Annotated in this window: 106 protein-coding genes, 3 tRNA genes and 1 pseudogene (1 of these 110 running past the window's edge); 64 read left to right on the top strand and 46 right to left on the bottom strand. The window is 34.2% G+C overall.

Translation table 11 applies throughout. From position 1 onward, the window contains the following. Positions 1 to 715, top strand: partial view of a porin family protein gene (locus tag DNC80_RS03260; RefSeq protein ID WP_182649177.1) — the 3' portion only. The gene continues 14 nt to the left of window position 1, outside the view; the window shows 715 of its 729 coding nt (coding positions 15-729); its start codon lies beyond the left edge, outside the window; the stop codon is at positions 713 to 715. Here the strand turns inward: DNC80_RS03260 and DNC80_RS03255 are convergent. Further along, entirely contained in the window at positions 710 to 1,315 is a 606-nt protein-coding gene (locus DNC80_RS03255; RefSeq protein WP_182649175.1) for a hypothetical protein, read from the bottom strand. The genes DNC80_RS03260 and DNC80_RS03255 overlap by 6 nt on opposite strands. Before the next feature lie 180 nt (positions 1,316 to 1,495). Here DNC80_RS03255 and DNC80_RS03250 point away from each other — a divergent pair, with 180 nt between their 5' ends. The 10 genes from DNC80_RS03250 (at position 1,496) to DNC80_RS03205 (ending at position 15,754) form a co-directional block, all read left to right on the top strand. After that, complete coding sequence (locus DNC80_RS03250) at positions 1,496 to 3,940, top strand: bifunctional UDP-N-acetylmuramoyl-tripeptide:D-alanyl-D-alanine ligase/alanine racemase (RefSeq protein ID WP_182649173.1); 2,445 nt, start codon at positions 1,496 to 1,498, stop codon at positions 3,938 to 3,940. Between the two features lie 90 nt (positions 3,941 to 4,030). Continuing rightward, positions 4,031 to 4,444, top strand: coding sequence for a large conductance mechanosensitive channel protein MscL (mscL, locus tag DNC80_RS03245; protein ID WP_182649171.1), 414 nt, complete (start codon positions 4,031 to 4,033; stop codon positions 4,442 to 4,444). 224 nt (positions 4,445 to 4,668) lie between these two features. Further along, entirely contained in the window at positions 4,669 to 5,658 is a 990-nt protein-coding gene (locus DNC80_RS03240) for an aspartate-semialdehyde dehydrogenase (RefSeq protein WP_182649169.1), read from the top strand. A 101-nt stretch (positions 5,659 to 5,759) separates the two neighbouring features. Next, the gene (locus DNC80_RS03235; RefSeq protein ID WP_182649167.1) at positions 5,760 to 6,113 is read left to right on the top strand and encodes a hypothetical protein; all 354 of its coding nucleotides are present in this window, start codon (positions 5,760 to 5,762) and stop codon (positions 6,111 to 6,113) included. Between the two features lie 150 nt (positions 6,114 to 6,263). Continuing rightward, entirely contained in the window at positions 6,264 to 8,471 is a 2,208-nt protein-coding gene (locus DNC80_RS03230) for a TonB-dependent receptor (RefSeq protein WP_182649165.1), read from the top strand. 154 nt (positions 8,472 to 8,625) lie between these two features. After that, positions 8,626 to 8,991, top strand: a complete 366-nt coding sequence (locus DNC80_RS03225) for a DUF1016 N-terminal domain-containing protein (protein ID WP_182649164.1) — start codon at positions 8,626 to 8,628, stop codon at positions 8,989 to 8,991. Between the two features lie 404 nt (positions 8,992 to 9,395). Then, entirely contained in the window at positions 9,396 to 11,495 is a 2,100-nt protein-coding gene (locus tag DNC80_RS03220; protein WP_370628682.1) for a prolyl oligopeptidase family protein, read from the top strand. A gap of 281 nt (positions 11,496 to 11,776) precedes the next feature. Then, positions 11,777 to 12,163 carry a (deoxy)nucleoside triphosphate pyrophosphohydrolase gene (locus tag DNC80_RS03215; RefSeq protein ID WP_182649159.1) on the top strand — a complete coding sequence of 129 codons (387 nt, stop codon included), beginning with the start codon at positions 11,777 to 11,779 and terminating at the stop codon, positions 12,161 to 12,163. Beyond that, positions 12,160 to 15,300 carry a DUF3427 domain-containing protein gene (locus DNC80_RS03210; protein WP_182649157.1) on the top strand — a complete coding sequence of 1,047 codons (3,141 nt, stop codon included), beginning with the start codon at positions 12,160 to 12,162 and terminating at the stop codon, positions 15,298 to 15,300. The genes DNC80_RS03215 and DNC80_RS03210 overlap by 4 nt, the downstream gene beginning before the upstream one ends. Before the next feature lie 139 nt (positions 15,301 to 15,439). After that, the gene (locus tag DNC80_RS03205) at positions 15,440 to 15,754 is read left to right on the top strand and encodes an HPF/RaiA family ribosome-associated protein (RefSeq protein WP_086453357.1); all 315 of its coding nucleotides are present in this window, start codon (positions 15,440 to 15,442) and stop codon (positions 15,752 to 15,754) included. 96 nt (positions 15,755 to 15,850) lie between these two features. Here the strand turns inward: DNC80_RS03205 and DNC80_RS03200 are convergent, their stop codons facing one another. Next, positions 15,851 to 17,425, bottom strand: a complete 1,575-nt coding sequence (locus tag DNC80_RS03200; protein WP_182649155.1) for a murein L,D-transpeptidase — start codon at positions 17,423 to 17,425, stop codon at positions 15,851 to 15,853. Positions 17,426 to 17,847: 422 nt separating this feature from the next. On the opposite strand from DNC80_RS03200, the gene DNC80_RS03195 reads away from it, so the two are divergent. The 15 genes from DNC80_RS03195 (at position 17,848) to DNC80_RS03125 (ending at position 31,021) form a co-directional block, all read left to right on the top strand. Further along, positions 17,848 to 20,304 (top strand): AsmA family protein, encoded by a 2,457-nt coding sequence (locus DNC80_RS03195; RefSeq protein WP_182649153.1) that lies wholly within the window; start codon positions 17,848 to 17,850, stop codon positions 20,302 to 20,304. Further along, positions 20,297 to 20,836 carry a nuclear transport factor 2 family protein gene (locus DNC80_RS03190; RefSeq protein WP_255493153.1) on the top strand — a complete coding sequence of 180 codons (540 nt, stop codon included), beginning with the start codon at positions 20,297 to 20,299 and terminating at the stop codon, positions 20,834 to 20,836. The genes DNC80_RS03195 and DNC80_RS03190 overlap by 8 nt, the downstream gene beginning before the upstream one ends. Positions 20,837 to 20,966: 130 nt before the next feature. After that, on the top strand, positions 20,967 to 21,644 hold the full coding sequence (trmB, locus tag DNC80_RS03185; protein WP_158728596.1) for a tRNA (guanosine(46)-N7)-methyltransferase TrmB: 678 nt from the start codon (positions 20,967 to 20,969) through the stop codon (positions 21,642 to 21,644). A 42-nt stretch (positions 21,645 to 21,686) separates the two neighbouring features. Then, on the top strand, positions 21,687 to 22,322 hold the full coding sequence (locus DNC80_RS03180) for a LysE family transporter (protein ID WP_182649151.1): 636 nt from the start codon (positions 21,687 to 21,689) through the stop codon (positions 22,320 to 22,322). A 31-nt stretch (positions 22,323 to 22,353) separates the two neighbouring features. Further along, entirely contained in the window at positions 22,354 to 22,683 is a 330-nt protein-coding gene (locus DNC80_RS03175; RefSeq protein ID WP_144891212.1) for an MGMT family protein, read from the top strand. Positions 22,684 to 22,852: 169 nt separating this feature from the next. Continuing rightward, positions 22,853 to 23,980, top strand: a complete 1,128-nt coding sequence (locus tag DNC80_RS03170; protein ID WP_158728593.1) for an Mrp/NBP35 family ATP-binding protein — start codon at positions 22,853 to 22,855, stop codon at positions 23,978 to 23,980. Positions 23,981 to 24,049: 69 nt separating this feature from the next. Next, positions 24,050 to 24,289 (top strand): NifU family protein, encoded by a 240-nt coding sequence (locus tag DNC80_RS03165; RefSeq protein WP_073205171.1) that lies wholly within the window; start codon positions 24,050 to 24,052, stop codon positions 24,287 to 24,289. A 169-nt stretch (positions 24,290 to 24,458) separates the two neighbouring features. After that, a complete protein-coding gene (locus tag DNC80_RS03160; RefSeq protein ID WP_086453350.1) occupies positions 24,459 to 24,776 on the top strand; it encodes a 2Fe-2S iron-sulfur cluster-binding protein in 318 nt (105 codons plus the stop codon). A gap of 124 nt (positions 24,777 to 24,900) precedes the next feature. Next, a complete protein-coding gene (locus tag DNC80_RS03155) occupies positions 24,901 to 25,263 on the top strand; it encodes an S-adenosylmethionine decarboxylase family protein (protein WP_182649148.1) in 363 nt (120 codons plus the stop codon). A 5-nt stretch (positions 25,264 to 25,268) separates the two neighbouring features. Beyond that, complete coding sequence (locus tag DNC80_RS03150; protein WP_182649146.1) at positions 25,269 to 26,483, top strand: DUF4178 domain-containing protein; 1,215 nt, start codon at positions 25,269 to 25,271, stop codon at positions 26,481 to 26,483. A gap of 2 nt (positions 26,484 to 26,485) precedes the next feature. Beyond that, positions 26,486 to 26,671 (top strand): hypothetical protein, encoded by a 186-nt coding sequence (locus DNC80_RS03145; RefSeq protein ID WP_182649144.1) that lies wholly within the window; start codon positions 26,486 to 26,488, stop codon positions 26,669 to 26,671. Positions 26,672 to 26,692: 21 nt separating this feature from the next. Next, positions 26,693 to 26,908 carry a DUF350 domain-containing protein gene (locus DNC80_RS03140; RefSeq protein WP_144891223.1) on the top strand — a complete coding sequence of 72 codons (216 nt, stop codon included), beginning with the start codon at positions 26,693 to 26,695 and terminating at the stop codon, positions 26,906 to 26,908. Further along, positions 26,901 to 28,418 (top strand): polyamine aminopropyltransferase, encoded by a 1,518-nt coding sequence (locus DNC80_RS03135; RefSeq protein WP_182649142.1) that lies wholly within the window; start codon positions 26,901 to 26,903, stop codon positions 28,416 to 28,418. Before DNC80_RS03140 ends, DNC80_RS03135 begins: the two co-directional genes overlap by 8 nt. Next, a complete protein-coding gene (locus DNC80_RS03130) occupies positions 28,396 to 30,021 on the top strand; it encodes an NAD(P)/FAD-dependent oxidoreductase (protein ID WP_182649140.1) in 1,626 nt (541 codons plus the stop codon). Before DNC80_RS03135 ends, DNC80_RS03130 begins: the two co-directional genes overlap by 23 nt. Beyond that, positions 30,002 to 31,021, top strand: coding sequence for a hypothetical protein (locus DNC80_RS03125; protein ID WP_182649138.1), 1,020 nt, complete (start codon positions 30,002 to 30,004; stop codon positions 31,019 to 31,021). Before DNC80_RS03130 ends, DNC80_RS03125 begins: the two co-directional genes overlap by 20 nt. Positions 31,022 to 31,110: 89 nt before the next feature. On the opposite strand, the gene DNC80_RS03120 is transcribed toward DNC80_RS03125, so the two are convergent. Further along, the gene (locus DNC80_RS03120) at positions 31,111 to 31,896 is read right to left on the bottom strand and encodes a DUF3050 domain-containing protein (RefSeq protein ID WP_182649136.1); all 786 of its coding nucleotides are present in this window, start codon (positions 31,894 to 31,896) and stop codon (positions 31,111 to 31,113) included. 91 nt (positions 31,897 to 31,987) lie between these two features. Further along, positions 31,988 to 33,166 (bottom strand): acyl-CoA dehydrogenase family protein, encoded by a 1,179-nt coding sequence (locus DNC80_RS03115; RefSeq protein ID WP_182649134.1) that lies wholly within the window; start codon positions 33,164 to 33,166, stop codon positions 31,988 to 31,990. Between the two features lie 326 nt (positions 33,167 to 33,492). Here DNC80_RS03115 and DNC80_RS03110 point away from each other — a divergent pair, with 326 nt between their 5' ends. Beyond that, positions 33,493 to 34,620 (top strand): hypothetical protein, encoded by a 1,128-nt coding sequence (locus DNC80_RS03110; RefSeq protein WP_182649132.1) that lies wholly within the window; start codon positions 33,493 to 33,495, stop codon positions 34,618 to 34,620. Positions 34,621 to 35,032: 412 nt separating this feature from the next. On the opposite strand, the pseudogene DNC80_RS03105 reads toward DNC80_RS03110, so the two are convergent. The 8 genes and pseudogenes from DNC80_RS03105 to DNC80_RS03070 form a co-directional block, all read right to left on the bottom strand. Continuing rightward, positions 35,033 to 35,491, bottom strand: a pseudogene (locus DNC80_RS03105) (tRNA (adenine-N(6)-)-methyltransferase); the annotation flags it as partial. Continuing rightward, on the bottom strand, positions 35,484 to 38,141 hold the full coding sequence (locus DNC80_RS03100; RefSeq protein WP_182649130.1) for a carboxypeptidase-like regulatory domain-containing protein: 2,658 nt from the start codon (positions 38,139 to 38,141) through the stop codon (positions 35,484 to 35,486). The gene DNC80_RS03100 and the pseudogene DNC80_RS03105, both read right to left, overlap by 8 nt. 430 nt (positions 38,142 to 38,571) lie before the next feature. Next, positions 38,572 to 38,712: a hypothetical protein gene (locus DNC80_RS03095; protein ID WP_182649128.1), complete on the bottom strand. Its 141-nt coding sequence runs from the start codon at positions 38,710 to 38,712 to the stop codon at positions 38,572 to 38,574. 308 nt (positions 38,713 to 39,020) lie between these two features. Then, entirely contained in the window at positions 39,021 to 39,788 is a 768-nt protein-coding gene (locus DNC80_RS03090) for a GLPGLI family protein (RefSeq protein WP_182649126.1), read from the bottom strand. A gap of 50 nt (positions 39,789 to 39,838) precedes the next feature. Beyond that, positions 39,839 to 40,246, bottom strand: coding sequence for a hypothetical protein (locus DNC80_RS03085; protein ID WP_182649124.1), 408 nt, complete (start codon positions 40,244 to 40,246; stop codon positions 39,839 to 39,841). 1,102 nt (positions 40,247 to 41,348) lie between these two features. Further along, complete coding sequence (locus DNC80_RS03080; protein ID WP_182649122.1) at positions 41,349 to 42,062, bottom strand: tRNA1(Val) (adenine(37)-N6)-methyltransferase; 714 nt, start codon at positions 42,060 to 42,062, stop codon at positions 41,349 to 41,351. A gap of 116 nt (positions 42,063 to 42,178) precedes the next feature. After that, positions 42,179 to 42,703 carry a ribosome maturation factor RimM gene (gene rimM, locus DNC80_RS03075; protein WP_086454733.1) on the bottom strand — a complete coding sequence of 175 codons (525 nt, stop codon included), beginning with the start codon at positions 42,701 to 42,703 and terminating at the stop codon, positions 42,179 to 42,181. A gap of 14 nt (positions 42,704 to 42,717) precedes the next feature. Next, entirely contained in the window at positions 42,718 to 43,266 is a 549-nt protein-coding gene (locus DNC80_RS03070; RefSeq protein ID WP_086454734.1) for a 30S ribosomal protein S16, read from the bottom strand. A 364-nt stretch (positions 43,267 to 43,630) separates the two neighbouring features. Between DNC80_RS03070 and DNC80_RS03065 the strand changes: the two genes are divergently transcribed. Continuing rightward, complete coding sequence (locus DNC80_RS03065) at positions 43,631 to 43,987, top strand: RNA-binding protein (RefSeq protein WP_086454735.1); 357 nt, start codon at positions 43,631 to 43,633, stop codon at positions 43,985 to 43,987. Between the two features lie 56 nt (positions 43,988 to 44,043). Here the strand turns inward: DNC80_RS03065 and leuB are convergent, their stop codons facing one another. From leuB to leuC, 4 genes are all read right to left on the bottom strand, one after another. After that, positions 44,044 to 45,105: a 3-isopropylmalate dehydrogenase gene (gene leuB, locus DNC80_RS03060; protein ID WP_182649120.1), complete on the bottom strand. Its 1,062-nt coding sequence runs from the start codon at positions 45,103 to 45,105 to the stop codon at positions 44,044 to 44,046. Between the two features lie 109 nt (positions 45,106 to 45,214). After that, positions 45,215 to 46,738, bottom strand: a complete 1,524-nt coding sequence (locus tag DNC80_RS03055) for an alpha-isopropylmalate synthase regulatory domain-containing protein (RefSeq protein ID WP_182649119.1) — start codon at positions 46,736 to 46,738, stop codon at positions 45,215 to 45,217. 83 nt (positions 46,739 to 46,821) lie between these two features. After that, positions 46,822 to 47,418 (bottom strand): 3-isopropylmalate dehydratase small subunit, encoded by a 597-nt coding sequence (leuD, locus tag DNC80_RS03050; protein WP_182649117.1) that lies wholly within the window; start codon positions 47,416 to 47,418, stop codon positions 46,822 to 46,824. 114 nt (positions 47,419 to 47,532) lie between these two features. Next, complete coding sequence (gene leuC, locus DNC80_RS03045) at positions 47,533 to 48,927, bottom strand: 3-isopropylmalate dehydratase large subunit (protein WP_182649115.1); 1,395 nt, start codon at positions 48,925 to 48,927, stop codon at positions 47,533 to 47,535. A gap of 696 nt (positions 48,928 to 49,623) precedes the next feature. Here leuC and dnaE point away from each other — a divergent pair. From dnaE to DNC80_RS03015, 6 genes are all read left to right on the top strand, one after another. Then, positions 49,624 to 54,168, top strand: coding sequence for a DNA polymerase III subunit alpha (gene dnaE / locus DNC80_RS03040; RefSeq protein WP_182649113.1), 4,545 nt, complete (start codon positions 49,624 to 49,626; stop codon positions 54,166 to 54,168). Positions 54,169 to 54,373: 205 nt separating this feature from the next. After that, complete coding sequence (locus DNC80_RS03035; RefSeq protein ID WP_182649111.1) at positions 54,374 to 55,297, top strand: outer membrane beta-barrel protein; 924 nt, start codon at positions 54,374 to 54,376, stop codon at positions 55,295 to 55,297. Positions 55,298 to 55,645: 348 nt separating this feature from the next. Next, a complete protein-coding gene (gene trxA / locus DNC80_RS03030) occupies positions 55,646 to 55,963 on the top strand; it encodes a thioredoxin (protein ID WP_024980008.1) in 318 nt (105 codons plus the stop codon). Between the two features lie 159 nt (positions 55,964 to 56,122). After that, positions 56,123 to 57,070, top strand: a complete 948-nt coding sequence (locus DNC80_RS03025; RefSeq protein WP_182649109.1) for a DUF58 domain-containing protein — start codon at positions 56,123 to 56,125, stop codon at positions 57,068 to 57,070. Between the two features lie 86 nt (positions 57,071 to 57,156). Beyond that, positions 57,157 to 57,230: transfer RNA gene (locus DNC80_RS03020), tRNA-Asp, on the top strand. 278 nt (positions 57,231 to 57,508) lie between these two features. Continuing rightward, positions 57,509 to 57,585, top strand: a tRNA-Asp gene (locus tag DNC80_RS03015). A 92-nt stretch (positions 57,586 to 57,677) separates the two neighbouring features. On the opposite strand, the gene DNC80_RS03010 is transcribed toward DNC80_RS03015, so the two are convergent. Further along, positions 57,678 to 58,178: a DUF456 domain-containing protein gene (locus DNC80_RS03010; protein ID WP_182649107.1), complete on the bottom strand. Its 501-nt coding sequence runs from the start codon at positions 58,176 to 58,178 to the stop codon at positions 57,678 to 57,680. Between the two features lie 51 nt (positions 58,179 to 58,229). Here DNC80_RS03010 and DNC80_RS03005 point away from each other — a divergent pair, with 51 nt between their 5' ends. Together DNC80_RS03005 and DNC80_RS03000 are read left to right on the top strand one after the other, a co-directional pair. Further along, the gene (locus tag DNC80_RS03005) at positions 58,230 to 58,616 is read left to right on the top strand and encodes a hypothetical protein (RefSeq protein WP_182649105.1); all 387 of its coding nucleotides are present in this window, start codon (positions 58,230 to 58,232) and stop codon (positions 58,614 to 58,616) included. A 42-nt stretch (positions 58,617 to 58,658) separates the two neighbouring features. Next, on the top strand, positions 58,659 to 59,135 hold the full coding sequence (locus DNC80_RS03000) for a hypothetical protein (protein WP_182649103.1): 477 nt from the start codon (positions 58,659 to 58,661) through the stop codon (positions 59,133 to 59,135). Between the two features lie 61 nt (positions 59,136 to 59,196). Here DNC80_RS03000 and DNC80_RS02995 read toward each other — a convergent pair whose 3' ends face one another. Together DNC80_RS02995 and DNC80_RS02990 are read right to left on the bottom strand one after the other, a co-directional pair. Beyond that, positions 59,197 to 60,300, bottom strand: coding sequence for a glycosyltransferase (locus DNC80_RS02995; RefSeq protein ID WP_182649101.1), 1,104 nt, complete (start codon positions 60,298 to 60,300; stop codon positions 59,197 to 59,199). A 4-nt stretch (positions 60,301 to 60,304) separates the two neighbouring features. Further along, positions 60,305 to 61,267: a lysylphosphatidylglycerol synthase domain-containing protein gene (locus tag DNC80_RS02990; RefSeq protein ID WP_182649098.1), complete on the bottom strand. Its 963-nt coding sequence runs from the start codon at positions 61,265 to 61,267 to the stop codon at positions 60,305 to 60,307. A gap of 34 nt (positions 61,268 to 61,301) precedes the next feature. Here DNC80_RS02990 and DNC80_RS02985 point away from each other — a divergent pair, with 34 nt between their 5' ends. The 15 genes from DNC80_RS02985 (at position 61,302) to DNC80_RS02915 (ending at position 75,293) form a co-directional block, all read left to right on the top strand. Beyond that, positions 61,302 to 63,044 carry a WG repeat-containing protein gene (locus tag DNC80_RS02985; protein ID WP_182649096.1) on the top strand — a complete coding sequence of 581 codons (1,743 nt, stop codon included), beginning with the start codon at positions 61,302 to 61,304 and terminating at the stop codon, positions 63,042 to 63,044. Then, positions 63,044 to 63,598, top strand: coding sequence for a crossover junction endodeoxyribonuclease RuvC (ruvC, locus tag DNC80_RS02980; RefSeq protein WP_158728399.1), 555 nt, complete (start codon positions 63,044 to 63,046; stop codon positions 63,596 to 63,598). The genes DNC80_RS02985 and ruvC overlap by 1 nt, the downstream gene beginning before the upstream one ends. 50 nt (positions 63,599 to 63,648) lie before the next feature. Next, a complete protein-coding gene (gene hemW / locus DNC80_RS02975; RefSeq protein ID WP_182649094.1) occupies positions 63,649 to 64,776 on the top strand; it encodes a radical SAM family heme chaperone HemW in 1,128 nt (375 codons plus the stop codon). Between the two features lie 31 nt (positions 64,777 to 64,807). Further along, entirely contained in the window at positions 64,808 to 65,092 is a 285-nt protein-coding gene (locus DNC80_RS02970; protein WP_182649092.1) for a GIY-YIG nuclease family protein, read from the top strand. Positions 65,093 to 65,132: 40 nt separating this feature from the next. Then, positions 65,133 to 65,891: a cyclase family protein gene (locus DNC80_RS02965; RefSeq protein WP_182649090.1), complete on the top strand. Its 759-nt coding sequence runs from the start codon at positions 65,133 to 65,135 to the stop codon at positions 65,889 to 65,891. Between the two features lie 2 nt (positions 65,892 to 65,893). Then, on the top strand, positions 65,894 to 66,259 hold the full coding sequence (locus DNC80_RS02960) for an MmcQ/YjbR family DNA-binding protein (RefSeq protein ID WP_182649088.1): 366 nt from the start codon (positions 65,894 to 65,896) through the stop codon (positions 66,257 to 66,259). Between the two features lie 117 nt (positions 66,260 to 66,376). Next, on the top strand, positions 66,377 to 66,790 hold the full coding sequence (locus DNC80_RS02955) for a response regulator (protein ID WP_182649086.1): 414 nt from the start codon (positions 66,377 to 66,379) through the stop codon (positions 66,788 to 66,790). Between the two features lie 4 nt (positions 66,791 to 66,794). Beyond that, entirely contained in the window at positions 66,795 to 67,337 is a 543-nt protein-coding gene (locus DNC80_RS02950; RefSeq protein WP_182649084.1) for a heme NO-binding domain-containing protein, read from the top strand. Between the two features lie 4 nt (positions 67,338 to 67,341). Further along, positions 67,342 to 70,326, top strand: coding sequence for a PAS domain S-box protein (locus DNC80_RS02945; protein WP_182649082.1), 2,985 nt, complete (start codon positions 67,342 to 67,344; stop codon positions 70,324 to 70,326). Then, positions 70,323 to 71,456 (top strand): FIST signal transduction protein, encoded by a 1,134-nt coding sequence (locus DNC80_RS02940; protein ID WP_182649080.1) that lies wholly within the window; start codon positions 70,323 to 70,325, stop codon positions 71,454 to 71,456. Before DNC80_RS02945 ends, DNC80_RS02940 begins: the two co-directional genes overlap by 4 nt. Next, entirely contained in the window at positions 71,456 to 72,493 is a 1,038-nt protein-coding gene (locus DNC80_RS02935) for an ATP-binding protein (protein ID WP_182649078.1), read from the top strand. The genes DNC80_RS02940 and DNC80_RS02935 overlap by 1 nt, the downstream gene beginning before the upstream one ends. Next, the gene (locus DNC80_RS02930) at positions 72,480 to 72,797 is read left to right on the top strand and encodes an Hpt domain-containing protein (protein ID WP_182649076.1); all 318 of its coding nucleotides are present in this window, start codon (positions 72,480 to 72,482) and stop codon (positions 72,795 to 72,797) included. The genes DNC80_RS02935 and DNC80_RS02930 overlap by 14 nt, the downstream gene beginning before the upstream one ends. A 13-nt stretch (positions 72,798 to 72,810) precedes the next feature. Then, positions 72,811 to 73,518: a LytTR family DNA-binding domain-containing protein gene (locus DNC80_RS02925; protein WP_182649074.1), complete on the top strand. Its 708-nt coding sequence runs from the start codon at positions 72,811 to 72,813 to the stop codon at positions 73,516 to 73,518. 105 nt (positions 73,519 to 73,623) lie between these two features. Then, a complete protein-coding gene (locus DNC80_RS02920; protein ID WP_182649072.1) occupies positions 73,624 to 73,971 on the top strand; it encodes a hypothetical protein in 348 nt (115 codons plus the stop codon). Between the two features lie 608 nt (positions 73,972 to 74,579). Continuing rightward, entirely contained in the window at positions 74,580 to 75,293 is a 714-nt protein-coding gene (locus tag DNC80_RS02915; RefSeq protein ID WP_182649070.1) for a PH domain-containing protein, read from the top strand. 90 nt (positions 75,294 to 75,383) lie between these two features. Here the strand turns inward: DNC80_RS02915 and DNC80_RS02910 are convergent, their stop codons facing one another. The 3 genes from DNC80_RS02910 to DNC80_RS02900 all read right to left on the bottom strand — a co-directional run bounded on the left by DNC80_RS02910 (position 75,384) and on the right by DNC80_RS02900 (position 78,729). Continuing rightward, on the bottom strand, positions 75,384 to 76,484 hold the full coding sequence (locus DNC80_RS02910; RefSeq protein ID WP_182649068.1) for a DUF4407 domain-containing protein: 1,101 nt from the start codon (positions 76,482 to 76,484) through the stop codon (positions 75,384 to 75,386). A gap of 177 nt (positions 76,485 to 76,661) precedes the next feature. Continuing rightward, positions 76,662 to 78,263, bottom strand: coding sequence for a phosphoenolpyruvate carboxykinase (ATP) (pckA, locus tag DNC80_RS02905; protein ID WP_182649066.1), 1,602 nt, complete (start codon positions 78,261 to 78,263; stop codon positions 76,662 to 76,664). Positions 78,264 to 78,327: 64 nt separating this feature from the next. Next, on the bottom strand, positions 78,328 to 78,729 hold the full coding sequence (locus DNC80_RS02900) for a DUF423 domain-containing protein (protein ID WP_182649064.1): 402 nt from the start codon (positions 78,727 to 78,729) through the stop codon (positions 78,328 to 78,330). Positions 78,730 to 78,908: 179 nt separating this feature from the next. Here DNC80_RS02900 and DNC80_RS02895 point away from each other — a divergent pair, with 179 nt between their 5' ends. The 8 genes from DNC80_RS02895 to DNC80_RS02860 all read left to right on the top strand — a co-directional run bounded on the left by DNC80_RS02895 (position 78,909) and on the right by DNC80_RS02860 (position 87,758). After that, positions 78,909 to 80,279, top strand: a complete 1,371-nt coding sequence (locus DNC80_RS02895; protein WP_182649062.1) for a saccharopine dehydrogenase family protein — start codon at positions 78,909 to 78,911, stop codon at positions 80,277 to 80,279. 402 nt (positions 80,280 to 80,681) lie between these two features. Further along, the gene (locus tag DNC80_RS02890) at positions 80,682 to 81,653 is read left to right on the top strand and encodes a hypothetical protein (RefSeq protein WP_182649060.1); all 972 of its coding nucleotides are present in this window, start codon (positions 80,682 to 80,684) and stop codon (positions 81,651 to 81,653) included. 207 nt (positions 81,654 to 81,860) lie between these two features. After that, a complete protein-coding gene (locus DNC80_RS02885; protein ID WP_182649058.1) occupies positions 81,861 to 82,772 on the top strand; it encodes a hypothetical protein in 912 nt (303 codons plus the stop codon). Between the two features lie 152 nt (positions 82,773 to 82,924). Further along, positions 82,925 to 83,455, top strand: coding sequence for a hypothetical protein (locus DNC80_RS02880; RefSeq protein WP_182649056.1), 531 nt, complete (start codon positions 82,925 to 82,927; stop codon positions 83,453 to 83,455). A 179-nt stretch (positions 83,456 to 83,634) separates the two neighbouring features. Then, complete coding sequence (locus tag DNC80_RS02875; RefSeq protein ID WP_182649054.1) at positions 83,635 to 84,312, top strand: SDR family NAD(P)-dependent oxidoreductase; 678 nt, start codon at positions 83,635 to 83,637, stop codon at positions 84,310 to 84,312. Between the two features lie 97 nt (positions 84,313 to 84,409). After that, positions 84,410 to 85,207 (top strand): AraC family transcriptional regulator, encoded by a 798-nt coding sequence (locus tag DNC80_RS02870; RefSeq protein WP_182649052.1) that lies wholly within the window; start codon positions 84,410 to 84,412, stop codon positions 85,205 to 85,207. Between the two features lie 80 nt (positions 85,208 to 85,287). Continuing rightward, positions 85,288 to 86,865, top strand: a complete 1,578-nt coding sequence (locus DNC80_RS02865) for a S41 family peptidase (protein ID WP_182649050.1) — start codon at positions 85,288 to 85,290, stop codon at positions 86,863 to 86,865. An 8-nt stretch (positions 86,866 to 86,873) separates the two neighbouring features. After that, a complete protein-coding gene (locus DNC80_RS02860) occupies positions 86,874 to 87,758 on the top strand; it encodes a clan AA aspartic protease (RefSeq protein ID WP_182649048.1) in 885 nt (294 codons plus the stop codon). A 153-nt stretch (positions 87,759 to 87,911) separates the two neighbouring features. Here the strand turns inward: DNC80_RS02860 and DNC80_RS02855 are convergent, their stop codons facing one another. Genes DNC80_RS02855 through DNC80_RS02840 form a run of 4 tightly spaced genes read right to left on the bottom strand, consistent with a single transcriptional unit; the run spans position 87,912 to position 91,695 of the window. After that, positions 87,912 to 89,495 (bottom strand): M56 family metallopeptidase, encoded by a 1,584-nt coding sequence (locus tag DNC80_RS02855; RefSeq protein ID WP_255493152.1) that lies wholly within the window; start codon positions 89,493 to 89,495, stop codon positions 87,912 to 87,914. Between the two features lie 28 nt (positions 89,496 to 89,523). After that, positions 89,524 to 90,888 carry a M56 family metallopeptidase gene (locus tag DNC80_RS02850; protein WP_182649046.1) on the bottom strand — a complete coding sequence of 455 codons (1,365 nt, stop codon included), beginning with the start codon at positions 90,886 to 90,888 and terminating at the stop codon, positions 89,524 to 89,526. Continuing rightward, positions 90,885 to 91,259: a BlaI/MecI/CopY family transcriptional regulator gene (locus DNC80_RS02845; RefSeq protein ID WP_086455077.1), complete on the bottom strand. Its 375-nt coding sequence runs from the start codon at positions 91,257 to 91,259 to the stop codon at positions 90,885 to 90,887. Before DNC80_RS02845 ends, DNC80_RS02850 begins: the two co-directional genes overlap by 4 nt. A gap of 10 nt (positions 91,260 to 91,269) precedes the next feature. After that, positions 91,270 to 91,695, bottom strand: coding sequence for a hypothetical protein (locus DNC80_RS02840; RefSeq protein WP_182649044.1), 426 nt, complete (start codon positions 91,693 to 91,695; stop codon positions 91,270 to 91,272). A gap of 290 nt (positions 91,696 to 91,985) precedes the next feature. Between DNC80_RS02840 and DNC80_RS02835 the strand changes: the two genes are divergently transcribed. Together DNC80_RS02835 and DNC80_RS02830 are read left to right on the top strand one after the other, a co-directional pair. Then, on the top strand, positions 91,986 to 92,342 hold the full coding sequence (locus DNC80_RS02835; protein WP_182649042.1) for a lysozyme inhibitor LprI family protein: 357 nt from the start codon (positions 91,986 to 91,988) through the stop codon (positions 92,340 to 92,342). Between the two features lie 14 nt (positions 92,343 to 92,356). After that, positions 92,357 to 92,782 carry a hypothetical protein gene (locus DNC80_RS02830; RefSeq protein WP_182649040.1) on the top strand — a complete coding sequence of 142 codons (426 nt, stop codon included), beginning with the start codon at positions 92,357 to 92,359 and terminating at the stop codon, positions 92,780 to 92,782. Between the two features lie 334 nt (positions 92,783 to 93,116). Here the strand turns inward: DNC80_RS02830 and DNC80_RS02825 are convergent, their stop codons facing one another. Continuing rightward, the gene (locus tag DNC80_RS02825) at positions 93,117 to 94,505 is read right to left on the bottom strand and encodes a dipeptidase (RefSeq protein WP_182649038.1); all 1,389 of its coding nucleotides are present in this window, start codon (positions 94,503 to 94,505) and stop codon (positions 93,117 to 93,119) included. Positions 94,506 to 94,616: 111 nt separating this feature from the next. Between DNC80_RS02825 and DNC80_RS02820 the strand changes: the two genes are divergently transcribed. Beyond that, a tRNA-Leu gene (locus tag DNC80_RS02820) sits at positions 94,617 to 94,698 on the top strand. A gap of 193 nt (positions 94,699 to 94,891) precedes the next feature. Here DNC80_RS02820 and DNC80_RS02815 read toward each other — a convergent pair. The 9 genes from DNC80_RS02815 to DNC80_RS02775 form a co-directional block, all read right to left on the bottom strand. Next, positions 94,892 to 95,131, bottom strand: coding sequence for a hypothetical protein (locus DNC80_RS02815; RefSeq protein WP_182649036.1), 240 nt, complete (start codon positions 95,129 to 95,131; stop codon positions 94,892 to 94,894). A 211-nt stretch (positions 95,132 to 95,342) separates the two neighbouring features. Next, the gene (locus DNC80_RS02810; protein ID WP_182649034.1) at positions 95,343 to 95,504 is read right to left on the bottom strand and encodes a hypothetical protein; all 162 of its coding nucleotides are present in this window, start codon (positions 95,502 to 95,504) and stop codon (positions 95,343 to 95,345) included. Between the two features lie 171 nt (positions 95,505 to 95,675). Beyond that, positions 95,676 to 96,017, bottom strand: coding sequence for a helix-turn-helix domain-containing protein (locus DNC80_RS02805; RefSeq protein WP_182649032.1), 342 nt, complete (start codon positions 96,015 to 96,017; stop codon positions 95,676 to 95,678). Continuing rightward, complete coding sequence (locus DNC80_RS02800) at positions 96,014 to 97,468, bottom strand: hypothetical protein (protein ID WP_182649030.1); 1,455 nt, start codon at positions 97,466 to 97,468, stop codon at positions 96,014 to 96,016. Before DNC80_RS02800 ends, DNC80_RS02805 begins: the two co-directional genes overlap by 4 nt. Continuing rightward, the gene (locus DNC80_RS02795; protein ID WP_182649028.1) at positions 97,452 to 97,727 is read right to left on the bottom strand and encodes a hypothetical protein; all 276 of its coding nucleotides are present in this window, start codon (positions 97,725 to 97,727) and stop codon (positions 97,452 to 97,454) included. The genes DNC80_RS02800 and DNC80_RS02795 overlap by 17 nt, the downstream gene beginning before the upstream one ends. A 6-nt stretch (positions 97,728 to 97,733) precedes the next feature. Then, positions 97,734 to 98,027: a helix-turn-helix domain-containing protein gene (locus DNC80_RS02790; protein WP_182649026.1), complete on the bottom strand. Its 294-nt coding sequence runs from the start codon at positions 98,025 to 98,027 to the stop codon at positions 97,734 to 97,736. 71 nt (positions 98,028 to 98,098) lie between these two features. Then, positions 98,099 to 99,100, bottom strand: a complete 1,002-nt coding sequence (locus DNC80_RS02785) for a hypothetical protein (protein ID WP_182649024.1) — start codon at positions 99,098 to 99,100, stop codon at positions 98,099 to 98,101. Positions 99,101 to 99,111: 11 nt separating this feature from the next. Continuing rightward, on the bottom strand, positions 99,112 to 100,443 hold the full coding sequence (locus tag DNC80_RS02780; RefSeq protein ID WP_182649022.1) for a site-specific integrase: 1,332 nt from the start codon (positions 100,441 to 100,443) through the stop codon (positions 99,112 to 99,114). A 312-nt stretch (positions 100,444 to 100,755) separates the two neighbouring features. After that, positions 100,756 to 102,519, bottom strand: coding sequence for a DUF885 family protein (locus tag DNC80_RS02775; RefSeq protein WP_182649020.1), 1,764 nt, complete (start codon positions 102,517 to 102,519; stop codon positions 100,756 to 100,758). A 180-nt stretch (positions 102,520 to 102,699) separates the two neighbouring features. On the opposite strand from DNC80_RS02775, the gene DNC80_RS02770 reads away from it, so the two are divergent. Further along, positions 102,700 to 104,847, top strand: a complete 2,148-nt coding sequence (locus tag DNC80_RS02770) for a M3 family metallopeptidase (protein WP_182649018.1) — start codon at positions 102,700 to 102,702, stop codon at positions 104,845 to 104,847. A 77-nt stretch (positions 104,848 to 104,924) separates the two neighbouring features. On the opposite strand, the gene DNC80_RS02765 is transcribed toward DNC80_RS02770, so the two are convergent. The 6 genes from DNC80_RS02765 to DNC80_RS02740 all read right to left on the bottom strand — a co-directional run bounded on the left by DNC80_RS02765 (position 104,925) and on the right by DNC80_RS02740 (position 110,014). Beyond that, positions 104,925 to 105,287 carry a nuclear transport factor 2 family protein gene (locus DNC80_RS02765; protein WP_158728438.1) on the bottom strand — a complete coding sequence of 121 codons (363 nt, stop codon included), beginning with the start codon at positions 105,285 to 105,287 and terminating at the stop codon, positions 104,925 to 104,927. A 75-nt stretch (positions 105,288 to 105,362) separates the two neighbouring features. Then, entirely contained in the window at positions 105,363 to 106,271 is a 909-nt protein-coding gene (locus DNC80_RS02760; RefSeq protein WP_144891393.1) for a pseudouridine synthase, read from the bottom strand. 386 nt (positions 106,272 to 106,657) lie between these two features. Beyond that, entirely contained in the window at positions 106,658 to 107,614 is a 957-nt protein-coding gene (locus tag DNC80_RS02755; protein WP_182649016.1) for a geranylgeranylglycerol-phosphate geranylgeranyltransferase, read from the bottom strand. Positions 107,615 to 107,703: 89 nt separating this feature from the next. Further along, positions 107,704 to 108,642: a mevalonate kinase gene (locus tag DNC80_RS02750; protein ID WP_182649014.1), complete on the bottom strand. Its 939-nt coding sequence runs from the start codon at positions 108,640 to 108,642 to the stop codon at positions 107,704 to 107,706. 51 nt (positions 108,643 to 108,693) lie between these two features. Then, complete coding sequence (locus DNC80_RS02745) at positions 108,694 to 108,888, bottom strand: hypothetical protein (protein WP_182649012.1); 195 nt, start codon at positions 108,886 to 108,888, stop codon at positions 108,694 to 108,696. A 43-nt stretch (positions 108,889 to 108,931) separates the two neighbouring features. Further along, positions 108,932 to 110,014 carry a diphosphomevalonate/mevalonate 3,5-bisphosphate decarboxylase family protein gene (locus DNC80_RS02740; protein ID WP_182649010.1) on the bottom strand — a complete coding sequence of 361 codons (1,083 nt, stop codon included), beginning with the start codon at positions 110,012 to 110,014 and terminating at the stop codon, positions 108,932 to 108,934. A 307-nt stretch (positions 110,015 to 110,321) separates the two neighbouring features. On the opposite strand from DNC80_RS02740, the gene DNC80_RS02735 reads away from it, so the two are divergent. Further along, on the top strand, positions 110,322 to 110,798 hold the full coding sequence (locus DNC80_RS02735) for a TspO/MBR family protein (RefSeq protein WP_182649008.1): 477 nt from the start codon (positions 110,322 to 110,324) through the stop codon (positions 110,796 to 110,798). Positions 110,799 to 110,845: 47 nt separating this feature from the next. Here DNC80_RS02735 and DNC80_RS02730 read toward each other — a convergent pair whose 3' ends face one another. The 4 genes from DNC80_RS02730 to DNC80_RS02715 all read right to left on the bottom strand — a co-directional run bounded on the left by DNC80_RS02730 (position 110,846) and on the right by DNC80_RS02715 (position 115,295). Further along, positions 110,846 to 111,583, bottom strand: a complete 738-nt coding sequence (locus tag DNC80_RS02730) for a hypothetical protein (RefSeq protein ID WP_182649006.1) — start codon at positions 111,581 to 111,583, stop codon at positions 110,846 to 110,848. An 83-nt stretch (positions 111,584 to 111,666) separates the two neighbouring features. Next, the gene (locus DNC80_RS02725) at positions 111,667 to 112,887 is read right to left on the bottom strand and encodes an NAD(P)/FAD-dependent oxidoreductase (protein ID WP_182649004.1); all 1,221 of its coding nucleotides are present in this window, start codon (positions 112,885 to 112,887) and stop codon (positions 111,667 to 111,669) included. Then, positions 112,884 to 113,561 (bottom strand): glycerophosphodiester phosphodiesterase family protein, encoded by a 678-nt coding sequence (locus DNC80_RS02720; protein ID WP_182649003.1) that lies wholly within the window; start codon positions 113,559 to 113,561, stop codon positions 112,884 to 112,886. Before DNC80_RS02720 ends, DNC80_RS02725 begins: the two co-directional genes overlap by 4 nt. 81 nt (positions 113,562 to 113,642) lie before the next feature. Further along, positions 113,643 to 115,295 carry an alpha-amylase family glycosyl hydrolase gene (locus DNC80_RS02715; protein ID WP_182649001.1) on the bottom strand — a complete coding sequence of 551 codons (1,653 nt, stop codon included), beginning with the start codon at positions 115,293 to 115,295 and terminating at the stop codon, positions 113,643 to 113,645. Positions 115,296 to 115,343: the final 48 nt, after the last annotated feature.

The following is a 115,343-nucleotide window of genomic DNA, read 5'->3' as shown; positions in this document are numbered from 1 at the left end:
GTTCCAGAACAAATCTGCGTGGTTGTTACTACCTTGCTTTCTATTATTTCCTTTTTCTGCTGTTTTTTCTCAAGAAATAGCTCCCGTAAAAGAAGAATCCGTCAAAATAGATTCATTATACAGAGAAGATCAGTTTTATTTTGCTTTATCATACAACTCATTGGTAAACAGACCTGCAGGAGTGTCTCAAAATAAATTTTCTTCGGGTGTATCGCTGGGTTTTTTAAGAGATATGCCTATTAATGCTAATAGGACTTGGGCCATAGCCACAGGACTGGGATTTACTTATAACAATTTCAATCAAAATCTTTTAGTGAATGAGCAAAATGGTGTTGTGAATTACCAACTCATTCCTGCCGATGTCCGTGTAGATAAAAACAAGTTTTCTCAACTCTCAGTGGATGTGCCTATAGAATTAAGATGGCGTACATCAACTTATGAGAGTCATAAGTTTTGGCGCATTTATACGGGTTTAAAATTTAGTTATTTGTTGTATGATCGTTCCCTTTTTAACGGAAGTCCAGAGCGTATTATAGTTCAAAACAATTCTGATTTTAATGCACTTCAGTACGGAGCGTATCTTGCTACGGGTTATAACACTGTAAATTTGTACATGTATTATGGTTTAAATCCTTTGTTTCAAAAAGCAACATTAAATGGAGCTTCTGTAAACATGAGAACATTTAATTTGGGAATTATTTTTTATATCTTATAACCACAAGAACAATAAAAACAATTGTGGCGCAGCGCCTAGTGCAAAACCAATAACGAGTTCTTTATAGGTGTGCGCGTTCATTACCAGTCGGGAGGATGCTATAAGTCCGTTCAATAAAATGAGTAATGCAACGGTAATTGTATTTTGCAATTGCAAATGCATGCTTAAACCTATAATAAAAACAGTCAAAGAGCTTATGCTTAGTAGGTGTAAGCTTGCTTTAATGTTCATAAAAAGCAAGAGTAATGCCATTAAACTACTAAAAAGTCCCCCAATTAAAAAGAAATGCAATTCAGGATAACGATTAATCACGATTGTGTTTTTGACTAGCAAAATAATTAAAAAACAATGCAATAATAACGGAATCTTTCGTTGTGCAATTTTATAAACCATTACCGAATCAATTTGTCCTGAAACCTTTAGGATAAAAAATCCCAATATAGGAATACACAAGGTTAATAAAGCCACTTGAAAGAGCACAAATAATTTTTCTTGAAACTGAAACGTGTTTCCACTATACCACATATATAGAAAAGCTGCTATAGTTGGTATAAAAACAGGGTGAAAGACATAAGAGAAAACAGGAAGGATTTTTTTCAAGACAATTTTTTTTGAAAACAAATATAATGAATCTTATAAGTGTAAAAAACACCCTTTTTCTTTTGCTACTTGTTTTTTGAATTCTAGAAGCTTTATCCTAGAAAGAGCGTGTAATTTTTGTGTATTTTTGATAAAAATTAAAGCTTAATTGCAATTTTAAGTAAGATAATAAGGAGAACTATGAGTCAAAAAATTCTAGCAAGTTTGCAAACAATTCAATCCGTGCGTCATGGCGATTTTGATAATGATGACTTAGATGCTGTTTCTATTGATAGCCGATCGTTACAAAACGGAATTCAAACGCTTTTTTTTGCTTTGGTTGGCGTGCAGCATGACGCGCATGACTATATAGATGATCTTATTGTATCGGGAGTTCAAAACTTTGTAGTCACTTTTATCCCAAAAGAGTGCGAAGGAAAAGCTAATTTTTATGTCGTTGCTAATACGATGACGGCCTTGCAAGAATTTGGAGCATATTACAGAGCGCTTTTTCAAATTCCAGTTATTGGGTTAACCGGTAGCAACGGAAAGACCATTGTTAAGGAGTGGCTCAATTTTTTATTGTCTCCAGATTACAATATCATTCGCAGTCCAAAAAGTTATAACTCACAAGTTGGCGTGCCATTATCTGTTGTTGCCATAAATGAAAAACACAACTTAGGTATTTTTGAAGCAGGTATTTCAACTCGTGGCGAAATGCAAAATTTAGAAAAAATCATCAAGCCAACCATAGGAGTGCTCACCAATATAGGTACTGCACATGACGAAGGATTTACCAATACAACTGAAAAAATTAAAGAGAAATTATTATTATTTCAAAATGCTGAAGTACTAATTTATTATAAAAATCAAACCGTTGAAGCATACTTGCCATCGGACATACAAAAATTCTCTTGGAGTTTTTTAGATCCCTTAGCAACCGTACTTGTTACTAAAGAACTGAAGGATGCGAATACTATTTTGCACATTCATTATATTGAAGTGGTTTTCGATGTCAAGATTCCTTTTTTTGATGAAGCTTCAATAGAAAATGCCATTTCTTGTATTTTAGTTTTGTTGTTTTTACATGTTGAGGTCAATACTATTCAGGAGCGTATATCGCAATTGTATCCGGTTGAAATGCGCCTGAAATTAAAAAATGGCATCAACAACTGCAATATTATTGATGATAGTTATAGTAGTGATTTCCAGTCATTGAAAATTGCATTGGACTTTCTTGAAAATCAAAAACAGTCTAAGAAAAAGACTTTGATTTTATCAGATATTTTTCAAAGCGGATTATCCCTTGAGGAGTTGTATGATAAAGTTTCGTATCTCATCAAGGTCAATAATATTGATCGGGTAATCGCTATTGGTGAAACTATTAGTAGATTTCAAGATAAGTTTACCAATGCTCTTTTTTACAAAACGACAGCCGAGTTTATTGCCGATATAGCACAACTAGATTTTTTTAATGAAACCATTTTAATAAAAGGAGCAAGAGCATTTCAATTTGAAGAAATAGTGTATTTACTCGAAGAGAAAACACATGAAACTGTTTTGGAAATCAATTTGAATGCGATCACGCACAACCTAAATTTTTTCAAAGCTAAGCTTAAGCCAAATGTAAAAATTATGGTAATGGTCAAGGCTTTTGGATATGGTAATGGCGGTCTTGAAATTGCAAAATTGTTAGAGTTTAATAAGGTGAATTACCTAGGTGTGGCCTTTGCAGATGAGGGAATAGCATTAACAAAAGGTGGGATTAAAGTTCCTATTATGGTTCTCAATCCAGAAAGCACTAGTTTTTCAGCAATTATCAAACATAAATTAGAACCAGAGATTTACAGTTTAAAAGGACTTTACGCCTTTTTAAAAATTGCCAGCCAAAAAGGATTAGAGAATTTTCCCATTCATATTAAGATGGATACTGGAATGCATCGATTGGGTTTTGAAGCGGCTACAATAGACGAATTGATTTTGGCTTTGCAAGGAAACAAAACAGTACAAGTCAAAAGTATTTTATCACATTTAGCAACTAGTGATGATCCTTCTCAACATGATTTTGCTCGATCACAAATAGCGCTTTTTGAGCAACTATCCTCAAAACTGATGGCTCAATTACCGAATGTTCCATTGCGACACATCTTGAACACATCTGGAATTAGTAATTTTATGGATGCTCAATATGATATGGTTCGGTTGGGAATTGGTTTATATGGAGTTTCAAATGATAGTGACGAACAACATAAACTACAGAATGTGGGTACACTGAAATCCATAATTTCACAATTACGTACTATTAAAACAGGAGAAAGCGTAGGGTATGGCAGGCGATTTGTAGCTTCAAAAAACACGGTAATTGCCACGATACCTATTGGTTATGCTGATGGAATTTCAAGAGGATTGGGCAATGGTGTAGGTCATGTACTAGTGCGAAATACTAAAGCGGCTATTGTGGGTAGTGTCTGTATGGATATGTTGATGGTTGATGTGACTGGAATTGATTGTAAAGAAGGAGATGTTGTGGTGCTTTTTGGAGAGCAGCTCCGAGTGAATGAAATTGCTGAGAAATTAAATACAATTCCTTACGAAATATTAACGAATGTATCTCAACGGGTAAAACGTGTCTTTTATAGAGAATAGTTATAATTTTGTTAATTTTTTGCTTATTCGCATTAAAAATTTATTTAAGTTCGTGCTCACAAATAAATATTAAATTAAAATTAGATTATTATGGGATTTTTTAGTGATTTCAAAGCTTCTTTGATGAAGGGCGATGTACTAAGTCTTGCTACTGCTGTAGTAATGGGTGGTGCTTTTGGTAAAATTGTTGGATCTGCTGTTGATGACGTAATTATGCCTATAGTAGGTTTAGTAACAGGCGGAATAGATTTTACCCAGAAATTTGTGGCTTTAAATGGCAATTCTTATCCAGATTTAGCTGCTGCAAAAGCTGCTGGTGCTGCCGTAATTACATATGGTAATTTGGCACAAGCAATCATCAATTTTGTAATTATTGCTTTCTTTATTTTTGTAGTGTTAAGAGCTGCTGAAAAAGCTAAAAAGAAAGAAGAAGTTGCAGCTGCTCCTGCTGGTCCTACTCAAGAAGAGTTGTTAACTCAAATTAGAGATTTATTAAAAAAGTAATTTCCGCTACATTATATATTCTAACTAAACCGCCACGTAATTGTGGCGGTTTTTCTTTGTGTATATTTCATTCTGTATCTAAGTTTTGGCATAAACCAAATAGAGCTCGTTTAATAAAAAGTTTGTTTTGTAACATTTTGTTATTTTTTGTGAACGGTGTTGAAATGTTTTTAATATTAATTACTTTTGTTCTTCAAATGTAAACCTAGAAAAAAAAACATACGATGAAAATAGCAGTTGTAGGAGCCACAGGAATGGTAGGCGAGATCATGTTGAAAGTTTTAGCCGAAAGAAACTTCCCAGTAACAGAATTAATTCCAGTAGCATCAGAACGTTCTGTAGGGAAAGAGATTGATTTTAAAGGTCAAAAATATACTGTTGTGGGCTTGCAAACTGCTGTTGACATGAAAGCAGATATTGCTTTATTTTCAGCTGGAGGAGAAACTTCTCTGGTGTGGGCTCCAAAATTTGCTGCTGCGGGAACTACGGTTATTGATAACTCATCAGCTTGGAGAATGGATCCTACAAAAAAACTTATTGTTCCAGAGATTAATGCTGATGCGCTAACTGCTGCTGATAAAATTATAGCCAATCCAAACTGTTCTACTATTCAAATGGTGTTGGTATTAGCGCCATTGCACCGTAAATACAATATCAAACGTGTGGTTGTTTCAACATACCAATCCATCACTGGAACAGGAGTTAAAGCAGTACAACAATTAGAAAATGAATATGCAGGTGTACAAGGTGAAATGGCCTATAAGTATCCTATTCACCGCAATGCGATTCCACAATGTGACTCTTTTGAGGAAAACGGTTATACCAAAGAAGAGATGAAATTGGTTCGTGAAACACAAAAAATATTAGATGACAGAACTATTGCTGTAACGGCTACTGCGGTACGTGTTCCTGTTGTAGGTGGACACAGTGAGGCGGTGAATGTGGAGTTTACAAACGACTTTGATGTGAGTGAGGTAAGAGCCATTTTACACCACACTGATGGAGTTGTTCTTCAAGATAACATTGATGCTTTTACTTATCCAATGCCACTATATGCTGAAGGGAAGGACGCTGTTTTTGTGGGTAGAATTCGTCGTGATGAAAGCCAAGAAAATACTTTGAATATGTGGATTGTTGCTGATAACTTGCGCAAAGGAGCTGCTACAAATACAGTTCAAATTGCTGAATATTTAGTAGCTAACAAATTGGTGTAAACCAGTTTTTTGTACTTTAACAAAACCATTTGCTTCACGAAAAAATATTTTTGTGAAACAAATGGTTTTCTTTTTTCTTGTTTTTGCTATCTTTGGCGCTAATGAAAATAAACAAACTCATAGTTAGTTTTTCTCTGGTTGTTACGGTATTGTGCTCAATGCTGTTTCAGTCCTTGCATACCTATGAGCACTGGTCTAAACAGCTTTCCCAAAAGCAGTGCCACCATAAATACAATGTCACCGGTAAGGAGATAACACACCAACACAAAAAAGTTGATCACTGTTATGTATGCGAATTTGCGCTAGGAAGTTACATACCTCCAACAAATTTGTCGTATCAATTGTATGCAACTATTGATAAAATCCCATATTTTTTTACTGCATCGCAAACGGTTATTTCGTTTTCTGGCAGTTTGTATTCCCTTCGAGGTCCCCCAGTAACTAGTTTAAGCTAAATTTATTTCAGCTTCTGTAATTTTTTATTCCAGGCAAGTTCATTCATTTGATTTTGCTGGATGCAGTACTATTTACTAAATAATTCCGCTAGCACAAGCCTCCTTGTTTTAAAAGGCTTACTGACTAGAAGGATACTACACTAATTTTCAATGAAAAAAATGATCATATCCCTATTATTGGGATTTACGGCAATGCTTCAAGCGCAAAATACCCTTTCGGGAACAGTAACAGATTTAAAAAACCAACCCATAAAAGGCGTTTCAGTCTATGCATCAGAATTGCATAAAGGGACTACAACAGATGAAAACGGAAAATACACTCTTTCCAACTTGCCCAATAAAAACTTAAAAATCAGCTTTACGTTCATAGGATTTGCCACCCAAAACAAAACCATAAACACTCTTCAAAAAGAAAATACACTTGATGTTATGCTCGAAGAAGCAATTTTCGAAATGGATGAAGTGATTGTTTCAACGGCTTTCAATAAAATCCAATCGCAAAATGTCATGAAAGTGGAGCACGAAAGCATCAAAAATTTACAACGAAAAGGAACAGCCACTTTGATCGAAGGATTGGCAACCATTCCTGGAGTTTCTCAAGTTTCTACAGGAACCTCTATTGGGAAACCGGTAATTCGTGGTTTGAGCGGAAACCGTGTTTTGGTGTATTCGCAAGGCGTTCGAATAGAAAATCAACAATTTGGCGACGAACATGGTTTGGGATTGAACGATTCTGGAGTTGAAAGTGTTGAGGTTATAAAAGGACCGGCTTCATTGTTGTATGGTTCCGATGCTTTGGGTGGTGTTTTGTATTTTAACCCAGAAAAATTTGCTGATGCAAATACCTTTAAAACAAACTTCAGTCAAAGATATTTCTCGAATACCGCTGGTAGCAGTTCTTCATTAGGTTTGAAAACATCAACCGATAACTGGAAATTTATGGCTCGTGGAAGTTACAATACTCATTCTGATTATAAAGTTGCCGATGGCGACCGAGTGACAAATACCCGTTACAATGAAACCGATTTCAAAACAGGAATAGGATACAGCAATGCTAAATTTTCAAGTGTGTTGCGTTACAATTACAATGAATTGGATTTGGGAATTCCAGAAGATGGGATTGGAGAACAAACAACAAGCAAGAAAACTGGATTTCCAAAACAAGGAGTTTTCAATCATTTATGGAGTTTAAACAATGTTTTCTTTTTCGAACAATCAAAACTGGATGTTGATTTAGGCTATGTTGCCAATGATCGAATTGAGTTTGAAGACAGTAATGTGGCGGTTTTACAAATGAAACTAAAGACATTCAATTACAACGCAAAATACCATTTGCCAAAAATGGGAAAAATAGAAACCATTGTAGGCGTGCAAGGGATGCACCAAACCAATGTGAATTCTGGAGAAGAATATTTGATTCCAGATGCCGTTACAAATGATTTTGGTGTTTTTGGAACCGCAAATTATGAGTGGAAATCTAATGTGTTGCAAGCCGGGTTGCGTTTTGATAATAGAAATGTTACTACAGAGGCGCAAGGAATTTCAGGCGAAGAAGGTTCTTTTGAAGCGATCGATAAATCATACGATAGTTTTAATGCTTCGTTGGGTTATAAAACAAATTTGGCCGATGATGTAACGTTGCGTTTGAATGTGGCTTCGGGATTTAGAGCGCCAAATCTTGCTGAATTAACTTCAAATGGAGTGCACGAAGGTACCAATCGATATGAAATAGGAAACAGCAATTTGAAAACAGAGCAAAATGTACAAACCGATTTAAATTTAGAATACAAAGTGGATCATGTTGAGTTTTTTGTCAACGGATTTTACAATCACATCAACAATTATATCTACACCTCTCCAACAGGAGAGATAATCGACGAAAATGCGGTGTTCGATTATATTCAAGATAATGCAAAGTTGTACGGAGGCGAAATAGGATTGCATTTTCATCCGCATCCATTGGATTGGTTGCATTTTGAAACGAGTTTTGAAACCGTAACAGGCAAAAAACAAAATGGAGATTACTTGCCATTAATTCCGGCTAACAATTGGAACAACACTATTAGAACCGAATTCAAAATCAAAAATTGGTTGGAAGATGGTTTTGCAACTTTAAATGTTGCTAGCACATTCAGCCAAAAAAATGTAAGTGGATTTGAAACCGAATCGAAAGGGTATAACTTAGTAAATTTAGGTTTTGGTGGAACCGTGAAACTAGGCAAAACGGTATTTGATGTCAATATCAACGGGAATAATTTATTCGATAAAGGATACATTGCACATCTTTCTCGCTTAAAAACGGATGGTATTCCAAACATTGGAAGAAACATCGTTTTTGGGGTGAATTTTAACTTGTAAATCAATTGCTTCATCCACATATCAAAAAAACGCTATTCGAAAGAGTAGCGTTTTTTTTGGCTTTAAGTGCAAAAAGTACGGGTTACTATTTCAGTTCTTTTTTTCGTATTATTGTATGTGTAATCGAGTTAAATTTTTATAATCCAAAATAACGATGCTGCAAAACCAATCTGTAATTCCTGATATTAAAGCCATTATAGCAGCTTCAAAAGACAAAGCAATTAGGGCGGTTGACAATGAAAGAACATTGATGTACTGGCATATTGGGCAACGTATTTTTGAGGAAGAACAAAACGGAAAGGACCGTGCTGATTATGGGACTTATTTAATTAAATTTCTTTCACAACAATTACAGCCAGAATATGGAAGTGGTTTTTCTTATCGCCAATTAAATTGGTATCGCCAATTTTATCGCACTTTTCCAATTGTGTCCGCACTGCGGACACAATTGAGTTGGACACAATATAAATTTCTTTTGGCAATTGACAATCAGTTTAAAAGAGAATTCTATTTTTCTTAAATCTGTAAACGTAGAGTTGCTAAATTTTGAGTAAAGAAAAGACAGAGAATAACAAACTGTTCAGACGCAAATGTTGACCAGAAAACATAGAACAATCAGCTATGAAATCAGTAAGAATCCGTTCAATCTGTGTTATCTGTGGCCTAATTTTAAATACTTCCGTAGTGCGGACACACTTGTACCGACTTTAAAATTTATTAAACTTAAAACCTAAATTCTGAATCATAGAAAATTTGAATAATTCGTGGTAAGAAAAATATTTATTGCTAAATAAACAGAACATTACCCGAATCAGTAGTTTTTTTTTAGTTTTATTTAAGACTTTTCCACCTTTACCACACTAACTATTTCCCTATTTTTGTAACAACCTAAAAAATTAACTAATGAAGAAATCCTTTTTAATAATGGCTGTAACCTCTGCAATGGCAACTTTTAGCCAAAATAAAAACGAAAAAATAACATACCCAACGACCAACAAAGGTACTACGGTAGATACTTATTTTGATGCAAAAGTCCCAGATCCATACCGTTGGCTCGAAGACGATAAATCAGCTGAGACCGGTGCTTGGGTCAAAGCCCAAAACGAAGTAACCTACGGGTATCTCAATCAAATTCCGTTTCGTGATGCGTTAAAAGCAAGAATGGAAAAGCTTTGGAATTACGAAAAAATAGGTGCGCCTTTCAAAGAGGGGAATTTCACATATTACTACAAAAACAACGGTTTGCAAAACCAATCAGTGTTGTACAGAAAAGATGCCAAAGGAACCGAAACGGTTTTCTTAGATCCCAACACCTTTTCTAAAGACGGAACCACATCACTTGGCGGATTAGATTTTTCCAAAGACGGTTCAAAAGTAGCCTATGCCATTTCAGAAGGTGGAAGCGACTGGCGCAAAGTAATCATCATGGATGCCATTACCAATACAATTATTGAAGACACCATTGTCGATGTGAAATTCAGCGGCGTGTCCTGGAGAGGGAATGAAGGTTTCTACTATTCTAGTTATGACAAACCAAAAGGAAGTGAATTATCAGCAAAAACAGATGAGCACAAACTCTATTTTCATAAATTAGGCACAGCTCAAAAAGACGATCAAATTATTTTTGGTGCCGATCAAAAACGCCGTTATGTAGGCGGTGGCGTGACTGAAGACGACCGCTACCTTGTCATATCAGCCGCCAACTCCACCTATGGGAACGAGTTGTACATCAAAGATTTAACAAAACCAAACAGTCCTATTGTGACTATTGTAGATAATTTCAAGAGTGACAACAACATCATTGAAAACGAAGGCGGAAAATTATTCATAGAAACTGATTTAAATGCGCCCAACAAACGCATCGTTACTGTGGATATCAAAAACCCAAAACCAGAAAACTGGAAAGACTTCATTCCAGAAACAGAGAACGTTTTAGCACCATCAACAGGTGGCGGTTATTTCTTTGCAAATTACATGAAAGATGCCGTTTCATTAGTAAAACAATATGATTATTCCGGAAAATTGATACGCGAAATCAAACTTCCAGGAGTAGGAACAGCGGGCGGTTTTGGCGGAAAGAAAAAAGAGAAAAACCTTTATTTCTCCTTTACAAATTACATCACACCGGGTTCTATTTTTAGTTTAGATACACAAACAGGAACCTCTGTTGTGTATGAAAAACCAAAAGTAGATTTCAATACGGATCTGTATGAGTCTAAACAAGTGTTTTACACCTCAAAAGACGGTACCAAAATCCCAATGATTATCACCCACAAAAAAGGATTAAAACTTGATGGGACAAATCCAACCATGCTTTACGGATATGGCGGATTCAACGTGAGTTTGACACCAAGTTTTAGCATAGCCAATGCCATCTGGATGGAAAACGGAGGTGTATATGCCGTACCCAACTTACGCGGTGGTGGCGAATACGGAAAAAAATGGCATGATGCAGGAACCAAAATGCAAAAACAAAACGTATTTGATGATTTCATTACAGCAGCCGAATATTTAATTGCTCAAAAATATACCTCTTCACAATACTTAGCCATTCGTGGTGGGTCAAACGGAGGTTTGTTAGTAGGCGCTACCATGACACAACGCCCAGAATTAATGAAGGTAGCCTTGCCAGCAGTAGGCGTTATGGACATGTTGCGTTACCATACCTTTACCGCAGGAGCAGGTTGGGCGTATGATTACGGAACAGCTCAGGACAGCAAAGAAATGTTCAGTTACATTCAAGGATATTCACCGGTACACAACGTAAAAACAGGAACCCAGTACCCAGCCACTATGGTTACAACAGGAGATCATGATGATAGAGTAGTGCCGGCACACAGCTTTAAGTTTGCTGCTGAGTTGCAAGAAAAACAAGCAGGAACAAACCCAACCCTTATTCGCATTGACATCAATGCAGGACACGGTGCCGGAAAATCAGTAGCAGCAACCATACAAGAAAACGTAGATATACAAGCCTTTACGCTCTACAACATGGGGATTATGACCATCCCTGCAAGTAAATAAAAACAACAGAGGCTACGGTGCGGTTACTCTTTTTTAGGAGCTTAATCCTGCTATCCGTTACAATCTTTATATCCGCCGAAAAGGCGGAAATAAAGGATTTTCACTGCTATCAGGGCTAGGGCATTTAACTCCTCAGACGAATGTCTTCGTTAGATATGAAGTCGTCATCACACAAATTTCAAAAAACGCTATTCGAAAGAGTAGCGTTTTTTTTGTAGAATTAAAGTTAAAATATCAAATAGAATATTACTATCTTTCGTACAAATGTAAATTTTAAAAATATGATTCATGTTACGTGTGCAATTATACATTTTGATGGTAAAATCTTAGTTACTCAAAGAAGCGAAAAAATGAAACTACCACTAAAATGGGAGTTTCCAGGTGGTAAATTAGAACAAGATGAAAGTGAAGCGGATTGTATAAAAAGAGAAATTTTAGAAGAAATTAATATTGTAATCGAAGTGGTAAAACAATTATCAAATAGTGTTTATGATTATGGAAGTTTTAAAATCAATTTGATTCCTTTTACCGCAAATTATGTTTCTGGAGAAATCATTTTGTCCGAACATAAAGATTATAAATTATTAGATAAATCTGAACTATTGAATCTAGATTGGGCAGAAGCAGATTTACCGATCGTTGAAGAATTTTTAAAACTTGAACTATGAACCAAGGATTGTACGAAGAATTAGTAACCAAACTAATCAACTATAAATTAAACGAATTAGATAAAGATACTTTTCAGGTTAAAAAAACCTCAATTGATAAAGCGGAAGCAGCTCAATTATTATCTCAACATATTGGTAGAACTATAAAACAAGCTTTTAACTTAATTAAAGGTGAAGATGTTCTTGAAACTCAAATTGAAATTGCTAATAAAATTATTCTTTTTTTGAAAGAAGAATTGAAAAAAGAAGAATTTGAAGATGACTTAATTGAAACAGAAGGAAAAATATTAAAAGCAGTTTTCACTAAAGTTGATAGTCATTTTACAGATTTAGATTTACACTTAAAAGAAATTACACCTTATACAAGATTAATTCATAGCGAACTTTTTACTGGCGGAAATTCTGGAACGACCTTAGAAAGTGAATTAAGAAAAGAAATTTTATCATCGGATGAAATTGATTTGTTGGTTTCTTTTATCAAATGGAAAGGAATTAGAATTCTGGAACGTGAACTGAAAGAATTCACCGAACGAGGCGGAAAACTTAGAGTAATTACAACTACATATATTGGCGCAACTGATGCGAAAGCAATTGAGTTTTTATCGTCTTTAAAAAATACTGAAGTCAAAGTTTCTTATAACACAGGAAATGAAAGGTTACATGCAAAAGCGTATTTGTTTCAAAGAAAAACAGGTTTCCACACTGGATATATTGGGTCTTCAAATTTTTCTCGTTCTGCATTAACAGATGGATTAGAATGGAATTTAAAAATAACAACCAAAGAAGTTGGTCATATTATTGATAAATTCAAGAAAACATTCGAAGCATATTGGCAAAATTCTGAATTTGAATTATATGATAAAAATATTCATTCTGTAAAGTTAGTTGAAGCTTTAAAACAAGGTAAATTTTCTAAAGAATATACCTTTACCACATCTTATTTTGATTTAAAACCGTTTCATTATCAAAGTGAAATATTAGAAAAATTAGAAGTTGAAAGGTCAGTCCACAATAGATTTAGAAATCTTTTAGTTGCCGCAACAGGAACTGGGAAAACAGTTATTTCTGCTTTTGATTATAAAAATTTTAGAAATAACAATCAATCATCAAAGTTACTTTTTGTGGCTCATAGAAAAGAAATTTTACAACAAGCAAAAGCAACTTTTCAAGGGATTTTAAAAGACAATAATTTCGGCGATTTATGGGTTGATGGATTAGAACCAAACTCAAATGAATACGTTTTTGCTTCGGTTCAAACTTTAAATAATCGACTTAAAGAAATTAAACTTTCACCAGAGTATTACGATTTTATTATTGTAGATGAAGTACATCATATATCTGCATCAACTTATAGACCGATAATAAATTACTTTAAACCAAAAGTACTCTTAGGGTTAACAGCGACTCCAGAGAGAATGGATGGTGAAGATATTTTAGATGATTTCTGTAATCGTATTGCTGCTGAAATTAGACTTCCCGAAGCTTTAAATAAGAAATTATTAAGTCCTTTTCAATATTTTGGAATTACAGATAGTATTGACTTAACAAATGTTAAATGGGAAAAAGGAAAGTACGTTGCCAGTGAATTGACGAGTTTATACACAAAAAATGATGTGCGCGTTGGTCAAATAATTTCAAATCTTGAGAAGTACACAAATGACATAAACGATGTTCGAGCAATTGGATTTTGTGTAACTGTTGAACATGCAATATTTATGACCGAAAAATTCAATTTAGCGGGATTAAAAGCAGAATGTTTGACAAGCAAAAATTCAAGTGACAGAGATAGAATTAGAGCACAATTCAAGAATAAAGAATTCAATTATTTATTTGTTGTTGATATTTTTAATGAAGGTGTAGATATTCCTGAAATTGATACAGTTTTGTTTTTAAGGCCAACAGAAAGTTTGACGGTTTTTCTTCAACAATTAGGACGTGGATTACGTTTGTCAGAAGGAAAAGATTGTTTGACAGTTTTAGATTTTGTTGGAAATTCAAGACCTGAATATGATTTTGAAAGTAAATTTAGAGCGTTAATTGGAAAAACAACAACTTCGGTTCAAAAAGAAATTGAAGATGATTTTCCGCATTTGCCTTTAGGCTGTTCAATAGTTTTAGAGAAAAAGACAAAAGAAATTATTCTCGAAAATATCAAAAAAGCAACATCTTTAAATATAAATCAACTGATTGCAAAGATTAGAAATTTCCAACATCAAACGACGTTGCAATTAACTTTAGAGAATTTTATTAGTTTAAATCATTTATCAGTTGAAACAATTTATAAAAAAGATAGTTGGTCAAGATTATGTCAAAAAGCTGGTGTAATAGATAATTTTGAATCAATAAATGAAAAACAAATTTATTCAGCTATTGGAAAAAAATGGTTATCTACAAATTCTACCAGTTATTTTAATTTCATTTTGAAAATTGCAAAAAGTGGTTTTGATATTGATATTAATGATTTCAATGAAAATGAAAAAATAATGTTATTAATGTTGCATTATGATGTGTGGCAAAGTGCAGGTGGTTTTGATTCTTTAGAGCAAAGTATAAATCAAATTGGAAAAAATAAAATACTAGTAAATGAAATTATTGAAGTATTAGAAATTTTAATTGACAAAATTGGATTTAAAGAAATTGACATTAAACTTCCTTACGAACAACCATTAAAGTTACATGCACGTTATACAAGAGATCAAATCTTAGTGGCTTTTAGAAAAAATACTTTTGAAAAAAAAGTTATGAATATGGAAGGTGCAGCCGAAAATAAAGAATTAAATAGTGAGATACTTTTTATAAATTTAATTAAATCTGAGGAGAATTTTTCTCCAACAACGATGTATGATGATTATGCAATCAGTGAAACATTATTTCATTGGCAATCACACAATGCTTATGGTCCAGAAACAGTCAAAGGCTTATCATACATAAATCATGCAGAATTGAATAAAAAAATACTTCTTTTTGTTAGAGAAAAAGCAAATGATGAAAACGGAAATACGCTTGGTTATGTTTTTATCGGTGAAGCAAATTTCATAGAAACAGAAGGCTCAAAACCGATGAGCATTAAATGGGAACTCAATGAACCATTACCCAATTATTTGTGGAAAGAATCTGCGAAAATGTCAATAGGATAATTAAGAAGATTGTCAGCTAACCTATTCCATTTCATTTCATCATTTTCGTGGCTTTATTTTCCCAATATTTTATTAAGGTGTTCGGTTTTTCATACAACAATAGTTAAATTTGAGAATAGAACATTAAATAATAAAAATTATGACAGTACAAATCAACACAGACAATAACGTAGAGGGACATGCACGCTTAAAATCCTATATCCAAGATGAGGTAGCTACTACTTTGGCTCGTTTTGAGGAAAAGGTAACTCGCCTTGAGGTGCATTTAGGAGATGAAAATAGTGATAAAGGCGGAGTAAATGACAAGCGCTGTACCATTGAGGCTAGACCTATCAACATGCAGCCTGTAGCAGTTACAAACCACGCCGATACTACTGAAAAAGCTTTTCATGGCGCACTTGATAAAATAAAAAAAGTACTAGAAACTTCTTTCGAGAAAAAGAGAGCGTTTTAAACCATAGCCTTTTGGCACACTAAAAAAAATGACACTGTCTTATGGAGATAGTGTCATTTTTTTTGGTAGCATACGTAAAAGTATTGCTGTAACTGATTATTGATCAAACAGTAAGTTGGCCAGCGCTTCATCACGCTCATACACGTCTTCGTAAAAATGAATCACACCATCGGGATCTACCCAAGCGGTAAAATAACCTATGTAAACCGGAATTTTATTTTTTAGCGTATACCATTTTTCATCGCCAGCATCCATGGCAGCACTAATTTTTTCAGGATTCCATTTTGGATCGTCTTTCATAATGGCTGCCGCTAGTTGTCTTGGTTTTGCAACCCGAATGCATCCATGGCTAAAAGCGCGGTCTTCTCTGCCAAACAAACCTTTGGAGGGCGTATCATGCAAGTAAATTGAATTTGAATTGGGAAATAAAAATTTCACAAGACCTAGAGAATTATGATTTCCGGGTTTTTGTCGCACCAGATTGTCTTTCCACTCCATATTGTGTTGCTCCAGATAATTGGGGTTTTTGGCAATAGCGGGTAAGATTTCTTTTTTAATGATGCTTTGCGGTACATTCCAGTACGGTCTAAAAACAATATACTTCATGGGCGCGCTAAAAATCACGGTTTTATTCAGGGTCTTGCCCACCACAACTTTCGACTGGAGTTCGGGTTTTCCGTCTCTAAAAAAAGTAAGTTCGTAGGCAGGAATGTTTACTACAATCAGTTCTTTGGATTTTGTGATGTCTTTTGATATCCATCTGCAGCGTTCCATATTGATCATTAAGGTCCTAATTCTACTTTCAACCGGCACATTCATATACCGAATGTGTTTTGGTAAAATCGTTTTGTTCAAGAGATTGCCGCTTCTTTTCTTAAAGTGCAGTATTCCATCGGCAAGTTCATCGTCATAAACAGCACTTTTAGAATCAGTAGAAATATCTTTAGTGATAAACAAGCGGGTACGAATAGTTGCAATGGTGGCTGCGCTGTCTCCAGGTTTGTAGGACGCAACAGTAGAGTCAATAGGAATGGGTTTCCAGCCGCCTTTTTTTTCTATTTTTCTGTATTCTTCAAGAACGTTTTTTAGTAAATAATATTGCTTGATGGCACCTTTTTCGTTTTTATGAATCAAGTTGGGATCTACTAATAAAGAATCCAAATAGTCCACATAGGATTGTTTTTGTCTTGGTAGAAACCATTCTAGTTCTTTAGATTTCTCTGGAGCAATACCATGAAATACTTTGTCCACATAAAAGAAATATATGGCCGAGCAAAGTAACTCCGTGTTGATGTTGGGTTTTTTAGTTTCGGCAGGACTTGTGAACAAAGCATCCAGTTTTTCCTTGTAGGGTATTTTGGCTCGTACGCCTTCTTCACTGATGTTGTTTACTTTATTGTACATAACGCCAGCAAACTCGTTGATACCGTTTTTATCATACCAAATGTACTTGAACTGATGTTTGCGGTACAATTGCGTCACTTCGGTTTGATACTGCTGCAAGGCGGGATGCTGGGTAAAAAAAGTTTGAATTTGAGTGCTATCAAAAGTGGCTTCAAATACAGGGGTGCTTTTTGTAACGTTTGTCGCGAGTTCCTTTTTCTTGCAAGAAACAAAGGTCAGCAACAAGATAAAAACAAGGCAAAATGCGGTAACGTACAGTTTTTTCATAAGACCAAATAATATTTTAAAAACAGCGGTTTTGTGTTACAAAAATAAGGCAAATAGGAACCTCACCGACCACAATGGAATAGCGTCAAGCTTGTGGCAAGACTACTACCGTTTGTTTTATTTTAAATTTTTTCAAAAAGTAAAAATAGTAAATTACTGTAAATAAACGTTTTGCAAAGTAATTTTTGTTTTGTTTAACTGTATTAGGCTTACATAACAAGAGGCTTAATCCAATAATTATACAACAAATGCGCAAATACTTGTAACTAATATCTAGTTTTTATGGCGCTATTTTGTTGTTTGGTACTGTTGTGAGTATAGATTAGCTTTTTGGTGCCAAATAGTTTTGTATTTCAGGCTGTGGCCAAAGATATAAAGCTGATAATCCTGTATCTTTATTTTGACGGAATGCACCATGTAGTATGAAAAAAAGAATCTTGAATATAATAAACCATCTCAAAGCCATGCCTTACAAGAAAATCTTAAAGGGTCTTGGTGTTTTTATAGTGGTACTTGTGGCTGTATTGGGTCTAGTTACCGGACTATTTTCATGGTATTTTACAAGCCATAAAAAAGAGATTGTAGCACTTGTAAATGCTAAAATCAATGAAAAAAGCACCGCATCAGTAGTCATTGGTGACATAGATTATAAGTTGTTCAAGGGTTTTCCTAGCATGACATTGGCTTTAAGCCAAGTTGTAGTAAAAGATAGCATGTGGCAAGCGCACAAAAGAACGCTGCTTCGTGCCGAAAAAATCGAATTGCGATTGAACGTCGTAGCACTTTTGGGTAACCAAATCGAAATGGATAAAATTGAAATTCAGCAGGCCAAAATTCATCTTTTTAAAGGAAAAAACGGTTTAGACAATACGCTTTTGTTTCGGGTTAAACCCAAAAATAAAGAGGAAAAGAAGAACTCGCCACCATCTATTGATCAAATAATTTTAAGCCAAGTTCGGTTTATATCTGAGCATCAAGAAAACCACAAACTGTTTGATTTTGATTCCATTTCTTTGCAAAGTAAAGTGCAATATGATGGAGATAATTGGCATGCCTTCGCTGATTTGAGTACGCATGCAAGAAGCATGGCTTTTAACACACAAAGAGGTAGTTTTATAGAAAATAAAAAAGTGGAAGGCCTTTTAGGTTTAGATTTTAATGCCGAAAGGAGTTCCATTGCTGTGGTGTCTAAGGAACTTTCCATAGGAAATTCTTTTTTTGAGGTTGATGCCCGTTTTAATTTAGACCCTAATACATCACCTTTTAAAATTGCGTTAAACGCGACCTTGCTTTGGCGTGAAGCCTCAAGTTTATTGAGCAATAACATTAGTGAAAAGATAAATCAATTTGATTTTAAAAAAGCCATTCAGGTGGGTTGTACTATAAACGGAGACATGAGTAAAACAGGGGATCCAGAAATTATAGTACAAGCCAAAATAAAAAACAATGATTTAAAACTTCCTGATGGACTAATTACAGCCTGTACTTTTGATGCTACTTTTACCAATAATTATAAAAAAGGAGCGGGTTTCAATGATGCTAATTCAGCCATTACGATTACCGATATGAAAGGAAAGTTTAAAACCATACCTTTTGAAATCCCTATCGGAATCATTTTGAATTTAGAAAAAACAGAAGCAGCTGGAAGTTTTCGATCTAATTTCCCGATTACACAATTGAATCAAGTGATCAATAAAGAATTGATGTATTTTTCTGGCGGTCAAGCCAAAGTGAATTTAGATTTTAAATTTGATGTTCAAAAGTTACGTATTAAAAAACCCAAGTTTACTGGTAATGTTTATGTTAAAGATGCTATTGTAAATTATGGCCCACGAAACCTTACGTTTCTTAAAACCGATATTCAACTTGACTTTACAGAAAAAGCGTTGCTCATAAAAAAAATTAACTTCAAGGACAACCGCAACTCGGTTTTTATGGAGGGACGAATAGATAATTTCATGACATTGTACTATGAAAATCCAGAAAAAATGATTGTAAATTGGGATATATACGCTCCTTTTTTAGATGTGAAACAATGTATAGGAGCCTTAACAAGCAGCAGTAAAAAACCAGCTATTCAAGAAAAATCACAGGATTCTTTCTCAAAAGAGTTGTATGAAGTGATAGATAAATGCCAAGTTGTACTAAAGCTAAAAGCAGATAAAATGACGTACAGCAAACTTGTCGCTACCCAAACCAAAGCAACAATTGTATTGGCAAATAATTCTTTACGCGTAAATAATGGCAGCGTGCAATGTGCAGGCGGAACTGTAGATTTTGAAGGGCAATTGACTCCAGAGAAAGATCATTTTAAATGGCAGTCAGAAACAAAAATACAGAAAGTAAACCTGACTCAGTTTTTAGAAGGATTGAACAATTTTGGCATCACATCTTTTGAACCTCGCAATGTCAAAGGGAAGCTTACTGCTACTGCTACAGTGCAAGGACAGCTGCAACCTGGCGGACAGCTTAAAACCAACTCCATGACAGGTGTAGCCAAATTTGAAGTGGTAAAAGGAGCGTTGATAGATTTTAAACCTATTACTAACATTGCCAAGTTCGCCTTTCCTTTTCGGGATGTAAATAATATTTCCTTCAGTGATTTATCAGGTGATTTCAAAATAAATGGTGAAAAAATTCAGGTAAACGCTTTAAAAGTGAGTTCGAATGTGCTGAATTTAGATGCAAAAGGAGTATATTCGTATGGTAGAGGAACTCGATTGGCTATTACTATTCCTTTGAGAAATCCTAAAAAAGATCACTTACTTGCAACGGACATAGAGCGAGAAGAAAAACGTACCAAAGGCATCGTGTTACACTTACTAGCCGCAGATGTCGATGGGAAAATTAAAATTAAATGGAACAAAAATCATGAATAAAGCAATGTTTTTCAGTAAGTCTGTGTGTTTATTTGCAGTAGTATTTTTTGTGTGGGGAACACCTTTTGCAACAGCACAACAGCAAAAAGATAAAGACGCCATTCATACCGTACTCAATAATTGGCATAAAGCCGCAGCAGAAGCAAACTATAAAGACTATTTTAGTTTAATGACCGATGATGCTGTTTTTATTGGCACCGATGCAACAGAGAATTGGGATAAAAAAGCCTTTCAAGCCTACGCAAAACCTCATTTTGATAAAGGAAAAGCTTGGAGTTTTACACCGCTGGAACGACATTTGTTTTTTGATAAAACTGGGACTACAGCTTGGTTTGATGAATTGCTTGACACCCAAATGAAAATTTGTAGAGGATCTGGTGTTTTGGTAAAAGTGGGTAACCAATGGCAAATACAGCATTATGTTTTATCCATGACCATTCCTAATGAAAATTCCAGCAAAGTGATTGAATTGAAAGCAGCAAGCGAGTCGGTAATTATTGATAAGCTCAAGGCTCAAGGAATGAAAAACTAAGAGCTGGCACTTTTTTTAAGCAAAAAATAGGTTTAGTTATCGAGAGTTTGTCTCGTGATTTTTCATTTTTTTGCTACTTTGACATTCTATCTTATATAATTCCTTAATTTTGCCCAAATATTCAAAAAAAGTGGGAAGCAAAAATAAATTAAAGAGGTTCAAAGAAAACGAGACATTCAATAACGTTTTTCAACCAACGAGAGAAGAAGTAGTAGGCGATTTATTTCCGTTGAAAGGAAAGTGGAATACAGATTTTTTTAAAAATGACAATCCATTAGTTCTGGAATTAGGCTGCGGAAAAGGCGAATATTCTGTGGGACTTGCTGAAAGATATCCAAACAAAAATTTTGTAGGTATTGATATCAAAGGTGCTCGTTTTTGGCGTGGAGCTAAAACTGCGGTTGAAACGGGCTTGTATAATGTGGCTTTTATTCGAACTCAAATTGAACTCATCAACCATATTTTTGCTGAAAACGAAGTAGATGAAATCTGGATTACGTTTCCAGATCCACAAATAAAATACAAACGAACAAAACACCGAATGACAAATTCAGAGTTTTTGCAATTGTATAAAAAAATCCTCAAAAAAGACGGTGTTGTAAACTTAAAAACGGATAGTGAGTTCATGCATGGATACACGCTAGGCTTGCTGCACGGTGAAGGTCATGAGGTTTTGTATGCCAATCACAATGTGTATGTTAATGAAGGAAGTCCAGAGGAGGTAACTGCTTTTCAAACTTTTTACGAAAAACAATACTTAGAAATTAACAAAGCAATAACATATATTCGATTCAAAATCAAAGAATAGTTTTATATTTGATGCAGATATTTCTGTACTAGCACTTTGACTATGAATTTAATCACTTCCTTGTTTTTGGGTTTTATTACCGCTTTTGTAGGGATTACACCTCCGGGTTTAATCAACATGACTGCCGCCAAAGTAAATATCAAGGAAGGAAAAAGTAGTGCCTACTGGTTTGTATTAGGAGCAGTAATTGTGATCTTTTTTCAGGCGGCCTTGGCACTTTTTTTCGCCCAATTCATCAAAGAACGTCCAGATGTTATAGTGCTCTTGCGTGAAATAGGTTTTGGAATTTTTGCTTTACTCACCATTTATTTTTTGTTTTTAGCCAAAAAACCGGTTAAGAAAAAAGACAAAATCAAGAAACGAAGTACGTCCACACGTTTTTTCTTAGGCATGCTGCTCTCTGCACTTAATTTTTTCCCTATTCCGTATTATGTGTTTGTAGGCGTGACACTTGCTTCCTACAATTTATTTTATTTTGATACTACCCATGTCTTTATTTTTGTTTCTGGGGTTGTGTTAGGATCTTTTTTGGTTTTTTACTTTTATATCACTTTTTTTCAAAAAATCCAAGATAAAACAGATTACCTCATGCGCAACATGAACACTATAATTGGCAGTATTACAGGTTTGATATCTCTTGTCACCTTAGTAAATATTGTTCGATACTATTGGGGATAATTCTTGTAACTCATTGTAGAACTCCATAATCATGACTGATACTAATTTCTTTGAACGTGTTTATGATATCGTAAGGCAAATACCGTACGGCAAAGTAACTTCATACGGCGCTATTGCTAAAGCGCTAGGAGCAGCGCGATCAGCCAGAATGGTGGGTTGGGCCATGAATGCATCACACACTCTAGAGGATGTACCTGCGCACAGAGTTGTCAATAGAAATGGTTTGCTTACTGGCAAAATGCACTTTGATGGCACCAATTTAATGCAACAACTTCTAGAAAACGAGGGAATTGTAGTAGTAGACAACCAGATTGTTGATTTTAAGAAACATTTTTGGCAACCCAAAACCGCTGTTGAGTAACAATTTCAAGCTGAAAATCAGTTATAATTCCTACTGATTGATAAATCAATAAATGCAATACAAATGCTTTAAAATATTAACTTTTCATCCTATCTTTGTAATCTGAAATCAGTTTAAATAAAGATAATATTCTGGTGTGCAAATACCAAGTGAAAACAGTTAACGAGAAATGAAATTAGATAGAAAAGACATTCTTAAAGCTTTAGAAACAATTACTATAGCTGGCGAAGGAAAAAACATGGTAGAGAGTGGAGCAATTACAAACGTAATCACTTTTGGAGATGAAGTAGTTGTTGATTTAGTCTTGCATACACCAGCGATGCACATCAAGAAACGCGCTGAAGATGATATCAAAAAAACGATCCTTGAATTGGTTTCGGCTGAAGCCAAAATTAAAATTAATACTAAAGTTGAAGTAGCTGATAAGCCAGAAATTAAAGGAAAATCAATACCAGGAATAAAAAATATTATAGCCGTAGCCTCTGGAAAAGGAGGAGTAGGTAAATCAACAGTTACAGCAAACCTAGCTGTAACATTAGCAAAAATGGGTTTTTCAGTAGGGATTTTAGATGCCGATATTTACGGACCATCTATGCCTATCATGTTTGATGTTGAAAATGAAAAACCAATATCAGTTACCGTTGATGGAAGGTCTAAAATGAAACCAGTAGAAAGCTATGAGGTAAAAATTCTATCTATTGGGTTTTTTACTGCACCAAGTCAAGCCGTAATCTGGAGAGGACCAATGGCTTCCAAAGCATTGAACCAAATGATCTTTGATGCTGATTGGGGAGAACTTGATTTTATGCTTATTGATTTGCCTCCAGGAACAGGAGATATTCACTTGTCTATTGTACAATCATTGCCTATTACCGGTGCCGTTGTAGTAAGTACACCACAAGCGGTTGCTTTGGCTGATGCCAAAAAAGGAGTATCCATGTTCTTGTCTGAAGCCATCAACGTTCCTGTTTTAGGAATTATTGAAAACATGGCGTATTTCACACCCGAAGAGTTACCAGAAAACAAATATTATATCTTTGGTCAAGAAGGAGCTAAGAATCTTTCAGAGGATTTAGGCGTACCATTCTTGGGAGAAATTCCTATTGTACAATCTATTCGCGAAGCTGGAGATTACGGTCGTCCTGCAGCCATGCAAATGGCCTCAGTAGTAGAACATATTTTTGATGAGGTAACCCGCAATGTAGTGCGTGAGGTAGTAGCTCGAAACGAAAGTTTACCAGCCACCGAAGCAGTAAAAATAACAACAATGGCCGGTTGCTCAGCTGTAAAAAAATAATATTAGAATCTTTTGAAAATGATTTATAATCTTTCAATTTTCTAATCTTTCAATCTTTAAATAAAGAAAATGACAACAGAAGAATTAACAATAGAAGTTCAAAAAGCACTCGAAGAAATAAGACCTTTCTTGAATTCAGATGGCGGCGATATTACACTTATCTCCATTGAAGATGACAAACATGTAAAGGTTCGTCTTGAAGGAGCTTGTACCAGTTGTAGCGTAAACCAAATGACGCTGCGAGCAGGTGTTGAAACAACCATCAAGAAATTTGCTCCTCAAATAGAAACTGTTGTCAATATTTTATAACATCAGTATGGCGTGACCCTTTTATTAAAATAGGCTACCAGTAGTACAACTGAGTGGCCTATTTCAATAAAACGGTCAGGCTATCCGCTCCGCTTTGGCGGATTGCTTCTATCCTTCACGCGGGCGCAACTAACAACATAATCGTAACACACACACACACTAGAATAGCATGGATGTATTAATCAAAATAAAAGATAGAGAAGGAGTAGTGCATGAATTACAAGCTCCTACAGATATGGCAATGAATATTATGGAGCTTTGTAAAGCTTATGAACTTCCTGTAGAAGGAACTTGTGGCGGTATGGCTATGTGTGCTTCTTGCCAATGCTATGTTTTAAATGATGTTGCCCTGCCAGAAATGGGTGATGATGAAGAGGCTATGCTGTCTGAAGCTTTTTATGTTAAATCAAACAGCCGTTTGGGATGCCAAATCCCAATTACAGAAGAGTTAGAAGGATTAGAATTAGAATTAGCTCCTGAAAATTAAGCAAAAGTTACCACTAACATACAACCTCAAATAATGAAAATTATTTGAGGTTTTTTTTTATTCAAAATAAAAGAGATATATTCGTACAGTACAAAATCACATTTCAATTTTTCATTACGAATACATGGACCTTACGACCTATTCTCCTGGATTGCATAAACTAGTTACCTTGCAAGTTCAGGATTCTCAAAAATTAACGGATAGTGCCGGTTTCACTAAGGTTACAGAAGAAATTCTGACTCAATTTTCGCTAGAAAAAGTAGGTGTCGTAGTTCATGATTTCGAAAATAGGAGTTTCACCATTTCATTTTGCCTCAAAGAATCCCACATTTGTATTCACACTTGGCCAGAGTACAATCAGCTCACTTTAGATGTCTATTTGTGCAATTATTTGCAAGACAATTCACAAAAAGTAAAAGATGTAATGGCTGCTTATGTGGCTTATTTTGATGGGGTACTTATAAAAGATTTCGAAATTAACAGATAATACGCATGGAAGTTACCTGTACAAATTGCAATCATACCACACAATTAGATGTAAACTTTGATGTAAAAATCTATGCGTGTACCAATTGCGTTTATGTTTATCAAGAACGAGATGGTTTACGATTTAAAGATCAATTAAGACCTTTTACATTTTCAGATCAATTACAAGTGGGTCAAGTAGGTGTTTTTAACAATACCGATTATACCATTACGGGGATTTTGGTCAAAGAAAATGAAGGATTTGAATGGACGGAATACATCCTTCAAGGCAAAGAAAATTTTTTATATCTATCCGAGGCCGATGGGCACTGGATCATTCTTGAAGAAATAGAATTTGCTTCAAAAGTAGGGAATCATCCATTAACGGTTGATTATGAAGAACTAACTTTTGATAGATATGATTATTTCTATCCCAAATTAATAGCGGCTCGCGGTTTTTTTGACTTTGATATTTTTGAGAAAGCAGAGCTCATTGAATATATAAATCCGCCTCAAGTACTTTCTTTTGAACGAAATGGAAGCGAACAAAATGCTTTTTTGGGGAAACACATTTCCAAAGCTGCTGTAAAAAAAGCCTTCAACGCTTCTTATTTACCCACTAAAGTTGGTGTAGGAATGGTGCAGCCTTTTCTGTTTAACTTGCGTAATTTAGCCATTACTCTATGCTGTGTTTTAGCATTAATTTTAGTGTCTAATTGGTATTTAAACAAAGAGCGTGTTCGAACAGAAGTCCTGGATACCCAATTAGCATTGGCAAACTTTACTTCTAAAGATTTTGTAAGTCCTAGTTTTACCCTTACCGGTAGCGCTGCACCATTAAAGGTACAATTGTATGCACCCGTGAGCAATTCATGGGTAAATGTTCAAGTAGCACTTATCAACGAAAAAACAGGCGAAGAAGTCTATGCTAGTAAAGATATTGAGCGTTATTCAGGCTACACAGATGGTGAGTCATGGTCCGAAGGTTCTAACTCAGAGGAGTTTAATTTATGTGGTATCCCAGCGGGCACCTATCATTTAAACATCACCCCAATGAAAGCTCCTGAAGATGTTAACAGTGATTTTATGAATGTAAAAGTGGTTTGGAGCGAGCCTTCATCCAGAAATATTTGGCTCATTTTAATAATTATGGTTGTTTTTGTACTGGTCTTGTATTATGTAGAGAAAAATTTCGAAGCTAAAAGATGGGGAGAAACTAACGAGTCTTTTTTTAATTCTTAAGTATGGATAAGATTTTAGATTTTATGCGCAGTAATGCTATTTCACTTGTGATAGGAGCTCTTTTTTACGCTTTGTTTGTCTATTACAACACCTCTGGCAGTCAGTTGTGTGATTGCGAATCTACAGAAAACTATAGGCCTTCCTCTTCAAATTCTCGCGGTGCTGTAAACCGTTTTTATCATAAATAAATTAATTTTAAACTATCAAATATGGATTTTATCGCTTCAAAACCTATTTTAAACTCGCTTGTTTTTTCACTTTTAGGAATTATCATTTTGCTGATAGCGTACTTTATTATTGAAAAACTAACTCCCGAGAATACTTGGAAACAAATTACAGAAAAAAATAATACCGCTGTAGCTATTGTCTTTGGTGCACTTATTATTGGTTTTTCAATGATTATTAGTGCCGCAATACATGGGTAAAAAATTTTTAAAATTCGAATACCTCCTTCTTTTTGCTGTTTTTACAATTGCAACTTGTGGTTTGGTATATGAATTGGTTGCAGGAACTTTGGCCAGTTACTTATTAGGCGATTCGGTAAAACAGTTTTCGTTTATCATAGGGGTTTATCTTTTCGCTATGGGAGTGGGTTCTTATTTTGCTAAATTCCTAACAAAGAACATGCTCAACACTTTTGTAGAAATTGAAATCTTGGTTGGGCTTATTGGTGGTTTAAGTTCTGTTTTACTGTTCTTGCTGTTTGAGAGCGTATACTCTTTTCAATTTATTTTATACCTGTTAGTGTTTATAACGGGCTGTCTTGTGGGACTTGAAATCCCATTGTTGATGAACATTTTAAAAGACAAAGTACAGTTTAGAGACTTGGTTTCTAATGTGTTTACTTTTGATTATATTGGAGCATTATTGGCATCCATATTATTTCCGTTAGTCTTAGTTCCTAAACTCGGAATCATGGGAACGTCCTTGTTTTTTGGGATGATAAACGTGAGTATCGCTATTGCCTTATGCTTTCTTTTAAAAGCCGAATTGAAGAGCGTATATCTATTAAGAACCAAAGCCATTGGAGCTTTCTTAATCTTGTTTGTAGTGTACTTGTTTTCCAATTCTATTTTGTCATATTCTGAGGGTAAACTGTATGGGGAAAATATTATTTACTCAAATGCAACTCCCTACCAGCGCATTGTGCTTACTCATGACAAGAGTGATTACCGCTTGTACCTGAATAATAATTTGCAATTCAGCTCAACAGATGAATACCGATATCATGAAGCGCTGGTGCATCCGGCTATGTCTATGGCCAAAAAAGTAGATAATGTGTTGGTTTTAGGCGGTGGTGACGGATTAGCCGTTCGAGAAATTTTGAAATATAAAGATGTAAAGCATGTCACTCTTGTAGATCTTGATGAAGGCATGACCAAGTTGTTTCAAACCAATTCTGTTTTGACTAAATTCAATCAAAATTCCTTGAATAATCCCAAAGTAGAAGTACTCAACAAAGATGCTTTTGTATGGGCTAAGAATACCAAAAAACAATATGATGTGGTGGTGGTGGACTTTCCAGATCCGTCAAATTACAGTTTAGGAAAGTTATACTCTTGGAGTTTTTACAGCACCCTCAAACAAATTTTAACTCCTGATGCCGTGGTGGTGGTGCAAACTACTTCTCCATATTTTGCTCCAAAATCGTTTTGGTGTATCAACAAAACCATGATGGAAGTTTTTCCCCAGGTGGATGCGTATCACGCCTATGTTCCTTCTTTTGGAGAATGGGGATTTTCAATTGCTATGAATGGTTTCAAAACTAATTTTAACACCGTAAACAGGCAAGTAGAAGGGTTGCGTTTTTACAATTATCAGTTTGATAAATTCAATTATTTTGCCAAAGATATGATTTCAAAAGACATTGAAATCAACCGATTAAATAACCAAATTTTAGTGCGCTACTTTGATGAAGAATGGGGAAAATTATAATACCTCGAGACGCTTTTTTGTAAAGACGGTTGGATTAGCTTTATTAGCAGTTCCATTTTTACAGGCATGTCAAGAAAAGGTAATTCAGGTTCTTATTCGTTTGTCTGGCACCAATCATATCTTGGGGCACCGATTGCGTACCAAAAACTTTCCAAAACCAACCAAACAAATTCATATTCCCTATTTAATTGTGGGAGGCGGAATATCTGGGCTAAGTGCTGCTAGGCAATTTTCAAAAAAAGGAATTCATGATTTTTTAGTTGTTGAATTAGAAAACCATTTGGGAGGAAATTCATCAAGTGGAGAAAACAAGTATTCTAAATATCCGCTAGGAGCGCATTACTTACCATTGCCTAATAAAGCCGATAAAGAATTGCTTGATTTTCTAGAGGAAGAAGCCATTATTCAAGGTTATGACCATGAGGGTTTTCCAATATTTGATGCGCAACAACTCACATTTGCACCAGATGAAAGATTGTTTTATAGAAACAATTGGCAGGAAGGTTTGGTACCAAAAACTGGGAACACGCCAGATGAGGATGCACAAATTCAAGATTTTTTCTTGAAGATGAGCACTTTTAGAGCGGGTAAAGATAAGAACGGAGTGTATTATTTTGATATTCCGTTATCCAAATCTTCTCAGGAACCATCCATACGGGCTTTAGATAAATTGACAATGCAACAATGGATCACGCAAGAAGGATACACAGCGCAACCACTCTTGAATTATATTGATTATTGCTGTAGAGATGATTTTGGTTTGGGGATCAAAGAAGTTTCGGCTTGGGCCGGTATTCACTACTTTGCAGCTCGTAAGCAGGACACGGCTCCAGATGGAAATGATACCGTACTTACTTGGCCAGAAGGCAATGCACGTTTGGCATCACATTTAAAAAAACATGCTCATTCTAAAACACTAACCAATCACATTGTATTTGATATAAAAATTGAAAATGAAAAAGTAATTGCTGCCACATATGATGCGCAAAATCAATCTTCACTTGAGATAATTGCCGATAAGGTTATTATGGCTACACCTCAGTTTGTCAATCAATACTTTTTTAAGGATCGAAAAAAAATCACCAAAGATTTTCACTACGCGCCTTGGTTTTTGGCAACTCTAGTAGTTTCAGAACTTCCAGATAATGGTAGTTTTCCCTTGTGCTGGGACAATGTAATTTATGGTTCAAAAGGGTTGGGGTATATTTACGATCAACACCAAACGATACAGCAAATCCAACCTAAAAAAGTGATTACGTATTATTATAGTTTTTCAACACTTGAGATTAAGAAAAACCGCAGACTTTTGTACTCCCAAAAAGAGAATTATTGGAAACAAATAGTTCTTGACGATTTAAAAATGGCGCATCCCACCATTGAAAGTTTTATAGAGGAAATACACATTCATCGATTGGGACATGGAATGATTAGTCCTGTTCCGGGTTTTATTTTTGGTCAAGCCAAAAAAGAAGCTTCAGCTAGCATTGATAATCGCATTTTCTTTGCTCATTCTGATTTGGCTGGTATTTCAATTTTTGAAGAAGCATTTCATCAAGGTATTAACATTGTTAACACAATTCTAGATGGAGCAACCGTGGATTGATAAGCCCAAAACAGATGCTGTTTTTATTCTAGCACCTGCTTTTTTTGTGGTTGCTGTTGTTTTTTTATTTCAAGATGCGTTACAGTATGTGGAGGAGTATTTTTCCTTTTATACTTGGTTGTTTCTGATTGTTTTTATAGATGTGGCTCATGTGTATGCTACCTTGTTTAAAACGTATTTTGTTCCAGAGGCATTTCAAAAAAGACGGTCCTTATTGATTTTTCTTCCGATTTTATGTTTTGTAATTGGTATGATTCTCTTTAGTTTTGGAAGCCTTGTCTTTTGGTCAGTCTTGGCGTATGTAGCTGTTTTTCATTTTATAAGGCAACAATATGGATTCATGCGCTTGTATTCACGTAAAGAAGTAAAAACCAAGTGGAGTACTTTTTACGATGCTTTAGTTATTTATACCGCTACAGGATATCCTATGTTGTATTGGTTTTTTTCAACACCTAGAGCCTTCAACTGGTTCACGCCCCACGATTTTGTAAAACTCGAACATCAAGGAATTTTAAGTGTTTTGGGTTGGGTTTACGCACTAATTCTAGTAAGTTATCTAGTTTTTACGGGGTATAAATATGTAAAAGATCAGTATTTTAATATTCCAAAAAATGCCATTATTGCCGGAACTTTTTTATCATGGTATTTCGGAATCGTATATTTTAATAATGATTTGGTTTTTACTTTACTCAATGTGGTTTCTCACGGTATTCCGTATATGGCTTTGATTTATCTTAATGACATTCAAAAAAATAGCACCAATTCATATCGTTTTTTAGGTTCTCTGCGAGGTGCTAGAGGAGTACTTCTTTTTATTAGTTTTGTGCTTTTTATCGCTTTTTGCGAAGAATATTTTTGGGAAATTTTGGTTTGGAACGAACAGTTTGCTGTTGCTAATTATGATTTTTCCAGCTGGCAATTTATCTTAGTCCCCTTACTCACGGTACCGCAATTCACTCATTATTTACTAGATGGTTTTATTTGGAAATCAAAGCAGTAGCTTTTAAATTTGAAAAGAAAAATTGTTGCTAGTGCAAAAAAAATCCTGATCATTAATCAGGATTTGTAATATGTAAGATAGAATTTTAACTACTCAGCTAGCATTTTTTCAGGAATTAATTGTTCTTCTATAGCATCCCAAAGACCAATTCTTTTTTCTAAAGCCATTTTCGATACTTCCTCTACATCTGACCATTTTTGTTCGTCAGTACCACAAAGCTCTGTGATCATTTTCATGGCCATAGGTCCGTGTTCGTCACCGTCAAGTTCAATATGTCTTTCAAAATAATAGATAAGTTTACTCAAGTCTGTTTCAGGGAAATTAGCTTGAAAGTTCTTCAAGATTTCAGTGAACATACTTGGAATTAAATCTTCTCTACCAAAAGTGAAAGCAGCGGCAATTTCATGAGATTTACCTTCTTCAATAACTCGGAAAGTAAAGTCTAAAAAAGCTTTAATATTGGGATGTAAATTACTTGTTTTAATCGCAACAAAGATGTTTTTCAAAGAGTCTACTTCGTTCAAAAATTCTTGTATACCTGCTGTACTTGCATTGCAGGCTTTCATGGCCTCAATATACATTTCATAATGACTGGAACGTTTACCATCAAGAGTTAAATCTGATTCTTCGGCTAATACGATTTCATTTATTAAATATCTCGTTTCAGGATTTGAAGTTGCAAACCAAGGTGTTGTTGTGCAAGTAAGCTTTGACTGAAGTGCTTTTAAAAGTGACATGAAATCCCAAACAGCGTAGACGTGATTTTCAAGAAAACACTGTAAATCTTCAATTGTTCTCACTTTATTGTACAATGTGTGTTGAAGTAATTGTTCTTTTTGTGATTGAATACTATTGTTTATAGTGGCAATATTCATAGGTGGTATTTTTGTGTAAAGATAAAAAAGCTTCTTGTTTCCAAGAAGCTTTTGTTATCATTTTTAAGTATACTTTAATAAACGTTTACTACTACTTAAAAGCTGGAATTCCAGTAATATCCATACCTGTGATTAGCAAGTGAATGTCATGTGTACCTTCGTATGTGATTACTGATTCTAAGTTCATCATGTGGCGCATGATAGAGTATTCTCCTGTAATCCCCATTCCGCCTAAAATTTGTCTGGCTTCACGAGCTATGTTGATAGCCATATCAACATTGTTTCTTTTGGCCATCGAGATTTGAGCCGTTGTTGCTTTTCCCTCGTTTCTTAAAACGCCTAATCTCCAAGTTAGCAATTGTGCTTTGGTGATTTCAGTAATCATTTCCGCCAATTTCTTTTGTTGCAATTGTGTTCCTGCAATCGGTTTGTCAAACTGAATTCTTTCTTTAGCATAACGCAAAGCGGTATCGTAGCAATCCATAGCAGCACCAATAGCACCCCAAGCAATTCCGTAACGAGCCGAGTCTAAGCAACCAAGCGGTGCTCCTAATCCAGATTTATTTGGTAAAAGGTTTTCTTTTGGAACCTTTACGTTGTCAAAAATTAATTCTCCTGTAGATGATGCACGAAGCGACCATTTGTTGTGCGTTTCTGGAGTGGTGAAACCTTCCATACCACGTTCAACAATTAAACCGTGAATTCTGCCTTCTTCATTTTTAGCCCAAACTACGGCGATATCTGCAAAAGGTGCATTAGAAATCCACATTTTGGCACCGTTTAAAAGGTAATGGTCGCCCATGTCCTTAAAGTTGGTAGTCATTCCGCCAGGATTTGATCCATGATCAGGCTCGGTCAAGCCAAAACAACCCATGAATTCTCCAGTAGCTAATTTTGGTAAATACTTCATACGTTGTTCTTCGTTACCGTATTTCCAAATAGGATACATCACTAACGACGATTGTACAGATGAAGTAGAACGAACACCAGAATCTCCACGCTCAATTTCTTGCATGATTAATCCGTAGGAGATTTGGTCTAAACCTGCACCACCATATTCAACAGGAATGTACGGACCAAAACCACCAATTTCACCCAAACCTTTGATAATTTGTTTTGGGAATTCAGCACGTTGTGCGTAGTCTTCAATAATTGGCGATACTTCTTTTTTTACCCAAGCACGTGCCGATTCGCGCACTAGTTTGTGTTCTTCCGTTAGTAAATCGTCTAAGTTATAATAATCTGGTGATTGAAATAAGTCTGGTCTCATGGTTTAGAATTTTATAGCTACAAATTTACATAAAGAAATATAACAAAAGCATTAACAATTGTTATATTTTTATATTTTTATTTGAATTAAGCAGTTAATCAAGCTACTAAAGTAAAACTTAAGTTTCACATTTGGAACAATAAAATAAGTTTTAGGCTTTGTTTAAGTTTGATTGTTCCCATTGTCAATCAAAATTCTTTTGTTGCCGCAATGTTATTTGTCTAATAATTATTGTTAATTTTAATATGGTTGTAAGAATTACAAAATTTAGCCGTTGTATTTGATTATAACAAATTAATTATTTCGTTGTTTTTAAAATATTGCAAATGATTATTAACTTTAAAATTTTACAATTTCAATTAAAAAAAATTACAACAATAGCAAAGCCTAAGAAATCCTCTAGCTTTGCATATAAATCTAAATTTAGCGCTGTGAAGTATTTTTTTTTATTCTTTGGTTTTACATCTTTATTATTTGCTCAAAATAAAGATTACATAAGTTATCACAAAAATATTAATAAAGCAGAAGTCTTATTTTTTATGGAGCATAAGACAGATAGTGCCTTGTTTTATTATGAAAAAGTTTTTAAAGACTACGATTTTATTTTTGTAAAGGATTTGGTAAACGCAGCACAAATTGCCGTTTATTCTAAAAAACCATACCGTAAATATATTGAGCAAGGATTTGAACAAGGATTAAAATTGAGTCATTTAGATAAATTCAAACTTTTTGATAGTGTACTACCCATTTTAAATAAGGATAAAAATCTCTTGAAAATTTACAATATAAAAAGGAAAGAATATATTAAGAAAATTGATTTTAAATACTTGGATTGGATTTATAAAATGGCAATAAAAGATCAGCAAAACAAACATGAAAAGGTCAAGATTAATATGGTAAAATACAATGATGTATTACTGCCTTTTACTGATAGATTAATGGATTCTATAGTAAAGAAAGGTTTTCCTGGTGATAGATTATTAGGAATTGGAGATAGTACAATTTTTAAAGAAATAGGTAGGCCTGACCTTGATATGTATAAACAAAGAAAAAAAGATAAAAGATTGTTTTATATGAATTCAGATGAAAGTATCTTGTCCCAAGAGTGGCCTCAAGTCATTTTTGTTCATAATAATTGTTCTTATTTTTTGTATGAATCAATTTTTTTAAATGAAATTAAAAAAGGGAATATTCATCCAAGAGATGTAGGATTAATTTATGACAATGTAATAAGGTATAAAGGATCATTACCTAACTATTGTGATGGTGTAAAAATAAAAGGAGTCTATCTTTTAAATATTTTTACCAATTACACAAATTATAACAATAAAAAGCAAACCAATGCTATGCGGAAAGCTTTACATATTGTTTCTTCAGAAGTTGATGAAAAGAAAAGAGAGTTTGAAGTGGATTATGGATTTAAATTGTTTACTGGTTTTTGGTTTTGTAGATAAATAAATAGGAATAAAAATTTTGATCCAATCAATTGGCATTGACCGTAGAACTGATAATAATGTGTTTTGAGGATATTATTTTTTGAAAGTAAATATTTCGATTAAGTTGTAGTTTTCTTATGTGAAATTTAAAAAATCAAGAGTGTGAGAAAAAATTTGTTAACTTTAGTGATTTTTTTATATATGGTAGCTATTGTCATTTAAATTAATTATCGTTTTGTTTTTTTAACTTGAAATTTTTCATGAAAATTATATTTATCATATTAGCTTTTTTGTTGTCTCCTATGTTTTTATCGGCACAAACTAAATATGATAAGTTTGACCAATTGATTTTAGAAGTCTTTTGAGGATTTTAAAAAAGAATTACAGAAAATAATAAAGGATAATAAAATTAATTAATAAAAAAGAAAAGCTACATCTTCAAGTAAAAATCCTTAGTTAATTCAATATATTCTGGTGTGTAGACGTGTCTTGCGGTTTCGATAGTCAATTCATCAATTGCCAAGTCAGTTGTTTTATTTCGGCTAAAAGCCAATAAACTACGTTTGATTTCCGTAGTTGGTGTTCCTTTTAGTCGAGTGATTTTTAAGGGGTATAATTCGTATTCATTGGCTATAGCCAAAAAGCTTTCTTCTTCTTTGTAAGGAATGATTACGGAGAATATTCCGTTTTCAGAAAGTAATAAATCTTCGGCCTCAATTAATTCTTCAAAAGGCGTCGCATCAGCAAAACGGGCGATATCGCGCTGCTCGTTTTCCGTTTTGTAGTCTTCGGTATAAAAAGGTGGATTGGATACAATTATATCGTACTGCTGCGCCAGTTCCCTATCGCTCGGTTCGTCTTCGGTTACTTGAATAAGTTCATCAAAACCTATAGTCAATCTTTAACAATACATATCGAGATAACAAACGATATTCTGTAGAAGATACAGAGATATCACTCACATAGTATTCGGTGAATTTTTTAGTATTGAAAAGATTTTTGCCAGAGAGAACAAACGATAATTTATTATCTTTAACAGTGTACTTTGATTCTAAATCTAAGAAGTAATATCGGTTGTTGTTTTTATTTAGGTTCCCAAAAAAGTAGCGCTCACTTTGAAGATCGACATTGAATTTTTTAGAAAAATTAAAATTCAAATCCAAAAAACTCATATTGTTTGTGTTCTTATTGACTATTGATGTCTCCACTTCGCTTGTTGTCCATTTACTACCTATGTGATAATTGAAAATCCCTTTAAAACCTGATCTCAGTTCAAAGCCATAATTGTAATTGTTTGTGATTACTTCCCTTAAGTTGGTGCTATTCACAATGTTTTTATAATTGGATTTCGAATAACTCGAAGTCAGTTTTAGATTGGAACTAATATATTTAATGAAATAATCAGTATTAGTACTCAAACTAAACATATCACGGTTTTTGATGATGATTTTTTCTGTTTGTGAATAATTAGGAGCTAAATTTGTGTTAGTGGAATAAAAATCATGGTCTTTGTTATAAACCGCCGAGAAATTAGCGAAAAACTTATTGCCCCAATTGCCTATACCATAATTAAAAAACAATGTGCTTGCGTTAATCTGGTTTAAGCTAGAAACTCCTTTATCAAAGTTGCGATAACTTGTAAGTACATAATTAGAATAGATATCAAGAATTTTAGCATTGGTCGTGTTATAAGAATAGGATGTGACTACTTTGTTATTTTTGTTGATTTCCCAGTTTATGCCAATTTTTGGATTCACAAAAAAAGGTTGTTGTTTTTGCTCCTCATCAAAAGAAGTAAAATGATTAATAAGTTGATGTGCATCTATTTGAGCAACAAGACCATACTTTCCTTTCTTGTATGAATATTTCGATTTAAAATAAAAATCGCTGCTGTTGTATTGTACTTGGTTCTGGTAATCTTGCGAAGCTATTGAGCTTGTATTGTTGGTTTTAAAAAGCAAGGATGTATTTAAAATATCATGACGGAATTTAAAACCCGCTTGTATTTCAAGTAAATTATCGTTCTTTTTTCGGTCTAATAAATGACCATCGATGGCGGCAAATTGCATTTTGTTTTCACTCATTTGCGACAAAGCTTCAGTATTGCTTTGCTTAGTGAATAAATCAGGAAACAAAAACGAATTAATGTTATATAGTTGTGGCGATTTCTCATTGATATATCGTCCAGATATAATAAACACTTTTTTGTCGGATATTTTATTGGTAAAAACCAATTTTTGATCAATCAATTGGTTGTCTTCCTTAAGTTTTTCAATGGTTGGATCATTGTTGAATACCAAACTAGACTGACTGTCATGTCGACCATTGTTGTACTTACTAGTAAATTCCAACATTTTGGTTTTGGACACATCATAAGTCAAATCTATTTTCCCAAAACCAATCACCTTTTTTTTCTTCAAAGCATAATCTTCGGTATTGGTAAAAGAGGTATTGTTGATTTTGTATGATTGGAATCCATTTCTAAAAAAATCATTTTCATCCCAATTGAAAAAGCCCAAGGTTTTCATTTTAACTTTTGGAGATAGCGTAAATATCGTATTAAGCGATGTCATTTCGGCATTATTAAAATTGGTTATTTCTTTTTTCAAAGATGGACTTGCACTATTTAAACTTAGCAAACTATTCGACTGTTCATCATCACCCAAAGTACCTATGTCATCCATGCGAAACGGTCGAATTAGTTGGTCAATATCACCTGTTCCATCAATTCCTGTATTGTTGAGGTTCCCAATGAGGTAGTATTTAGCTTTTTTACCAAAAGACATTAAGTTGGTTCTTAGTTCATATCTATTTTCACTTACCACTCCATAACCCAAACTCATGTTGCCAAACCACTGCAATTTTAAATCTTTTTTAAGTTTTAAATTGATAGCTACTTTGTCGCTGTTTTCAATTCCTTTGAGTAATCTATTGTTAGAGTATTTTTGGTAAATTTCTACTTTATCGATTGTGTTTGCATTCAAGTTTTTCGTCAGTAATTTGTAGCCCCGTTCAAAGAAATCGTCACCTTCTACCATTACTTTTTCAATTTCTTTGTTTCCTATTTTAATCGTGCCATCGTCACCTACATTCACGCCAGGTAAGTTTCTTAATAGATCTTCAACTACAGTTTCATTACCTTTTAAAAATGTTTTCACATTAATTGTAATTGTATCTTTTTTGATAGTTACGGGTCTTTCCGACTGTACAATTACTTCTTTGAGGACTAGTTGCTCGTTACTTAACACTGCGTTTTGTACAGATGCTTTATTGTGCTCTATTTCTACTGAAAAAGTAGCCGTTTTATAGGACATGGCACTAAAACTAAGCTCAAAGGTCCCTGTTTTTTTTGTTGTCAGACTGTAATTCCCGTCTTTATCAGAAGTGGTATAAGCAGCAATTGCATTGCTCCCGGTTGGCTTTATGTATACATTCACAAACGGAATGGGGTTTTTTGCCATGTCATGTATGTGACCTGTTAGAGTCGATTGTGCTTGTATGGAAAAACTTAGTAAAAAGAGAAAGAGAAATTTGTTCATTTTCGTATCGTAGTATTGGAATGTAATACGTTATTTTTATTTTATATCATCGAAACTTTTTTCAATAAAATCATTTTCATCAACTCCTTTTGTTTCAGTTTTTGTACTAGTTATTTTTACATCTCAAGGTAAAAAAGTTCTTATTTTCATTGAAATATCTTCTTCTGTTTTTTTGTACATAGCAATAGTCTTGTCTTTAGCATTGATAGGTGTAGCGTATTTTTTAACCATAAATTTATCTTGATTTATTTAGTGTTACACTTTTAAAAAAAACATAAATAATTTTTTTTTTTAGCTTGGGCTTCCAATATTACACCAGGCAATCCGTTCAATTTCCATGTACTACAACTTACGGGAATTTCATTGGTAAACCATACCGATTAAACTCTACCACGAAATTTTCCCACGGCTTTTTGACATATAAACTAACTTATTTTTTTGTTTCTTCACTTACTTCCCAATCAATAATTCTCGTTTTATCTTTTACGTAGAGCGTGTCATTCATATTTGATAATCCTACATAAAGATAAAAATTTTCAATAATTAAACCTTCTTTTAAATTGGTATCCATCTCTAATGCTTCTTGGATTGTAGAATCTAAGTTGAAACTTAAATTGACTTCATTCTTTTCATCATTGGACTTTATAGCAACCTTTTTTTATAGTTTTCTTAAATAAATTTTCAGTTTGAAAAAATGAAAGGGTTTGATTTGTAATAACCTCCATTATTTACATTACATGAATATACAATTTCACTTGTCGAATTTTGACTAAGTAGATAAAAGGGTAATAACAGAAAAGTGAGTAATAATTTCATAGTATTTAACGTCATTTCCTGTGTTATTTGTTCGTAATGTTGTAATTTTTAAATATTTACACCTTAATCTAATTCAATTCCTTTTTTTAAAATAGGCGTAGATACATTTATTTTCAAACGCTCTCCTTTTGAAACTTTACTTTCCAAAATTTTAGCTCGCTCTTCCATCTTAGCTTTTTGCTTGATCAATTGTGCATTAGTAATTATTTTTGCTTCTTCCCTTGATATTAAATTGTATTTAGGATCGATACCATTTACTTCACTTTGAAAAGGGATTTCTATTTTTTTAACAGAAAAAATCACTTCATTTTTGGAATCCGAAAGTTCAATAATTAATCCAGGTAGTCCTTTAAATTTCCATGGACCCAACGGAATTGGAATAGAAATAGCGTACCATGCAGTGTATGAGCGTCCTCTAAAGTCGCAAGTCGCTTTGAAACAAACTAAATTACCTATTTTTTTTTCTTCGTTTACTAGCTCCCATTCTTGTTTTGTTCCATTTTCAAAAATAACTTCATTGCCACCTAAAGCATACAAAGCCGCTTTTTTTAAATCATTAAAAATAGCATAATTAGTAGTGTCTGATTTTTTGATATTAATAGAGGTGTTATTATCGCTTACTTTGTTTTCAGTAACTCTATCTCCAATATCTTTACTATTATAATTAAATCTCGAAAAAGAGTCATTAAACAATAATGAAGCAGTATAGTTGTCATATGAAGTTCCTGAATAAATCATCATTTCATAGTCTATTTTCCCAGCAGAAATAAAGTTTTGAGAGAAACTATTTACTCCACAAAAAAGTAAAAAAAGAATTTTGTTTATTTTCATAACTATTTTTTAAGTTAGCCCTAACTGTAAAGTTAGGGCTTTTATATTATTTAACCTTGTGCCATCTCTACAAGACTAGCACGTAGTTTTTTGCCAGCAGCAACAGCTCCGGCACATGAAGCTGTAACTGAGCCTGAAACAGTAGTTGACACTTCTCCGCCCACTACACCAGGTATACCACCACTTACAGTAACAGTAACTGACATTGTAATAGTTACGGTACAAGCTTCATCAAGTGATTGATTGTTTACACCTTCTATGATTTCATCGGTATAATTTTTAAAATCATTGATCGAATTAAAATTGTAAACTGTTTTAGCATCGGCAGTTTGAATAGATATAGTTGCTTTTTCTGTTCTTACCTCATTTATTGAATTCAAAGTAGGGTCAATAGTGTTTGCAGACCCTGTAAAAGAAAACATAACTGTAGCCACTAGGCCAAATAATAATTTTTTCATATTTTTGTTTTTTAATTATTTGCAGTCATACTTTATGTCGTCGAAAACATTTTTGAAGTATGGCTGTTTTTTTTGAGGTTGATTTTTTTATAAGAAATGTTACCAAACCAACTCTTTAAAAAGTAACATTAATTTTTGCTTGCAAGCGGTTTATTTAGACGGCTCTATTTTGTGTATAATTTTACAATCTAGAATCGAGAAAATCTTTTTGATTAACACGATAGTTTTAAAAACTAATGTGTTTTTTGGCACTTTTGTATTGATGCCTTTTTTTGTTTTAAAATCTATTGATGACTTGTTTAAAAAGCTGATGTAAAGCAAAATTCAAACTTTTTGGTTTCTTATTATTTTTCAATTACCTATAGACTGATAAAAGATAGAATTTTTTGTCTGATCTATTAAATCTTACATTTTAGAAATCTTTAAAAGAAATTTATAAGACAAAGATATTGCTGAAGTAGAGTCTAGCTGTACACTTAAAGTGTAAATAAAGTTAAACAATAGACAAGTAAGAAATAATTAATTTTTTGTGCTTTTTTTTATTAATTTGTATCCGATTTTGTTTATACTTTATTACAATTTAATTGATTGTGAGTTAAAAAAAGGTTGTTTTATATTTATTTAAAATAGAACTCTTATTTTCTAAGATTTAGTACCAAAGGAGGTATTCTTCAAAGGGTCATTTTTTTGGATTTTAGTTCTACATAGTCTAAAACATAAACTACTTTTCCTTTTAATCTTTCTATATATTTATTGATCGGTTAACTCAATTAATATGCATCATTTTCTGTTTTTTTGAAAAAAATCCTGCAATTTATTCTGAACTTAACTCCTGATGGAAGAATTTTTTTATTAGCTTTTTGATTTTTTAAGATAAGAGCATTTATTTAGGATTCATCTCTCACTTGTTATTTATATTTTTGGTGGCTATATAAGTTGATAATATGCATGAAATAAAATACAATTGCGTTTTATTTTATGAATATTATGTAAGAAGGGAACTAAGTCATTTTAGAAAAGGACTTTACTGTTCTTTTTTTTATAAATAGTTTTACCTTTTCTATCAAGAGTCGTATTTGTTAGTTGAGTGTAGTTAAAGTCTCTACATCTTCAAATAAAAATCCTTAGTCAAGGCAATATATTCTGGAGTGTAAACGTGTCTTGCGGTTTCGATAATTAATTCGTCAACTGCAAAATTAGTAGTTTCATTTCGGCTAAAAGCCAATAAACTACGTTTGATTTCAGTGGTTGGTGTTCCTTTTACGCGAGTGATTTTTAAGGGATATAATTCGTATTCATTGGCTATAGCCAAAAAGCTTTCTTCTTCTTTATAAGGAATGATTACGGAGAATATTCCGTTTTCAGAAAGTAATAAATCTGCAGCTTCAATCAATTCTTCAAAAGGCATCGCATCAGCAAAACGGGCCAAATCACGTTGCTCATTTTCCGTTTTGTAGTCTTCGGTATAAAAAGGAGGGTTGGAAACAATTACATCGTACTCGTCTTCGGGTTCTTCAACAAATTCATCTAAGCCGGCATGGTAACAAAATAAACGATCGCTCCATGGAGAGTTTTCAAAATTATCGGTCGCTTGCTCGTAAGCATCTTCGTCAATCTCTAAAGCATCAATTTGTTCAGCGTTGCTTCTTTGCGCAAGCATCAAGGCAATTATTCCGGTTCCGGCTCCAATATCTAAAATACTAAAAGGATTATTAGTTATAGGAGTCCAAGCGCCAAGAAGAACTCCATCGGTACCAATTTTCATAGCGCAACGGTCTTGTTCAACAGCAAATTGTTTGAATTGGAATTTAGACATAAGTATTGTTAGATTGTAGTGTAATGAATGCTGTCCTTTATGATAGTCAACTAGAGATAATTGCAGATTTCGAGAGATTGACCACTGCGACTGGATACTGATTACTGCCTACTAAATTAAAGGTACATTTCGATTAACCCTTCTGGTAAATCCATTATTACTTTTTTGTTTTCACGATCTATTTTAACCAAGAAATGGTCAATCATAGGGATTAAGATTTCTACACTACCATTTAAAACCTCAAATAAGGGTTGTGCAGTGGTGTCATTGATAGATTCTATTTTACCAACGATTCCTAGACGTTTGTCTTCAACTTCAAAACCAATTACTTCGTGGAAATAAAACTTATTGCCGGTTAGTTTTGGCAACATTTTTAAGGGTAAATACAAATCATTGCCTATAAGTGCATCGGCTTCTTCTTCGGTATTTGTATCTTCAAAACGGATTCGTAAAAAATCGTTTTTGTGCAGCGAACTGCTTTCAATAAAAAAAGGAACCAAGTGTTTGTTGCATTCAACAAACACTGATTCCAAGTTTTCGTATAACTCAGGTTCGTCCGTGTCTAAATAGGCAAGAACTTCCCCTTTGAAACTAAATTTTTTAGCGATTTTACCTAAGTAGAAACAATCTTCTTTACGCATCGTCGCCTTCTAAATTATGCTTCAGTAGTTTCGTTGTTTTCTTCAGCAGCAGGAGCCTCTTCAGCAACTTCTTCTTCAACAGCAGGAGTTGCAGCAGCAATAGCATCTGCCTCTGCTTGTGCAGCAGCAGCTAAACGTTTTGCATTTACTTCTTGTTCTGCTTTGAAAGCTTTAGCTTTATCAGCAGCTTGAGCTTTAGTCAAACCTTCTTTTTTAGCGTCAACTTTACCAGCTTTAGCTTCTAACCAAGCCGCTAATTTTGCATCAGCTTGCTCTTGAGTTAAAGCACCTTTACGAATACCTCCATCAAGGTGGTGTTTCAATAAAGCACCTTTGTAAGAAAGAATTGCTTTTGCAGTATCTGTAGGTTGTGCACCATTGTGTAACCATTTTACTGCGCTTTCAAGGTTTAACTCGATAGTCGCTGGGTTAGTGTTAGGATTATAAGTACCAATTTTTTCTAGGTATTTACCATCTCTTTTTGAGCGTGCATCTGCAGCTACAACCCAGTAAAAAGGTTTTTGTTTTTTACCGTGTCTTTGTAATCTAATTTTTACTGACATAATCTTGTGATTAAATTTTGAGGTACTCGACCTCGATTAATTAAGGGTGCAAAGATACATTTTTTATTCCAAATTACTAATGCGAATTTTAAAATAATGTAAAGGAATAGGTTAGGTGATTTTATTGTTATTTTCTGGTAAATGGATTTTTAGTTTTTTTAGGAACTAAGATCTATTAAATAATTTTTTCAATCTGTTCTTTTTGAAATAAAACAGGGTAGTTTTAGAAAAACAAAGATCAGTTTGTTGTATTTATTTCTTAGTTTTAAAAACGCAAATTCAAAATAAAATCATAAATAAGCTAATATATAGTAGATTAGAGAAAAATAGCAGTACATTTGTTGTATTATTTAAATAAGTACATATGAATATTTTTGTTGGAAGCCTTCCATTCAGTATTGAGGAAGCAGATTTAAGAGAGTCTTTCGAGGCTTACGGAGCAGTTGATTCAGTTAAAATTATCTCAGATAAATTTACAGGAAGAAGTAAAGGATTCGGTTTTGTTGAGATGCCAAATGATGATGAAGCTCAAAAAGCAATTGACGAGTTGAACGGTGCTACTGTTCAAGGACGTGCAATTGTAGTAAACAAATCTGAGCCTAAACCTGAAGGTGAAAGAAGAAGTTTTAATAACAACCGTGGAGGTGACTCTCGTGGTGGTTATGGTGGAAACAGCCGTGGTGGAGACAACCGTGGTGGTGGAAACAGAGGAGGATATTAATATTTTTTTCTAGCTATAAAAAAAGGTGTCAATGAAAATTGACACCTTTTTTGTTTTTATAGGTTTGCAACAAGCCAGTCGCCTACTTCGCTTGTTTTGTAAGCTTTGTTTCCTTTGCTGACTAAATCCTCGGTTACTATTCCTTGCTCTAGGGAATTATTTACAACTGCTCTTATAGCTTCTGCCTCTTTTTTTAATCCAAAAGCGTCTTCAAACATCATGGCTGCGGATAAAATTGTTGCCAGCGGATTTGCAATATTGAGTCCCGTTGCTTGAGGATATGACCCGTGGATGGGTTCGTACAATGAAGTGTGCTCGCCCACAGATGCAGAAGGCATCAATCCCATAGAACCTGATATTACCGAAGCTTCATCTGTCAATATATCGCCAAATAAATTCTCAGTAATCAACACATCATAAGAATTGGGCCATTGCACTAGTCGCATGGCTACGGCATCAACAAATTCATAGGAAACCGAAACTTCTGGATAGTCCTTTTCCATGGCTTGAACGGTTTCCCTCCATAGCCGGGAAGTTTCCATAACATTAGCTTTGTCCACACAACATAGTTTTTTAGAACGGCTCATAGCCAATTCAAAGCCTTTTTTTGCCAGTCGTTTTACTTCTGCTCTTGTATAAGTACAAGTGTCGTATGCGGTTTCGCCATCGTCTAATCTTCCTTTTTTTCCAAAATAAATCCCACCGGTTAATTCTCTGAGGAAAATCAAGTCGGTTCCCTCTATGCGTTCTCGTTTCAAAGGAGAATTATCAATTAAAGATGGGAAAGTAAAAGTAGGTCTCACATTAGCAAATAAGCCTAATTTTTTTCGCATGAGCAACAATCCTTGTTCTGGTCTTACCGTTGCTGTTGGGTCATTGTCGTATTTTGGATGACCAATAGCCCCAAACAGTACAGCATCTGCAGCAAGACAGATTTCATGGGTTTCATCTGGATAAGGAACGCCCACAGCATCAATGGCACATGCTCCTGTTAATGCTGGGGTCCAAGTGATTTCATGATTGAATTTTTTTGCAATGGCGTCAGAAACTTTTACGGCTTCGTTGATTACTTCGGGTCCAATTCCGTCTCCGGCTAAAAGGGCTATGTTTAATTTCATTTTTTAAGTTTTTTTATTTTAAGGTTCAAATATTCAAGAATTTAAAGGTTTAGAGTCAAAGCAATAAAGAAAAAACTTTGAACCTTTGTCACCCTGAGCCTTTGTGCCTTTAATCAGATATTACATTCAGCATTTTTTGAGTTGCAATGATAGCTGCGACGGTTTGGTCAGAATCTAACCCTCTTGTTTTAAATTCTTTACCATTGTTTAGCCATGTTATTATAGTTTCGCATAATGCATCAGAACTACTTCCTGGAGGTATTCTAACAGCATAATCTATCAATTGAGGCAATTGTAAATTTTTGCTTTTGTAAATTTTTGCCAATGCATTCATAAAAGCATCAAATTGTCCGTCACCCTGTGCGTGCTCTTCAATGATTTCACCGTCTATTTTTAAAGATAAAGTAGTCGATGGACGCATGCCTTTTGCGTGAGATAATATATAGGACTCAACAATAATTTTTTCCTGATAGGTCTGGCTGTCTAAAACATCAGAGATTATATAAGGTAAATCTTCTTTAGTAACGGTTTCTTTTTTATCACCTAATTCGATAATGCGCTGCGTAACTAATTTTAAATCCTCAGGATTTAATTGAAGGCCTAATTCCTGAAGGTTCTTTTCAATATTGGCTTTGCCAGAAGTTTTTCCAAGAGCATACTTTCTTTTTCGACCAAAACGTTCTGGTAAGAGATCGTTAAAATAAAGGTTATTTTTATTATCGCCATCAGCATGAATTCCGGCTGTTTGGGTAAATACATTGTCGCCTACTATAGGTTTGTTTGCAGGAATTCTATAACCTGTGAAAGTTTCGACCAACTTACTCACAGAATACAAGGAAGATTCTTTTACGCCAATTGCTATTTCCGGAAAAAAGTCATTGATAACGGCAACGGCACTTTCTAGTGGTGCATTTCCTGCACGCTCTCCCATACCATTTACGGTAACATGCAAACCATGAATTCCAGCTTTTATAGCTTCCATAACATTGGCAATGCTTAAATCATAATCATTGTGGGCATGAAAATCAAAATGGATAGAAGGATATCGAGTTGTGATTTTCGAAATGAATTCAAATGTTTCTGATGGAATTAATACCCCTAATGTATCTGGAAGTAAAATTCTTTTCACGGGTTGTTGCGTCAGGAAATCTAAATATTGAAAAACATATTCAGGGGAATTACGCATTCCGTTACTCCAATCTTCTAAATAGACATTGGTCTCAATATTATTTTCTTGAGCCAAAGTTATGGTTTGAGCAATTTCATTAAAATGCTGTTCGGGTGTTTTTTTTAACTGATGCGTTAGATGATTCAAAGATCCTTTGGTTAATAAATTTTGAACTTTAGCACCTGTTTTTTTCATCCATTCAATAGATAATCCGCCATCTACAAAAGTGAGTACTTCTATTCTATCCGTGTAATTTTGTTTATTAGCCCAAGCCATAATGCCTTTTACGCCTTGAAATTCTCCGTCGCTCACTCGTGCAGAGGCTATTTCTATGCGGTCAATATTTAATTCCTCGATTAATAATTGTGCAATGGTCAATTTTTCTGCAGCAGAAAAGGACACTCCTGAGGTTTGCTCACCATCACGGAGCGTTGTGTCCATTATTTCAATTTTTCTTTTCATCATTGTAAATTTGGAACCCAAAAAAATTCAGCTCTTTTCAAGCTAGGTTTTAGGATTTAAAATAGTGCTTAGTGCTGTGTTTGTCATTAAAAGGGGCGTGTGCTTGCAAACACTTCAATATCTTCTTTAATGTTTTGTAAGTAATCAATATCATCAAAACCGTTGAGCATGTTGTTCTTTTTGTAGCCGTTAATGGCAAAAGATTCTTGCTGACCTGTTGCTAATAATGTGATGGTTTGGTTTGGTAAGTTGATTTCTAATTCAGTTTTAGGATTTTCTTCGATGGCTTTAAAAATAGAATCAGCAAATTCTGGACTCACTTGCACAGGCAAAACACCAATATTTAGACAGTTTCCTTTAAAAATATCTGCAAAAAAACTAGATACAACTGCTCTAAAGCCGTAATCATATACCGCCCATGCGGCGTGTTCACGAGAAGAACCAGAGCCAAAATTTTTCCCGCCCACTAAAATTTTCCCGCTGTAGGTACTGTCATTTAAAACGAAATCTTTTTTGGGAGATTCGTCCGAGTTGTATCGCCAATCTCTAAATAAGTTGTCGCCAAAACCTACACGCTCAGTTGCTTTTAAGAAACGAGCTGGAATGATTTGGTCCGTATCTACATTTTCTATCGGCAGTGGTACTGCGCTACTAGTTAGTATATTGAATTTATCGTATGCCATTTTTATTTTTTATTAGCTCCCAACCCTCGAAGGGGAGTTGTTGGAGGTGAAAGTTGTTTTTTTTTAATTGTACTATTTATTTTGTTGAAAATTCTCCCTTTGGGAGTTAGGAGGCTACATTAATTTTCTTGGATCTGTTAAAACTCCGGTAACTGCGGCAGCAGCAGCCATAATAGGACTTGCAAGCAAAGTCCTTGAACCAGGACCTTGTCTTCCTTCAAAATTTCTATTGGATGTACTTACTGCATATTTTCCTGCAGGAACTTTATCATCATTCATGGCCAAACAGGCAGAACAACCCGGCTGACGCAATACAAAACCAGCTTCGGTAAGAATGTCCAAAAGTCCTTCTTCTTTAATTTGTGCTTCAACAACGTGAGAACCTGGAACCAACCATGCTGTTACGTTATCGGCCTTTTTTCGTCCTTTTACAATTTCGGCGAAAGCCCTAAAATCTTCAATACGACCGTTAGTGCAGCTCCCTAAGAAAACATAATCAATTGGTTTGCCTATCATCACATCATCTTCTTGAAAACCCATGTAGGCCAATGATTTTTTATAGGTTTCGGCGCCACCTTCTACTCGGTTGGCGTTTGGAATATTTTTTGAGATACCAATTCCCATCCCTGGATTAGTTCCGTAAGTAATCATTGGCTCGATATCTGTTGCATCGATATTTAGTTCAGCATCAAAAACGGCGTCTGGATCTGTTTTTAAGGTTTTCCAATATGCTACGGCTTTTGTCCAAGCTTCGCCTTTTGGAGCATATAATCTTCCTTCAAGGAAATCAAATGTTTTTTGATCTGGAGCAATCATGCCACCACGAGCTCCCATTTCTATGCTTAAATTGCACACGGTCATTCGGCCTTCCATAGACATTTCTTCAAAAACATTTCCTGCGTACTCAACAAAATAGCCTGTTCCGCCAGAAGTGGTCAGTTGAGAAATGATATAAAGCGCCACATCTTTTGGTCCCACACCCTTACTTAGAGTTCCGTTTACATTGATGCGCATTTTTTTCGGTTTAGGTTGCATGATGCATTGGGTAGCCAAAACCATTTCGACCTCAGAAGTTCCTATTCCAAAAGCGATGGCGCCAAAAGCACCGTGCGTAGAGGTGTGCGAATCTCCACAAACAATGGTGGCTCCTGGAAGTGTTATTCCGTTTTCTGGCCCTACAACATGCACGATTCCATTTTTGGGATGTCCTAATCCCCAGTGTGAAATACCATACGTGGCTGCATTATCCTCCAAGGCTAGCAATTGATTGGCTGATAAGGCATCAACAACAGGTAGGTGCTGGTTTATAGTTGGGGTATTGTGATCTGCAGTTGCAAAGGTACGTTCAGGATATAAAACTGATACATTTCTAGATTTTAAACCCAAAAAAGCTACCGGACTGGTAACCTCATGAATGAAATGACGATCAATAAAAAAAACATCAGGTCCATCTTCTATTTTGCGCACCACGTGCGAATCCCATACTTTATCAAATAATGTAGTGCTCATTGTATAAATTTTAGTTTTGCGGCCAAATAAGCCTTAGGATAATCAAGAACGCAAAACTAAAAAAAGGAGTTAATGTATATTTTTGATTTTTCTAATTTATACGATGCCCAAAATCTCAACCGAATATTTCATAACTAAATTTCGTCTTTTTGATTTCTTTTTTTAAAGTGTGGTTTTTATTTTGATAAAATGTATCGTCGTTTTTTTTAATTTTTAATATTTATCGAATAGTTAGTATTTGTATCTTTCAAGTGGTTTGGGTTGAGAATATTTAATTAAATCACGTTAAAATTGATTTTTTTTTCAATTTTAAATTCGTTTTTTGACTTTTGACGAAGCTTTTTTTAAACCTAATTTTAGGAATAAGTTGGTTGTTTTTCATTTGTATTTAGTTATTTTTTTTTGATGAAATACTACGACATCCAAAAATCAATATGTGGTCTTTTATGTTTATAATAAATTACGTTTTAGACGATTTGTTCCAAGTAATTTTGGTTTTAGTAGGAGAATAGTCTTGGAAAATAAATTTATTTTTTGTTAGTAACTTAGCTTTAGTTCTACTCAAAAAAAACTAAATTTGGAATTCATTTTTTGCTACTTTCATTAATTTTAAAGTGTTTAAAACCAGTTAAATACACTGTCTAAATCTATGGGTTTAGGCACCCTTCCCTTTGGGGAGGGCTGGGGAGGGGATTTATGTACTTAATATTCGATACCGAAACCACAGGATTACCAAAACGTTGGGGCGCACCTATTTCAGATACAGACAATTGGCCAAGATGTATTCAAATTGCTTGGCAGTTGCATGATGATATGGGAAAACTCATCGAGCATCAAGATTATTTGGTCAAGCCCGAAGGTTTTAATATACCGTATGATGCCGAACGAATTCACGGTATCTCTACGGAATTGGCAGATGCCAATGGCGTTTCATTGTCTGAAGTTTTAGAGAAATTCAATATTGCTTTAGGTAAAGCGAAGTTTATTGTGGGTCAAAATTTAGGTTTTGATATCAATATTATGGGTTGCGAATTCTATCGAATGGGAGTGGAAAGCCAAATGAGCTCGATGCCTATTCTAGATACGTGTACTGAAATTACTGCTTCTTTATTAAAATTGCCGGGTGGTCGTGGTGGCAAATTCAAGTTGCCTACGTTGACGGAGTTGCACTCGTATCTTTTTAATAAACCTTTTGGCGAAGCACACAACGCTACTGCCGATGTGGAGGCAACAACGCGCTGTTTTTTAGAATTAATACGTCGTGAAATTTTCACGAAAGAAGAACTGGATGTTCCGGTTTCTTATTTCAAAGATTTCCAAAGTAAAAACCCAACCGAAATCAAACTCATTGGGTTAAAACATATCAATTTAAAAGAGGCCTCAGATAAAATCCGACAACAATTTGGCGATAAGCAAGCGCCAACTGTTTCAAAGGAAGTCCTTTCAGAGAATAAGAAAGTTTTAGTTGATGCGCCCTTTGTTCATTTACACAATCATACCCAGTTTTCGGTATTGCAATCTACCATTAGCATTGCGGCATTAGTCAAAGCGGCAGCGCAACAAAAAATGCCTGCGGTTGCCATGACAGATCATGCGAATTTGATGGGAGCTTTTCATTTTGTGCGTGATATTTTATATCATAACAAGGCGGCTGAAGCCAAAAATAAAGCTGCTGTTGAAAATGGCGAGGAACCTACCGAAGTTCCTATGAAACCTATCGTTGGTTGCGAATTTTTTGTGTGTGAGGACCATAAAAATAAGTCGGTTAAGGATAATGGATACCAAATAGTGCTTTTGGCGAAGACCAAAAAAGGCTATCATAATTTGGCTAAAATGTCTTCTATTGCGTATACTGAAGGATTTTATTATGTACCCAGAATCGACAGGAAAGTTATTCAGGAATTCAAAGAGGATATTATTGTTTTGTCTGGAAACTTATATGGTGAAATTCCAAATAAGATTTTAAATATTGGTGAAAACCAAGCCGAAGAGGCTTTAATCTGGTGGAAAAATGAATTTAAGGACGATTTTTATATTGAGGTCATGCGCCACAATCAAGAAGATGAAAATCGGGTGAACACTTCTTTGATTTCATTGGCAAGAAAGCACGATGTTAAGATCGTTGCCACAAACAATACCTTTTATATAGACAAAGAAAATTCGAATGCACATGATATTTTGCTTTGTGTGCGTGATGGTGAAAAACAAACTACACCTATTGGTCGTGGCCGCGGCTATCGTTATGGGTTGCCAAATCAAGAGTACTATTTCAAGTCTGGGGACGAAATGAAGCAACTCTTTGCTAATTTACCAGAGGCGATTTCAAATATTTCGGAGATTGTAGATAAAATTGAAATTTATGATTTGGCTCGCGAAGTACTGCTTCCCAAGTTTGAAATTCCAGTTGAATTTAATAATCCTGAAGACGCGGTTGATGGAGGAGTGCGCGGTGAAAATGCCTATTTAAGACACCTTACTTTTGAAGGCGCAAGAAGACGATATCCTGTAATTAATGAAGAAATTCAAGAGCGATTGGATTTTGAATTATTGACCATTTCTAATTCTGGTTATCCTGGATATTTCTTGATTGTACAGGATTTAATTGCCGAAGCCAGAAGTATGGGCGTTTCGGTAGGACCTGGAAGGGGTTCTGCGGCGGGTTCTGTGGTGGCTTATTGTTTGAAAATCACCAATATAGATCCTTTAAAATACAACTTGCTTTTTGAGCGTTTCTTGAATCCGGATCGTGTGTCATTACCCGATATTGATATCGATTTTGATGACGAAGGTCGAAGCAGCGTGATGGATTATGTGATCCGAAAATACGGTTCCAAACAGGTGGCGCAAATTATCACGTACGGAAAAATGGCTACCAAATCAGCAATTCGTGATACTGCCCGTGTACTAGATTTACCACTTTTTGAAGCAGATAAAATTGCGAAATTGATTCCGGGATTGATGCCGTCTAAGTGGAATTTAGCTCGGTTTTTAAATGAAAAAGAAGACATCATAAAAAAAGCGGTTCGTCCGGAAGAGTATGATAAAATAAAAGAATTAATAGGACTTGCTAGTGAAGATGACCTTGGTGGTGAAACCATTCAACAAGCCAAAGTTTTAGAGGGGAATCTAAGAAATACGGGAATTCACGCTTGTGGAGTGATTATAACACCTAGTGATATTACTAATTTTGTTCCTGTGGCTACCGCCAAAGATTCGGATTTGTATGTGACTCAATTTGATAACTCGGTAGTAGAAAGCGCTGGTTTATTAAAGATGGACTTCTTGGGTTTGAAGACCCTAACGTTGATAAAAGATACCGTTAAGTTAGTAAAATACCGCAGCGGAATTGAGCTCAATCCAGATGAGTTCCCTATTGATGATCTAAAAACATACGAGCTTTTTCAGCGCGGTGAAACGGTTGGAATTTTTCAGTATGAAAGTCCCGGAATGCAAAAATACATGAAGGAGTTAAAGCCTACAGTTTTTCCCGATTTAATTGCCATGAATGCCTTATACCGTCCGGGTCCGATAGCTTATATTCCGAGTTTCGTCAAGCGAAAAAATGGTGAAGAGGAAATTATTTATGACCTTGAAGCCTGCGAAGAATTACTTAAGGATACCTATGGAATTACTGTTTATCAAGAGCAAGTAATGCTTTTGTCCCAAAAATTGGCTGATTTCTCTAAAGGTGATGCCGACGTTTTGCGTAAAGCGATGGGAAAAAAGCAAAAGGATGTTTTGGACAAAATGAAACCGAAATTTATCAGTCAGGCTGCTGCCAAAGGGCATGCCGAAGATAAACTGGAGAAAATTTGGAAAGACTGGGAAGCCTTTGCAGAATACGCATTTAATAAGTCGCACTCTACTTGCTATGCTTGGATTGCTTATCAAACGGCTTACTTAAAAGCAAATTATCCTGCGGAGTATATGGCTGCAGTACTCTCTAACAATATGAGTGATATCAAACAAGTGTCGTTCTTTATGGAAGAGTGTAAGCGAATGGGCTTGCAAGTTTTGGGTCCTGATGTAAATGAATCATTCTATAAATTCACTGTAAATGATGATTATGCGGTACGTTTTGGGATGGGCGCCATAAAGGGTGTTGGTTCTGGAGCTGTTGCAACCATAGTGGAGAGAAGAAAAGACGGAAAATACAAATCCATTTTTGATTTAACCAAACGAATTGATTTACGTGCAGCCAATAAAAAAGCGTTAGAAAACTTAGCCTTGGCTGGTGGTTTTGACTCTTTTGGCGATACAACGAGAGCACAATATTTTCATGATGATGGAGACGGAATAACGTTTTATGAAAAAGCGATTCGGTATGGAGCTAAGTTTCAGGAAAACGAAAATTCCTCTCAGGTAAGTTTGTTTGGCGATGCTAGCGAGGTGCAAATTGCTGAACCTGTAGTGCCTCCATGCGAAGATTGGAGCACGATGGAAAAATTATCAAGAGAAAAGGAGGTTGTAGGGATTTACATATCTGGGCATCCGCTGGATGATTTTAGATTTGAAATGAAATATTTTTGTAATGCTCGTTTAGATGCGCTCAGAAATATGGAACAATATGTAGGTAAGAATTTAACTTTTGCAGGTATTGTAAGTAATTTTCAACGCCGAACAGCTAAGAATGGTAAGGATTGGGCAATATTTACACTCGAAGGATTTGAAGAAAGTTTTGAGTTCAAAATTTTTGGTGAAGAGTACCTCAAGTTTTATCATTTTTTATACAACAATCAATTTGTATTTATAAAAGTGCTCATCAAAGAAGGCTGGGTCAATCAGGATACAGGCAAAAAAAGTGAGCCAAGAATGCAATTTGTAGAGGTTAAGCAATTGCAGGATGTATTGGCTACGTTTGCCAAAAAACTCATTTTATATCTTAACATAAATGATTTACATGCTGAATTTATTCATAATTTAAGTCGGCTTTTTCAAGAGTATAAAGGAGATAACACCGTTTCATTTGAAGTAATGGAACTCGAAAAAATAAAAAAACTTATTCCAGTTGCAACACCAGACATAGATCCAGAAGAAATGAATTTTGCAGATGATTTAGAAGAAGTTGATGCCAGAAATGGGGAAATGGGTGAAGCAACGGCAGTAGTAAAAGTAGAAGAGGTTGAGGAGATAAAAGTAGTTACAAAGCTAGCAATGGCTAGTAGAAAATTGAAAGTTAAAATTTCAAATGAATTACTATTTGAGTTAGAGAAAATGCAAATTAATTTTAAACTAAATTAATGTTTGGGATGTGATTTGTAATTCGTACTTGTTTATTTGTAAACTTTAAAATTGTAGGAATGACTTTTGTAATTTTTTTTCAACACTTTTTATAAAGTACTGATTCTTAATGAATAGTTAAATTTAACATCCATCTTCATGCTGTTTTTGAGAAATTATTAGTGTAATTGAAGTACTTTTGCATAAAATATAAAAAAACAATAGCATGAAAAAACAATTATTCTTATTGGGATTTGCACTATGTACAATGACTATGGTAGCCCAAACAGAAAAAAATGAAAGTTGGTATTTTAAATTAGGTGGTTCTTATTTTATGCAAACTGCGGCTACAGAATTTCCTGTAGTTTCAGGTCAATTACCAAACACGGATGTATATGCAGCAAATGGAACAACTTTGCTTTCAAGAGAAACGAATCACGGGTCTTTTGGAGAAGGATTTAGAACTGGTTTAACTGCTGGTTACCGCGTTTCTTCTAGATTAGGTTTTGAGCTTGGATTGAATTATTTCAAAAGCAGCAACAAAACAATGGTGGAAACAGTTAATAGACTAGTTGCTCCAGGTCCAGTTTTTGCAACAGGAAAAGCACAAGGAAAAATTACAGCATTTGATTTAGCTCCAGCTGTTGTTTTATTCTTAGGAGAGTCAAATGGTTTTGAACCTTACACAAAAGTTGGTGTAATTGTACCAGTTCATGGTGATTTAACAATCGAGACGAACAGAGTATATACAACGCCAGCAGGAACTGTAAATTCTTATACAAAGGAAAAAGTTTTGCCAAACCCAACAGTTGGTTTTATGGCAGTTGTAGGTACATCATATAAATTAGGGAAAAACATTTCAGTTTACGGAGAGTTGGAGTATCGTAACTTTACAGTACACGGTAAATCTAAAGAAACGAAAGCGTATACTGAAAATGGCGTAGATAAATTGACTGTTCCAACATCGTTTCGTCCAGATGCTTCGTATTCTGTAAATCACGTAAACTATGTAGAGCAGATTAACAGTACTTCAAATAATAGAACAACAAATTCAGCAGGCTTTGATAATACAAAAGCTTCTGATGATATCAGTTCATACGTTGGTATTAGTGGTTTAGGATTAACTCTTGGATTAAAGTACAGTTTGTAATTTAATAAAAAGTTTTAATAAGATGGGGTGTTCGAAAGAGCATCCCTTTTTTTGTATCGTAAAATAGGTTTCGGAGATTGTTTTCATAGCCCTGATGGAAGCGGCATCTCCCGATTTAGAAAAACAAGGCTTTTTAGCCGTAGTTTTTATTTATCGGGAATACAGCGTACAGCGGGAAAAAGCTCCAAAAGAAAATAAATTTCTAGTATAAAGTAAGTATATAGGAATTGATAATAGATTAATAGTCAAAACTAATTTGGGAATAGTGATTGATTTGTTTTTAATTTATAAATTTGTACTCTAGTTTGAATATTTAAAAATTCAAATCATAAACTTAAAATATATATTATGGCATTAGCAATAACGGATGCTACTTTTGAAGAAGTAGTTTTGAAATCAGACAAACCAGTTATGGTAGATTTTTGGGCAGCATGGTGTGGACCATGTAGAATGGTAGGTCCAATCATTGATGAATTAAGCAACGAATACGAAGGGAAAGTGGTTGTTGGTAAGGTTGATGTTGATGCCAATCAGGAATTTGCTGCAAAATACGGCGTTAGAAATATCCCAACAGTATTGGTTTTTCATAACGGAGAAGTAGTAGGAAAGCAAGTAGGAGTAGCTCCTAAGCAAACGTATGCAGATAGTCTTGACGCTTTGTTGTAATTAACATTGAAGTTTTAGAATCAATTTTAGATATCAAAAAGGTTTGGCGCAAGTCAAACCTTTTTTTGTTTAAGAACAGTTTTGTGTTTTATTTTGGGCTAATCTTGTTATGTAGCGCTTTAATTTTTAAATCATTTAATCTTTTAATATATTTGGATTATGAAGATTGAATCGCAAATAGAAAAGATTACTAGTTTCCAGCACCTTGAATTGCTCGCTAATCAAGTTGTAGAAGGATTTATTTCAGGGATGCACAAGAGTCCGTTTCATGGCTTTTCGGCAGAGTTTGCTGAGCATAAAGTTTATAATGCTGGAGAGAGCACAAAGCATATTGACTGGAAGCTGTATGCTAAAACCGATAGGTTGTATACCAAGCGTTATGAAGAAGAGACTAATTTAAGATGTCATATTGTAATTGATAATTCGTCTTCTATGCATTATCCTCAATTGAAAGCGAACCAAAACTTTTTTGAGAATAAGATAGGATTTTCAGTATTGGCCTCGGCAGTATTGATGAATTTATTAAAGAAACAGAGAGATGCTGTTGGTTTAAGTGTTTTTTCGGATACGTATGAGTACTATGCACCTGAGAAAGGAAGCGACCGACACCACAGGATGATCTTAAATGCTCTTGAAGGCTTGCTGCAAAAGCCTATGGTTGCAAAAAGTACAGATACCGTAACATATTTACATCAAATAGCCGAGAAGATGCATCGTAGGTCTATGATCATCTTGTTTACGGATATGTTTCAGAGTTTTGGCGAGTCTGTTGATTCTAAAAAAGAACAAGCCTTATTTAGTGCCCTACAGCACTTAAAGCACAATAAGCACAAAGTAGTCTTGTTTCATGTAATTGACGGCAAAACGGAGCTTGATTTTGAATTTGACAACACACCTAGGAAGTTTGTTGATGTGGAAACAGGAGAAGAAGTTGCTGTTTTCTCAGATACGGTTCAAGAAGAATATCAAAATCAGATGCAATTATACTTAAAAAAGCTGTCTATGACTTGCTCGCAAAACAGAATTAAGTACGTTCCAGTTCATGTAGATGAAAATTTTGAAAAAATAATGATGACATATTTAGCTGAAAAACAAAACTTTGGATAATAAGTGATAATTTTTTTGAAATTATTTTTAAAAAAGGCTTGCGCAAACGGAAATCTATTGTATCTTTGCCACCGCAATAACGCAGAGGTTTGGTAGTTCAGTTGGTTAGAATACATGCCTGTCACGCATGGGGTCGCGGGTTCGAGTCCCGTCCAGACCGCAATATTGGGGAAAGCCTTTCGTAACAGAAAGGCTTTTTTGCCCCTTTACGGTTTTTAACGTTAGTTGTGTTGTTTGCTACGAATTTGTAACTCGTAGCGGGTTTAGTAGTTAGACCAATGAAAAGCTTTTCGCCTCGGCGAATAGCTTTTTTGATTTAATTTGAAGGAAGGGTTTTAATTTTTAGATTGAAAAGAGCTTAGTTTTTAATTGTTTGAACTTCAATTGCTTTCGTTAATCAATTAAATTTTAGAATCAAAAGGTATATAAAATAATGCTGGTTTGGTAGTTCAGTTGGTTAGAATACATGCCTGTCACGCATGGGGTCGCGGGTTCGAGTCCCGTCCAGACCGCCAGTAATAAAAAAGCTTTTCTTAATTGAAAAGCTTTTTTTGTTTTTGTCAAATTCAAATAGTAATGGATATGAATTTAGTTTACATGTCGTAAATCAAAACAAAACTGCTTTGTGTTGCCAAACAATCCAAATATAGAGTCCTAAAAAAACCATACAAAGTACAAACTTCATGAAGCTAGAGGCGAGGAAGCCAATGAAAGAGCCAGTAGCGGCTTTTAGAGCTCTATTTTGATCTTTAAAATCATAAATAAGTTCGCCTATTAAAGCACCCAAGAAAGGGCCAATAAGAAATCCAAAAGGGATTGGTGCAAATATCCCAATCACAAGTCCAATATTGGTACCCCAAATACCATAACTACTGCCGCCAAATTTTTTAGTTCCTTTGGCAGGAATAATATAATCTAAAATAGAAATTACAATAGTTATTAGTAAGGTACTCCAAAGAATCCAGTGGTTCATAGGTACAGCTTGTGTTAAATACAATATTGCTATACCAACCCAACTGATAGTAGGGCCTGGTAATACGGGTAAAAAACTCCCAAATATACCGGCAATGACACAACAAAAACCAAGAAGTAAAAGAAATAAATCCATAATTTATTTTTAGTATTTTTGTACAACATAAATATAACTCGAATTTTTCAAATGAAAGCAATAAATAGTTTGTCACTTTTAGTGTTCTTAATACTAATTATGAGTAGTTGTAATTCTATTTATGCTCAGGGTGGTTTTGAGAATCAAAAAGATGCTTTAGTAAAAGATAGTATATATAAGAAGAACAAAATGAAAGTGTTAAATTTTTCGATGAAAGATTTTGATGCGATTTTTTTTGAATTTTTTGATAAAAAAGCAAGCCCAACTGTTTTAAGTAAAGAGGAGTTTTATTCTTATACGATTCGAATAGCTATTTTTTCTGAACGCCTTGCTGCCTTGTATCCAGATCAAAATGCTATAGCTACCGAGAGTAAAAACAAATGGTTTGCTGAAAGTTATGAGGATTATTTGAAAATCAAAAATTCGCAAAAAAAATAGTTGTAGTTTTATACTTTAAAAAAAATAGCAAATACACATATCTTGAAGCCATATTATCTTTTAATAGTTTTTCTTATTTTTCACTCCTGTCAGTATTTTGAGACTCCTGTTCCTTCAGAGCAAGAGCTTTTACAAAAGGAACTGAAATCCATCAATTGGAAAGAGGTTGATGAGTATCCATCTGTGGTAGATTGTGAAAAAATTGAAGATAAAAAACAACGTCAAAAGTGTTTTTTTGAGGTTTTAACTCAATTGATTCAGGAGAAATTGAGTGTAGATACCCTTTCAATTCTTTATCCTGAATTGGATACTATTGAAGTTAAAGTTACTATTTTTCCAAATGCAACGATGCAGTTTGAACCTCAATTTCCAAAAGATTCTATAGCGTATGACAAAATCAAAATTGACAGCATACTTAAAGTTCGTCTAGTTGATTTTCCAAAAATTAATCCAGCCATAAAACGTGGTGTTCCCGTGAAAACACAATTTATTCTTCCGGTGATTTTAAAAGTAGAGTAATTTTATATTGAGATCAGTCGGTCTAGGAGCTATTTCCATCTGGGCTTGGGCTCCAGTGACATTAGAATTTTCTACCCTTCCATTCGTATTTACCAAACAAAGAAAACAAAGCCACGCTTGTGCTAAAAAAAGGATAAAATAAACTGCTTAAAATCAAATGACGCATTTTCCTTTTAGATAAAAAATGATTGGTTTTATAAATCAAAAAGGTATCAACAGTGAACTTTAAAGTAGATGCTAAAATAATATCTTGAAAAGTTGTTAAACCTAAGAACCAAGATCCAAGAATTAACACCCAACTCAAATTCCCAGCAAAAACCATCAATCCCAATCCTTTTCCAAAACTACTTTGATAAGAACCCGTTTTAGAAGCCCAGCGAACGCGTTGGTAAAATAAGGATCTCCAATCGTTCATTGGTTTTGTAATTATAATATTGTTTTCAGATTTTAGATAATGCACTTTTTCGGGTGATTTTGCAATTGCTTTTTGGAGCAAGAATACATCGTCACCACTCGCAATTTTGTCATTTCCTTCAAAACCATTAAGCTCTTGAAAAAAGGATTTGGTATAGGCAAAGTTAGCACCATTACACATAAATCCTTTGTTAATGCCAAAACTTCCAATAGTTGCTCCTTGTAAACTCGCCAAATCCAATTGCTGAAACTGATGTAGAAATGAATTAGTACACGCATACGTGACCGCACCAGAAAGCATAGCTACATCATGAAGCTGAATGTAATTATCCATAGTTAATAACCAGTTTTCTGGAACTATACAATCGGCATCGGTGGTAATAACCCAATTGGAGTTCACAATTTGCATTGCAGTTACAATCGCATCTTTTTTAGGCGAATTAGTAACACGAATATTCTTTATAACCGAAACTTGAAACTTGAAACTTGGTACTTTATATTCTTCTTTAGATTCATCGTCTACTAAAATTACCTCAAACAATTCCATTGGATAATTCAACTTCGACAAACTTTCTAATAAAACGGGTAAATTCTCAGCTTCATTGCGAAAAGGAACAATAATTGAGAATTTTGTTTTTGGCTTTAAGCCCAAGTAATTTATTGTAGTTACCTTTTTAAAACCATAAATTAACGCCAGTATTGCTAAGCAGTACAAAAGTATGATGAGGGAAACTATAATTGAGAATAGCATCTTTTTATTGTGTTTTAGTTTCTTTTATTATGGATTTACTATTAAAATTCAAAACATAATACGTGCCAATTACAACAGGTAAAACTACATTTAAAAACCACATCAAGGTCGAAATAAAAATTACAATCCATTCGTTTACGCCAAGAATTCCAAAGAAATAAACCGCTACACTTCCTTTAACAGCAAAGTCCAAAAATTGAAAAGTGGGTAAGGAAGATGCTAAAAAATAAACGGATGAAATTGTTGCAATCAAGGTGAAGTAAGGTAAATCAACATCAAAAGCTAAAAACAAAAAGTAATATTGGTGCGAGAAAACTAGATAGCGACAAATACCTAAAAAGATGTTTTTTTGATGTATGTGTTTCGGAATTTCATTAATTTTATGAATTAGTTTTTCGATTGAATATCCTTTGATAGTAATTTTTTTGACCGAAAATAAAATAATGAAAAGGAGTAAAACCATTCCAAAAATCAACGCAACTGTTTTTATTGTAATTACATGGTATTGTGCATTAAAATACAGCAACCCAAAAAGCCCAAAAATAACAGTCAGAATCATTTGAATTCCGTTGCAAATCAGGTTTAGGAATATGACTTTTTTGGTTTCTTTTTTTTCAAAAAAGAGTGCTTTTCCGGCATATTCTCCCACTCCGTTTGGCGTAAAAAGACCAGCAGTTAGTGCGCCCAGAACTTGTTTTATAGCTTCACTCAATGGGATTTTATGGATAAATGCTACTAGGTTTTGCCATTTCAATAGTTCAAAAAACCGATTCAAAACACTCAGTACTAAAATAAACGCAATTCCAGCAATGGATTGGTTTTTTTGGAATAGAACAATGAATTTTTGCCAGTCTAATTTATCATTATGGGCTAGTTGATTGTAAATAAAATAAAACGCACCGGCCACAATCAAAACTTTGATTAGAAGTACGAGGAATTGCTTAGTTTTGTGTGGAATTGAAATCATCGTTACAAAGTAACAAAACTTTAAACTAAATCGTTTGGCAAAATCACTTTTGATAGTATTACTAATGGTTCTACCGTTTTTTTCTTGTAAAAAAGGAATTGTCGTTGATGAATCAGCTGTATATGTAAGAGTTAATGTGGATGATTCGTGGGGGTTTAATGACTCAAAAGGTAATGTTGTAATACCCTTAGGAAAATATGCTTTTTTGAATCCAATAGACGATCATGATATGATCCATGCTACCAAAGGGGACAAAAAGGGCTATATAGATATTCATCAAAATGAAATTGTTCCAATTATATATGATGAATTAGATTTGTATTCAGAAGGGCTGGCTGCTGCAAAAATTAAGGGTAAGTATGGTTTTTTAGATAGAAAGGGAAAAGAAGTTATAGCTTTCCAGTTTGACCAAGCAGATGATTTTAATTCTTTAGGTTTAGCTTTAGTTAAAAAAAATTTTAACTATGGATTAATCAATAAAAAAGGAGAAACTATTGTTCCTTTCAATTTTCAAGAAATTATTGTTTTAGAATCGGTTAAGTTAATTGCTGTATGTAAAAATAATAAATGGGCATTTTATTCCATTTCAGGAAAACCAATGTCGAGTTTTGAATACGATGAAATTAAGTTCACTAATAGCAGTTTGGTTTTAGTGAGAAAGGAAAGCAAATTAGGGTTTTTAGATTCTAATTTAGCGGTAAAAATTCCATTTGGTAAATATAAATTTGCTACAAATTTTAATACAAATGATTTAGCAATTGTATCTGTAAACAACCGTTATGGACTCATAAATTTGAAAGACAGTCAGGTAATTAGAACTCAATTTGACTCTATAGGTTATTTGCAAGAAGAGTATAGTGAGTCAGATAGTTACGTGGGATTCAAGAAAAACAGTCTTACATTATTTGACACAAAAGGTAATGTGTTGATTGATAGGGTAAGAGATTATTTTAAAGATCATGTTAAGATAAATAATAAAATCAAAGTTGTCTATCAAGTTCAAGGGATGGACGGACTTTCGGGAGTGATTGATGATCGAGGTAACATTTTGATCCCTTTAAAGTATCAAGGAATAGAGCGTTTTGAAGGTTTAAATAAAACAGTCGTAAAAAACAATGGAAAATACGGATTGATAGATTCCAAGAATAAAATTGTTTTGCCAATAGACAATGAATATGTTAGCTCATATAAGGATGAGAAATATTATATCATAAAGAAAAAGGAAAAGGTTGGGATTGTAGATTATAACTTTAAAATTCTTTTTGATTTTATTTATCAGGATATTTCACCTTGTACTTATGATCATGATAATCGCTTTATAGTGAAGTTAAAAGATAAATACGGTGTAATTGACAGATCGGGAAAAGTTATTATTCCTTTTGAATATAGTGAAATGTCAAATTGGGTCGAGTACGGGCCTGGTTCTAATTATCATTTTGTTACAAAAAACGAGAAGTTTGGATTGATTACAAAAGAAGGAAAAGTTGTGATTCCGACTGTTTATGATAAGTTATATTATCTTACTGATCAAAATATTATTTTGTTGAAGAATGGGAAATATGGAGTTGTAACACTACAAAATAAACTAGTTATTCCATTTGAATATGAGATGATTTGTTCCCCATCAAATTATCCGAATAAAATTGTAAATGAGTTTTATGTCCAAAAAAAAGAACGTTTTTTTGTAATAAATAACAAGAACGAGGTCATTCGAAATAAAATTTCGGCTATGGAAAAAGAAATGATAGATATGGAAATGAAATTTTTAAAACAATAATGTCAAACGAACGCATCATATTAGGAATTGACCCTGGAACCACGATTATGGGTTTTGGGTTGATCAAAATTGTCAATAAAAAAATGCATTTTTTGCAATTGAACGAATTGCAATTGTCAAAATACGACAATCATTATCAAAAATTGAAGATCATTTTTGAACGAACGATTGAGTTAATCGATACACACCATCCAGATGAAATTGCAATTGAAGCACCTTTTTTTGGTAAAAACGTGCAGTCGATGCTGAAGTTGGGTCGTGCGCAAGGTGTGGCGATGGCAGCAGGACTTTCTAGAGATATCCCGATTACGGAATACGAACCCAAGAAAATTAAAATGGCTATCACCGGAAACGGAAATGCAACAAAAGAGCAGGTAGCCAAAATGCTGCAACAACTTTTAGGATTGAAAGAATTACCTAAAAATCTCGATAGTACAGATGGATTGGCAGCAGCGGTTTGTCATTTTTTCAATTCAGGAAAAGTGGTTGGCGCTAAAAGTTATACCGGTTGGGACGCTTTTGTGAAACAAAATGAGGAACGAGTTAAGAAATAGTTTTCAGTCGCAGCAACTGTAAACTGCGACTGTGACTGAATACTATAGAAATGAGCGGGATCTACATACACATACCCTTTTGCAAGCAGGCATGTCATTACTGTGATTTTCATTTTTCGACTTCTATGAAGAAGAAAGAGGAGATGGTTTTGGCTATTGCCAAAGAATTGCAAATGCGCAAAAGCGAGTTTGAAAAGGAACAAGTTGAGACCATTTATTTTGGAGGAGGGACGCCAAGCGTATTGGATTCTGACGAAATTAATTTTTTGATAAATGAGGTATACGCTAATTTTAAAGTAGTTGAGAATCCCGAAATTACGCTCGAAGCCAATCCAGACGATTTGTCTAGCGATCGAATACTTGAACTTTCAAAAAGCAAAATAAATCGTTTAAGCATTGGGATTCAGTCGTTTTTTGAAGAGGATTTACTTCTGATGAATCGAGCTCATAATTCGGCGGAAGCCAAAAAATGTTTAGCAGAAGCTACCCAATATTTCGACAACATTTCTCTTGATTTGATATACGGAATTCCTGGTATGAGTAACGAAAAATGGAAACAAAATATCGAGACTGCTTTGTCTTTTGGAATACCGCACATTTCTAGTTATGCCTTAACCGTTGAACCCAAAACGGCATTAAAAAAACTCATCCAAACGGGAAAAATAGCCAAACCCAACGATGAATCTGCTCAAGAACACTTTGCTATTTTGGTAGAAACATTGGAAGCGAATGATTTTATACACTATGAGTTATCTAATTTTGGCAAAGCCAATTATTTTTCAAAGAACAATTCGGCTTATTGGTTAGGGAAAAAATATTTAGGAATTGGCCCATCAGCGCACAGTTATGATGGTGTTTCAAGGAGTTGGAACATAGCGAATAATGCAATGTATTTAAAAGGTATTCAGCAAGACAAATTGTCTAATGAAGTTGAATTTTTATCTGTTGCTGATCGTTATAACGAATATGTAATGACGGGTTTGCGGACTATTTGGGGCGTTTCATTAACCAGAATTGAAAGTGAATTCGGAAACGAATATTTGAAATATTTGAATAAACAGACGCAGAAATTCCTTAATGATGATTTGGTTTTTATTGAAAACAACATCTTGAAACCAACATCAAAAGGAAAGTTTTTGACGGATGGAATTGCAAGTGATTTGTTCATCCTGAATTAATTTCAGGATCTGTTCATTTTAAAACGAGATTTTGCAAAAAGGATTTGTATATATTTTAACCAATAAAAATCATACTATTTTATATATTGGTGTCACTAAAGATTTAAAAAAGAGGATGATACGCCATATAAATGGTAATGGCGCAGCTTTTACAAAAAAATACAATGCTACAATTTTAATTTATTTTGAAGAATTTGAAGATTATAAAAATGCCTTTGTAAGAGAAAAACAATTGAAAAATTGGCATAAAGAATGGAAATTGAACTTGATAAAATTATTAAATCCAAAATTAAAAGATTTATATTTGAGTTTATAAACGTATCTCAGTATGAGATGCTGAAATAAATTCAGCATAAATGATAGCAACCATCAACAACACCTTTAAAATCGACTTATCAAAACCCCTTGATATTTCGATTCCGTTAACCAATACGGATGAAAATCCTATTGCTTGGTACATTGATAAACCAGTCATAGAACCCGTGGTTTTTGGGAATTGGATCGGGAAAGTGTCTGAAGGGAAATCATCGACGAACTTTAATAATATTTTCTTCAATCCGCACGGACATGGTACGCATACGGAGTGCTTGGGTCATATCACGCGAGATTTTTACAGCATCAATCAATGTTTGAAACAGTTTTTCTTTTTCGCTGAATTAATTTCTGTTCAACCGGAATTAAAAGGGGAAGACTTGGTGATTACCAGAAGCCAAATTGAAAAAGCTTTACAAGGAAAAACTCCTGAAGCAATTGTTATTAGAACATTACCCAATTTAGAGGATAAAAAGCATTTGAAATATTCGAATACAAATCCGTCTTATCTAGAGGAAGATGCCGCGCGCTTCATTCGCGAAAGCAGAATTCAGCACTTATTGATTGATTTGCCTAGTGTGGATAAAGAAAAAGATGATGGAAAATTATTGGCACACAAAGCCTTTTGGGATGTAACCGATGTCAATAATCTGAATGCTGATGCACGACTGCATTGTACCATTACCGAAATGATTTATGTGGCTAATGAAGTTAAAGATGGTAGTTATTTGCTGAATTTACAAATCGCTTCTTTTGAGAATGACGCTAGTCCGAGTAAACCTGTTTTATACCTTATTCAATAGCTATGAATTTAGAAACCTACTACGAATATTGCCTTTCTAAAAAAGGTGTGACAGAACATTTTCCTTTTGATGAAGACACTTTGGTTTTTAAAGTAGGAGGTAAAATGTTTGCGTTATCTTCTTTAATCCAGTGGGAGAAAGGTCAACCATCTGTTAACTTAAAATGTGATCCAGAGCGCGCTCTTGAATTGCGTTCAGAATATGATGACATTCAGCCCGGTTTTCATATGAGCAAAATCCATTGGAACACGATAGCTATTAATCAATCGGTTTCAGATGATTTGATTAAAGAATTGATTCAACATTCTTATGAATTAATTTGTATTAGTTTGCCTAAAAAAGTTCGACTAGAACTTAATTTACTATGACCACTTATCGACACTTAATGGGTTTTCGTCTATATTAAATTCAGTATTATCGATAGAGCCGTAAGGTTGGGTAAAACTTTAGTACTTTTAGTACTTAAAAAATAATACTCAATTACAATGATAAAGGCACTTAACATATTACTTATAGAAGACGACGAAATTGAAGTAATGAAGTTCAACAGAGTTTTGAGTAACTTGAAAACAGCTCATAAGATTGTTGAGGCAAATAATGGGGAAGAAGCTATTGCAATTTTAAAGGAAAAAGAAATTATCCCTGACATTATTGTTTTAGACTTAAACATGCCAAAAATAAATGGAATTGAATTTTTAGGTTTATTAAAATCCGATGATTATTTAAAATACATCCCTGCTATTGTTTTAACAACATCAAGCAACAGTTCTGATTTGTTACAATGTTACCGTATAGGGATTGCTGGGTATATCCTTAAGCCCTTAAAATATGATGAATATGTGGATAGAATAACTAAACTTGTTGACTATTGGGGTTCAACTGAGTTAATCACAAATTAAGTATATGTATGGTATTGTAAATAAATCAATAGAGGACTTAGTAGTTGCTAATTTTGGTAGAGAAAAATGGGAGACTGTTCATGAAAAAAGCGGGATTGATGTTGATTTTTTTCTCAGTAATGAAGTTTACGACGATGCTATTACATACCAAATTGCTACCGCGCTTTCAGAGGAAATGAACATGACTTTGAGTCAGGTATTGATTGCTTTTGGAGAATGGTGGGTAGTGCATACTACATCTGAGAAGTATCCGGGGTTAATGGAGTCTGGAGGAAAAAGTCTAAGGGATTTTTTAATCAATTTACCTAATTTTCACAACAGGGTTATGCTTGTATATCCTAAGTTGACACCCCCAGAGTTTAAAGTGAGTGATGTTTCAGCATCTGGGCTTTATTTGCATTATCACTCTAAGAGAGTTGGGCTTCAGGATTTTGTGAAAGGAATTATTCAAGGATTAAGTATTGTTTACAAAACTCCAGTCACTATAACTTTATTACAATCAAGAAACGAGGGTAATACTCACGAGATATTCAAAATTAATTGGTAATACCATGAAAAATCTAGCACTTTGTTTTGATGAAAACAGTTTGAATAGATTGTTCCCGTTTTACATTTTGGTGTCTCCAAATTTTGAAATTATAAGTTTTGGTTCAAGCCTAGGTAAAGTATGTCAAGACTTAGGGAACAACGTTTTGTTTACAAACGTATTTAAAATTAGAAGACCACATGTAGATTCGGTTTCCTTTCAGAGTATTGTTGCACAATGTAACAATCATGTTGTAATGCAGCACAATATTTCTGGTCTTTCCCTGCGAGGACAGTTTGAGTTATTAGGTGAAAATATATTGTTTGTTGGATCTCCTTGGTTTACCTCGATGGTTGAACTCATGAACAAAGGCTTGACATTTGAAGATTTTGCTCCAAATGATCCCTCAATTGATTTGTTGCATGTTCTTAACAATGCTGATAACACTTCTAAGGAATTAAAAGAATTATTGATGACCATCAATGATCAAAAAAACAAGTTGAAACAAGCCAATAAAGAGATCCAAGATATTGCACTATTCACTACACAAAATCCAGATCCTTTAATTCGAATTGATACAAAAGGAAATCTCCTTAAAAGAAATCTTGCAGCGGAACAATTAACAACATTTGTTCATAATGACATTGAGTACAGCACAGAGCATTTTTTTAAATACATTGTTACTCAAATTGATTTTGACAAAGATCGATGGTTTTTTGAAACCCATACAAATGGTAGAGACTATTCATTTTTATGCATAACACTCAAGGACCTTGGGTATGTAAATATTTATGGACGCGACGTCACGGAACAGAAAAAAAGCCAAGCAGAGTTAAACAGATTGTCCCTTGTTGCAAGTACTAATGTTAATGCGGTAATTTTTACAGCACTTGATGGAACCATAAATTGGGCCAATGAAGGTTTTGTAAAACTGACAGGATTCTCATTACAAGATGCTATAGGAAGTACGACACAAGAGTTGTTTCAAGGTGCTTTATCTGAGCAATTTGCATTTGATGCTATTAAAAAAGCGAAAATTGCTGGAGAGCATTTTAACCAAGAATTAATACAGTACAAAAAAGATGATACTTGGTTTTGGGCTAAGGCCGAGGGACAACCTTTGTTTGATAGTCATGGAAATGTAAAAGAATATTTTACATTAATAGAAGATATTACTGAAAAAAAGCGAGACGAAGAAGAGTTTAAAAGACTTTCACTAGTAGCTAGTTTAAACAACAATGGTATCGTTTTTACCAAGCCCAATGGTAAAATATTTTGGTGCAATGATGCCTATTGTTCCTATACGGGCTTTACCAGAGAAGAAATTATGGGTAAAACTCCAATAGAAATTGGTAAGACCTCGGATACTGATGATGAACAGTTGCGAATAATGGTAAGATCTTTTTTTAATGGATTCCCGTTTGATATTGAATTGAAGCATGGCAGGAAAGATGGTAGTTCGTTTTGGACCAAGGCCAAAGGTCAACCCATATTTAATGAAAAGGGCAAGGTTACGCAGTTTTTTGCCATGATTGAGGATATAACACTCAAAAAAAGGTATGAAGAAAGTTTACAAATTGAAAAAGAAAAGTATAGAGGAATAATTGCAAATATGAATCTTGGCTTGCTTGAGGTTGACCTTGATAATAACATCACCATGGCCAATCACAGATTTTCAACTATGAGTGGGTATACTCAGCAAGAGCTCTTAGGAAATAATGCCATAGATGTTTTTGTTAATGAAGGTGGTAAAAGTGTATTGAAGGCAAAAGATAAATTAAGATCCAAAGGATTAACAGATTCCTATGAGTTGCGTGTGTTTGATAAAAATAATCAAGAAAGAATATGGCTGATAAGCGGAGCACCTAATTATGATTTACACGGTAACTTAATAGGTTCTATAGGAATCCATCTTGATATTACGGATCAAAAAAGTCAAGAGCAAGAATTGTATTTGTTGTCTTTAATTGCCGAGAAAAATTTAAATTCAGTTGTCATTGCAGATAAAGAGGGTCGAATAGAGTGGGCCAATACAAGTTTTTTAAAAATGACAGGATATTCCAAAGAGGAAATTGCAATGCGCACACCTGGGGAATTATTGCAAGGTCCAGAATCGAATCCTGATGTCATTTTATATCTAAGGAATCAAATTAGTAAAGGCCTTCCTTTTAATTGTGAGATTATCAATTATTCTAAAAATAAGGAGAAATATTGGGTGCGTATACAAGGACAAGCGCTATATGATAAAAAGGGAAAGATAATTAAATATTTTGCTATTGAAGAAGATGTTAGTGCTCAAAAGGAATTAGAATCACAAAAAGAGAAATTGATATTGGACTTAGCAAAAACAAACAAAGAGCTAGAGGAGTATGCACAAATAGTTTCACATGATTTAAAATCACCTTTACGTAGTATTAACTCATTAATTTCGTGGATTAAAGAAGAAAATGTAAATAATTTTGAGGCGCAAACGCAGAATTATTTTTCATTAATTGAGCACAAAGTGGAAAAAATGGATCACTTAATCGAGGGAATTTTGACCTATTCAAAAATTGATAAAGAGGTTGTAAAGTCAGAAAATATAGATCTACATGAAATTGTACGGAATATTATAGACATTATTCATCTTCCAGATCATATAAGAGTTTCCATTATAGGTACATTGCCTAGAATTAAGGCTGATAAGTTTAGAATGCAGCAATTGTTTCAAAACTTGATCGTTAATGCTGTAAATTATATTGATAAGAAACAAGGTTTAGTTGAGATCTCTGCTAATCAAGATGGTGATAATTATATTTTTGCCATAAAGGATAATGGGGTAGGAATGCCAAAAGCGATTCATTCAAAAATATTTGAAACATTTAAGTCTTTCACAACAAGTAAACATTCAACAGGTCTAGGTTTGTCAATTGTGCAAAAGATTATTACTTTTTACCAAGGAGATATTTGGTTGGAAAGTCAGGAAGGCGTAGGGACCACATTTTTTGTGAAATTAAAGAAGGAGTCATGAAAATTATTCAAGCAAGCAAATCTGCCCATGGAGGTTGGAAATACATACAGGAAAAATCACGATTGCAAAACCCTCTTGTTCTGGTTTTTGGGAATCGATTTTTATTAGAAAATAATGAAAACGTACAGGATATTCGTAATGAGTTTCCTTATGAGGATCTAGTTTTTGGATCTACTTCAGGAGAAATTTCAGGTTCAAGTGTTAATGAAAATTCTGTTTCAGTAATTGCGATCGAGTTTGAAAAAACTTGTTTTGTTGTCAAACGAGCAAATATTTTAGAGCACAATAAAGATGCTAAAAAACTAGGTGAGCACTTGTATGAACAAATGCCAAAAGAAAATCTGAAACATTTATTTGTACTTTCAGAGGGGAGCTTTGTAAACGGAAGCTCATTGATTGCGGGACTTGAAGCTAATATAACCTCAGGATTGTCAATAACAGGTGGGATGTGTGGCGATGATGCGCGTTTTGAAAAAACACTTGCCTCTTACAAGGACGATCCAAAAGAAGGAGAGGTAATTCTCATCGGGTTTTATGGTTCGTCATTAGAGGTTTCGTATGCCAGTTTTGGTGGTTGGATTCCATTTGGTCCTGAGCGCGTAATCACAAAGTCATCGGCAAATATTTTATATGAAATTGATGGACAACCGGCATTAGACTTATACAAAAAATATTTGGGTGATAAATCTAGTGAACTTCCGCAAGCCTCTTTGTTGTATCCATTGAATGTTAAACCATGCGGTAAGAGTGAACCTGTGGTGCGTACTATTTTAAATATAGATAATGAAAAGCAGTCTATGATTCTTGCGGGTGATGTTCCAGTAAATTCAAGAGTTCAACTCATGATGGCATCTGTTGACGGCATTGCACAAGGCGCTAATACTGCTGCAAAATTTGGCATTAAAAACCGTGTCAATTCTCCTGAGTTAGCTCTTTTAGTGAGCTGCGTGGGAAGGAAATTAGTGATGAATCAGCGTGTTGAGGAAGAGATAGAACATGTTCGAGAGGTTATTGGCTTGCAAGTTCCTGTTGCAGGATTTTATTCATACGGAGAAATGGCTCCTTTAAACGGAGAAACAACTTGCGAATTGCACAATCAAACGATGACACTAACCTTAATTAGCGAATAATGCATTCATTATTAAAAAGGCAAATAGATAAAAAATTAGCAGGAGGTCTTAATGATCTGGATATCTTTTTGGATGCAGTTAATGAATCGTACCAAAATTATGAGAGTCAAATAGAGCTGTTGCAAAGGGCTACTAAAATTAGCTCTGACGAGTTATTTGAAGCAAATCAAAAATTACGGGATGAAGCCGAAAGATTAAAAGAATTAAATAAAAATTTACAATCCATTCTTGATTCAATGGGTGTGGGTCAAGAAATTATAGTCAATACTGAAGTTTTTGATTCTTCAGAGTTCATCAAGCAGCAATCCATTGAGATTGTAAAGATCAACAAACAAAGAGAAGAATTGTTGTTCAATCTTGAAAAACAAAACAAAGCATTGAATGAATATGCTCATATGGTGTCACACGATTTAAAGGCGCCTTTACGTAGCATAGACACTTTAATTAATTGGTTCATACAAGACAATGAATCCTTAATGAATGAAACTAATTTGGAGTCGTTAAACAGGATTCTATCAAACGTAGAGAAAATGGATTCGTTAATTAAAGGGGTATTAAATTATTCTTCTATTGAAAATCACATGCACGAAGAACGTTTTATTGATTTGAATGTTTTAGTTCATGATTGTTTGAAAACTATTGAAATCTCAAATAATGTTAGTGTTAAGGTAATTAATGAGCTTCCTACTCTTAAAGGAAATGATTATAGATTGAAGCAGCTGTTTCAAAATCTAATTCAAAATGCGTTGAAATATAATGATAAAGAGTATGTTAAAGTTGATATTTCAAGTACTGTACTGGAACAAGAATATTTGTTTCAAATAAAAGATAACGGGATAGGTATTCCTAAAGCATACCATCAAAAAATATTTGATATTTTTTCTAAATTACAAAATGACGATAACTCCTCAGGGATAGGACTTTCAATCGTAAAAAGAATAATTGAGTTTTATAAAGGAAGGATTTGGCTTGAAAGCCAAGAGAAAGTGGGGACCACTTTTTTCTTCACAATACCGATACATCATGGAAACACCTAATTTGAATTATGTGAATGAATTGTCTGGTCAAAATGGACAATTTAGGATGAAAATTATATCCATCATAAAGAAAGAGCTACCCTTTGAGGTTGAAATGTATGACAGTTATATGCAGCAATTTGATTTTTTTAATGCTGCACAATCCGTTCATAAACTCAAACATAAAATTTCTATACTAGGTCTCGAAAAAAGTTATTATCTTGCTGTTGATTATGAGCATAATTTAAAAAATGACTCGATAACTTTAAAAAATGATTTTGAGGTAATTTTAAAGACGATGTTGGATTTTGTTGTAAAACTATAAAAAAAAAAGACGCATGAATTGCATTATTGTTGATGATGAAGAAATGGCAAGAGCTATCATAGCGCAATTTGTAATAACTTCAACAGATATTCAATGTATTGGAGAATTTTCAAGTGCTATTGATGCAATGAAATTTTTAAATCAAAATCAAGTAGATCTTATATTCTTGGACATTCACATGTCTAATTTCACAGGTTTTGACTTTATTCAAAGCATTAAAAATCCTCCACATATTATATTGGTAACTTCTGATAGAGATTTTGCTTTTGAAGCTTTTGAGTATGAGTGTATTGTAGATTATCTTGTAAAACCTATAACTGAATCTCGTTTTATAAAAGCGATTCATAAAGTTATTGCTATAAAAGCAGATGAGTCACTATCAAAAATAACCTCTCAAGTCGAAGAAAAGTCCAATCATTTCTATGTTAATATAGACCGCCGCTTGATAAAAATTGATAATGTATCAGTAAACGTTATTGAAGCCAAAGGGGATTACATTCATATAAAAACGGATCACAAAAATTATATTGTTCATTCAACAATGAAAAAAATAGAAGATAAACTTCCCAAAGATTTATTTTTAAAAATTCACCGTTCCTATATCATAAATGTTACTAAAATTATAGATATAGAAGATAACAGTGTTTTAATTGCAAAAGATGTGATTCCAATTAGTAGATCAAATAAGACAGAACTTTTAAAAAGAATCAACGTACTATAGATTAGTATTTTTATTACAAAAACATACAAATAATGTATTTTATCGATTATTTTTGCACTTAATCTATAAATATGCTATTTTAGACTAGGTTTTAAAATAGCAACTATGAAAGTAAATTTACCCAATGGATCAACTTTAGCTCTTGATTCTTCAAATGATGATTTATACCATTATTTATTGGTGTCCAAAAGATGGACTGTTCAGAACGATTCAAATATTACTTTCGTAAGGAAAAATGCTTTAGGATACTGCTATAATTTAGAATGGGCAGGACCATTAACTAAGTATGAAGCCTTGAAATTGAGTAGTAGCAGTACATCAATAACTATTATAAGTATTGCTAAAATACGACCTTTCCTCAAGACAATCAATGATAAAATATACCTTCCAAATACAACTGATGTTCGCAAAGCTCTTGGTATTGATAATGATGAGGTACAATTTGCCTACTAAAAATTACAATTTGTATTATTGATTATTCTTATAAAATTTCATTCATCTACACTTTTAAACCGTTTACCTAAGGTTTATCAGCACTTATCGAAAACATCACTTGGTACCCTGAGTTTAATGGTATCTTTACATTGTAATCAGGATTCAAAACCCTTTTTGTCCCAAAACAAATATTTTAAATACTGTTGTAATGGATTATGAAAATAGTCCTTGTCATTGTTAAATGTTTTTTAAAACAAGTTTAATTGGTTAGTTTCATTGTTGAGTTAGTAAAGAAAGACCGCTGCCACGAGCGGTCTTTTTTTTGTCATATAGCTAGCAAAAAGAAATTACTTCGCAACTTAGTTATTTAGTAGTACAACCAATTGCGATATAAAGGCACAAGCAAATCAGAACTGGTTTTTCTTTTAAAAATTTTGGTTACTGATATTGTTTGCTTAGCCAAAATATAGATTCGAAAGTGGGACAGCCACCACTATATGCTTCCTGTTGTTTTAAAAAGGCTATTTTTATTGACGTATAAATTTGAGTTCGATTTTAATTTGTAAATTTGGTATTATTTTTGTCCTCTCCCTATAAAACAAAGCTTTAAAACAATTGTACGAATTATGATAGATCAAATTAAAAAGTTTCTTAACGAAGACCAAGATCCTAAAGCAATAGAAAAAATTGCTGCTAAACTGAGTGATTTATTAATGAAAAACGAAGAGGTAGGATACATAGCGGTTCAAAAAAAACCAGCAATTACAGTCTTGCCGGATAGTATTGTTTTGACCAATAAAAGAATCATAATTTGTCAGCCTAAAAACCTTGGGCTATCTATGAATTTCATTGATTATACCTGGGATGAAATAGAGGGTACCTTTGTGAAAGAAAACATTCTAGGATCTGAGTTTTCATTTACAACTAGAACCAACATGGAAGTGTCAATTGATTATATTCCAAAAATACAGGCTCGTAAAATTTTTACGTATGCCAAGGAGCAACTTGATATTTTAAAAACAGGCGTGGTAAGTGCTATAACTGTTGAGGAGGCACAATCAGCTGCGGTTGTTCCTGATGCTGAAATTATTGAGGAGATGGAAACTGAAGAAGTGACTAGTTTTGCCGAAATAATGCCAGTTGCTGTACTGCCAGCTTATAATTATGAAAAGGAACAAGAGGCAACAGTTCCGGAGCCAAGTAAAGAAGCGGGACTTGCTAGTTTAACTCAAGACGAATTGTTTGAAAAACTACAGAATTATAAAAAACTACTAGACAATGGTTTGATCTTACAAGGCGAATACGATGCTTTTAAGAAAGAAATTTTGAGTCACATGTAAATAGTGTTAGAGTCATAAAGTCAAAAGTCCTAAAGCCAAAAGATAATTTACCTTTTGACTTTAGGACTTTTTTTATGCTTAATGATTTTTTTACAATGTTCTTTTCTGTTTTTCTACAAAATTAGTGGACTGCAATTCTAGTAAATCAGTCGCGTTTTTGCGTTGCAATTCATACAGTTTTTTATCCTCGGCAATGTCATTGTAAACTTTGTCATGCATCGAAGCGCTCGTTTTTATCAGCAAAGAACGTTGGTATTTGTCTTGTTCAATGGTTGCTTTCAATGCGGTTTCAAGATCTTCTAATTTAAAATCGTATTCGCCTTTTGGAGCTAATAGCTTTGCAATAATTGGCGAGGTTTCAATCGCTAAAAATAGCAACATGATGAAAAACGATGGCAGCCAAGGCAGTTTGTTCAAAGCATTGATTCGGGCCATTAAACCATCAAATCCATCAATAATAGGTTGAGTTTCGGTAACTTTTTTGTCTAAATCAGCTTGTAAAGTTTTTGTACTCTTTTCCATATCGGCAATTTTGGTCAAGTTGGTTTTTTGCAGGGTATCTAATTCTTGTTTGGCCAAATCATGCTTGGCAATTTTTTCTTTAAAAACAGGACCTTTGCCTAGTTTTTTGGTTCCTGCTGTTCCTTCGGCCTCTTTGATATAGGTTTCGTATAAGGTATTAACCTCTTTCTCTTTGGTTGTTATTTCTAATTTCAGCTTGTCAATTTCAGCTTTGTTTTTGTCTAAATCGCTTTTGAAATACGTAGCCACCTCTTTTTTATTGGCTAGAGCCATCGCATTTTTCTCTTTCAATAAAACGGTATTGATTTCTTTTTCGAAAATTTTAATTTCTAAAGGTTTCGAGATTACAATGGCAATAATTACCGCTAAAATAATTCGGGGTGTAGCTTGTAAAAATTCGGCACCAAACTGATCTCGTTTTCGAATAGTAGAAACAATAAAACGATCCAAATTAAAAATAAGAAAAGCCCAGACAACTCCAAAAGCAATTGCTGGATAAATGCTGTCAAATACGGTGAATAGGGCATAAGCACTGGCTAAAAATGCCATAACGGCTGTAAAGAATACGGTGGCGCCTATCCCTACATATTTTGTTTGCTCACCTTCTGAACACGTTTCTAGAAGGTCTTTGTCTGCCCCTGAGCATAGAATGAAAAATTGTTTTAACATGATTGTAGATTGTTTTGATTGATTTGTGTTTTTGTCACGAGGACGTTTTGATTACTTACAAATTTAACGCCAAAAAACGAATCGCATGCTAAAATGTTGATTTCTTTTGTCTTACCACATAAAAAAAGTAAAGCCGCTCTTTACGAACGGCTTTACAAGTGTTGAATTATAATTAACTTATGCTAGTGGAGCACCTGCCATAATCTCTGGATTGGCAAATTCTTCAAATTTTGCAAAATTTTCTTTGAATTTTTGAGCAAGTTCTAATGCTTTTTCATCGTAAAGCTCTGGGTTTTCCCAAGTATTTCTAGGATTCAAAATTTCACTAGGAACATTAGGACATGATTGTGGTTTTGCAATTCCAAAAACTTTATGGTTTTCATAAGCAACATTATCAAGCTCACCGTTAAGTGCTGCTGTGATCATGGCTCTTGTGTATTTTAATTTCATACGGCTACCTACTCCGTATGCACCACCGGTCCAACCTGTGTTGATTAACCAAACCGTTACATTAGCATCTTTCATTTTTTTGCTTAACATTTCAGCATATTTTGTTGGGTGCAAAGGCATAAATGGTGCTCCAAAACAAGCCGAAAAATTAGGCTGTGGTTCTGTTACTCCAGCTTCTGTTCCTGCAACTTTAGCGGTATAACCAGATATAAAGTGGTAAGCTGCTTGACCTGGTGTCAATTTTGCAATAGGAGGCAAAATACCAAAAGAATCTGCAGTTAAGAAAAATATGTTTTTAGGATTGTTACCTATAGATCCTGGCTGGATATTATCGATATGTGTGATTGGGTAGCTTACGCGTGTGTTTTGAGTGATGCTTACATCTTCAAAGTCTACTTCATTGGTGCCTTCTTTAAATACTACATTTTCAAGGATAGCTCCTTTTTTAATAGCTCTAAAAATGTCTGGTTCATTTTCTTCGCTAAGATTAATTACTTTGGCATAGCAACCTCCTTCAAAGTTGAAAACGGTATTTTCATTGGTCCATCCGTGTTCGTCGTCACCAATCAATTTACGATCTGGATCAGCTGATAAAGTTGTTTTACCGGTTCCGGACAAACCAAAGAAGATAGCTGTATCTCCTTTTTCACCTACATTGGCACTGCAATGCATAGGCAATGTGTTTTTGAAAACAGGTAAAATGAAATTTAATGCAGAGAAAATTCCTTTTTTCATTTCTCCTGTATATCCTGTACCGCCTATTAAAACTACTTTTTTAGTAAAGTCTAATATGGCAAAATTACTTTGGCGCGTACCATCCACAGCTGGATCAGCCATAAAACTTGGTACACAAAGTACCGTCCATTCTGGTGTAAAAGTAGCTATTTCAGATGCTTCAGGTCTTAAAAACATATTGTAGCAAAACAAGTTTGCCCAAGGAGTTTCGGTTACCACACGAACATTCAATCTGTAATTTGGATCAGAACATACGTAAGAATCACGTACATAAACTTCTTTATTAGATAAGTAAGCAGTTACTTTATTGTATAGTTTTTCAAAAGCAGCAGGCTCAAACGGGATGTTTACTTTACCCCACCATACTTTGTCCTCACTGATGCTATCACGCACAATAAAACGATCTTGAGGCGAGCGTCCTGTGTATTCTCCTGTATTTACAGCCAATGCTCCTGTTGAATTCTCAATGCCTTGACCTGTTTTAATTGTAATATCGTGTAATTCTTCTGGGGATAACTGGTAATGAATGTTTACATTTTCAATTCCTAAATCTTTTAACGAAATCGATTGCGAGAAAAGCGTGTTATTGTCCATAAATTTAGTGTGTATAGTTACTTTTAATAGACTGCAAAAGTAGAAATTATATTTCAGTTAGCCTTTAATTCTGATGATTTTGTGATTTTTTATCAAATATTGATGCCAATAACAGAAACCAAGCAATAATTAGTAGGAGACCGCCTATTGGTGTTACGAATCCGATAATTTTAAAATCGAAAGTAGTGAGGTTGTTGGTAGCCAAAAGATAGATAGATCCTGAGAATAATGCTACGCCCGAAAGCACTAAATAATAAATGGCTTTTTGCTTTTTTTGTGAAAGAGTATCATAGTTCCCTATGAAAAGTAAAAACAAAGCATGATACATTTGGTACCGAACTCCTGTTTCAAATGTTGCCAATTGATCTATGGAGAGAACCTTTTTCAAGGCATGCGCTCCAAAAGCGCCTAAAATTATAGCAATCATTCCTAAAATTGCACCGCTGGCTATGATTCTTTTTTTCATGGGTCTTGTATTTAGTACAAAAGTATTTGATCTTAAATGAAATTAAAAGTTTTTGAGGCCTTTGTTTTGGCGAACGCATGTTAAAAAAAAGCTGGTTTTGTAGGTTTTAAATAAAATAATCACACTTCATTTGTTATAAATACAACAATTATGTATGTTTGTGTTATAAATATATAAAAATGAGAACAATTTTAATCATTGGCGCAGGAAGATCGGCCTCTTCTTTAATTCGGTATTTGCTTCAAAAATCGGAACAAGAACAGTTGCATCTCGTTATTGGTGACTTGTCATTGGCTTTGGCCCAGAAAAAAACCAACAACCATCCTAATGCTACCGCAATCGCCCTTGATATTTTTGATGAAAAGCAACGGCAACAAGCCATTCAAAATGCCACCATTGTCATTTCTATGCTGCCCGCACATTTGCACATTCAAGTGGCCAAAGATTGTATCACGTACAAAAAGCACTTAGTTACGGCCTCTTACGTGAGTGATGCCATGCAAGAATTAGATGCTCAGGCTAAAGCAAATAATCTTATTTTCATGAACGAAATCGGACTTGATCCGGGAATTGATCACATGAGTGCCATGAAAGTGATTGATGAAATTAAGGAGAAAGGCGGCGAAATGATTTTGTTTGAGTCTTTTTGTGGCGGATTAGTCGCTCCAGAATCAGACACGAATTTGTGGAATTATAAATTTACTTGGGCGCCGCGCAATGTGGTGCTGGCAGGTCAGGGAGGCGCCGCTAAATTCATTCAAGAAGGAACCTACAAATACATACCGTATTGCAATTTGTTTCGTAGAACCGAGTTTTTGCAAGTAGAAGGTTACGGTCGTTTTGAGGCGTATTCTAACAGAGATTCCCTAAAATACCGCTCTGTGTACGGACTAGATGATGTACTCACCTTGTACCGAGGCACCATTCGTAGAGTAGGTTTTTCAAAAGCTTGGAACATGTTCGTACAACTCGGCATGACCGATGACAGTTACATCATGGAAAACTCAGAGAACATGAGCTACCGTGAATTTGTCAACTCGTTTTTGCCGTATCATCCTACCGATTCGGTTGAAATCAAGACTCGTTTGATTCTCAAAATTGACCAAGATGACATCATGTGGGACAAATTATTAGAACTTGATTTGTTCAATCCCAACAAAAAAGTAGGTTTAACAAACGCCACACCAGCCCAAATATTAGAGAAAATATTAACCGATAGTTGGACCTTACAAGAAGAGGACAAAGACATGATTGTCATGTACCATAAATTTGGCTACGAGATAAACGGCAAAAAAGAACAAATAGATGCAAAAATGGTTTGTCTTGGTGACGATCAAACCTATACTGCCATGGCCAAAACCGTAGGTTTACCCGTTGCCATGGCCACATTATTAATCCTGAATGGTAAAATCACCACGCCAGGCGTACAATTACCCATTCGCAAGGAAGTATACGAGCCTATTTTAAAAGAGTTAGAAGAATACGGCGTAATTTTCAATGAAACCGCCATGCCGTATTTAGGATACAATCCTGATAAAGAGTTTAGTTAGTAGTTTTTTTTAGATTTATAGTTGGATGAATCCGCTCCTTTTCAGTAAGTAGCGGATTTGTTTTTTTAGATAGTTTTATTTTTAGTCTTTGGGCGTGCCCCTCCGTGAAAAACTTCGGGTCTGGCTGTACGCTGCAATCTTTGTGTTTTTAAAGAAAAAACACAAAGGATTTGCGCTGCCATCCTTCACGCGAGCCCAGTTTTCAGCTGTTGATTTTTTAATAATTTGTAAGATAATTTTAATATATTTGAAAAACGCAAAGCGAAACAAATCTTATATTATTTACATATGTTTGGTTGTGTATACGAAGGTTTGTTTCGTTTATATGTAAGTTAACTGAAAGTTTAAAAACCACGTTTACAGATATTTAACGTAAAAAAAATAAAATTAATCTTTTGAAGTATGAATAAAGCAAGAATTGTTAGTACTAACGAAATTATAAAAGCTGAATCTTTACTTGAACTTTATCCAAACTATTCAGAGCTTGAATTTATATGTATTGATGAGAAATGTTCTGTCCGAATGGCTCCAGCTTGCATCAATAAAAAAGACCATAGAAAACCTCATTTTAAAAAATATAGAAATAGAGAACATATCGAAACTTGCGAATATGCCACTTTAAATGAATTAAATCAAACGGGACAAAATCAAAGATTGAATAAAATACAAATTAATAAAATTGGTTACCCATCTGTTTTTAATTTAAATGAAGATAACGATAATGTTGAAGAAAAGAAAACATCACAAGCAAGACTTGGCAATGAGGATGAAGGAGTAACAGGTATTGGTGGAATAACAAAAGTATATGAATTTGATAGTGAAAATATCAAATTTGACAGAAATAACAAAGTTCAAAGTATAGATAGAATTGTAGATTGGTATTTAGGATTTCCATACAATAGAGATGTTGAGATAGAAATAAAAGGTATAAAAATTCAATATAGACATTTTTTTAAAGGCATTAAAGACTACACAGAATCTTCAAAATTACATAATGAACGAATTTTTTATGGCAAAATTATGTTGTCAGAAAAAAACAAAAATGTATTTGACAAATTTCCCGAAAGCGTTTATTTCAATTTGCTTGGTTTTCAAAATAAAGATGAAATAAGTGGAAAAAGAAATAACTATTCTGTAAAAATTGATAAAAAATCAATATCTAAAAATCTATTATCACGACTTAAAAATAAATACAATTTATTATTTGAGAAAGCATTTACAGAATTCAAAAATAAGTCTAATGAACCGAATGTTAGTTTATATATTTTTGTATATGGTACAATTGATGAGAATAATGATACATTGTTGAATGTTAAACAACATCATATTACATTTAGATATGATGAAATTAGAAAAACAATAATTGAAGAGTAACAATTACATAAAAGTCTAAAACAAAATATAAATTAAAAACAAAACCTGCAGTTAACAGCAGTTACACGAGATTTGGGTATCGGTCATCAACTGAAACTTGGTTTTGTGTTGTAAAGTTCAGTCTTTAACCGAAAAATAAGGCGTACTTTTTCCCAAACCTCGTGTAGCTGCGAAACGTTGGCAGAAATCATATCTAAAAAACGGAAAATGCATATTGAAGATTATAGACAAAATGATTACCAGCAATTAGTTTTGGCTGTATTGAGTCACTCTGATAAATCAAATATTGAATTGACTTTTAATGAATACTCAAATCACGGTTTTGCAAATACAATGTTTGATATTCAAGATTTAGAAAATCAAGATAATTATATAAATAATGGCAGAAGAAATATCGTAAGTGTTTCAATGTGGTTTTTAGCATTAGAAGCTTATATCAATGCTATTTGCAAAGTTACGTGTGTCATTAAACAACTAAACATTGATGAAATAATTAATAAGGAAATTTCGGGAAGAATTGTCTTTCTAATTGAAGAACTTGAATACAACAAGTTTAATATTCAAAAAACAGGCATTTTTAATAGAGTCAATGAATTTCGTAAATTTAGAAATGAAATATTTCACGATCGCCACTCAGGGGATGAAATTAAATTTAAAAACACATTGTTTTCATCAAAACCAAATAGAGGTAGTCAAATTGATGTTTTTCAATCTTTAAAAATATTCCTTGAAATTGCATCATTATTTCGGTATTCGATTCCTGGTTTAGATTTAATGCCAAATATCGCAATTGGTAATGAAAAGCAAATCAAGTTTGCAAAACTTGATCAAGTATATAGTAGATTTTTAGCTCCTTACTTCCAAAGAGTCCTAATTAAGAGAAGCTTAAAAACTAAATTAGATCTTTCATTTACGCTTTATGAATTAAAACCCAGCACTATCTTTAATTTAGGTCAAATAGTAATAATGATGAAGATAAAACAAGATGAAAAATACAACATTTCAAACTTGGAAAAAACTAATCTAGGAGAAGAACTTTATAAATTAATTTTCAACTCTGAATTTAGTACTGTAGCAGAAAGCTTTATAACTGATGAATTAAGAAACATAACGAAATAATGACTTTTGCCAATACTAGTTAAAACAATTTGAGTTTTAGGCTTAAGAGAAAGTTGGTTTTGTATTTGGGAGATTTAGCTAATCCTATAGTTACTGGTCATGTTGCCCAAAAAAAGCCTTAAAATTAAAAACAAATTATGAAGAAAAGCACAGTGTTATTTTTAATAATTTTAATTTCAATTTCTTGCCAAAACAAGCCGACAAAACAAGGTAAACTTGTTGAAAAAGCTACGGTTGAAAATACTAAAATAGAAAACAATCAAGCAAGCAAAAATTCCGAAAGTGCAAAAAAATGGCTAATTGAAACTATCAAAACTTATTTTAAAAAAGAATTTCCGAAAATGACAGGGATAACTACCAAAACTTATGAGGAATACAAAACTGAAGCTACTAATGTTGACTTAGATACTGACGTAGCAATGACTCAAATAGAATTTGAAAATAAATGGAAAAATAAATATGACACAAAATATTCAGGAATAGGATTTGGGTTTTTAATATCAGGACAGGATTGGGGGAAAATTGAAATCACAAAATGCAATTTAATATCTGAAAAAGATGGTAGTTATGTTTTTCAAACTATTTTGAGTGATGCTGAATTTAAAACTGACTATAAAAGAGATATAAGAATAATCAAATCTGGAAATTCTTTTTTAATAGATGATGTTAAAGAATATAATTAAACGTATAAAACAAAGCCACTAATAAACGCTACGAGCAATTTGGGTTTTAGACTTAATTTAAAATTAGTTTTATATTTGGGAATTTTGTGTTAAACCGAAAAATCTTGCATCTTTAATCCACAAACTCGCCAAATGAGGGTATTTTGTGTGCTATATTGCCAAAAAACTAAAAAAGGAAAATGAATTTAAAAAATAAGATTGTCCTAATTACAGGAGCAAATTCAGGAATTGGAAATGCTTTAGCAGAGAAACTAATTGCTGAAAAATATTATGTAATTGGAACTTCCAGAAATGGGAAAATTGAAAATATTAAGTCTGAAAACTTATTTGTTGTAGCATTAGATTTGACAAATCAAAAGTCAATTGAAAATGCGAACAAAATAATTAGAGAAAAATTTAACGGAATTGATATTTTAGTTAATAATGCCGGAATTGCGCCAGATTTAGATAAAACGGAACCAGATTTAGAAAGTTTAAGATCAACTTTTGAAACGAACGTTTTTGGACTTGTGAATTTTACCGAAACTGTTTTAGATTTAGTAAATCAAAACGGAAAAATTTTAAATATTTCTTCCATTATGGCAACGCTGAATACAACATCAAAAATTGATTCAACTGCTTACAGAATGTCTAAAGCGGCATTGAATATGTACACGAAAACTTTATCCGCAAGATTGAAAGATAGAAATATAGATGTGAACTCCATTCATCCAGGTTGGGTAAATACAAAATTATCAACTGAAGGTGCACCATTATCAACAGAATTTTCTGCAGACGGAATATTTAAACTAATAGAAACCGGAATGAAAACGGGAACTTTTTGGAATGCTGAATTACAAGAAGAAATGTTGTGGTAAAAAAACACATCACACAACAGCTACGACGGCGCATTTAGACAATCAGCTTAATCGAAAAATGATTTTATATTGGGGAGATTTACGTTAATTGAATAAAATGAAAACAAAGATAGTTTACCCTAAAAACCCTTTATTGAAAAAATTTATTCAATATTTTTTATTCTTGACTAAAGGTGATAATGAGATGATAAGTCAGTTGTGTTATCCAAATACGAACCATTGTCTTAGTTTAATTAAAGGTGGAGAAATGATCGCATTAAATGCAAACGAATATAGTATTTTACCTTCCACAAGAAACAGTAGTTACTTAACAGGTATTTACAAAGAACCTATTAAGATTATCGCAAAACAGCCATATCAAGAGCTATGCATAAACTTTAATCCATTGGGTTTGGAGGCTATTTTTGGCGAGCAACTTTCACAAAATATTTTTAAGAATAATATATTGAGTGAAAACAAAAATTGGAATCCGTTGTTTGAAATTGTTTTTAGCAATGATTCATTAGAGCTGATTCAAAACGAAATTGAAAGTTTTTTTATTTCTATTTTACGAGATGAAATGCTATCCAATAGTTTGTTGTTTAACGAAACCGTACGGGCGAATGAAATAGAGGATTTAAATGATTTGTTATGTAAAAGCTATCGTTCAACACACAGGTATTTTGTAAATCAATTGCAAACTACTCCCAAAGAGTATTTACAAATAAAAAAAGTTAGAGAAGCGATGTCTCTGATTTTAAAAAATGTTCCGTTAATAGAAATTGCTTTTTTATTAAATTTCACAGATCAATCACATTTCATAAAAACATTTAAAAAATACACAAACATAACGCCCTCTCAATTTAAACAATCAAGTTCTCAGGTTGATAATACGTTGATTTGGAATTTGGAATAGTATTTAAAATATTTGGCAGATTTTTACAATTTTCATTTTTTAAGGTAATCTACTTTTGCATTTCACTGAAAAATATAAAAATGAAAATCTATCCTCGCCAGTTCTTCACTGTTATTTTAATATTGAGTTTTTCCAACATCAAAGCGCAAAATAGCCCGAAACCTCATAAATACCTTGAAAATACTCCGCAACTTACCCACTCACAGATGTTAACGGATTATGATTCGTTAGTGTCCTATATAAAGCAAGTAAGCCCAATTATTCAATTTAATAAAGAAGTAAGGAAAATTGACTTTGATAAGCATACTAATAAACTCAAAAGGAAAATCACCTCTAAAACAAGTATGGAGGATTATCTTTTTTTAGTACAAAAAACGTTGAATGTAGCACAAGACGGGCACACTAGTAGACCAGGTAAATGGCTGTTGGATATCATAAAAAAGGATTGGATTCCAAAGGGTATTGCAGAATTAGATACACTAGACTTTCCTCATAATTATAAATATGACGATTTTTTAAATAAAAACTTTTATACTAAGACAAAATTAGAACTTGCTTACATCAATGGTGAATACTATAATTTATTGCCATTTTCTTATCAAGGAATAAGTTATCCTGCCTCAATGAAGTTAGTAAGTTGTAATGGTAAAGAAATTCATCAATTTGTTAAGAGTATGGAAGAATTAATCTCTCCGCTAAGGTGGGACAGGATTAATAATAAAGTCTATCATGAGAACTTTTATACAGTTGGAGAAATATATAAAAACAACCATTTAAAATTAACCTTCGTTGATACTAAGCAAAAAAGCAAAACAGTAACTATTATTAAAGATGATACGGTTACTTTTCTAGAACAGAAAAAAAATAATTTTGGTTACAATACCAATACAGATCCTGTTATTACACATTACTTTGAAAAAGAGCAACTCTTTTATGGAAAAATACCCACGATGGATGAAAAACTGGGGGATACTTTGATCAATCGTTTTCAAAAAACAATAAATAAGTTTGCTGTAAAATCTATTGTATTAGATGTTCGAGGAAATGGAGGAGGTAGTGATAATACCTATGGTAAGTTTTTAGGAAAGATACTAAAGGATACCTTGAAGATGAATTTGACTATAGGATATATATTCAGCCCATTAAACGGATTAAAAAAAGACTCTATTATTAAATATGGTTTAACCTTTGACAAAGAAGGCCCAAAACTAAAAGATCTTGAAATGTTTTATAGTAAGATACCCAATTTTAGTTTTTTCTATCCATCGAAAGAATTAATTCCGTTTGAGGGTCCTATCTATGTATTACAAGATAGATTTATATTTTCTTCGGCAAGTAATTTATCTAGCTTAGCCTATAAAACTAAACGTATCATTAGTATAGGTGAAACACCAAATTTATTAGGAGGTGTTCAAGCAAGAACCTCCGTATTTAGTCTACCGTATAGCAAATTGATTTTTAGAGTAGAACCGCAAATTGATTTTACGGATTGTAAAACGGTTGCTGATATTTTCCAAAATCAAGTAGAACATTTTATCACTTATCCTATTGATTTTTTACACGAACGCACCACAACAAGTCAAGACATTTTTGGAAAAGACTTCTTAATGCAGAAAGACCCAATGTTTAAAAAAGTAATAGAACTTGAACTTCAATAATACTAAAAATGAAAGAAAAATTATTGGTTTATTTTTTAATACTATGCAGTAGTGTTTCGGCTCAACAAAAAATAACTAGTGAGTGTATTCCGTTTATAATCAACGAGCAAAATACAATTATTATAGAAGCCATTTTCAATGAAAAAGACACACTACATCTTAACTTTGATACAGGAACTACTGAATTGGTTTTGACAAATGATGCTCTAAAAAATAAACTCAAATCGATTCCAAAACTGTATAATACGTTTTACAATTTAAAACTAGGAAACGCAACGTATAAAACCAAAGTTTATGATGCAGCATTATCAGGACACGGAACAGACGGGAGATTTGGTTGGGATTTATTTAAAGATAAAGTTGTTGAAATTAATTATGATAAAAAACTATTAATCATCCATGCAATATTACCAGATAGCATTGAAAAAAATAGAAAATTCACTAAACTTGCTATAGAATTTTATAAAGACCTTTTTTTAATTCAAAGTATGATTAAGCAAAACGGAATTTCTAATAAGGACTTTTTTTTGTTTGATACAGGTTACCAAAGAACAGTAATGTTAGATAACGATTTGTTAAAACAAAGTAAATTTCCAATTGAAAAAATGGAGGTTGTGAAAAAAGTCATCATGAAAGGAGCACAAGGAAATGAAATTCCGGTTATTACCTCAATACTAAAAGTTTTGAAAATTGGAAAGCATACCCTAAAAAAAATTCCTATCCAGCAAATAACGACCAATAAGCCGTTGAAAAACAAAAGCATTCACATTTTGGGTAATGAAGTTTTGAAAAGGTTTACTGTGTTTTTGGACTTTCAAAACAATTTTGTATACCTAAAACCAAATCTTTTATTTAACGATAATTACACGGATCAAAAGGAAAATAGCCTATAATTGCCACTTGGCAAGATTTAGTTTTTAGGCTTAATAATTATTCTGTGCCAAGTAGATGTGGTAATTCCCAAAATAGTCCCGAATTAAAAAAACATAACATTTATAAAAAGCAAATCCGCTTCAGGTCTAGGCTTGAAGCGGATTTGTTTTTATTTAGGATTTAGCTGATTGTATCGTTATTGGTAAGCTATACATTACCCTAACCGGAACACCATTCATTTTACCGGGTAACCATTTAGGGGATAATTTTATAACACGCACAGCTTCGTCACCTGTACCGAAGCCAATATCGCGAATGTTTTTTACGTCACTAATACTACCGTCTTTTTCAATGATAAAAGTGATGTAAACCTTACCTTTTAAATTGGCTTGTTCTGGAGTTTTAAAATTCTGCCCTACGAATTTATAAAATTCCATCATTCCACCTGGGAAATCAGGTTTTTCTGTTATTCCAGTGGTAGTGTAAATATCTCCAACTTGATCGCTAGAGGTCAATTTCGAAGCTTCGACCTGATAGTCTTTTTCTAAAACAGTAATGGTGTCATTATTTAATTTCACTCCTTTGCTGTCTACTCTAAATCCATATCTATTGTAGTATTCTCTTTCTGTACCTTTTGTTACATAAAAATGAACATCATTGTTGATGTTAATATAGCCGTTAGCAGCAGGGTTACCGTTAATGTCTACAGATCCTTTGTCATTAAAATAAAGGCTACCAATTTTGGTATATTCTTCGTTCCTAATTTTCACGACCTCTAGTTTCTTTCTTTTTACGGTGTCGCTTGGTTTTTCTGCCTTTTCAATTTGTTGCAATGCACTTTTGGCAATGGCAATTTTCTCATTCAAAATTGGTTGCTGTTGCACAATTGTATTGTTCTTTTCTCTCGCAACTGTTTTAATGCAAAAGGCAATTAAAAGTATCGATAGTACGGGGATAATTGTCATTTTTTTGACAAGGGAAATCTTTTGAGAGGTGGTTTTAGTCATCATAAGTAATCGTTTTTTAGTTATTAAATAGTTCAAATTACTGGCCAAGTAAAAAGTTGGGTTCGCGTTTGCCTTTGAAAGCAACAAAGATTGGTAAAACGGAACATTGTTATAAGAGTGTACTACTTTCTCATCGGCGAGAAATTCGTGGTTGAGTTGTATGGCTTTTTTGTAAAAAATAAAAATAGGGTTGAACCAAAAAATGGTTTTCAATACTTCGATAGCCAAAATATCCAAAGTGTGTTTTTGAGTCACATGCGTAAGCTCGTGCGTGTACAATTCGGCTTCAACTTGACGGTTGTTGTATTCTGTTTCGTTGATGAAAATGGTATTCAAGAACGTATGCGGTAGCGTTTTTTCGGGAACCAAGACCAATTGAGCATTATAGTATGCAATGGGAGTATTGGATTTCATTTTTTTTGAAATCTGCACCACATTACGCATAAATCGAAACCCCAAAACTACTGTGACCAAACCATACAATCCCCAAAGCGCTATTGCTACATAGTTTGTCTCTTCCACTACAACGGCAGTAGTTGGTAGGATTTGGATATTTCCGGGTGTTACTGTGGGTTGTGCAATTTCCTGAACAATTTCAATAGTTATAAACGGAATCACCATTGCAAAAACTAAAGCAAACAACAAGTAAAACCTATTGAAACGGTGCATTTTTTCCTTTTCTAGCAGCAAGTAGTAAACTCCTAAAAGCACCACGAGGCTGAGGGTCGATTTGATTAGAAAGTCGGTCATTTTTTCTTTTTTAGAATTTCACTGTCAATTAGATGTTTCTTACAACCATGCTAATAAAAACAGGCTTTGGAAATGTTCCTGCTTTTATTGTTTTTTCGATCACTTTAAAAGAAACACTTTCTCTACTTTTTTTTATTATCATTTCACGTTCAGAGTTTGTGAATAGAGCATAATGATTGAGACCAATACCATAAGGTTTACCGTTTCGTTCTGGTTTATAAAATCTTAGATAGCCAGCAATTTCTTCTACATTATGTTTTTTTAAATCAATATTGTTCAATTTTTTTCCTTTAAATAGTCCTGAAAACTTAGAATCTTTGGTCCAACTGTCAAATTCTTTTTGTGTTGGCTTTTTCATTGAAGTTTCTGGTGGAACTTTATGAATGTAGAGACGCTTTTCATTTGGAGTTAGTGCTTCGTATTTTTTGTCTAATAGCACTTTTTTTGAATCATCTTTCACAATTAATTGTGTTCCTTTGTAATAAGCGTCTCTTTTTTTAATTTCAGACTGTTCGGTAGTATTGTTGTTTGTGTTGGTTTGAGCAATTGTTTGTATGCACATTAAATTTACTAGTCCAGTAAATAACGGTATCAAAATGATTTTCTTTGTAAATGATTTTGAGCTTGATGTGGTTTTATTCATCATAAGTAATCGTTTTTTAGTTATTAAATAGTTCAAATTACTGGCCAAGTAAAAAGTTGGGTTCGCGTTTGCCTTTGAGAGCAACAAAGATTGGTAAAACGGAACATTGTTATAAGAGTGTACTACTTTCTCATCGGCGAGAAATTCGTGGTTGAGTTGTATGGCTTTTTTGTAAAAAATAAAAATAGGGTTGAACCAAAAAACTGTTTTCAATACTTCGATAAACAAAATATCCAAAGTGTGTTTTTGAGTCACATGCGTAAGCTCGTGGGTATACAATTCGGCTTCAATTTTACGGTTGTTGTATTCCGTTTCGTTGATGAAAATGGTATTCAAGAACGTATGCGGTAACGTTTTTTCGGGAACCAAAACCAATTGAGCATTCTGGTAGGCAATGGCTGTATTTGATTTCATTTTTTTTGAAATCTGCATCACATTACGCATAAATCGAAACCCCAAAACTACTGTGACCAACCCATACAAACCCCAAAGTGCTATCGCTACATAGTTTGTTTCTTCTACTACAAAGGCAGTTGTTGGTAGGATTTGGATATTTCCGGGTGTAACTGTAGGTTGTGCAATTTCCTGAACAACTTCAATCGTTATAAACGGAATCACCATCGAAAAAACCAAAGCAAACAACAAGTAAAACCTATTGAAATGGTGCATTTTTTCCTTTTCTAGCAGCAAGTGATACACACCTAAAAGCACCACGAGGCTGAGGGTTGATTTGATTAGAAAGTCGGTCATTTTTTCTTTTTTAGAATTTCACTGTCAATTATTTTCTTGAGTTCTTCCAGTTCCGTTTGTGACAAATTGGTTTCTTTGGTAAAAAAAGAAGCAAATTGTGATGCCGAATTATTGAAGAAATTACTAATCAATCCGTTGACGTGTTTCGAGAAATAGTCGGTTTTTTTGACCAATGGATAATATTCTCTTGAGTTTCCATATTCGCGGTAGGCTACAAATTGCTTGTCAATCATGCGTTTTAGCAAAGTAGCAACCGTTGTGGTAGCAGGTTTTGGCTCTGGATAGGCTTCGAGTAAATCTTTCATGAATGCTTTTTCGAGTTGCCAAAGGTGTTCCATGAGTTGTTCTTCGGCGTTGGTGAGCTGTTGCATGTGTATTTTTTTAATTGGTATATGTTTCTTGAACGGGTATTCCTTTTTCGTAGATTTTGGTGCCTAGTAAAACTCCTTCTGAGTCATAAAATTGCCAATACCCGGTGGGTAGCCATTCTTCTTTTGAGTCGATTAGATATTTTTTTGAAAATCCTATCTGCTGTATTCTTCCAGTGTTGTGGTATTTAATGACATGGCAACTGTTCTTTTTAAATTTTTCTTGTGATAGTAATCTTTCACCCACGAACTGCTTCCACGTTCCGGTTTTGTTTCCTTTGCGGTAACGACCGATAGCACTAGATTTAACATTCATAAACTCCTTACTTTCTATCCATTTTCCGGTTTTGTAACCGTTTTTAGTTTGATTGATGCTGCAACTTGTAAGGCTGATGCAGAGGCTTATAAGGATGATAAAATAATAATTGCGGTTTTTCATATTCTACAGTTTGAAACATTGCTCTACAAATGTAGAGTAAAATTTGAAATAAACAAATGTTTTGTATAAAAAATGTCTGTCAAGGATTTACAGTAGCAATTGGAATAGAAGTGCTGTTCGGCTTTGGATGGATTTAACTGTAGGTAATATGTAGCCGTAAGAAATTTGATTATATTTGAACAAAGAAAAACGAAAGAGCCGATTGAAAATGTAGCTTGATTTAGGTTTGTTTCAAATAAGTACAAGTCCGCGGTAACGACCTGTTGAACCACAATCAAATAACAACTAAAATGAAAATAAAATATTATACCATTGTTCTAATTGCTTTATTTTTTTCTACTAATTCCTTTTCTCAAACACAGTTAGAAATGAATAAAGCGGCTGATGCTAAATACAAAAAAGCTGATGCCGAACTCAATAAAGCGTACAAGCAATTATTATCAATTCTTGATCAAAATGATAAGTTATTATTGATTCAAGCTGAAAAGGATTGGGTTAAATTTAGAGATTCAAGCTGTAAATTTGAATCTTCACAATATGAAGGCGGAAGTATAAAACCACTCATCTATTCAACTTGTTTAGAAGAATTAACAAGGAAAAGAATTTTAGAAATTAAAGCAAGTATAAAGGAAAGAACCAAGAAATAATAGCAACCTTTTTTATGGACTTTACCTTTACAAAATATAGTTTTGTTAACGCGCTATGGTCATTGATTCCAATTTTTCCAACTTGGACATTAATTCCGGGTGTTTTTGCAGCTATGAGCTTGGAGAAAATCACTGGTGACTGCACAACGGGCTATTCAATTGTTCTTTGGTTTTCAGCGTTAATGGCAATTGGAATGATGATTTACTATGGCTATAGATTGGACAAGATTTTGTTAAAGACAAAAAAAGAAGTGAAGCGTAATTTTAGATTTTACTCTTTGATACTATACACTTTGTCAAATACTGCTATACTGATAACTATGCTTGGCGTGGATTTGGTATGTAACGGAGATGGCCAAACTTTTTTAATGTGCATAATGTCAGGACCACTTGCAAGTTTAGTTCTTATTACTTTTGGGTTTTTAATGGATTTGAAGTAGCGTATTTCTACAAGTTTTCTACAACTAAAACCATTTTATCTCCTAAAAAAAAACTATCAACTAGCACTATTTTGCGTTAAGGATGGAAGTGGAAATCCTTTTTAGACGTCGTTTTTAGGCGGCTAAAAAGATTGAGAACGAACAGCCTGACCTTGTTGCTTGACGAATTGTGTTGTTCAAGAAGGATTTTCTGCAACAAGGGAACGCCCAAAAAAAATCCGCCCTGTGGAGAGCGGATTTGTGTTATTATTTACGTCACTTCGAGTAGCGCAGCGTATCGAGAAGTTGGTTCCGTTTCTCTTTACAAAAAAACTCGAACTGACGGCATTAATTATTATTTTGACAATTCTACAAAATACTTGTAAAACAACGGTATGGTTTCGATTCCTTTGAGGTAATTGAAGATCCCGAAGTGTTCGTTTGGCGAGTGAATGGCATCGCTGTCGAGACCAAATCCCATGAGGATGGTTTTTGATTTCAATTCTTTTTCGAACAAAGCTACGATAGGGATGCTGCCTCCGGAACGCACGGGAATGGCCGGTACGCCAAAGGTTTCGGTATAGGCCATGTTTGCGGCTTTGTAGCCAATGCTGTCTATTGGGGTTACGTAGCCTTGCCCGCCGTGATGCGGTTTTACCAAAACGGTTACGCCTGCAGGGGCAATGCTGTTGAAATGTTTAGTGAATAATTCCGTAATTACTTCCCAGTCTTGATTAGGCACTAAACGCATAGAGATTTTGGCGTATGCTTTACTGGCAATTACGGTTTTGGCACCTTCGCCGGTGTAGCCGCCCCAAATTCCGTTTACGTCTAGCGTTGGTCGGATGGAGTTTCTTTCGTTGGTTACATAGCCTTTTTCGCCGTACACATCGTTAAGTTGCAAGGCATTTTTGTATTTTTCTAAGCTGAAGGGCGCTTTGGCCATTTCGGCTCTTTCTTCAAGAGATAATTCCTCAACATTGTCATAAAAACCCGGAATAGTGATGTGGTTGTTCTCGTCGTGAAGGGAAGCGATCATTTTAGCCAACACGTTGATAGGGTTTGCTACGGCACCACCGTACAATCCAGAATGCAAGTCGCGGTTAGGACCTGTAACTTCCACTTCTACATAACTCAAGCCGCGCAATCCTGTTGTGATAGACGGTTGTTGGTTAGAGATCATTCCGGTATCTGAAATTAAAATCACATCGTTTTTAAGTTTCTCTTGGTTGCGTTCTACAAACCAGCTTAAACTTTTGGAGCCAATTTCTTCTTCGCCCTCAATCATGAACTTGACGTTGCAAGGCAAAGTGTTTGATTGTACCATGTATTCCAGCGCTTTTACGTGCATGTACATTTGGCCTTTGTCATCACAAGATCCACGGGCAAAAATGGCGCCTTCGGGATGAATATCGGTTTTTTTAATTACGGGTTCAAATGGGGGAGACGTCCACAATTCCATTGGGTCTGGCGGTTGCACATCATAATGTCCGTAGACTAAAACGGTTGGTAAATTAGGGTCGATGATTTTCTCGCCATATACGATTGGGTAGCCTGGTGTGTCGCAAATTTCGACAAAATCACAGCCTGCTTTCTCTAAACTAGCTTTTACGGCATCGGCAGTTTCAAAAACATCGTGCGAATAAGCGGTATCAGCACTTACGGACGGAATTTTTAATAATTCGATTAACTCATTGATAAAGCGTTCTTTGTGTTCTTGAACGTATGCTTTTATGTTTTCCATTAGTTGAATGTTGTTTATATTTTCAAAAGTACAAAAAAGAGTATGAATATTTTTTATCAAAATTGTTTTGAATATTCGAAGTTAAGTGTATCTTTGCACCCACAATTGCACGCGGATATGGTGAAATTGGTAGACATGCCAGACTTAGGATCTGGTGCCGCAAGGCGTGTAGGTTCGAGTCCTATTATCCGCACAAACATTAAGGCTTAAACGACTGATATTCAGTTTTTTAAGCCTTTTTTATTTTATATTTTGCCGACAATCTGCCAACAAATGAAAAAAAACCGCTTTTTGGCTCAAATTAGGGGAAATAAAAAACCCCAACTTTAAAGTTGAGGTTTTCGGGCGTTGTGCTTATTTAAAATTACCGTGAGAAATTTTGTTTTTTAGACTGGATTTTTTTCGTTGTACTTACTGTAATTTTCAAAGTGTCCATTAGACAATATAAAATAATAGGCTTGGTTTTTACATCGCATTTCTAAATCAAAGGCTTTTTTTAATTCGTTGTTGCTTTTGTTTAAACTTTCGATAACTTCAAATTGTGCTAGTACAATATCTGTATATTGCTTTGTGTCTGTTGCTTTTTTGTGTAATTTTTTTAATGTGTTAACTGTTTTTGCATTCATAATCTTTGATTTTAGGAAATATAAAACCCGTGTAGTTTAGGTGTCCTACGCCTCAAAGAGAGCGTTACAGCCCTTTCGGGTACTGCCACCATTCCACACGGGAGAAGTTTTTTAGATTTCATAATACTTTGAGTTTAGGAATGGCAAATATATACAAAAACCCGTGCAATCAACACGGGTTTTTTCATCAATCAAAAAATAATTAGGCTAATCACTTCCTAACTTTGCGTTTATGTTTCCAGTTTTCGGCACTCATATAGTTTTGAATAGTCCTAAAAGAACAATCTAAAAGTTTGCCTATTTCCTTACTGTTTAAGCCTTTACAATAATATTCGTAGGCTTTGGCTTTGTCTATTTCCTTTTTTTGGTACATAATTAACAATTTAGTGATAGTCAAATGGTACAAAATTCACACATAATCGAGGTTTTGTAAACGAACTTATTTAAAAGCGTTTTAGCGTACTTTTTTAGCGAAATAAATATAGTACCCCCCCCTATAGTTTTATTGTTCCTGTGTGCGTCTTATTATACAAATCGACCCTTTTTATTTAGTTTCGAGTTGTTGAATAACTAAGATTAAGTTTTTTATATCAACTATCGGGGTTGTTTTGTCTATTGACATTGCTAACAATCTATTTTTTAGATTGGCTAGTGTCGTGGTTTCAATCGTTTGGGCTTGTTTCCACTCTTTCGACCATTTGCCTATTGTCTTTTCTGTAATCCCTAATTTTTCGCCTATTTCCTTTTGGGTTAAATCCATTTTATACAATTCTAAGGCTTTTGCCTTTTGTAGTATAGTTTGTTTCAACGTTGGGCGACCGCCTTTTTTGTTAGTTAATGTTTCAACTGGTTGGGCTTCATTGTAGCCATAATTTACATTTTTCATAATTCGATATTTAATTTATTTATAAGTTTTATAAGTTTTCGGGAACGGTAAGAGGTTAAGACAATCGGGACGGGTTGGGCTTCAATCGTGACTTTGAAAATTTGCCTTATCCATTCGGGCGTTGTGCTTATTTCTTTTTGTTCTAACCTATCGGCATACGTTCCCGATACGGTGGCATATTCGACCAATAGCAATAAATTACTTTTGGCGATGGTGTCCAGTAGCAAAGCCAAATTTTCGTTTTCGACCTTTTTTATATTTTGTCGGTTCATCTTTCTTTTTTTGGCTTGTGTTGAGTTGTTGCAATGCTTTGAACAATATTTAGTATTTATCATTTTATGGGAAATATCGACCTCACAGCTACAACACTTTCGAGAGTGATTTTTTACCCCATTTTCGACCATTTTTTTTGTATTGGTTTTGATACTGTTTTTTGATTGTTTTATGTTACTATTTCCCTGTTCATCTAAAGGGGGAAATGGTAACATTTTCGACCCTCTTTTTTGGCTGTCAATTCCTTTCGAAAAGTTGGGGAAATGGTAACATTTTACGGCTGTCAATTCATCTAGTTTTTTGCTCAATAAATCGCCTATTTCGGTTTGAGTTGTTGAGGTGCTGAAACGTTCTGAAAGTTCCCTAAAATGAGTTGTAGCCCTTTTGCGTTGCATTTTGGTAAACTTCGCCCAATTGGTAGCATCCAAATAGTACAGCATCTTTTTGGTTTCCCTATCGCTCATATCCCGAAGCTTCAAACCTTTGTCGTGAAAAATTACATTAGCCCAAAACTCGCATAAAGCTATTTTAACGGCTTCAAGTTTTGAAACGTCCAACAAATCGGCTAATACATTAATATTGAATTTGTGGGCGTGCCTTGACTTCTTAAAAGCATATTCCAGTCTTAAAAGGTTTTTATTAGTTCCTGATTGTTTGCCTTTGTCGTATATTTTTAAAGCGTATTCAGTTCTTGAAATCATACGACCCACATTTGCGCCCTCTATTTTTAGCAAAACAAAATTCTCATTTTGATAAGCCCGAAGCCCTGATATTACTTGTTTTATAGATTGATTTATGTTGAGGTTTGCCCCCGCTTCAAAGGTTTGGATTAAGGCGGTGTTTGGATTGACTGCAAAGAGTTTTTCAAGTTCTTGAATGGTATTAACCAACATAGAAAAATCAAAGTCGTAAGCGTTATTTAATCCGTGATTGTGATATACTGCAAGCGACCCTTTTATAAAGCAATGCACGGTATCGGAAACTGTGGACGGTATCAAATGGAACGATAACCCACGATAAAAAGCAACCTTGTTTTTTGTTAAAATTTCGCCCGTAGCTTCATCAACACTACTATAAAACTTTAACAAAATATTGCTATGCCAATCGTGGGGAAAAGTCCCGATACATCTTATTTTAATCCCGTCAATCACTCGCAAATAATTATTTAAGTAATTCACTTAAAGCCATTTCTAACGACTGACAAACAAAAAAGGCGACCTTATCGGGATTAGGAAAAATAACAGCTTGCAAAATTGCCTTTGCGTTGTTGATGTTTAAATCTATTGCATTGGCATTTGTTTGGAATGTGTATAATCTTAATAAGGCTTTTGCGTTGGCGAGGGTGTCGCATTTGTCGGCATACGTATCTATGGCGTGCATCGTATTAACTTCATCTAATACGGTTTGTATTAGGTGGATTTTTTCGGCTTTATTCATAACAAATTAGCGTTTAGAGTTAATTTGTTGAAGTGAAGCCAAAACCTCATTTTCTTTAAAGCGTACTTTGTTGCCCACACGGTAAGCAATCAAAATGTTTGACTTTACCCAATTATGAAGCGTAACAAGTGAAACGCCTAAAAGTTTGGCGGTTTCGTCCCTTGTTATTAGCCTATCTGTTGACGGGTTGGGCTGTTGTTGAAGTAATTTTATTTGACTTTCTAGGTTGTCAAATCTTTGTAATAGGGTTTCTGCTGAAATCCCTTGTACTTGTACGGTAGTGATAGCGGTTGCACTCATAAATATATAATTTTATGGTGCAAACCTCTATAAAGATTAAAGGTAGGACGGGGGCAACGGTCGTCCGTTCTTTATTTTATTGCTTTTAAATCATTCTCGATTTTAGTTTCAAGTTCTTTAAAATCAATGCTTTTGGCGTGTTTTAATAAGCTTGTGTAATTTTGTTTGGTTCTTACGTTTTCATTGTCGTTTGTGGACTGAACGGACAACCAATATTTATAAAATTTTGTATCAATTATTTTATTTGGGCAATCAATCCCACTTAATAAGCAAATTAATTCCGCTTGTTTTGAATTATCTTGACTAACTTTTTGTTTGTTGAAAATTCCAATTTCTGAAAGGTTTTGAAACAACAAGGCTATTTGCTTTTGGCTTAATTTACTGGTTGAGGTTTCAACTGGTTGGACTTCAATTTGTGGGTTTTCTAATTCAAATATCTTGTTTTCTAAATATTGAATTTCTTTAATTTTTATTACTTCAAAACAAAAATCCCTACAAATAGTTTCATTGTCTAATTTCTCAATCAAAGCCCCGTTTAAAATCGTATCTAAATAAATAAATTCCTCATTTTTCAATTTGGATAATTTGTTTTTATAGTAGTCTATTTTAGGCAACGGACTACTAACAAAGTCGTTTTCTATTTCTTCAATTGAAACCTCTAACATTACTGGCATTAGTCCATTAATCCACGAATAAACATTGTCGGTATTGGGTTTGAAAGTTTCTAATTCGTTTGTGTCAAAATAAAAATATTTGCTTTTTGTATTTATTTTATCGGGTGTAAACCAATCCAAAAAAGGGACTTTATGCAATGCGTTTTTTAATACTTTAATTTCATTTTCATAATAATTTTTAGTTTCAATTTCACTTTTTGTAAGTCGTGCCAATGGTTGGGTAATTATTCCTTTTGCTATTCGCCTACTAAAACGACGGTATTCTTTTACAGCTAATTCATTTGATAATCTTTCGTAAAAAGGTAAATCGCAAATTTGCCCTATATTGTAGTATGTAGTCGCTATTTCTTTTAAATATTTGTCAATATCTAATAGTCTAAAATTTATATTTTCAATCATTTAAACGGGCTTTAAATTACTCTTAAATTGTTGTTTTTGGTTTTTTGTTCTTTGTCCTCATTATCCCAATGCGCCCCCAGTATATCGGCAAACTCGCTGTTAGTTATCTTTATATAACTTAAAAACTGGGTTTCGGTAGCGTGTCCCGTGATTGCCATAATTGTTTTATTTGGTAGTTTCCCGTAGAGGTTGGTAGCAAATGAACGCCTACAAGTGTGTGAACTAATTAACTCCCATTTTTTAAACGTTCCTGATTGTTTACGGTGTATTGAAACTTCGGGCGTGGTGTCGGTTTTCTCTTTTATGATTATTTTATTCATTTTTGCACCCTCGACCTTTTCATTAATCCCGACCGTTTGGCAAACCTCTTTTACATATTCGTTAAATTTTTGGTCTGAAATAGTGTTAGGTAATTCGCCATTACGTTTGTCTAAAATCTCTTTTATTTGTGTATGTATTGGAATAATCACTTTTTGCCCCGTTTTAAACGTGGTAATCGTAATGTTTTTGTCGTTCAGATTGCTTTGGTCTAACCTCAAAAAATCAGATATTCTTAACCCTGTGCGCAAGCCTATTATAAATAAATCTCTAGTGTTTGATAAGCGTAAATTGTCTTTAAAATCGTGCTTGAAAACTTTGTTTATTTCGGCTTCATTCAAGTAAACGTCTTTTGTTTCGTTTTGAATTGCTGAAAAGTCAGAGTGTTTGTATTGTGGGTTTATCGGGTAGCCCTCTAGTTCAATGTTTTTGCACCACATTTTAAAATTAGTGATATAACCCCCGATAGTGTTGTTCCCTAAATTTTCTACCGTTCTACAATAATCAACAAAGGCACGGTAAAACTTTAGGTCGATATTCTCAAAACGCAATCGAGTTTTTTTTGAGGCTTCAAAATCTTTCAACTTATTTATAGTGGTTGTATAATGCTGAATAGTTCTTTTTGAAATAGGTTTTCCCTTGTGTAGTCTTATTGGGGCTTCATCTATAAACTTTTGCACCCAGTCCAAGAAATAAATTTTATATTGTTCGTTTGTTGAAGCACGCCCAAAAAACTTATCTATGTTTATTTTTAGCCAATCTTTACCGATATACTGTTTTGAATTGTATTCTATATTATAAGTTTGTATGATGTACTTTTCTAAATCAATCAAATTGTTGTTTATAAAATCCCTTTGGGTTTCGTCCGCTTTTGCTCTTACTTGCTGTTTTGTATTATTCCAATTATCAAAATCAACTGATAAGCCCGTTTTTGCTTTTTGGTCGAATTGGCGACCGTTCCAAAATCGCATATAAATAGGGGGAAATTGGTTTTTTCCTTTGATTACAAAATATCGTACTTTCATAGCTTCATTTATTTGGTGCTAATTTAATAACTTTCCAACTATTTGCCGACAATATTTGTGTTTATTTTTATCTAGCTTTATCTTACTTAACTATACTATTGATTGTAAAGCCTTGTATTTATTAAGTTTGTTGGGGTTTTTGTTGAAATTTAAGAGGTGGCTAAAAACTCGAAATAAAGAGCGTGCTAGTCCTATTATCCGCACGAAAAGCCCAAACGAAAGTTTGGGCTTTTTTTATGTTTTTTAACGGTATTTCGTATAATCCATAAAAAAAGCTTCTCGTGTTGAGAAGCTTTTTTAGTATGATTGTTTTTATTTGCCTTCAACCCACTCATTAATTTTTTGTTCCAATAAAGCTAAGGGCATCACTCCTGATTCCAATACTTTTTCATGGAATTTTTTAATATCAAATTTGCTGCCTAATTTAGTTTCGGCTTTTTTACGGAGCTCCATTATTTTTAACTGTCCAATTTTATATGACAAAGCTTGCCCTGGAATTGCCATGTAGCGCTCTATTTCAGGAATGATACTCGCTTCACTTTCGGCTTCGTTGGCTAAGGAATATTTAATGGCTTGTTCTCTCGTCCAGCCTTTTGCGTGTAGTCCGGTGTCAACTACCAAGCGTACCGCACGGTGCATTTCGTTGCCTAACATTCCAAAATATTGATACGGATCTTGGTACAAGCCTAGCTCTTTACCTAAACTTTCTGTGTACAAAGCCCAACCTTCACCATAAGCACCAAACCAATTGAATTTTCTAAAATCAGGAAGACTTTTGTTTTCTTGCTGTAAGGAAATTTGAAAATGATGCCCCGGAATAGCTTCGTGTAAAAACAAATCTTCGTCGCCATACATATTGTATTCTTTTACATTCGGAATCGGAACATAAAAAATCCCTGGACGTGTTCCATCTGCCGTTCCTTGATTGTACTCGGCACTGGCAGTTTGCTCTCTAAAAGCTTCGGTGCGTCTTACCTCAAATTTTGTTTTTGGCTGTAAAGCAAATAGCTTGTCAACATTAGGTTTAATTCGGGTGTAAATACTGTTAAAGTTGGCAATAACTTCCTCTGGTTTGGTAAAAGGTTTTAACTCTTTTTTGTTTCTCACTTCTTCAAAAAACTCAATCAAAGTGCCTTTGAAACCTACTTGGGCTTTTACTTTTTCCATTTCGGCAGTCAGTCTCGCTACTTCTTTCAATCCCAATTCATGAATTTCCTCAGGAGTTTTAGTGGTGGTGGTCCATTGTTTTACATAAGCTGCATATAGTTTTTTTCCAAAAGGTAAACTGCCTATTCCGCTAGTTGCTCTTGATGCTGGCAGGTATTCTTTGTTCAGAAAATCAGCCATTTTCTTGTACTGCGGAATCAATTTAGTGGTGATTGTTGCCGTGTATTTTGCCGTTAAGTCTTTCTTGATGCTTTCAGGAAAAGATGCTGGCATTAATTTTATCGAAGAATAAAATAAATTGTCTTCGATATTTGGAGTTTCCATCGAGGCAAATTGAGGAATTAATTTTACGGTCAACGCTTTTGGTAAAACCACTCCTTTGTCTAATCCTTTTTTCATGTACACCATTGCCGAATCAATCCAAACGGCATATTTGTCCATTCGTTTTAAAAAGTTGGTGTAATCTTGTTCTGTTTTAAAAGGTTGAGCACCAGTTCCACCCGCAAACTGCCCCATGGTCAAGTGTGTTCCCCAAAATTGATGAACCGGAATTAAATTAGTTGGCTGTTCTAATACTTCTTTTCCAACTTCAATTTCCCATTTGATGATTTCGTAACTGTTTTTTTCTTCTTCAGATAAATCGGCTACAGCAACATTTTGCAACTCTGTTTGGTATTTGTCAAAAAAAGCCGCTTGCGTTTTTCTGTAACTATCGGTCATTTCAAATTGCAACTGATCGTTGTACTCGTTTTGGCCACTTTGGGTTGCACCCAATGGATCTAGTGCATTCTTATCGTCAAAATAGCTTTTTGTTAAGCTAGTAAAATCTTGCTTTTTATCTTCAGATTTACAGTTTACTAACAGCAGGGCAGTAGTTACTGTAAAAAGTAGAGCGGTTATTTTTTTCATAATTTAGGTTTGTGATTTAAATAGCTAATGTATTGATTTTATTTCAATACTTAAATTATGATCTTGAAATCCTTTTAGAGAACTAGCTCTTCTTTATCATAAAATTAAGTTAAGGCAAAGCTGTGATTGGTGTATGAAAAGGATTTAGGTTAAATTTACGTTACTAATTAACAAATTGAAATGAGAAAGAAATCCCTTTTTCTGATGCTAGTCATCGGAAATATGCTCACCATCCAAGCACAAGAAAAAAAAGAAAACACCACTATGAATCCATTTTTTCAGGCTTATAACACGCCTTTCAATGTTCCGCCGTTTGACAAGATCAAGAACGAACATTTTAAACCCGCCATTTTAGAAGGAATTAGTAAGCATCAAGCGGAAATTGATGCTATTGCAAATAATACGCAGCCTGCTACTTTTGATAATACCATCCTAGCGATGGAAAATGCAGGCGAATTATTATCGAATGTGAATACGGTTTTTTCTAATTTGAACTCTGCGAATACCAACAAGGAAATTCAAAATATCGCCAAAGAAACAGCACCTAATCTATCGGCGCACCGCGATAACATTTACTTGAACGAAAAATTATTTGCTAGAGTAAAGTCGCTTTGGAACCAAAAAGAAAGTTTGGGTTTGAATTTAGAACAAGCTAAAATTTTAGACAATGCCTACAAAGATTTTGTTCGAAGCGGCGCTAATTTGTCTAATTCAGATAAGGAAATATTACGCAAAATCAATGGTGATTTGTCCTTGACAAGTTTAAAATACGGTCAAAACATTTTGGTGCAGACCAATAGTTATGAATTGGTTATTGATGCTAAGAAAGATTTAGCTGGATTGCCTCAAGGACTTATTGATGCCGCTGCCGCCGATGCTAAAGCAAAAGGCAAAGAAGGCAAATGGCTTTTTACACTTTCTAATTCTAGTGTGATGCCGTTTTTGCAATACAGTTCAAATAGAGAATTGCGTCAACAAATTTGGAATGCGTATCAAACTAGAGCCAACCATGAAGATGCTTTTGACAATAAAGCGAATGCGGTTGCACTAGCTAATTTACGTGGACAAAAAGCACGTTTATTAGGGTACAAATCACACTCTGATTATGTTTTGGAGGAATCAATGGCTAAGACACCCAAAAATGTAAACAAGCTCTTGAATGATTTGTGGAAACCAGCTCTTGAAATTGCCAAAACAGAAGCTGCTGATATTCAAAAAATGATGGTGAAGGATGGCATTAAAGGTGCGGTTCAACCATACGATTGGCGATATTACACTGAAAAAATCAGAAAAGAACGTTTTGATCTTGACGAAGAAGAATTGAAACCTTATTTCAGTTTGGATAATGTGCGCAAAGGTGTTTTTCAAGTAACCGAAAAGTTATATGGGATTCAGTTTAAAGCCTTAACAGATGTACCAAAATACCATGAAGATGTAACGGTTTGGGAAGTTTTAGAAAAAGACGGAACGCACTTAGGAGTTTTATACATGGATTTTCATCCACGTGAGTCGAAACGTGGCGGCGCTTGGATGACATCTTATCGCAGCCAAAAAACGGTGGATGGCAAGCGCGTTGCTCCAGTTGTTTCTATCGTTTGTAATTTTACAAAACCCTCTGCAACTGCGCCAGCATTGTTAACTTTTGATGAGGTGACCACTTTCTTTCATGAATTCGGACATTCATTACACGGTCTATTGTCTAATGTAACGTACAGAAGTCTTGCAGGAACTAGTGTTCCAAGAGATTTTGTTGAACTTCCATCGCAAATCATGGAGAACTGGGCAGCAGAGCCTGAGGTTTTAAAAATGTATGCCAAACACTATCAAACTGGAGCAGTAATACCAGAAACGCTAGTAAATAAACTAAAAAAAGCAGGAACTTTTGACCAAGGTTTTACAACGACAGAATACCTAGCAGCTTCGCTATTGGATTTAGAATACCACTCACAAACCAAAGACATTACTGTTGATGCTAACGTTTTCGAAAAAGCAGCCATGACAAAAATTGGTTTAATTCCATCGATTATTCCTAGATACCGCAGTACGTATTTTAGTCATATTTTTTCTGGTGGCTATTCTTCTGGGTATTACAGTTATATTTGGTCAGGTGTTTTAGATACTGATGCTTTTGAAGCTTTTAAAACAACAACTCTTTTCAATCCAGAGAAAGCTAAATTATTCCGTGAAAATGTGTTAGAAAAAGGAGGAACTGAGGATCCAATGGTTTTGTACAAACGTTTCCGTGGAGCTGAGCCTAGCATTGAACCACTTTTAAGAAAACGTGGTCTGGACAAAAAACAAGAGCCAGTAAAGAAATTAAAAGGCTAGTCCTAGTTATTGCATACAAGAAAGCCCTATAACAGCACTTTGCTGTTATAGGGCTTTTTTTTAATATCAAAAAGAGCTTACCCGTGGTATACGCGAGAAGCTATTATTTTATCGTCTTTAATTTCAAGGACCTCTGCAACAAGTAAATCTTCTTCGCCTACAACGGTACGGGTATATTCCATGAAAACACGGTCGCCATTTGCAGTAAGTGATTTTACTTTGTAATTCAAACTCGGTAATCGTTCAAAGGCATCTTGCCACCAAGCGCGCAACGCTTCTTTACCCGTTACAAAACCGTCACTTTCGGGTTTGTACATTTTTAATTTTGGACTATAATGTATGGCTTCATCATCATACAGAGATAGTAATTTTTCTAATTCTTTAGCATTGAAAGTTTCAAACCATTTAAAAGCAATAGATTGTAATTTTTCTGGAGTCATACGTGTTTGTTAGTGTATAAAAAAATCCCTTTTCGAAAAAACCGAAAGGGATTAAAATGAAATTTTGAAAAGCGTTTATACGTTTTTCAAATTGATAATTTCTTGTTCAGTAAGCAACCTCCAGTTTCCTCTTGGTAAATTCTTTTTGGTTAAACCAGCAAAAGCAACTCTATCGATTCGCAATACATCATAGTCAAAATGCTCAAAAATAGAACGAACTACTTTCACATTTGAAGAACGCAATTGCAATCCAATTTCACTTTTTGCTTCGCCATCAATATAACTTACGTCTTCTACAAAAACACGGTGACCGTCTAGCGTTAATCCTTTTTGGATTTTTTCTAAATCTTCAAATTTTAGATTTTTGTCTAATGAAACTTGGTAAATCTTAGATGATTTTTGACTTGGCAACGTAAATTTACGAATCATATCAGTGTCATTCGTGAACAACAACAAACCAGTTGTGTTTTTGTCCATTCTCCCAACCGCACCAATTTTTGCAGTCGTTGAACCTTTAACTAGTTCCAAAACGTTACGGTATTCCTGACCTTCGTCCATGGCTGTCGTAAAGTTTTTAGGTTTGTTCAACAAGATGTATACTTTTTTCTCCGGAGTCAATGTAGATCCATCAAAATTAACAACATCGCCTGGTTTTACCATGTATCCCATTTCGGTTACAGGAATTCCATTTACTTTTACCGTCCCAGATTGTATGTAAATATCGGCATCACGACGTGAACACGCACCAGAATTGGCAATATATTTATTCAAACGAATTTCGTCTTTTACTTTCGGTCTCTTTGGTGCTTGATTTGGTTTTTTCTCTACTTTATCAGTAGCAATATCGGCAACTTTAGTAGTAACTTTAACTTTTTTCGGCCCTTGGGCGCGCTTCTGCATGGCAGGTTTTGGCTTATTCGAACTTGGTCTTGAGCTGTTTGCTCTTGGACCACTTTTCTTATTATTGCCTTCCTTGTTATTCATAATATTCCAATAATTTATGCAAAGATACTATTTATATACTTGGCAATCAATAACCACAAATTATAAAAACGCTAACTGGCTTGTTAGTAAGCTAATTTATATGTTTAAGTATCGTTTTTTTGGGAGCTATTTAGCTGCGCTGAATCTTCGATGTCCCGCTATCGTTTCAAATGGAATTCACTGAACTCCAATTAGAATAAAATATTGTGAAGTAATCTTTTATTTTTTAAAGGAAAAAATAAAAGGATTTTCACTGCAAACGAAGTTCACTGAATTTCGCAGAAAGTAGAAATATAGTGAAGTAATCGGGGCTATCTTCAATCAAGTATTTAGGAGTCTTTCTGAGTATATTTGCAATCCTTTTCTATGCTAAGACTAGAATAAATCTAAACCGTCATCAATAATTTTTTTCCGTGCCACAGTACACTCGGATTAATGAGTACAATACAAAAAACACCTGCAACAATAAGAAATTTCAAGACGTTGTGAAGTAATAAAAATTGAGATTTAGCATTGGATTTCCACAAGTAAAGCAAGAAAAAAATCAAAACAATAAGGCTGGAGTAAAAGTAAATATCCATGTACCCCACATCATAAATAGCAATCAAAAGATATACAGGCACTATAGTGAGTAGTGTTAATAAAGTAATGACTTTTTTTGATTGTGATTCGCCATACACCACAGGAATAGTCTGGTAGTTATTGATTAAATCGCCTTTTAAGTTCTCTAAATCTTTGATCATTTCTCGTATGAGCAGTAGTAAAAATAAAAAGGATGCATGGGCAAAAATAACACCAAGTTGTTGTTTGTAATTTTCAATTTCTTCAAATGGAATCCGCGTATAAAAGTACAAGAGGATTGCAAAAAAAGGCATTACAGCCAGTAACGAAGCGGTAAGATTTCCTATGATAGGATATTTTTTTATTTTATGAGAATAAAACCAAATGAAAAAGATGTATCCTGAAAAGAATAAAAATACACGCCAAGATACAAACAACGCCATCAAGGCTACAATGAAATTCAATGCAAAATAAACGTTTAGTTTAGTTTTTTGACTCACCAAACGATCCAACATCGATTTAGTTGGCCTGTTGATTAAATCTTTTTGACTGTCGTAAAAATTATTGATGATGTAACCCGAAGCAATCGTAAGTGACGAGGCAAAAACCAGTATAAAAAGATTAAAATTGAGTACAATGTCAAGTGCTCTTTTCTCTGGTGCCAATATAAAAATTGCCGACAGATATTGTGCAATAATAATGACAGGAATGTTATATCCTCGCACAACAGAGAACAAACTTGCAATTTTCATTATTAGAAGTTTGTGTTGTCTGCTTAACATTTTAAATTGGTTAAAGAGTATTTGAGTACGTGGTACAAATGAGTGTATTAAGAAACTCCCTGATGAATGAGTCAGGGAGTTTGTATTTTTTAAAACTGATAAACTACTTCTAGTTTGTAATCTTTAAGAGAAGCTTTGGCTCTTTCTAAGTCCTCGGTAAAACCAAGAATGTAGCCACCACCGCCTGATCCGCATAATTTCAGGTAATAGTCATTACTGTCAATACCTTGTTGCCAAATGCCGTGAAATTGCTCAGGAATCATTGGTTTAAAGTTATTTAAAACTACTTTTGAAAGTTTCTTTGTGTTCATGAATAGTGATTTCATGTCTCCTCCTAAGAAATTTTCAACGCAAGCATCCGTGTATTTTACAAATTGATTTTTCAACATGGTTCTAAAACCTTTGTCTTTCAGGTTTTCCATAAAAATGTTGACCATCGGTGCGGTTTCGCCTACAATACCTGAATCTAACAAAAACACAGCGCCTTTACCATCAAAACTTTGAGTAGGAATGCCTGTTGCTTCGATATTATCTTTCGAATTAATTAAAATTGGAATACTCAAGTAACTATTCAAAGGGTCTAAACCAGAACTTTTTCCGTGGAAAAAACTCTCCATTTGAGAAAATATATTCTTTAACTGCAATAATTTTTCACGAGTTAGGTTCTCTAAAACCGTGATTTTATGGTGCGCATATTTATCATAAATAGCTGCAACTAAAGCGCCACTACTTCCTACACCATATCCTTGCGGAATGCTAGAGTCAAAATACATTCCCGTATTAACATCTTCTTTTAATAAGTCAAGGTCAAAAGTAACTAGTTCCGGTTGCTCCGTTTGCAAAGTTTCTAAATAAACAACAAATCGTTTTAAATGACCGTTTGATTTAATAGCCTCTTCAGATGGATTTTCGTCTCTTTTTAAAGCGCCGTTGTAAAAGTTATAAGGAATAGAAAGCCCTTTTGAGTCACGGATGATTCCGTATTCTCCAAAGAGTAATATTTTTGAATAAAATAATGGTCCTTTCATATGTATTTTTAAATTAACAATTTGGGGTTGGTAATTATACTGTATTTAATTTTATAAATCCAATTGATCGCCTCGATTGTCTTCTTGGATTTTAATTTCAATCTGTTCTTGTTCTTCGGCTGATAATTCCGTCCAAACAGTTTGTTGTTGTTTTTCAAAAATGTTTCTAACGGCTACTAATAAAGATGCATCAGTAGTTGCGAGTAACATTTTGATCAATTCTATTTTTTCTGATTGAATATTCATCAACTTCTTTTTTTAAGAATGTTTAAAGATACACAAAAAAAGATTAAACAAGCGCTGCTCCGTTTCCTATTTGATCACAAATGTACTGCCCATTTTGACAATAGCCAACTAATTCGTCTTTAATAAATTGCAAAACTTTTTCGCTAACGTTTTCGGGATACAAAACATGTACATTGGCACCTGCATCAAGCGTGAAACAAACCGGAATTTTGGTCTCATTCCTGAATTTCCAAATGGCATTAATGATTTGTAATGTGTTTGGTTTCATCAAGATAAAATACGGCATGGAGGTCATCATCATGGCGTGCAACGTCAAGGCTTCACTTTCTACAATTTTGATAAATGCGTTTAAATCGCCACTTTCAAAAATAGTAATCAGTGCATCTAAATTTTCATGCGCTTGTGCAAATCGCCTTTCGGCAAAAGGATGGTTGTGCATCAAGTCATGACCCACGGTACTTGAAACTTGTTTTTCGCCTTTGTCAACCAGTAAAATTGTATCTTGAAAATTTTTAAAATTAGGATGGATCGCATGTGGGAATTCCACTCCAAATAAGTCTGAACTTCCAGGAATGTTGGCTTGGTTTCCCCAAACCACGACTTGTCCTTTTACACTACGGCAAGCACTTCCTGAACCCAAACGGGCAAGTAAAGACGCTTTTTGATAGAAATAATCTTCAGACATGGCTGGGTTTAACGCTTTTTCTAAACTCATCAAGTTCATGGCCAAAGCAGCCATTCCTGATGCTGATGACGCAATTCCGGAACTATGCGGAAATGTGTTTTCGGTATCAATTGTAAAATGATAGTCTTTTAAAAACGGCAAATAGATTTCTATTCGCTCCAAAAACTTTTGAATTTTCGGTTTGAAATCTTCTTTGGGCTGCCCTTCAAAAAGCAAATCAAAAGAGAAAGAACCGTCGTTTTCTTTTTTGGCGAAAGCCAATTTGGTAATCGTTTTGCAATTATTCAATGTAAAACTCACCGATGGATTAGCTGGAATCTGATTGTCTTTTTTGCCCCAATATTTTACGAGTGCAATATTACTGGGTGCGCTCCATTGAAAATTCCCGCTTTCAACTGTATTGGTATATGATGATGGAATAAAATCGTTTGCTGCAATCATAAAATGAAAAATTTACGCAAAGATACTTTTTTTAGGTTATTTGTTTATTGGATTAGATGGTTAATCGTTCGAAAGATTTAAGTAAATTTGTACTACAAGAAGGAGTATATGAATAGTGTATGTTAATCAGAGAATTTTTTCGACAAAGGAATCTCTTTGTAACATTTATAGTTGAACTGTCATCGTTAATAGAAATTTAACTTTCTTAATTTCTTACTAGTTAGAGATTGGAGTTATATGAAATTAAATATTACGTTTGATTTCTATTAAAATGACCTAATTAATTGGAAAAACAAATAAAATAAAAATGAATAAAATCACCCGAATACTAGTAGCAGTTGTTATTTGTCTTGCCATTGGATATACATCAGGAATGGTGACTCGCTCCTCCATTACAACTTGGTATCCTACTTTAATCAAACCTAGTTTTAATCCGCCCAATTGGATTTTCGCACCAGTTTGGAGTACCTTGTATGCTATGATGGGTGTAGCCGCAGGATTGGTGTGGAACGAAATTAAAAGCAATGAAGAGGTCGTGAAAAAAGCCTTAATTTTCTTTTTGATACAACTGGGTCTAAATGCTTTATGGTCGTATTTGTTTTTTGGTTTGCATAACCCAATGCTCGCAGGATTAGAAATAATTGTGCTATGGTTAATGATTTATGAAACTTATGTTCAGTTTGCAAAGATTAACAAGATTGCGGGCTATTTGTTTATTCCTTATTTGGCATGGGTGAGTTTTGCTGCGGTTTTGAACGGAAGTATTTGGTGGTTGAATAGATAGTTGACAGTTTACAGTCTCAGTTAGCAGTTTGTTTAATAACTTAAAGTTTATAAGCTTTTAAAATGTAATATTTTACTACTCATGAATTCTTGCAGTGAAAGTATATTTTGCAGTGCAGCAATTATTTTCGACTTGGGGTCTTTGTTGCAAAAGTCTAGAAAAGCAGCTATTTTTTCTTGACGAAGTTGTAAGTTGTCAGTATAAAATTCTGTTTCGATTTGGGTTTTTGCTGCTTCCGCGAAAGGTAATACAGGACCTTTTGTATCGATTTCGGTATTCTTCTTTTTGAACAACTTAGCTATCATTCCTCCAATTCTCATTATATCCATACCGTTTTCAATGGTGCCAGTGTAAACGCCAGGGTTTTTTAGTTTGCTAGCATTTTTCTCTAATGTGTATTGATCCCGTTTGGCTTGTTCCCATTTGGCATCTTTACTTAATTTGATTGAAGGAGTGTTTTGTACCACTACTTCTTTTAGTTCTTCCACTTTGGCGACCAAAGTCATGTTGATGAATCCTTGTTTTAAAATTGCAGCTGTAACTTTCAATTCTTTTATTTCATGATTTTTGGCTACAAAAACCAATTGATCGTTGGCTTCAACTGTAATGGTAAATTTACCTTCAGTATCTGTCAAGGCCACATTTTTACTTGTAGCATTGATAACCTCTACTTTGTTTGCCACATTTTTATCAAAGATTATTTGCCCTTGAATACGTTCTGTAACCTGCGAAAATCCACTTTGATAAAGCAAAAAAAGAAGTAAAGCGAGTAATTTTGTTTTCATAAAGTTCTGATAATAGACTGGTAAAGGTATCAGAATCATCTTAAATAAAACTTACTGAAGTTTTAAACTCTTGTTAATTAAAATCAAATAGAGTGCGCTACAATAAACCCACTTGTCCAAGCATTTTGAAAATTGAATCCTCCAGTGATGGCATCAATATTCACAATTTCTCCAGCAAAATATAGGTTTTGATGCAACTTGCTTTCCATAGTTTTAAAGTTGATTTCTTTTAAATCAATTCCGCCAGCTGTTACAAACTCTTCTTTAAAAGTACTTTTTCCATTCACTTGAAATGTTCCTTTTGTCAATTGATTCGCTAGATTTTGTAATTGCGTTTTCGACAAATCGGCCCATTTTGTCTCCACTTCAATTCCGGAAGCGAGTACCAAACTTTCCCATAATCTGTTGGTTAGTTCGAAAGGTGATTTTTTTGAAACTGATTTTTTCGCGTGTTCTTGTTTTAAGTCTTTTAGCTTTTTTTCAACTTCTGATGTGTCTTCATCATTCAACCAATTTACGAAAATGGTAAACTGATAATTTTTGTCATGCAAAATGCGTGCTCCCCAAGCGGAGAGTTTCAAAATTGCTGGGCCGCTCATTCCCCAATGTGTAATTAATAACGGCCCCGTTGATGAGAGCTTTGTATCTTTTACAGTTACGGTAACATGAGCAGCAACTCCGGGTAACTCTTTAATTCTGGAATCTTTAATGTTAAAAGTGAATAGGGAAGGTACCGGGCTGACTACTGCGTGACCAAAATTCTGTAGCATTTCCCAAACTTTCGGATTACTTCCTGTGGCTAAAATTAGCTTTTCTACAAGGTAATTCTCGGTTTGCGTTTCTATCTTCCAAACGTTTTCTCCCGAAACTTCGGGATTGAAAATAGATTGTACGCTTTGTCCCGTAAGAATTGCGATTCCCAATTTTTGTGTTGCCTGAAGAAAACAATCAATAATGGTTTGAGATGAATTCGAAACGGGAAACATACGTCCGTCAGCTTCAATTTTAAGTTCAACACCATGTTTCTCGAACCATTCAATGGTATCACCTGAACAAAATTGATGAAAAGGTCCGCGCAATTCTTTTTCGCCACGAGGGTAAAATTTTACCAATTCATTTGGTTCAAAGCAAGCGTGCGTTACATTGCATCTTCCGCCGCCAGAAATTCGCACTTTTTGCAATACTTCTGCACCGCGTTCTAAAATTGCGACTTTCAGTTTTGGATTTTTCTCCACAATATTAATTGCTGTAAAAAATCCTGCTGCGCCACCACCTACAATTATTATATCGAAATTTTGATTCATATTCTATCGGGGAAATCGGTTATGATTCCGGTTACGTTGTATGTTTTTATTTTTTGAATATCTTCGACTTCATTGATAGTCCAAGGGAAAACCTGAAATCCTTGTGCCTGAATTAGTGCTGTATTTTCTTTTGTTATCAAATGAAAATACGGGTGAATGGATTTTGCTTGTATGGTTTCGGCGAAAGCCAAAGCCAAGTCTAAATCGGTTTCTGTTAATACGCCGATGCCAATTTTATCATTTAACGATGCCACTCGCTGCAACGCATTCCAATCAAAACTAGAAACTAAAAACTGGTCGTATTTCCAGCTTTTTTCAATAACATACTCTTCAATTAGCTCAACCACTTTATCAGTTGCATCATGACTTTTGAGTTCTATATTGATTAAACACTTTTGGTTTGTCAAATCAAAAACTTCCTCGAGCGTGGGGATTTCGTGTTTTCCATCTATTAAAAAAGCCTTCAATTCCTGCAAAGATAATGTGTTTGCAAAACCTTTTCCATCAGTTGTTCGGTCAATAGTTTCATCGTGAATTACGATTATTTCACCATCAGCACTCAAATGCACATCGAGTTCAATGCCATCTGCGTACAGGTCTAATGCTTTTTTAAAGGAAACCAAAGTATTTTCGGGTTCGTATCCTTTTGCGCCACGATGTCCAATTTTGAGCATTGTCTTTTAATTTTTGGTAAAGGTAAACATAAAAAAAACGCCTTTATTTCTAAAGGCGTTCTGGTGTTATTATTTTTAGACTTATTCTTTTAATTCTAATAAAACGATGTCAAATTCAGTATCGATTGTCACTTTTCCATTAGCAACTAGGGCTTCTTTTCCTGAATACGCATCTTTCACTTTGGTTCCGTCAGCGAAAATAGTTCCAACTGAAAGTTCTTTAGTGCCACTTTTTAAATCTAATCCAACAACTACTTTATCTGTATAATCTCCTTTTGAGAAAGTTCTAGAAAAAGTATAGGGTTGAGCCGAAATTTGTTTGTGAATTCCTACTCCAACTGATGGATGATTTTTTCTGAATTGACCTAATTTTTGCCAATGCAACAACGTTTTTTGAGTTTCAGGATTCGATTTAATAGCATCCCAATTCATAAACGATCGTAAGGTAGCATCGCCTTGTGTTCCTTCAATTGCTAACGAACGAGCGCTTTCGTCACCGTAATATACTTGCGATACTCCTGGCGAAAGCAATAATTTGGTTCCCGTTTCCTTATTTTTAGTACGTTTCGCATCAAATGGTGCACCGTCGTCGTGCGATGACATATAATTTAAAACACTAAAGCCTTTCAAGTCATTATTCAGTTTATTGGAATATTTAGAGAAAATAAATTCGTAGTCTTTTTGGGCGTCCCATTTGAATTCGAAATTGATCATGTTGTTGAAACCATTTTTGAAATAGTTTACTTTTTTGTCGCCAAAATCAAAATCTTGACCGCCGCTTATGCCATAATTGTATACTTCGGCTATGGTGTAAAAGGAATTGTTATCTAGCACTTTTGTTGGATTGTTTTTTTTCCAAGTTTCAAATGCGTAATCACATTGGATCTTGAAATCGGCCCAAACGGTTTCATCGGTGTGTTTTACGGTGTCGCCGCGGTATCCGTCAATTCCGTATTCCGTAATATAATCCGTCAACCATTTGATGATGTAATATTTTGGCGCTCTTGGATATCCTGTACGAGCAAAAAACACATCTAGCTCTTTCATTTCTTGTTCGTAACGTCCTTCTTTTTTCCATTTTTCGATTAAAAAAGGAGGTAAAGCCACTGCTTGATTGCTTTCTGTTTTAACATCAGGCAAGTTGGCTACCAGCGTGCAGGCAGTTGTGTTTTCAAAGGATTTGTAATCGCAAGTTGGTCCTGTTCGTACCCAATCTTGAGGCCAAACGCTATCAATAGGAGTAACTGGTCCCGTGTGATTGATTACTCCGTCAAGAATAATTCGGATGCCGTGTGCATGAGCTTTTTGAACTAATGCTGCTAAATCTTCTTTGGTTCCAAAGTTTGGGTCTAAAGCCGTCCAATCTTTGGCCCAGTAGCCGTGAAATCCATAACTCAAACCAGTGCCTTCGTCAACGCCATCGTGAATTTGTTCCACCACTGGAGTAAACCAAATGGCATTGATACCGAGTTTGTCAAAATAACCTTCGTCAATTTTTTGAGAGATTCCCTTGATGTCGCCACCTTCAAATCCGCGCAGTTTTCCTGTGGTTTTATTTCTGTCAAAGTTTAAGTCGTTTGATGTGTCGCCATTATTAAAACGATCCGTCATCAAAAAGTAAACATTCGCCCCTTCCCAAACGAAAGGAGTTTTGTTACTTTCAACAACTGTTTGTGCATTGGAACAACTGTTTAGAATTGTTATGGTAAAAAGTAAAAGGGAATATTTTTTCATTTTTTTTAGTAGTAATTGATGGTTTTTTTTGAAACATATAAGTCATAT

The sequence above is a fragment of the Flavobacterium sp. SOK18b genome, from assembly GCF_014156605.1.
GTDB lineage: Bacteria > Bacteroidota > Bacteroidia > Flavobacteriales > Flavobacteriaceae > Flavobacterium > Flavobacterium tiangeerense.
The sequence above is the reverse complement of the archived record's forward strand: the minus strand, read 5'-3'. Positions and strand labels throughout refer to the sequence as shown.

Bases quoted from the DNA above. Each gene is read 5' to 3' on its own strand.
- DNC80_RS03250 (WP_182649173.1), top strand. From the start codon at position 1,496: ATGAGTCAAAAAATTCTAGCAAGTTTGCAAACAATTCAATCCGTGCGT.
- mscL (WP_182649171.1), top strand. From the start codon at position 4,031: ATGGGATTTTTTAGTGATTTCAAAGCTTCTTTGATGAAGGGCGATGTA.
- DNC80_RS03240 (WP_182649169.1), top strand. From the start codon at position 4,669: ATGAAAATAGCAGTTGTAGGAGCCACAGGAATGGTAGGCGAGATCATG.
- DNC80_RS03235 (WP_182649167.1), top strand. From the start codon at position 5,760: ATGAAAATAAACAAACTCATAGTTAGTTTTTCTCTGGTTGTTACGGTA.
- DNC80_RS03230 (WP_182649165.1), top strand. From the start codon at position 6,264: ATGAAAAAAATGATCATATCCCTATTATTGGGATTTACGGCAATGCTT.
- DNC80_RS03225 (WP_182649164.1), top strand. From the start codon at position 8,626: ATGCTGCAAAACCAATCTGTAATTCCTGATATTAAAGCCATTATAGCA.
- DNC80_RS03220 (WP_370628682.1), top strand. From the start codon at position 9,396: ATGGCTGTAACCTCTGCAATGGCAACTTTTAGCCAAAATAAAAACGAA.
- DNC80_RS03215 (WP_182649159.1), top strand. From the start codon at position 11,777: ATGATTCATGTTACGTGTGCAATTATACATTTTGATGGTAAAATCTTA.
- DNC80_RS03210 (WP_182649157.1), top strand. From the start codon at position 12,160: ATGAACCAAGGATTGTACGAAGAATTAGTAACCAAACTAATCAACTAT.
- DNC80_RS03205 (WP_086453357.1), top strand. From the start codon at position 15,440: ATGACAGTACAAATCAACACAGACAATAACGTAGAGGGACATGCACGC.
- DNC80_RS03200 (WP_182649155.1), bottom strand. From the start codon at position 17,425: ATGAAAAAACTGTACGTTACCGCATTTTGCCTTGTTTTTATCTTGTTG.
- DNC80_RS03195 (WP_182649153.1), top strand. From the start codon at position 17,848: ATGAAAAAAAGAATCTTGAATATAATAAACCATCTCAAAGCCATGCCT.
- DNC80_RS03190 (WP_255493153.1), top strand. From the start codon at position 20,297: ATGAATAAAGCAATGTTTTTCAGTAAGTCTGTGTGTTTATTTGCAGTA.
- DNC80_RS03180 (WP_182649151.1), top strand. From the start codon at position 21,687: ATGAATTTAATCACTTCCTTGTTTTTGGGTTTTATTACCGCTTTTGTA.
- DNC80_RS03175 (WP_144891212.1), top strand. From the start codon at position 22,354: ATGACTGATACTAATTTCTTTGAACGTGTTTATGATATCGTAAGGCAA.
- DNC80_RS03170 (WP_158728593.1), top strand. From the start codon at position 22,853: ATGAAATTAGATAGAAAAGACATTCTTAAAGCTTTAGAAACAATTACT.
- DNC80_RS03165 (WP_073205171.1), top strand. From the start codon at position 24,050: ATGACAACAGAAGAATTAACAATAGAAGTTCAAAAAGCACTCGAAGAA.
- DNC80_RS03160 (WP_086453350.1), top strand. From the start codon at position 24,459: ATGGATGTATTAATCAAAATAAAAGATAGAGAAGGAGTAGTGCATGAA.
- DNC80_RS03155 (WP_182649148.1), top strand. From the start codon at position 24,901: ATGGACCTTACGACCTATTCTCCTGGATTGCATAAACTAGTTACCTTG.
- DNC80_RS03150 (WP_182649146.1), top strand. From the start codon at position 25,269: ATGGAAGTTACCTGTACAAATTGCAATCATACCACACAATTAGATGTA.
- DNC80_RS03145 (WP_182649144.1), top strand. From the start codon at position 26,486: ATGGATAAGATTTTAGATTTTATGCGCAGTAATGCTATTTCACTTGTG.
- DNC80_RS03140 (WP_144891223.1), top strand. From the start codon at position 26,693: ATGGATTTTATCGCTTCAAAACCTATTTTAAACTCGCTTGTTTTTTCA.
- DNC80_RS03135 (WP_182649142.1), top strand. From the start codon at position 26,901: ATGGGTAAAAAATTTTTAAAATTCGAATACCTCCTTCTTTTTGCTGTT.
- DNC80_RS03130 (WP_182649140.1), top strand. From the start codon at position 28,396: ATGAAGAATGGGGAAAATTATAATACCTCGAGACGCTTTTTTGTAAAG.
- DNC80_RS03125 (WP_182649138.1), top strand. From the start codon at position 30,002: ATGGAGCAACCGTGGATTGATAAGCCCAAAACAGATGCTGTTTTTATT.
- DNC80_RS03120 (WP_182649136.1), bottom strand. From the start codon at position 31,896: ATGAATATTGCCACTATAAACAATAGTATTCAATCACAAAAAGAACAA.
- DNC80_RS03115 (WP_182649134.1), bottom strand. From the start codon at position 33,166: ATGAGACCAGACTTATTTCAATCACCAGATTATTATAACTTAGACGAT.
- DNC80_RS03110 (WP_182649132.1), top strand. From the start codon at position 33,493: ATGATTATTAACTTTAAAATTTTACAATTTCAATTAAAAAAAATTACA.
- DNC80_RS03100 (WP_182649130.1), bottom strand. From the start codon at position 38,141: ATGAACAAATTTCTCTTTCTCTTTTTACTAAGTTTTTCCATACAAGCA.
- DNC80_RS03095 (WP_182649128.1), bottom strand. From the start codon at position 38,712: ATGGATACCAATTTAAAAGAAGGTTTAATTATTGAAAATTTTTATCTT.
- DNC80_RS03090 (WP_182649126.1), bottom strand. From the start codon at position 39,788: ATGAAAATAAACAAAATTCTTTTTTTACTTTTTTGTGGAGTAAATAGT.
- DNC80_RS03085 (WP_182649124.1), bottom strand. From the start codon at position 40,246: ATGAAAAAATTATTATTTGGCCTAGTGGCTACAGTTATGTTTTCTTTT.
- DNC80_RS03080 (WP_182649122.1), bottom strand. From the start codon at position 42,062: ATGTCTAAATTCCAATTCAAACAATTTGCTGTTGAACAAGACCGTTGC.
- rimM (WP_086454733.1), bottom strand. From the start codon at position 42,703: ATGCGTAAAGAAGATTGTTTCTACTTAGGTAAAATCGCTAAAAAATTT.
- DNC80_RS03070 (WP_086454734.1), bottom strand. From the start codon at position 43,266: ATGTCAGTAAAAATTAGATTACAAAGACACGGTAAAAAACAAAAACCT.
- DNC80_RS03065 (WP_086454735.1), top strand. From the start codon at position 43,631: ATGAATATTTTTGTTGGAAGCCTTCCATTCAGTATTGAGGAAGCAGAT.
- leuB (WP_182649120.1), bottom strand. From the start codon at position 45,105: ATGAAATTAAACATAGCCCTTTTAGCCGGAGACGGAATTGGACCCGAA.
- DNC80_RS03055 (WP_182649119.1), bottom strand. From the start codon at position 46,738: ATGATGAAAAGAAAAATTGAAATAATGGACACAACGCTCCGTGATGGT.
- leuD (WP_182649117.1), bottom strand. From the start codon at position 47,418: ATGGCATACGATAAATTCAATATACTAACTAGTAGCGCAGTACCACTG.
- leuC (WP_182649115.1), bottom strand. From the start codon at position 48,927: ATGAGCACTACATTATTTGATAAAGTATGGGATTCGCACGTGGTGCGC.
- dnaE (WP_182649113.1), top strand. From the start codon at position 49,624: ATGTACTTAATATTCGATACCGAAACCACAGGATTACCAAAACGTTGG.
- DNC80_RS03035 (WP_182649111.1), top strand. From the start codon at position 54,374: ATGAAAAAACAATTATTCTTATTGGGATTTGCACTATGTACAATGACT.
- trxA (WP_024980008.1), top strand. From the start codon at position 55,646: ATGGCATTAGCAATAACGGATGCTACTTTTGAAGAAGTAGTTTTGAAA.
- DNC80_RS03025 (WP_182649109.1), top strand. From the start codon at position 56,123: ATGAAGATTGAATCGCAAATAGAAAAGATTACTAGTTTCCAGCACCTT.
- DNC80_RS03010 (WP_182649107.1), bottom strand. From the start codon at position 58,178: ATGGATTTATTTCTTTTACTTCTTGGTTTTTGTTGTGTCATTGCCGGT.
- DNC80_RS03005 (WP_182649105.1), top strand. From the start codon at position 58,230: ATGAAAGCAATAAATAGTTTGTCACTTTTAGTGTTCTTAATACTAATT.
- DNC80_RS02995 (WP_182649101.1), bottom strand. From the start codon at position 60,300: ATGCTATTCTCAATTATAGTTTCCCTCATCATACTTTTGTACTGCTTA.
- DNC80_RS02990 (WP_182649098.1), bottom strand. From the start codon at position 61,267: ATGATTTCAATTCCACACAAAACTAAGCAATTCCTCGTACTTCTAATC.
- ruvC (WP_158728399.1), top strand. From the start codon at position 63,044: ATGTCAAACGAACGCATCATATTAGGAATTGACCCTGGAACCACGATT.
- hemW (WP_182649094.1), top strand. From the start codon at position 63,649: ATGAGCGGGATCTACATACACATACCCTTTTGCAAGCAGGCATGTCAT.
- DNC80_RS02965 (WP_182649090.1), top strand. From the start codon at position 65,133: ATGATAGCAACCATCAACAACACCTTTAAAATCGACTTATCAAAACCC.
- DNC80_RS02960 (WP_182649088.1), top strand. From the start codon at position 65,894: ATGAATTTAGAAACCTACTACGAATATTGCCTTTCTAAAAAAGGTGTG.
- DNC80_RS02955 (WP_182649086.1), top strand. From the start codon at position 66,377: ATGATAAAGGCACTTAACATATTACTTATAGAAGACGACGAAATTGAA.
- DNC80_RS02950 (WP_182649084.1), top strand. From the start codon at position 66,795: ATGTATGGTATTGTAAATAAATCAATAGAGGACTTAGTAGTTGCTAAT.
- DNC80_RS02945 (WP_182649082.1), top strand. From the start codon at position 67,342: ATGAAAAATCTAGCACTTTGTTTTGATGAAAACAGTTTGAATAGATTG.
- DNC80_RS02940 (WP_182649080.1), top strand. From the start codon at position 70,323: ATGAAAATTATTCAAGCAAGCAAATCTGCCCATGGAGGTTGGAAATAC.
- DNC80_RS02935 (WP_182649078.1), top strand. From the start codon at position 71,456: ATGCATTCATTATTAAAAAGGCAAATAGATAAAAAATTAGCAGGAGGT.
- DNC80_RS02930 (WP_182649076.1), top strand. From the start codon at position 72,480: ATGGAAACACCTAATTTGAATTATGTGAATGAATTGTCTGGTCAAAAT.
- DNC80_RS02925 (WP_182649074.1), top strand. From the start codon at position 72,811: ATGAATTGCATTATTGTTGATGATGAAGAAATGGCAAGAGCTATCATA.
- DNC80_RS02920 (WP_182649072.1), top strand. From the start codon at position 73,624: ATGAAAGTAAATTTACCCAATGGATCAACTTTAGCTCTTGATTCTTCA.
- DNC80_RS02915 (WP_182649070.1), top strand. From the start codon at position 74,580: ATGATAGATCAAATTAAAAAGTTTCTTAACGAAGACCAAGATCCTAAA.
- DNC80_RS02910 (WP_182649068.1), bottom strand. From the start codon at position 76,484: ATGTTAAAACAATTTTTCATTCTATGCTCAGGGGCAGACAAAGACCTT.
- pckA (WP_182649066.1), bottom strand. From the start codon at position 78,263: ATGGACAATAACACGCTTTTCTCGCAATCGATTTCGTTAAAAGATTTA.
- DNC80_RS02900 (WP_182649064.1), bottom strand. From the start codon at position 78,729: ATGAAAAAAAGAATCATAGCCAGCGGTGCAATTTTAGGAATGATTGCT.
- DNC80_RS02895 (WP_182649062.1), top strand. From the start codon at position 78,909: ATGAGAACAATTTTAATCATTGGCGCAGGAAGATCGGCCTCTTCTTTA.
- DNC80_RS02890 (WP_182649060.1), top strand. From the start codon at position 80,682: ATGAATAAAGCAAGAATTGTTAGTACTAACGAAATTATAAAAGCTGAA.
- DNC80_RS02885 (WP_182649058.1), top strand. From the start codon at position 81,861: ATGCATATTGAAGATTATAGACAAAATGATTACCAGCAATTAGTTTTG.
- DNC80_RS02875 (WP_182649054.1), top strand. From the start codon at position 83,635: ATGAATTTAAAAAATAAGATTGTCCTAATTACAGGAGCAAATTCAGGA.
- DNC80_RS02870 (WP_182649052.1), top strand. From the start codon at position 84,410: ATGAAAACAAAGATAGTTTACCCTAAAAACCCTTTATTGAAAAAATTT.
- DNC80_RS02865 (WP_182649050.1), top strand. From the start codon at position 85,288: ATGAAAATCTATCCTCGCCAGTTCTTCACTGTTATTTTAATATTGAGT.
- DNC80_RS02860 (WP_182649048.1), top strand. From the start codon at position 86,874: ATGAAAGAAAAATTATTGGTTTATTTTTTAATACTATGCAGTAGTGTT.
- DNC80_RS02855 (WP_255493152.1), bottom strand. From the start codon at position 89,495: ATGACCGACTTTCTAATCAAATCGACCCTCAGCCTCGTGGTGCTTTTA.
- DNC80_RS02850 (WP_182649046.1), bottom strand. From the start codon at position 90,888: ATGACCGACTTTCTAATCAAATCAACCCTCAGCCTCGTGGTGCTTTTA.
- DNC80_RS02845 (WP_086455077.1), bottom strand. From the start codon at position 91,259: ATGCAACAGCTCACCAACGCCGAAGAACAACTCATGGAACACCTTTGG.
- DNC80_RS02840 (WP_182649044.1), bottom strand. From the start codon at position 91,695: ATGAAAAACCGCAATTATTATTTTATCATCCTTATAAGCCTCTGCATC.
- DNC80_RS02835 (WP_182649042.1), top strand. From the start codon at position 91,986: ATGAAAATAAAATATTATACCATTGTTCTAATTGCTTTATTTTTTTCT.
- DNC80_RS02830 (WP_182649040.1), top strand. From the start codon at position 92,357: ATGGACTTTACCTTTACAAAATATAGTTTTGTTAACGCGCTATGGTCA.
- DNC80_RS02825 (WP_182649038.1), bottom strand. From the start codon at position 94,505: ATGGAAAACATAAAAGCATACGTTCAAGAACACAAAGAACGCTTTATC.
- DNC80_RS02815 (WP_182649036.1), bottom strand. From the start codon at position 95,131: ATGAATGCAAAAACAGTTAACACATTAAAAAAATTACACAAAAAAGCA.
- DNC80_RS02810 (WP_182649034.1), bottom strand. From the start codon at position 95,504: ATGTACCAAAAAAAGGAAATAGACAAAGCCAAAGCCTACGAATATTAT.
- DNC80_RS02805 (WP_182649032.1), bottom strand. From the start codon at position 96,017: ATGAAAAATGTAAATTATGGCTACAATGAAGCCCAACCAGTTGAAACA.
- DNC80_RS02795 (WP_182649028.1), bottom strand. From the start codon at position 97,727: ATGAATAAAGCCGAAAAAATCCACCTAATACAAACCGTATTAGATGAA.
- DNC80_RS02790 (WP_182649026.1), bottom strand. From the start codon at position 98,027: ATGAGTGCAACCGCTATCACTACCGTACAAGTACAAGGGATTTCAGCA.
- DNC80_RS02785 (WP_182649024.1), bottom strand. From the start codon at position 99,100: ATGATTGAAAATATAAATTTTAGACTATTAGATATTGACAAATATTTA.
- DNC80_RS02780 (WP_182649022.1), bottom strand. From the start codon at position 100,443: ATGAAAGTACGATATTTTGTAATCAAAGGAAAAAACCAATTTCCCCCT.
- DNC80_RS02775 (WP_182649020.1), bottom strand. From the start codon at position 102,519: ATGAAAAAAATAACCGCTCTACTTTTTACAGTAACTACTGCCCTGCTG.
- DNC80_RS02770 (WP_182649018.1), top strand. From the start codon at position 102,700: ATGAGAAAGAAATCCCTTTTTCTGATGCTAGTCATCGGAAATATGCTC.
- DNC80_RS02765 (WP_158728438.1), bottom strand. From the start codon at position 105,287: ATGACTCCAGAAAAATTACAATCTATTGCTTTTAAATGGTTTGAAACT.
- DNC80_RS02760 (WP_144891393.1), bottom strand. From the start codon at position 106,271: ATGAATAACAAGGAAGGCAATAATAAGAAAAGTGGTCCAAGAGCAAAC.
- DNC80_RS02755 (WP_182649016.1), bottom strand. From the start codon at position 107,614: ATGTTAAGCAGACAACACAAACTTCTAATAATGAAAATTGCAAGTTTG.
- DNC80_RS02750 (WP_182649014.1), bottom strand. From the start codon at position 108,642: ATGAAAGGACCATTATTTTATTCAAAAATATTACTCTTTGGAGAATAC.
- DNC80_RS02745 (WP_182649012.1), bottom strand. From the start codon at position 108,888: ATGAATATTCAATCAGAAAAAATAGAATTGATCAAAATGTTACTCGCA.
- DNC80_RS02740 (WP_182649010.1), bottom strand. From the start codon at position 110,014: ATGATTGCAGCAAACGATTTTATTCCATCATCATATACCAATACAGTT.
- DNC80_RS02735 (WP_182649008.1), top strand. From the start codon at position 110,322: ATGAATAAAATCACCCGAATACTAGTAGCAGTTGTTATTTGTCTTGCC.
- DNC80_RS02730 (WP_182649006.1), bottom strand. From the start codon at position 111,583: ATGAAAACAAAATTACTCGCTTTACTTCTTTTTTTGCTTTATCAAAGT.
- DNC80_RS02725 (WP_182649004.1), bottom strand. From the start codon at position 112,887: ATGAATCAAAATTTCGATATAATAATTGTAGGTGGTGGCGCAGCAGGA.
- DNC80_RS02720 (WP_182649003.1), bottom strand. From the start codon at position 113,561: ATGCTCAAAATTGGACATCGTGGCGCAAAAGGATACGAACCCGAAAAT.
- DNC80_RS02715 (WP_182649001.1), bottom strand. From the start codon at position 115,295: ATGAAAAAATATTCCCTTTTACTTTTTACCATAACAATTCTAAACAGT.